Source organism: Chitinilyticum litopenaei DSM 21440 (assembly GCF_000428145.1).
Taxonomy (GTDB): domain Bacteria; phylum Pseudomonadota; class Gammaproteobacteria; order Burkholderiales; family Chitinibacteraceae; genus Chitinilyticum; species Chitinilyticum litopenaei.
Map to the genome: position 1 here is coordinate 57,672 of NZ_ATZJ01000006.1, position 94,052 is coordinate 151,723.

Consider the following 94,052-nt stretch of genomic DNA (forward strand, 5'->3'; position numbering starts at 1 on the left):
CCGTTTCCGACTCGACCGGCACCGTCGTTGACGAGGACGGCTTCACCACGGAAAAGCTCGCGGAACTGATGGATGTGAAGAACCGCCTCTATGGCCGCGTCAGCGACTATGCCGCGCGCATTGGCGCACCATTCCACGCCGGCATGCGCCCCTGGGCCGTCCCGGTCGACATCGCGCTACCCTGCGCCACCCAGAACGAGCTGGAAGAAGCCGATGCCAGGACACTGGTAAAGAATGGTGTACTCTGTGTCGCCGAGGGCGCGAACATGCCGTCCACCGCCGAGGCGGTGAAAGTCTTTGAAGGCAATGGCGTGCTGTACGCACCGGGCAAGGCCAGCAACGCTGGCGGCGTGGCCACTTCGGGCCTGGAAATGAGCCAGAACGCCATGCGCCTGTCCTGGCCGCGCGAGGAAGTTGATGCCCGGCTGCACGAAATCATGCGCAAGATCCATGAGACCTGCCTGCTGCATGGCCGCAAGCCGGACGGCCGGATCAGCTATGTCGACGGCGCCAATATTGCCGGCTTCGTGAAGGTGGCCGACGCCATGCTCGCACAGGGCGTCATCTAAGGGAAAGCACCCACCCCAAGCCGGCGAAAGACCCACATCAGCAAGGCTTGCGGGTTTTTCCTGATTGCCCCGCCGCCGGGACTTCCGGTTGCGGGGTAGCACCCATTGCAGCTAGAATCAAGCCCTTTCGCTTGATTTTCCGCAAGGGTGTCTCAGAAATGGATAGACAGAGCTGGTTGCAGGGCACACTGTACCGCCCCCAGTTTGAGCAGGACAGTTGCGGCTTCGGTCTCATCGCGCAGATGGATGACAAGCCGAGTCACTGGCTGGTTTCCACCGCGATTTCATCGCTGGCTTGCCTGACGCACCGCGGGGCGGTAGCCGCCGACGGCAAGTCGGGCGACGGCTGTGGCCTGCTGTTTCGCAAGCCGGACGGCTTCCTGCGTGCCGTGGCTGCAGAAAACGGCTACACGCTGGGCGCCCTCTATGCCGCCGGGCTGGTATTCCACAGCGACGACGCGTCGCTGGCCAATCTGCGCACCGCCATCGAGTCGCAAGGCCTGGTTTGCGCCGGCATCCGCGATGTACCGGTGAATATCGAAGCATGCGGTGAATCCGCACTGCGCATCTTGCCGAAGATCAAGCAGGTGTTCGTCAACGCCGCTGACGGCATGGACGACGTGGCCTTCTCCCGCAAACTCTACCAGGCCCGCCGCCTAGCCGAGAAAGCCAACCAGTCCGATGCGGCTTTCTACATCCCGACGCTGAACCCGCACGTGCTGTCCTACAAGGGCCTGGTGACACCGGACAACCTGCCGGTGTTCTATCTCGACCTGAAGGACGAGCGCTTCGAATCGTCACTGGCCGTCTATCACCAGCGCTTCTCGACCAATACCTGGCCGCAGTGGAAGCTGGCACAACCGTTCCGCTTCCTCGCGCACAACGGCGAAATCAACACCGTCCATGGCAACCGCAACTGGGCCAAGGCGCGTGAAGCCATCCTGGCGACCGACAATCTCGACATGGACGCCATCCGTCCCATCGTGCAGACCGATGGTTCGGATTCGATGTCGATGGACAATATGCTCGAAGGCCTGATCATGGGTGGCGTGGACGTCTTCCGCGCCTTCCGCATGCTGGTACCGCCGGCATGGCAGAACGTTGACACCAATGACCGCGACCTGCGCGCCTTCTACGAATACAACTCGCTGCACATGGAGCCGTGGGACGGCCCGGCCGGCATCGTCTGGGCCGCTGGCGACTACGCCGGCTGTGCGCTCGACCGCAACGGCCTGCGCCCGGCGCGCTATGTGATTACCAAGGATCGCCACATCACCATCGCTTCTGAGATCGGCGTATGGGGCTACAAGCCGGAAGACGTGGTCAAGAAAGGCCGCGTGAAGCCGGGCCAGATTGTCGCGGTGAACCTGAAGACCGGTGAGTTCCTCGACACCGAAACCATCGACAATCAGCTCAAGAACGCGCAACCGTACCGCGAATGGCTGAAGTCCGAGGCCAAGCACCTGGAAAACGCCGAGGACAAGGCGCCGCTGGAAGCGTGGAGCAAGGGCGAGCTGCTGACCTATCAGAAGCAGTTCCAGCTGACCTTCGAAGAACGCGACCAGATCCTGCGCGTGCTGGCCGAAGCCGGCCAGGAAGCCATCGGCTCCATGGGTGACGACACCCCGATGGCCGTGCTCTCGCAGAAGGTACGCTCGCCCTTCGACTACCTGCGCCAGCAGTTCGCCCAGGTGACCAACCCGCCGATCGACCCGATCCGCGAAGCGATCGTGATGTCGCTGAACACCTGTTTCGGCCCGGAGCGCAACCTGTTCGAAGACGCGCCGCTGCACGCCAAGCGCATCGAAGTGTCTTCGCCGGTACTCTCCACCGACAAGTTCGCGACGCTGACCTCGCAAACCGACCAGGACTTCAAGTCGCAATCGTTCGACATCAGCTTCGACGCTGCCGCCACCACGCTGAAAGCAGCCGTGGAAAAGCTCGCGGCCGACGTGCTGGGCGCCGTGCGTGACGACCAGGTCGTGATCGTCGTGCTGTCCGACCGCAACATCGCCAAGGGCCGTCTGCCGATTCCGGCGCTGTTTGCCGTAGGCAGCGTTCACCACGCGCTGGTGAACGCGGGCCTGCGCTGCCGCACCAACATCATCGTGGAAACCGCCACCGCGCGCGATCCGCACCACTTCGCCTGCCTGATCGGCTATGGCGCGACCGCCGTGCTGCCGTACCTGGCCTACCACACGATTGCCGAGCTGATCGAGCTGGGCCAGATCAGCCTACCGCTGGAAAAGGCCGCCAACAACTTCCGCAAGGGCATCAACAAGGGTCTGATGAAGATCCTGTCGAAGATGGGCATCTCGACCATCGCCTCCTACCGCGGCGCCCAGCTGTTCGAAGGCGTGGGCCTGGGTCAGGAAGTCGTCGATCTGGCGCTGTGCGGCACCGTATCCCGCATTGGCGGTGCGAACTTCGCTGACTTCGAGGAAGACCAGGCCAAGCTCAACAAGCTGGCCTTCAACCCGATGCGCCCGATTGCGCAGGGTGGCCTGCTGAAGTACGTGTTCGGCGAGGAATACCACGCCTACAACCCGGACGTCGTGATGCAGCTGCAAAAGGCTGTGCAGGGTGGCGACTACCAGGAATACCAGAAGTACGCGGAGCTGGTGAACACCCGTCCGGTCGCCATGCTGCGCGACCTGATGCAGCTGAAGATCGATCCGGCCAAGTCGATTTCCGTTGACGAAGTCGAGCCGCTGGAAAGCATCATCAAGCGCTTCGACTCCGCCGGCATGTCGCTGGGCGCGCTGTCTCCGGAAGCGCACGAAGCGCTGGCCGAAGGCATGAACCGCCTGGGTGGTCGCTCCAACTCCGGCGAAGGCGGCGAAGATGCCGCGCGCTACGGCACCATCAAGATGTCCAAGATCAAGCAGATCGCCTCGGGCCGCTTTGGTGTCACCCCGCACTACCTGGTCAACGCCGAAGTGCTGCAGATCAAGGTAGCGCAGGGCGCCAAGCCCGGTGAAGGTGGCCAGTTACCGGGCGACAAGGTCTCCCCGCTGATCGCCAAGCTGCGCTGTTCCAAGCCGGGCATCTCGCTGATCTCCCCGCCGCCGCACCACGACATCTACTCGATCGAAGATCTGGCCCAGCTGATTTTCGACCTGAAGCAGGTCAATCCGCAGGCGCTGGTTTCGGTCAAGCTGGTGGCCGAGCCGGGCGTGGGCACGATTGCTGCCGGCGTGGCCAAGGCCTATGCCGACCTGATCACCATCTCCGGCTACGACGGTGGCACCGGCGCATCGCCCTTGGCCTCCGTGAAATACGCCGGCTCGCCGTTCGAGCTGGGCCTGACCGAAGCACAGCAGGTGCTGCGCGCCAATGGTCTGCGCGGCCGCGTGCGCGTGCAGGCCGATGGTGGCCTGAAGACTGGTCTGGACGTCATCAAGGCGGCCATCATGGGCGCCGAGAGCTTCGGCTTCGGCACCGGCCCGATGGTGGCGCTGGGCTGCAAGTTCCTGCGCATCTGTCACCTGAACAACTGCGCGACCGGTGTCGCCACCCAGGAAATCAAGCTGCGCAGCAAGTACTTCATCGGCCTGCCGGACATGGTGGTGAACTACTTTACCTTCATTGCTCGCGAAACCCGCGAGTGGATGGCGAAACTCGGCGTGCGCTCCTTCGAAGAACTGATCGGCCGCACCGATCTGCTCGAACTGCTCGACGGCCAGACCGGCAAGCAGGAAAAGCTGGAACTCGACGTACTGCTGAGCCAGGGCGACATTCCGGATTCGCAGCCGCGCTTCTGTGTGGAAAGCTCCAACCCCTCGTTTGACAAGGGCGAGCTGGCCGAAGAAATGGTGCGCGACGCCATTGCCGGCATCAAGAGCAAGACCCCGCAAAAACTGGAATACAAGATCCGCAACATCCACCGCTCGATCGGCGCGCGCCTGTCCGGCGAAATTGCCAAGGCACACGGCGCCGACGGCCTGCCGGATGATTGTCTGACCATCAAGTTCACCGGCTCCGCCGGCCAGTCCTTCGGCGTGTGGAACGCCAAGGGCCTGACGCTGAAGGTCGAAGGCGATGCCAACGATTACGTCGGCAAGGGCATGTCGGGTGGCAAGGTCATCGTATACCCGCCGAGGGATAGCGGCTTCAAGAGCAGCGATGCTGTGATTGCGGGTAATACCTGCCTGTACGGTGCAACCGGCGGCGAGCTGTTTGCTGCCGGCATGGCCGGTGAGCGCTTCGCCGTGCGCAACTCGGGCGCTACGGCGGTTGTTGAAGGCGTGGGCGACCACGGCTGCGAATACATGACCGGCGGTGCGGTGATCGTGCTGGGCGAAACCGGCTACAACTTCGGCGCGGGCATGACCGGCGGTTTTGCACTGGTCTACGACCGCAGCGAGAAGTTTGCCTACCGCTACAACAACGAACTCATCGATATCAACCTGATCAATGGCGAGGCCTACGGCGCCGTTCGCGCCTATCTGCGCGAGAAGCTGGAAGCCCACCTGAAGTACACCGGTTCGAGCCGTGCGGCCGAACTGCTGGCCGACTTCGACGAAGCGGTCGACTACTTCTGGCTGGTCAAGCCCAAGGCGGCCAAGCTCGACGATCTGCTGAAAGATTGATGGCGTGAGGTGTGAGGTGTGAAGTGTGAGGGGAAAACCGCACACCACCTCATGCAACAAAAGGATGAGTAAAGGAGCGAAGGGCTGGATTGAGGCACGCCTCACACCGCCCCCCTCACTCCTCACAGAGGTTAAACCAATGTCTGACGTATTCCAGTTTCTGAATCTGGCGCGCAACCCCGGTGAAAAAGTCCCGGTGGAAAAGCGCAAGTTCATCTTCAAGGAAATCTACGAGTCGCTGCCTTCCGAGGAGGCCAAGGATCAGGCTGGCCGTTGCCTGTCCTGTGGCAATCCCTACTGCTCGTGGGAATGTCCGGTGCACAACTACATCCCGCAATGGCTGCAGCTGGTCAACGAGGGCAAGCTGTTCGAAGCGGCCGAGCTTTCGCACAAGACCAATTCGCTGCCGGAAATCTGCGGCCGCGTCTGCCCGCAGGATCGCCTGTGCGAAGGTGCGTGCACGCTGAACCAGGGCGGTTTTGGCGCGGTAACCATCGGCTCGGTGGAAAAGTACATTACCGACGAAGCGTGGAAGGCCGGCTGGCGTCCCGACCTCTCCGGTCGCGAATGGACCGACAAGAAGGTTGCCGTCATCGGCGCCGGCCCGGCCGGTCTGGGCTGTGCCGACATTCTGGTGCGCAATGGTGTGAAGCCGGTGGTGTTTGACCGCTACGAAGAAATCGGCGGCCTGCTGACCTTCGGCATCCCGGAATTCAAGCTGGAAAAGGAAGTCGTCCAGCGCCGTCGCCAGATGATGGAAGAAATGGGCGTCGAGTTCCGCCTGAATACCGACATCGGCAGCGACATCAGCATCGACGAGCTGCTGCGCGACTACGACGCCGTGTTCATGGGCATGGGCGCGTACAAGTACATGAAGGGCGGTTTTGACGGTGAAAACCTGCCGGGCGTGCTGGAAGCCCTGCCCTTCCTGATCAACAATGTACGCAACTCGATGGGCACGCTGGGCGACGAAGCCTTTGTCTCGATGAAAGACAAGCGCGTGGTGGTGCTGGGCGGTGGCGACACTGCGATGGACTGCAACCGCACGTCGATCCGTCAGGGTGCCGCTTCGGTCATCTGCGCCTACCGTCGTGACGAAGAAAACATGCCGGGCTCCAAGCGTGAAGTGGCCAACGCCAAGGAAGAAGGCGTCGAGTTCCAGTGGAACAGCCAGCCGGTCGGCATCGAGCAGAATGCCGATGGCTCGCTGAAACTGAAGCTGGTCACCACCGCACTGGGCGCGCCCGACGAGAAGGGCCGTCGTCGTCCGGAAGTGGTGCCGGGCTCCGAGCGCGGCATCGACTGCGATCATGTGATCGTGGCCTTCGGCTTCCAGGCCGAGCGCCTGTCCTGGTTCGACGCCGCCAACGTGGCGACCGACGACTGGAACCGCACCGTGGCGCCGTTCGCGCAGCAGTTCAAGCACCAGACCAGCAACCCGAAGATCTTTGCGGGTGGCGACCAGGTGCGTGGCGCCGATCTCGTGGTGCGTGCCGTCTACGAAGGCCGCCAGGCTGCCGAAGGCATTCTGGAGTTTCTCGGCGTGTGGTAATCCCCCAGCCAGCCAGCACGACACAAAGGAAAACCCTGCCCCGGCAGGGTTTTTTCTTGGGTATCTACCCACAGCCAAAGACAGGAAAGGGCTACAACCACATACCCAGGCAAGCCACTCAAGACCTGGCGAACTTTGGCTGCGTCGCCGCCATAATTGCGGCCCTGCCCCTTGTTTGGCGTCTGGCACAGGCGCATCATCTGGCAAACACGACACTGACCCGCGCTGACACCCTAAGCAATGCACTACACGCCCGCTGCCACGGCCCACCTGGCCGACCCGCAAGCCGAAGACCTGCTGGCCTCCGCCGATGCTGCACTGCTGCGCGGCGAGCGTATCCAGCCGGCACTGCAGCAGTTGCGCGCGCTGGAAAGGGGTCGGGAAGACATTCCCCTGCTGGCGCGGATTGCCCTGCTGGAAGGCCGGGCCGCCGCACAACAGGGCAAAACACGCCGCGCCCTGCAGCGCTGGCTGGATGCGCAGGCACTGGCGCAGGAATGCGGCGAGGCCGGCCTGATTGCCGAAAGCTGGCTGTACATCGGCAACAGCCACCGCGAACAGGGCGATGCCAGCACGGCGCTGCGGCTGCATGAGCATGCGCTGAGCCTGCTGGCCAGCGGCGGTCACGCCCGCATGCAGGCCATGTGCCTGCTCGCGCTGGCGGCAGACCTCGTCATGCTGGAAGCACCGCAGGCCGCACGGCTGGCCATCCATCGCGCCGAGCATTTCCTGCCGGCCCTGCCGGCAAGCTGCCTGACGGCCTGGCATGAACAACTGGCGGCCCTGCATCTGGCGCTGGGCAGCCTGGCCGCCGCCGTCAGCGAGCTGCGCGCGGCCTTGCCGGGGCAGGAGCGGCCGGCGCGGCTCGCCACCCTCGTCCGCCTGGGTGATCTGGCGCTGCGCCAGCAGCAGTACCCCGAAGCGCTGGCACTGCTGCGCGAGGCGGCCGAACTGGCCGGGCAGGGCGACAGCCCCCTGCATCAGGAACTGAACAGCCTGCTGCTCGATGCACTGGAACACAATCACTGCCATGCCGAAGCGCTGGCGCTGCTGCAGGGCATGCTGGCAAGCCAGCCGCCGCGCAGCGGCCTGCGGCGCACGGGTCGGCTGGCGGCGCTGGAGCTGAAACTGCAGCTGCTGACTTCGGAACTGGAGCTGAACCAGTTGCGCGTCGAGGCCGAGGCCGAGCGCCAGAAACTGCAGCTGCTGGAAACCAGCGCCTATCGTGATGCGCTGACCCAGCTGCCCAACCGCAATTATCTGAACGAGCGCCTGCCCGAGATGCTGGAAATGGCGGCGACCGGCCTGCCGCTGAGCCTGCTGCTGATCGACATCGATGGCTTCAAGGCCATCAACGAACGCTTTGACCGCGAGCTGGGCGACCGCGTGCTCGTCCAGCTGGCCGGCTTTCTGGAAGCCAGCTACAGCGACACCACCCTGCTGGCGCGCGCTGGTGGTGAAGAATTCGCGCTGGTGCTGCCCGGCGTCAGCAGCGACATTGCGTTGCGCCTGGCCGAACAGATCCGCCAGCGCATTGCCGGTGGCGACTGGCAGACGCTGCAAGCCGGGCTATCCGTCACCGTCAGCATCGGGCACGCAGCCTACCAGGCCGGCGACACGATGGACATCCTGCTGCTGCGCGCCGATCTGGCGCTGTTTCTCGCCAAACGCGAAGGCGGCAACCGCGTGGCCGACGGCGAGGCCGATCCAGCATGATGGACCCGGTCACCCTCCTGCAGGCCGAACTGGCGCCGCTGGCCCGCGAGGCCGCACACGGTTCGCCGAAGTCGCCGCGCGTCATCGACAAACTGCTGCAGCGTGCGCTGCTGCTTGATTACGGCCCGCTGATCGCGCTGGCGCAGGTCACGCTCGGGCATGCCTGGCAGCATGTCGGCCAGTTTCGCCTGGCCCAGCAGGCATTTCGCCTTGGTGCCGAACGCTATCATCAGCACGGTGACGAGCACGCCCGCATCGAGGCCCTGGTCGAACTTGGCCGTTCGCATTACGCCGCCGGCTCCGCCACGCGCGCGCTGGACATCTGGTCGCGCACGCTCGAATATGCGCGCGCCGCGCACGACATGCGCAATTGCGCGCGCATCTGCCTGGGAGTGGGCCAGCTGTATGTGGCGCTCGCCGACCATCCCCGCTCGCTGCGCTATCACGAACTGGCCCTGCGCCTGGCGCGCCCGCTGGGCGACGAGCATCTGAGCTGCGAGGCGCTGCTCAACGTCGCCGGCGACGCCTACCGCTGCGGCGCCTACGAGCGCGCGCTGACGGTGCTGGCCGAGGCCGAAACGCTGTTGTCCGGCCCGGTGCAAAACCGCGTCTGGGCGGCCGAAGTAGTGAATTACCGCGGCCTGATCCACCACGCCCAGGGCGAATACACCACCGCGTTGGCCGAGCTGGATGTAGCCTTCACGCTGCATGACGACAACGACAATCTGTGGGGACGCGCGCATGCCCTGCTGGCACTGGGCCGTACCCAGCTGGCCCTGCATGACCGGGACGGTGCGCGTCATCATCTGGAAGCGGCGCTCGAACTCGGTCAGCAAAGCCAGATCGCCTCGCTGGTCGCCGCCGCCGCGGGCGAGCTGGCCGGACTGGCGCAAGCCGGGGGCGATGCCCGGGCTGCGCTGCGCTATCTGCGCCTGCAGTGGCAAGAACACGCACAAAGCCGGCAGCAGGCAAGGCCAGCGAGACGGCAGCCAGCCCATTCGCAACGCCTGCTGCAGCTGGAGGCCAGCAGCCGCCAGCTCGCCGTGCAGCGCATGCTGCTGGGCTGAGCGCGGCCACTGGCCAGGCCGCCCGCTCGCCCCGGTAACACCCGGGCCTGATCAGAACCTCTGCTCTGCAAACCCAAAAAACCTACCTGATTAAGTCATTTCTTCAGGAAGCAAGGTTTTCAGCGCCTGCGGCGCAGCGTTTTCATGCCGGGTGTGCCCGGCGGCACGTCAGGGGGCTTGTCTTGCCAAGCCCCCCGACACCCCCAAGGCGCGCCCGGCCAGCCGCCCCGCTGCGCGGGGTACCTTGCGATGCTCGTTTTTCCGGGGGCGCGGGACAACTCGGGCTGCGCCCTCAAACACGTCCCGCACCTGATCCCGGAAAACCTGCGCTTCTCAGCGGCTTACAGGGCAGATCCTACTAAGCAGCGACTTTATTTCTCAGACTTCCTAGGGGATAGACAACAACCAGGAAACTGATTGAAGCACAGAGGGCACTGCGGCAGCAAAACCCGAGAAATGCCGCTGATGTGCGCACGCTTTTCGCGGTATTCACCGTGTCTCTGTGCTTGATCTGGGATTTGCCGGGAAGCCTTGCCAATCAGCAGCCCGGTCAGCCTTGCCGACGCTCAGCCCGCAGCGGGCTCCGTGCCCAGCACGAATTCGCGGCCCAGCGCATCGGCCAGCATCTGCAGGTGGTGCTGGCGCGCCTCCTGCTCGATGCGCCCCTGCAAAAGGCTGGCACGCTCGCGCAGGAGCTGGAATTGCACCTCCTGACCACAGACCCAGGCGTAGACGCTGGCCTGCGCGGTCAGCCGGGCTTCGACCTGGCGCAGGCCGTCACTGCGGGCGATCAGCAGGCCGCGATTGACGGTTTCCAGCGCGGCGGCTGCATCGCCGCGGCGGAACTGCACCTCGGCGAGCCCGCCCAGTATATTGGCCTCGCCCCAGTGATACGGCGTATCGACCAGCGTCTCCAGCGCGTTTTCCAGCAAGCCCTGCGCCGCATCCAGTTCGCTGGCGTGCAGCTCCAGCTCGGCCAGCCGCCACAGCGTTTCGGCCGCGTGGTGCGGAAAGCCACCGCGCTGGCAGATGCCCAGCGCTTCGTCGAGCGCCACGCGCGCCTCGTCCAGACGATCCAGTTTCAGCAGATTGGCGCCCAGATTGATCTTGATGACCGAGCTCAGATAATCGTCCTGCTGCCCAAGCAGCAGCAGATCGGCGCGGCGGTGCAGCGCCACCGCGCGATCATTGCGGCCAAAGGCATCGCAGATCTGCCCCAGGCCCACCAGCGCCAGCGCGCGGCTGCGCCACAACTCGGGCAGGCCGTCGCTCAGGCGCAGGCTGGGCTCCCAGGCGTTGAGCGCTTCCGGATACAGGCCGCGCGTGTAATAGCAGCGGCCGATCTGCTCCAGCAATTCGGCCTCGGCGGCGCGCAGCCCCAGCTTGCGCGCCAGCACCAGCGCCTCCTTGATGATGCTGATCGCGGTGCCGGTTTCACCCAGCTGGTCTTCGATATAGGAAAGCTTGAGCGCGGCCTGGATGAAGGCCGGCTCGTCCACCTGCCGCGCCTCTTCCAGCAGCTGCAGGCAGCGGCGCTGGGCATCGGCCGGCTTCGTGAACAGTTCGGCGTCGATGCTGGCGAGTTGGGCGGCAAAGCGTGGCGTGGGCGTCATCATCGTGTCATGTCGCGGACATGGTTCAGCATGACATATCCCCCGCCACAGCGCACCCCTGAGGATAGCCCTTATTCCGCGCGGGCAGCCGGGCGCTACACTGTCCGCATGGACTCGACCAGCTTTCTCTCCGCCTTCATCCTGCTGCTGATGGTCACCGACCCGTTTGGCGGCATTCCGCTGTTCGTCTCGCTGATGAAGCAGGTGCCGCGCGAGCGGCGCACGGCGATGATTGCCCGCGAGGTCAGCGTGGCCTTTCTGGTGCTGTTCGCCTTCATGTTGTTCGGCGGCAAATTCCTGGCGCTGATGCACCTCTCGCAAACCTCGCTGGGCATCGCCGGCGGCGTCATCCTCTTCCTGATCGCGCTGCGCATGGTGTTTCCGCGCCCCGAAGGCGTGTTTGGCCACGCCGGCCATGGCGAGCCCTGGATCGTGCCGCTGGCGATTCCGCTGCTCGCCGGCCCCTCGGCGCTGGCAACCGTACTGCTGCTGGTGGCGCGCGACCCGGATCGCCTGTGGCACTGGGTGGGCGCGTTGCTGCTGACCATGCTGGTCTGCGCGCTGACGCTGGCCTTCTGCGAAAAGATCAGTCGCGTGCTCGGCGAGCAGGTCACCGCCGCCTTTGAGCGGCTGATGGGGCTGATCCTCACCGCCATCGCCGTGCAGATGCTGCTCGACGGCATCCGCGCCTGGCTGCTGACGCTGCCAAGCTGATTACCCACAACCCTATATCCATATAGTCATTCAACAAAAATGGCTGCAGACATATACCTACCAGAAAAACCAAAAACCCAACGCAGAGGCACAGAGGCGCAGAGAAAAACAATGGAAGATTTTGTCTTCCTTTGCGTCTCTGCGCCTCTGCGTTGCAAGGTTTTCTGCGTTCTTGTTTGAGTGAACGGTATCCCACGCCTTTGACGCGCGGCAAGCCGCTGGCCGCCAGTCGGGCTACAATCGCTGCGCAATGAGGCCGCGCCGCTGCCTCGCCCGGGTTTGCAGGAGAATGAGCATGAACCAGAACGAACTGAAAGAAGCCGTAGGCCGCGCCGCCATCCAGTATGTGCCCGATGACTGCATCGTCGGCGTGGGCACCGGCTCGACCGCCAACTACTTCATCGACGCGCTTGGCGAAATCAAGGGGCGCATCCAGGGCGCGGTGTCGTCATCCGAGGCCAGCATCGCGCGGCTGAAAAAGCACGGCATTCCCGTCTTCGACCTCAACGCCGTCGACCGCATCCCCGTCTATGTCGATGGCGCCGACGAGATCAACCGCCAGCTGCAGATGATCAAGGGCGGCGGTGCTGCGCTGACGCGCGAGAAGATCGTTGCGGCGGTGGCCGAGCAGTTCGTCTGCATCGCCGACGAATCCAAGCTCGTCGATGTATTGGGCAAATTCCCGCTGCCGGTCGAGGTGATTCCGATGGCGCGCTCGCATGTCGCACGCGAGCTGGTCAAGCTCGGCGGCCATCCGGCCTACCGCGAGGGTGTGGTGACCGACAACGGCAACGTCATCCTCGACGTGCATGGCCTGCAGATTACGGAAGCCAACAAGCTGGAAAGCGCGATCAATGAAATCGTCGGCGTCGTCACCAACGGCATCTTCGCGCACCGCCGCGCCGACATCCTGCTGCTGGGCACCGCCAGCGGCGTGAAAACCTTCAAGTAAGGCAGCCTGCGCTGCTACACTGCGCTGAACGGGGGCCGCCAAAGGCCCCCGTTGTCACGCCGGGCCTTCGTGACTTGCAACACAAATGCAATACTTCCCTGCTATTGTGGCGCCCTTACCCTGCCGGAGATACGCGCATGTCCGAACACATTTCTAAAGTATTTGACGCCGAACTGGAAGCCATCCGTTCGCAGGTGCTCGGCATGGCCGGCCTGGTTGAACAACAGGTCCGCCAGGCCATGGAAGCCCTGGCCACGGGCGATTCCGCCATCATCAGCCAGGTGATCGAGCAGGAAGACCAGGTCAACGCCATGCACACCAAGCTGGACGACATGTGCGTACACATGATCGCCCGCCGCCAGCCCGCCGCCAGCGACCTGCGCCTGGTGATGGCCGTGATCAAGTCGGTGGAAGACCTGGAACGCGTGGGCGACAAGGCCGCGCGGATCTGCCAGCGCGCCCGCACAATTTTCGAAGGCGGCAAGCTGCAGGTGCCGCGCCTGCATGACCTCAACCACATCGCCAATCATGCGCTGGGCATGCTGGCGCAGGCGCTCGATGCCTTCGCCCGCATGGATGCGCTGACCGCCAGCGAGGTCAAGCGCCTGGACACCCAGCTCGATACCGAATACCGCGCGCTGAACCGCCAGCTGATCACCTTCATGATGGAAGACCCGCGCACCATCACGCTGATGCTCGACATCCTGTGGATCGCCAAGGCCATCGAGCGCATCGGCGACCTGTCGGTCAGCGTGGCCGAGCAGGTCATCTATCTGGTGAAGGGCCGCGATGTGCGCCACATGAGCCAGGAACAGGTCGACGCCGTCGCCCAGGGTGAGCGCGGCTAAGTCGTGTGAGGTGTGAGGTGTGAGGTGTGAGGTGTGAGGTGTGAGGTGTGAGGTGTGAGGTGCAGCATACCCACCACCCGATACACATCAAACCAGTATCTTTCCTTGGCCTCAAGCAGATACCCAGCAAAAAGCCGTCGCTTGCGACGGCTTTTTGCATGCGGACCCACTCCTCACTCCCCGCCCCTCACCCCATCCCCAGCGCCAGCCCCAGCGGCACGAAGATCAGCGACAGCAGCGTTCCCGCCACGACAATGGCGGCAACCAGCTCCGGGTCCTGCCGGTATTGCTCGGCGAACAGGTAGTTGATCACCGCCGGCGGCAAGGCGCCGTAGAGCAGCAGGATGCCGGCCTGGGCCGGAGCGAAATCCCAGAGCGCAACGCACACCCAGGCCAGCGCCAGCCCTGAAGCCGGGCAGAGAACGCCGGCGAGCAGGCCGTCGCGCCAGCGGCTGACGCGAAACTGCGCCATGCGCACGCCCAGCGCGAACAGCATCAGGGGTATGGCCATGGAGCCCACCATCTCCATGGGCTTGAATAGCCATATCGGCATGGGTATCGAGAGGCCTTGCACGGCTAGCCCAGCAAGCAGCGCCCAGACCATGGGCGTATTGATGACACTGAGCAGCGCCGCTTCGCGCTTGAACAACCGCACGCCCAGCGTGAAGTGCAAAAGACTGAGATAAACGAAAACCACGACCGCCGACGAGAAATGCTGCGGACCAAAGGCAAACAGCCACAGCGGCAGGCCCATATTGCCGGTGTTGGTGAACATCTGCGGCACGACAAAGGCCGGGACGTTCAGCCGCAGCCGCCTTGCCAGCAGCCACGCCGCCAGCCCGCTGCCCAGCGTCACCAGCGTCACCGCCGCCAGCAGCGGCAGGTCGGCGCCCCAGTGCACCTCGCGCTGCGCCATCGCGGTAAACACCAGCAAGGGCGAGAGCAGCTCGACATTGAGCCGGTTCAGCGCGGTGAGATCGATGGGCCGACTGCGCGCATACAGCCAGCCGAGCACGGCGATCAGCAGCACTGGCGCGATGATGGTGAAGATCTGGTAGGGCATGGGGCCATCCGGACAGGGCAAGCCGCCAACTTAACACGGGCAGGCGCGCGACCGCGTGACAGCGCGTAGTTCCGCTGCGCAAATCCCTGCGCGATTTGCGCAGCGGCATCGTCACCTGCGCAGGATCAGCCGCCGGCCGGCTTCCCGGCCCCTTCCGCACCTTCTGCCTCGCCCTCGCCGCTCTCTTCTTCCTCCGGCTCCTCGTCGGCGATCAGGCTCAGCGAATCGAGCCGGCTCGCCGCGGCGCCCGCGCTTTCCTCGACCTTGCCGCGCTTGCTTTCCAGCTTGATCTTCAGGCGCAGCTCGTTGAGCGAATCGGCGTTGCGCAGCGCGTCTTCCATGCCGATCTTGCCGGCCTCGTAGAGCTCGAACAGCGCCTGGTCAAACGTCTGCATGCCCAGCTCTTTCGACTTGGCCATGATGCCCTTGATCGCACCGATGTCGCCCTTGAAGATCAGGTCGGCAATCAGCGGCGAATTGAGCATGATCTCGATCGCCGCGCAGCGGCCCTTGCCGTCCACCGTCGGAATCAGGCGCTGCGAAACGATGCCGCGCATGTTCAGGCTCAGGTCCATATAGAGCTGCGGATGGCGCTCCTCGGGGAAGAAGTTGACGATGCGCTCGAGCGCCTGGTTGGAACTGTTGGCGTGCAGCGTGCCCATGCACAGGTGGCCCGTTTCGGCAAAGGCCAGCGCGTATTCCATGGTTTCCTTGTCGCGGATTTCGCCGATCAGGATCACGTCGGGCGCCTGGCGCAGCGTGTTCTTCAGCGCGGCGAACCAGTTGTGCGTGTCGCGGCCGACCTCGCGGTGGGTGACCAGGCAGTTCTTGCTCTTGTGCACGTATTCAACCGGGTCTTCGATGGTGATGATGTGGCCGTAGGAATTGCGGTTGCGGTAATCGACCATGGCCGCCAGCGTGGTCGACTTGCCCGAACCGGTGCCACCGACCAGCAGCACGAGGCCGCGCTTGGCGCTGACCACGTCTTTCAGGATCACCGGCAGGCCCATTTCGTCGAAGTCGGGAATCTTGGTGGTGATGGTGCGCAAGACCATGCCGACCTTTTCCTGCTGCACGAAGACATTGACGCGGAAACGGCCGATGCCGGGCGGGCTGATGGCGAAGTTGCACTCCAGCTCTTTCTCGAATTTGGCGCGCTCGTCCTCGCTCATCAGCGCATACGCCATCGCGCGCGTCTGCTCGCCGTTGAGCTTGTTCTGGCCCACCGGGGTGAGCTTGCCGTGGATCTTCATCGCCGGCGGAAAATCATCGGAAATGAACAGATCGGACGCATGGTGCTGCAGCATCATCTGCAGCAGCTGGGTCATGAATTTCTGGGCTTGTTCGGGCAGCATGCGGTCTTTCCTGCGAAGCGGGTGCGAGAGGATGCCTTTATGGGTAGCAGGCGGCAAGGGAAAGGCAAGCGCATCAGGCCTGGCAGCCCGAACACCTGGCTTGTCGTCTTGTCCGTTTCGCGTTTTGCACCATCCCGCACCGGCATTGCTTGCCGGCCCTGTCAGCGCGTGGCAGGCTAGTGCATCTTGCCAACGAACTCCCCTCCATGCCCTCCCCCTTCCGTTTTCCCGGCCCCTGGCAAACCCTGTTGCTGCTGCTGTTCCTGTTGGGGACGCCGGTTGCGGCCTTTTTGATCAATGCGCAATTCGACGAGCCGCTGCACCCTGTCACACAGAAGTGGCTGGACTGGCAGCTCCCTCCAGTTCCGGCCAACGAGAACGGATATGTCGATCTGGTCGCACTGAAAGCCACTGCGCCAGATCGCCTGCGACTGGCCGCGGCAGCACTGGCGCGGCAGGCCGAGATCGCCAGCCTGGCTGGCGGGGATCACGCCAAGCTCTATGTCGAAGCGTTCAAACCATTGCAGATCCAGAACCAGCAGATCAGGTTACCGGAAGGGCTCTGCGGCAAGGATGCCACGCAATGCCTGCCCGCCCTGCGCGAACACGCCGCCCTGCTGCAAAGCCTGCGCGCAGCACACCTCGAGCCGCTGCAACGCTATCAACAGATGCTGTCGCGCCCTGCCTATGCGGAATTGCTGCCACCGGACCTGACTGTGCCGATTCCGGGATATGCTTATCCGATGCAGCTCAGCAAGCTCAACGCCAGCCAGATCGCCGATCTGGCAGCAGCGGGGCAGTTCGACGCCGCGCTGGCCTTATGGAATAAGGAGCAGCAATTCTGGCTGCGGGCGGCCCATGGCTCACGCACACTGATCAACCTGATGGTAGCGGCTGCGGGGCTCCGACGCGGCACACTGTTGCTTGCCGATCTACTCGACGCCTACCCGCAACTGGCAACGACTGAGCTGAGTGCTACCCGCAGGGTGCTCGAAGAGAGCCTGCAGCTGCAACCGCTCTTGCTGCGAGAGGCAATGTACGTATTCCAGGGGTGGGCGTACATCATTCGCCATCCAGAAGTGAACGTCCCGGCAGGCAAAGAGCTGGAGTCCGGTGACAAGGCGCTGCTGAGCATGATCAAGCCCAATGCATCGCTCAACCTCGAGCAGCGGCTGCAGCAGAAAACCCTGCAACGACTGGGGATTCAGATTCCGCCCGCGCTAGCCAACAACAAGGCGGAAGCAGAATCCACCTGCGACAGTGAGCGCCCCTGGCTGAGCTTCAACAATCCGGGCGGAAAGCTGCTGGCCTGCATAGCCGAGCCGGATTTCAGCAGCGACCGTGACCGGCTGGCCGCCGTCGAAAAGGACAGCCAGACCCTGCTGAACCGGCTGAAGGCAAAATAAATCCGTGTCGTTAAACAACAAAGCCTCCTTGCGGAGGCTTTGTCGTTCAGATCGCCACCATGCTCGCGACAGTCAATCACCCAACTGCGCCAGCAGCTCGGCCTGCTGCTCGTTGATCAGCGCCTGCGTCAGCTCGTCCAGATCGCCGTCCATGATGAAGTCGAGCTTGTAGAGCGTCAGGTTGATGCGGTGATCGGTCATCCGGCCCTGCGGGAAGTTGTAGGTGCGGATGCGCTCGGAACGGTCACCCGAGCCGATCAGGCTCTTGCGCTCGGCGGCTTCCTTGGCCTGGATTTCGCGCAGCTGCGCATCCTTGATGCGCGCGGCGAGCACGGCCAGCGCACGTGCCTTGTTCTTGTGCTGGCTGCGGTCGTCCTGGCACTCGACCACGATGCCGGTCGGCAAATGAACGACGCGTACCGCCGAATCGGTCTTGTTGATGTGCTGGCCGCCCGCGCCACTGGCACGGAAGGTGTCGATGCGCAGCTCGGAAGGGTTGATGTCCACCTCGCCCACTTCATCGGCCTCCGGCATCACGGCAACGGTGCATGCGGACGTGTGGATGCGGCCCTGCGTTTCCGTCACCGGCACGCGCTGCACGCGGTGGCCGCCCGATTCGAACTTCAAGCGCGAATAGGCGCCGAAGCCGGCGATGCGCGCGATGATTTCCTTGTAGCCACCCAGATCGGATTCATTGGCCGACATGATCTCGACCTGCCAGCGGTTGCGCTCGGCGTAGCGCGAATACATGCGGAACAGGTCGGCGGCGAACAGCGCCGATTCGTCACCACCGGTGCCGGCGCGGATTTCCAGAAAGATATTGCGCTCGTCGTTCGGGTCTTTCGGCAGCAGCGCCTTTTGCAGCTCGATGTCGAGCTCTTCGATGCGCGTCTTGCCGGCCGCGATTTCTTCTTCGGCCATGTCCTTCATGTCCGGATCGGCGAGCAGTTCCTGCGCGGTAGCGAGGTCGGCTTCGACCTGGCGGAACTGGTGGTACAGCTCGACGACCGGCGTCAGTTCCGCATGCTCGCGCGTGAGCTTGCGGTACTGGTCCATGTCGCGCGTGGCGTCTTCGCTGGACAAGAGCATGCCGACTTCTTCAAGACGGTCGGCAAGCTGGGCCAATTTGGCGGCAATACTGGGTTTCATGCTTCTTTTACCTTCAAAACCTCAACGCAGAGACGCAGAGGCACAGAGAAAACCCGTTTCGCTCTGCGTCTCTGCGCCTGTGCGTTGGGTGTTCGTTTGGTCCAGCCCGCTAATCCGGATCGTGCAGGCGGTACAAGCGCCGCACCGTCTCGACCAGCTCGGCCTGCTGCTCGCCCTGGGCGGCGTTGAGCGCGGCCAGCGGCGCGTGCAGGAATTTATTGCTTATCTGGCGCGCGAGGTCTTCCAGTACCTGCTCGGCATCGGCGCCTGCGGCAAGCTGCTTCTTCGCGCGTTCCAGCTCCTTGCGCTGGATGCGCTCGGCATGGTCGCGCAGCTCACGGATGGTCGGCACCAGCGCGCGGCCGGCCAGCCATTGCTGGAACTCGCCCAGCCGCTCGGTGACCATGGCTTCGGCCAGGGCCGCCTCGCTTTGCCGAGACTCCAGGCCCTCGCGGACCACTTCGGCCAGATCGTCAACGGTAAAGAGATAGACATCGTCGAGCTGGGCCACCTCAGCCTCGACATCGCGCGGCACGGCCAGATCGACCATGAACACGGGACGATGCTTGCGGCGCTTGATTGCCCGCTCCATCATGCCCTTGCCGACGATGGGCAAGGCCGACGCGGTCGAGCTGACCACCACATCGAATTCGGCGATGCGCTCGGGCAAGTCCTTGAGCAGCATCGCCTCGCCGCCGTAGCGGCTGGCCAGCGCCGCGCCGCGCTCCAGCGTGCGATTGGCCACCACCAGCGCTTGCGGCTGCTGCGCATGAATGTGCGTGGCGCACAGTTCGATCATTTCGCCGGCGCCGATCAGCAGCACCCGGCATTCGGCCACGGAGGGGAAAATCCGCTCGGCCAGCCTGACCGTCGCGGCGGCCATCGACACCGAGGCGGCGCCGATGCGCGTCTGCGAGCGCACATCCTTGGCCACGGCAAAGGCGCGCTGGAAGAGGCCATTGAGCAAGGTGCCCAGCGTACCGGCATCGCGCGCCACGCGCTCGGCGTCCTTCAGCTGGCCGAGGATCTGCGTTTCGCCCAGCACCATCGAATCCAGCCCGCAGGCGACGCGATAGGCATGGCGCACGGCTTCTTCGCCTTCCAGGCGGTAGAGATAACCATCCAGCTCGTCCGGCTGGCGGTGGCGCAGCTGCGCCAGCCAGTGCGCCACGGCATCGCCATCCTCGGCATTGCAGTAGAGCTCGGTGCGGTTACAGGTCGAGACGATCATGGCCTCGTGCACGCCGGGGGCATCCACCAGTTGCTGCAGGGCGCCACCGAGCTCGGCCGGCCCGAAAGCCAGCAGCTCGCGCACCGCCAGCGGGGCGGTGTGGTGGTTCAGACCCAGCACAATCAGTTTCATCGGGACGAGCGCAAGCGAAAACCTGCGATTGTAACCCGAAAGCGGCAAGGCTAGCACCGGCAAAGGAAGACCTTACCGATAAATCAAGCACTTAGACTCGATCAATGTTTCGTGAGCATGCTGCCCGCTACCACCACACCGGTTCGGCTTCCAGCCCGACGCCAAAGCGCTCGCGCACCGCGGCCTGCACGGCCTGCATCAGGCGCGTCACGTCGGCGCCGATCGCACCGCCGTGGTTGACCAGCACCAGCGCCTGCTTGTCATACATGCCGACCGGGCCGAGCCGGCGCCCTTTCCAGCCGCACTGCTCGATCAGCCAGCCGGCGGCAAGCTTCATCGCCCCGGGGCCGGCCGGATAGGCGACCAGCGCCGGATACTGTGCCAGCAGGGCCGCGTGCACGGCGGCCGGCACAACGGGATTCTTGAAAAAACTGCCGGCATTCCCGATGACGGCCGGGTCGGGCAGCTTGCGCTGGCGCACCTGCATCACGGCCTGCGCGACGCCCTGCGGCGTGCGCGGCAGGCCGGCCTCGGCCAGCTCGCGTTCGATGTCACCATAGGCCGTATTGGGGCGGTGGTTTTTCGGCAGGCGGAACACCACCTCGGCAATCAGCCAGCGCCCGGCCTCTTCCTGCTTGAACACGCTGTCGCGGTAGCCGAAGCGGCAGTCCTCCTGCGTGAAACGGCGGATTTCGCCGCCATCCAGCGCATAGGCGGTCAGCTCGGACAGCAAGTCGCGGATTTCGGCGCCGTAGGCGCCGATATTCTGCACCGGCGCGGCGCCGACGGTGCCGGGGATCAGTGCCAGGTTTTCCAGCCCGCCCCAGCCCTGCGCCAGTGTCCACAGCACGAAATCGTGCCAGTTTTCGCCACCGCCAGCCGCAACATACCAGGCGGCCTCATCTTCACGCAGCAGCCTGCGCCCGCCGATTTCATTCTTGAGCACCAGGCCCGGCACGTCGCCGCCCAGTACCAGATTGCTGCCGCCGCCCAGCACGCGACGCGACAGTCCGGCCACGCGCGGGTCGGCCAGCACGGCCTGCAGGCTGGCGTGTGAGTCGATGCGCGCCAGCCATTGCGCACGCGCGGCCAGCCCCAGGGTGTTGCAGGCTTGCAGCGAAAAATCGGGAATCAGTTCAGGCATGAGGCGCCGCCGTAAGACAAAGCAGGATTATCGCTCAGCCGGCCAGCGGGCGCGACCCCAGGCCGTCGCCCCACGCTGTTGGGCACCCCAATACCCATACATGCATAGACCTGTAACCCAATCTGATAATAGGCTGCATGCATATACCCATCAGATACCATTCAGGTGACCGGCCAACGGCCAGCAGGCCGCCGTCCTGCAGGATCGGCTATACCTGAAAGCAGGCCTTTCGCCCCCTCGATGCCGATGCCATGCCGCTGTTTCGCCGCCTTGCTGCCTCCTGCAGCGCCCTGCTGTTCTGGCTTGGCCCGACCCAGGCGGCGGAGCTGCGCGCCTACACTGAGGAGTTCCCGCCCTTCAATTACCGCGACGGCGAGCGGATCAGCGGCTATGCCCACGAGCTGCTGCTGCGCATCGCCCGCGAGGCGGGCATCAGCGTGGACGTCATCCTGCAACCCTGGCCACGCGCACTGCAGAGCAATGAGCGCGATGCGAACAGCCTGCTGTTCACCACCGTGCGCACGCCGCAGCGCGAGCAGAAATACCGCTGGGTCGGGCCGCTGGACAGCTGCGACATCGAGCTGCTGAAACTCGCCGGCCGGCGCGACATCCGCATCGTCTCGCTGACCGATCTGCACCAGTACTCCATCGGCCTTCCCGCCGAAGGCGCCGACCGCGAAGTGCTGCAGCCGCTGAATCTGGCACCGGACAAGCTGATTCGCGTCCCCAGTTCGGGCAGCATGGTGCGCATGTTCTATGCAGGGCGCTTCGATCTGGTTTCCGGCATCCGGCTCTCCTACGCCTATCAGGCGCGCCGCCTGGGCCTGCCGGCCGAGCAGGTCGAATCGGCCTGGCTGCTGAAAAAAGGCTACGGCTGCTATTACGCCTTCAACCCGGCCGTCGACGACGCGCTCTACCAGCGCTTTGCCGCCGCCTTCGCCACACTACTGCAAAATGGCGAAGTCGCGCGGCTGCGCGACAGCTATCTGCACTGAGGCGCTGCCGCTCTCAGGGCCGGTTGCCCAGGTGCCAGCGGGCGCAGTACCACTTCACCTGCTCTTCATTGGTGCCGACCACCGGCACCAGCACGCTGCCGAATTTCGAGAGATAGCGCGGGTAAGGCCCCGGCAGGGCGACGAAGCCGTAACCGAGCCGCTCCTCGATATTGGCCTTCACATCCACCAGCCGGCCCTTGAGCAGGGCCCCGACCATGCGCACGCCGGACTCGGGCACTTCGGCCCAGACTTCCAGCGTGGTATTGCCGGCCAGCTCGGCCTTTTGCGCATCGAACCACTCCGCCTCACCCCAGACGCGCAGCGGCTGCCCCAGGTACTGGCGGAAATAATTGCGCCAGTAATCGGGCGACCACTCGCTGCGGCAGGACAGCTGGGCTTCCATCTGGTCGCCAAAATGCGAGGGAACGGCGGCGCCCAGCGTGCCGGACAGCGCCAGCACACAAAAAAACAGGGGCCAGCGCACCTGCGTGCGCGAGCCCCCGTTGTGGCGATCCGGCAGGGGCTGGCCCTGCCGGTGTGCCTTGCCCTGCTTAGCCACTGTTGCGCAGACCGGCGGCAATGCCGTTGATGGTCAGGTGGACAGCGTGGGCAACTTCCTCGCTTTCATCGCCACCGCGCATGCGCTTGAGCAGCTCGACCTGCAGGTGGTTCAGCGGGTCGAGGTAAGGCAGGCGATTGGCGAGGCTGCGCGCCAGCATCGGGTTGTCGCCGAGCAACTCGTCATGGCCGGTGATGGCCAGTACGGCGTCAACGGCGCGCTGCCATTCGTCCTTGATGCGGCCAAACACGCGCTGCGCCAGCTGCTGATCATGCACCAGCTCGGAGTAGCGCGCGGCAATCGCGATGTCGGACTTGGCCAGCACCATTTCCATATTGGAAATCGAGCTGGTGAAGAAGGGCCAGGTCTTGTAGTGGTGACGCAGGGTTTGCAGGCCTTCGTCGCCGGCTTCCTTCAGGTAGTCGGCAATCGCGGTGCCGAAACCGTACCAGCCCGGCAGCATCAGCCGGCATTGCGACCACGAGAAGACCCACGGAATCGCGCGCAGGTCGGCGATGCTGTTGGTGGCCTTGCGCGCCGAGGGGCGCGAACCGATGTTCAGGTTCGGAATTTCGCCGATCGGCGTGGCTTCGCGGAAGTAGGTCACGAAATCGGGTGTGGCGTACACCAGATCGCGGTAGGCCTGGTAGGCACGCACCGACAGGCGCTCCATCAGCGCGCGGCGCGGTGTCGGGTCGAAATCGGCCGGGCACGGCGGCGGGAAGCTGCCTTCCAGCGTCGCGGCCACCAGGATTTCCAGGTTGCGGCGGCCCACTTCACGGTCGGCGTACTTGGCGGCGATGACTTCGCCCTGCTCGGTAATGCGGATCTGGCCATTCACGGAACCGGCCGGCTGCGCGAGGATGGCATCGTAAGCCGGGCCACCGCCACGGCCGACGGTACCGCCGCGACCATGGAACAGGCGCATCTTGAAGCCGAACTTGTTGAACACATCCACCAGCTTCAGCTCGGCCTTGTACAGCTCCCAGTTGGAAGTCAGGTAGCCGCCGTCCTTGTTGGAGTCGGAATAGCCCAGCATCACTTCCTGCACGCCATCGCGGCAGGCCAGCAGCTGGCGCCACTGCGGAATGCTGAACAGCTCGGTCATGATGACGTCGCTGCCGCGCAGATCGGGGATGGTCTCGAACAGCGGAATGATGTTGACCTTGCTGCGCACCTGGGGCGCCAGCGATACGAGGCCAACGTCGTTGAGCAGCACAGCGACCTCCAGAATGTCGGACACCGAATCGCAGTTGGAGATGATGTAGTTCGGCAGCACTTCCTCGCCGTACTGCGCCTGGATCTCGGCGGCGGCCTTGAGGATGTTCAGCTCCTTCTGCACGTCTTCGCTGTATTCGACGTCGTACGGGCAGATCAGCGGACGCGGGCTGGCCAGCTCGCGCAGCAGCACCACGCGGCGGGAATGCTCGTCCAGCGACAGGTAGTCTTCCAGGCCGGCACGGTTGAACAGTTCGGAAACGATCTTCTCGTGCATGCCGGAATGCTGGCGCATGTCGATCGGCGCCATGTGGAAACCGAACACGCTCACCGCGCGCTGCAGGCGGCGCAGGCGGCCGCCGGCAATCTTGGCGGCGCCATGGGCCTTCAGCGAGTTGGCCACCACGGCCAGATCGGCCGCAAGCTCCTGCGGCAGCTCGTAGGGCGCGGCGTGCGCCACATCGTGCAGCGTGTGGTGGAAGGTACCGATCTTGGCGGCAGTGGCGAACACGCGTGCACGGATCGCGGACAACGCCAGGCGATACGGCTCGCCGCCACCCTTGCGCGCCACGTCTTCGGTCGCCTGGTCGGCGAGCTGCTGCAGCGACTGGTCAACCTGCACCAGGCGCGCCGACATCGACAATTCGTTTTCCAGCTTCTGGCATTGCTGGTAGTAGTAATCCAGCACCACGCCGGCCTGGCGCGATACCGCGTACTTGAGCACCTCGGCGGTCACGAAGGGGTTGCCGTCGCGGTCGCCGCCAATCCAGCTGCCGACATGGATGAAATTCGGCAGTTCGACCTGCTGGCCGGACAATTCGGAGAGCTGGTCTTCCAGGTCGATGTAGAGGCGCGGAATCTCGTGCAGGAAGGTATTGCGGAAATAGGTCGAGCCGTTCTCGATCTCGTCCTGCACCTTGAGCTTGAAGGTGCGGATTTCGCGCGTCTGCCACAGTGTCTGCATCACGCGCTCGAGCGCGTCCTGGTTGGCCTTTTCCTCGTCCGGCGTCATCTGCACACGATCACGCTCGGTCAGCAGCTCGGCCAGCGCACGGTGGCAGTCAAGAATGGTCTTGCGCTTCACCTCGGTCGGATGCGCGGTCATCACCGGCGCGATCAGGGTTTCATTCAGCAAGCCCAGGATGTCGGCCGGCTTGATGTTGCGGGCGGTCAGGTCGCTGATCGCGGAGGCCAGGCTGCCGCGCTGCGGGCCGGAACCCTTGATCTTGTGGGCGCGACGACGGCGGTTGTGGTGCAGGTCTTCGGCGATGTTGGACAGGTGCGAGAAGTAGCTGAACGCACGCACCAGCGAAATGGTGCTGTTGAGTTCCAGCGAGGACAGCGTGCGGGACAGGGCCTGGCCCGCCGCCGCATCGTGCTCCTGCACATAGCGCACGGCCATGGCACGAATGGATTCGATCTGATCGGAAGTCAGGGCACCCGCCTGTTCGCGGATGGTGTCAGAAAGCAGCTCGGCGAGCAGGTCGAGGTCGCGCTTGAGCGGTAGGTCTTTCTCGGCAATCGGTTCGAGTACGGCCATGGCAATCCAGTAAGTTGAAAGCAAAATGGACAAAAATGGCCGACATTTTAGCAGAAGAAGCCCGCCGCGCCCGCGCTTTGATAGGGGATAACCGCCATATTGACCAGCTTTCGCGTTACGAAATTCCGGGGAAACCGGAACGCAGAACGGCGCACGCCCATCAATTCAGAGGTATAGCGCCACAGCCCATCACCAGAAAGGGCTGCAGCCATATACCCAAGACAACAAACTGATCGACAAGGTTTTTTGGCAAGCACGGCTTGCTCCGCAGCGCGAAGGGGGCACGCAAGCCAAGCGGGCGATGCTGACTTCTCACATGCCCCTGCCGGGCTGATCTGGCGGGTTTGCCGCACCATGGGGCAGGCCGGGCAGGCCTTTCAGCGCCCCAGCCACAGTGCCGCAACGCCGGCCGCCAGCAGCAGCGCAATCAGCATCAGCAGCCAGTTGCGCTTTTTCTGCTCCCACATCAGGCCCTTGTAGCCGGCCAGCAGCAGCTCGGTCGGGTTCTGGTTCAGCACTTCGCCAAGCCGGCGCGGCAGGCCGGGCAGGAGCGTCGCCCACTGCGGCGCCTCGTGCTTCAGATTGGCAAGCAGCCCGCGCCAGCCGATCTGCTCGTGCATCCAGCGCTTGAGAAAGGGATAGGCGGTCTGCCACAGGTCAAGATCCGGGTCGAGCTGGCGGCCCAGCCCCTCGATGTTCAGCAGCGTTTTCTGCAGCAGCACCAGCTGCGGCTGGATTTCCACATTGAAGCGCCTTGACACCTCGAACAGGCGCAAGAGCACGACACCAAAGGAAATCTGCGACAGGGGCTTGTTGAAGAACGGCTCGCACACGGTGCGCACCGCGGCTTCCAGCTCTTCGACGCGCGTGTCTTTCGGCACCCAGCCGCATTCGATGTGCGCGGAGGCGACGCGCTTGTAGTCGCGCTCGAAAAAGGCGAGGAAATTGATCGCCAGGTATTGCTTGTCGTGGTCGTTCAGCGAACCGACGATGCCGAAATCCAGCGCGATATAGCGGTTGTCCGCGGCGACGAGGATATTGCCCGGGTGCATGTCGGCATGGAAAAAGCCGTGGCGGAACACCTGGGTGAAAAAGATCTCGACGCCGAAGCGGCTGAGCTTTTTCAGGTCCATCCCCGCCGCGCGCAACTCATTGATGCGCCCGACCGGAATGCCGTCCATCCATTCCAGCGTCAGCACCTCGCGCGCGGTCCAGTCGTAATGCACCTCGGGAACGAGCAGCTGGTCGGAGCCGATGAAATTGCGCCGCAGCTGCGAGGCGTTGCCGGCCTCGATCATCAGGTCCAGTTCGTCGTGCAGATAGCGGTCGAATTCGGCGACGACTTCCTTCGGCTTGAGCCGCTTGCCGTCGGCAAACAGTTTTTCGACCAGCGCCGCCATCACGCGCATCAGCGCCAGATCGGATTCGATCACCGGCAGGATGCCGGGGCGCAGCACCTTGACCGCCACCTTGCGCCCGTCGGGCAGCGTGGCCGCGTGCACCTGGGCAATCGACGCCGATGCCACCGGTTCGCGCCCGAATTCGGCATAGAGCTTGGCAAGCGGCTGTTTCAGCTCGCGCTCGATCACCGCGATCGCCACCTCGGCGGCAAAGGGCGGGACGCGATCCTGCAGCCTGGCCAGCTCGTCGGCCAGATCGGGCGGCATCAGGTCACGGCGGGTGGAGAGCACCTGGCCGAACTTGACGAAGATGGGGCCGAGGTCTTCCAGCGCCAGCCGCAGGCGTTCGCCGCGCGGCGCGGACAGGTCGCGCCAGAAAAAAGCGGCGCGCACCAGCTTCGAGAGGCCGTGCACGCGCTCGTGGCCAAGCAGGAATTCATCCAGCCCGTAGCGGATCACCACACGGGCGATTTTCAGCAGCCGCAATACCCGCATCAGCACGCTTCCTTGCCGTGGTTCTCAAGGCGCTGCAGGCGCTTTTCCAGCCGCGCCAGATCGTCGCGCAAGGTGTCGATGTCATCGTGAGCCTGACGCACATCGGGGCGCGCGGCCAAGAGCGGCGCCTCGTCGCGCAGGTATTCGACCAGCGCGATCATGAGACGCGAGCCAATGGCGCCGGGAATGCCGCCGACCTTGCCGGCCAGCCAGACGATCCGGCGCGCGGCCACATCGCCGACGAGCTGCGAGAGCTCCTCGGCCGCATCCCAGCGCAGCTTGCCAAGCACATTGCCCAGCGCCGCGCCCAGCTCGGCATCGCCGGACAACTGCACCTGCCCCGCCGCCGCCTGGCGATTGGCCAGACGGGTGTAGAAAAACGGCAGCGGCAAGGTCAGTTCGGCTTCGGGCTCGGCCTTGCTGTGGGCAAGCCGGCCATCCTGGGTGACCACCAGCACCGCCGCGCCAAGCGGCACGGCAATCTTCACCGTACGCCCAGCCAGGCTGGCCAGTTCGGCGCGCCGCTCCGGCGCATGCGCCAGCAGGCGATTGAGCGCAACGGCGAGGATCATCCGATTTTCGTCCCCTTGTGCAGGGCAACGACGCCGCCGGTCATATTGTGATAGTCGACCCGCCCAAAGCCGGCGTCGTACATCATCTGCTTGAGCGTTTCCTGGTCCGGGTGCATGCGGATCGATTCGGCCAGGTACTGGTAGGAATCGGCATCATTGGCGACCAGCTTGCCCATGAAGGGCAAGAGCTTGAAGGAGTAAAGATCGTAGGCGGGCTTGAGCGGCTCCCAGACCTTGGAGAACTCCAGCACCAGCAGTCGCCCGCCGGGTTTGAGCACGCGGTGCATTTCCGCCAGCGCGACATCCTTGTGCGTCATGTTGCGCAGGCCAAAGGCAACCGAAACCAGATCGAAATAATTGTCGGGGAAAGGCAGCTTTTCCGCATCGCACTGCGCGGTGGGCACGGCGAAACCGGCATCGAGCAGGCGGTCGCGGCCAACGCCAAGCATCGAGCTGTTGATGTCGGTCAGCCAGACCTGGCCGCTCTTGCCGACCTTTTTCGCAAAGGCCTTCGACAGGTCGCCAGTGCCACCGGCAATATCGAGCACACGGTCACCGGGGCGCACGCCGCTGGTTTCGATGGTGAAAAACTTCCAGGCCCGGTGCAGACCGGCCGACATCAGGTCATTCATGACGTCGTATTTTTGCGCGACGGAATGAAAGACCTCGGCCACCTTGTGGGCCTTGTCGGATTCCCTGACGGTCTTGAAGCCGAAGTGCGTTTGCTGATCGCTCATTTGCGGTGTCTCTCTATTGCTTGATGTTGTTCCGTCAGGCCGGCAGCAGCGGGTCACGCGACGCGCCGGCTGCGGCGAGTCGCTCGAGATAGAGCTGCCAGTAGGCAGCTTGTTTCCTGGCCAGCTCATGCAGGTATTCCCAGGAATAGAGGCCGGAATCATGTCCGTCGTCAAAAACCAGCTTGATCGCGTAATTGCCGACCGGGATGACATCGACAATGGCCACATCGCGCTTGCCAACCTGCAAGACGCCAGGGCCGGCGCCGTGCCCGCGCACTTCGGCGGACGGGCTGTAGACGCGGAGGTATTCGCAGGGCAAGGCAAAGCGGCTGCCGTCGGCATAGGCCAGGATCAGTTCGCGCGACTGCGCATGCAGGGTGATGTCTTCGGGAACGGGGGTCGCAGCGTTCAGGCCAGCCATGGTGATGTAATTTCCTGCTGAATCAGCGTGCATGGTGCACGCAAGGGGTGATCTGGCGTAATCATACCCGCATTGCCGAAGCTGGCGTAGCCGCCTTCCCGGAAGCCTTTATCAGAAACTTGTCATATTGCCTTCACAATTCGGCATTATTCTCGCAACATCGCTGCAGAAGCTTCACGAGGTTATCCCTTCATGCCCGCCAACATCCTGCTGGTCGAGGACGAACCAGCCATCCAGGAACTGATTGCCTTCAATCTGTCCCAGGCCGGCCATCACGTCATGCGCGCCGATTCGGTTGAAAATGCCCAGCAGATCGTGCGCAACGCGCTGCCCGACCTGATCCTGCTCGACTGGATGCTGCCGGGCATGTCCGGCATCGATTTTGCGCGCAAGCTGCGCGCCGACGAGCGCACCAAGACCATTCCGCTGATCATGCTCACGGCCCGCTCGGATGAACACGACAAGATCGTGGGTCTGGAAACCGGTGCCGACGACTACATCACCAAGCCCTTCTCGCCGCGCGAGCTGCAGGCGCGCATCAAGGCCGTCCTGCGCCGCCGCGCCCCGCAAGCCACCGACGATCCGGTGGAAATCAAGGGCCTGCGTCTTGACCCGGTCACCCATCGCGTCACCGGCAATGGCAACCCCATCGATCTGGGCCCGACCGAATTCCGCCTGCTGCACTTTTTCATGACGCATGCCGAACGCGTGCACAGCCGCGCCCATCTGCTTGACCAGGTGTGGGGCGACCATGTGTTCGTCGAGGAACGCACGGTGGATGTGCACATCCGTCGCCTGCGCTCCTCGCTGGAAGGCAGTGGCCACGACAGCCTGATCCAGACCGTGCGCGGCTCTGGCTACCGCTTGTCGGCGAACTGATAGCACGGCTATCCTTGCCACGATTCACCACCCAACTGCCTTCCGGCACGCAAGGCCACCATGCTCTGGCTGAGATCGGTCATTTATTACCTGTTCATCACGCTGGTGGCGCTCTTCACCGGCGCCATCGCCGGAACGGAATGGGGGCTGGCCGTAGCGCTGACCGCCATTGCGCTGAGCCTGCTGTTTCACCTCGTCAACCTTGGCCGCCTGCACTACTGGCTGCAGCATCCGCATGTCGACACCGTGCCGGGCAGCTTCCTGCTCTGGCAGGATGTCTTTGACCGCCTCTACGACCAGGTCCGTCACCAGAAGAAGGCCAAGGAAAGGCTTTCCGCCACGCTCGACCGCTTCATGAGCGCCGGCGAGGCGCTCCCTGATGGCGTGATCATTCTGGATGAATTCGACCGCATCGAGTGGTGCAATCCGGCCGCCAGCCAGCATCTGGGGCTGAGCGCACTGGCCGATGTCGGGCAGCAGGTGACCAATCTGGTACGCCATCCGCCACTGCGCGACTACCTGAAGCACCAGGATTTCAGCCACCCCTTGCTGCTGCGCGTCACGCGCCCGCAGGAGCAGGTGCTCTCGGTGCAGCTGGTGCCCTTTGATTCGACGCGCAAGTTGCTGCTCTCGCGCGACATCACGTCGCTTGATCGCGTGCAGACCGTGCACCGCGACTTTGTCGCCAATGTCTCGCACGAGCTGCGCACGCCACTGACCGTGGTCGGCGGCTTTATCGAAACGCTGCAGGACATGCCCGACATCGACAGCAGCACGCGCAATCAGCACCTGCAACTGATGTATGACCAGACGCAACGCATGCAGCGCCTGGTTGAAGACCTGCTGACGCTGTCGCGACTGGAAAGCGGCCAGCAATTGCGCGAGGAAGAAGTGGATGTGCCGCAATTGCTGCAGCTGCTGCAAACCGAGGCTGAGGGCCTTTCGCAAGGGCGGCACACGATACTGATCGGCGCGATCGCACCGGCGCGGCTGATCGGCAACCATGACGAACTGCACTCGGCCTTCGGCAATCTGGTCTCCAACGCCATCCGCTACACGCCGGCCGGCGGCACCATCACGCTGGGCTGGGAAGTGCGCAGTGGCCAGGGGCATTTCTATGTGCGCGACACCGGCATCGGCCTGGCGCCCGAGCACATCCCGCGCCTGACCGAGCGCTTTTACCGCGTCGACCGCGGCCGCTCGCGCAATACCGGCGGCACCGGCCTGGGCCTCGCCATCGTCAAGCACATCCTGCAGCGCCACCAGGCGCAAATGGTGATCCAGTCAAAACTGGGCGAAGGCAGCGAGTTCGCCGTGCGCTTTCCGCTGCAACGCACGCTGAACTGAAATGACGGGACGAACATTGCCGGCAAGGTGATGTCATAGTGTTTGCGGCAGGACGGGCGCTTCCGTCACAATGCGCGGATAAGCCCCGAGTTGCAGGTTTGCGCCAGCGCAATGGCGGCTTCAGGCAAGCGGGGCATAATCCCCGGCGAACACTTACCTCTCCCTCCCTCAACTGTCACAAGGTCCGACTTCCATGAGTAGAATTGCTGCCATTCGTCCTTTCGGCCAAACCATCTGGCTGGATAACCTGTCCCGTGGCCTGATCAAGGCGGGTACCCTGCAAAAGCTGTTTGACGAAGACAAGATCGCCGGCGTGACCTCCAACCCGGCCATCTTCTACAAGTCCATTTCCAGCGATCCGCTCTACATCGAACCGCTGAACGAACTGAAGAAAGACGCCAGCCTGACGGCCGAACAGCGCTACGAAGCACTGGTGGTGCCGGATGTGCAAGCCGCCTGCGACCTGACCATGGCCATGTACAAGGACAGCCAGGGCCAGGATGGCTACGTCAGCCTGGAAGTCTCGCCGACGCTGGCCAATGACGCGCAGGGCACCATCGACAACGCCAAGCGCCTGTGGGCCACGATCAACCGCCCGAACGCAATGATCAAGGTACCGGCGACGGATGCCGGCGTGGTGGCGTTTGAAGAACTGATCGCCTCGGGCATCAACGTCAACATCACCCTGATGTTCAACCTGAAGCACGTCGATAACGTACTGACCGCCTACATCCGCGGCCTGGAAGCGCGTGCCGCCGCCGGCCTGCCCGTCGACGGCGTGCGCGCCGTTGCCTCGGTCTTCCTCTCGCGCGTGGACAGCCTGATCGACCCGCAACTGGAAGCCATCGGCAGTGCCGAAGCGCTGGCCCTGCGCGGCAAGGTTGCCAAATCCTTCGTCAAGGTCGCCTACCAGCACTACAAGCAGCTGTTCCACGGCAGCCGCTTTGCCGCACTGAAGGCGCTGGGCGCTCATCCGCAGCGTCTGCTGTGGGCATCGACCGGCACCAAGAACAAGGCCTACAGCGACGTGATGTATGTCGAGGACCTGATCGGCCCGGAAACCGTCAACACCGTTCCGGACGCCACGCTGGACCTGTTCCGCGACCACGGCAATGCCGCCAACACGCTGGACACCAACATCGACGACGCCGTGGCCACCATGGCGGCAGTACGCAAGCTGGGCATCAACTACAATCTGGCCGGCGAGCAATTGCAGACCGATGGCCTGAAGCAATTCGAAGAGGCCTTTGCCAAGCTGCTGGACCTGACCAAGTAAACAGGCTCACTTCCGGCAACAAACCCGCAGCTTGCTGCGGGTTTTTATTTGTGCGCGAGGTATGCTCCGGCATCCCTTATGCGAGATTGGTCCGAGACACATCCATGGCAAGGTATTACCCAAAGCTGCATTTCTCGCCTCGCCACGCCCTTCTGGCCGCCGCGCTGCTGGGCACGGAAATCGCCATCGGCAGCCTGTTCGACGACCGCTTCATCCGCCCCTATCTCGGCGACGTGCTGGTCATTCCGCTGCTGTACTGCCTCATCCGCAGCGCCTGGCAGGGCGCGCAAAGCAGCCTGCCCTGGCTGTTGCTTGCGCTTGGTTTGCTGGTCGAAGGCGCACAATGGCTGCGGCTCGCCGACCTGCTGGCGCGGCCGGATCCATCCTTGCTGCGCACGGTGATCGGCACGCATGCCGATCCGCTCGATGTGCTGGCCTATCTGGCCGGAACGCTGGCCATTGTCGCGTTGCGACGCACCAGACGCTGAGCATACGGCCACTCCTCCCCACGCATTTCGCCCTGCCTGCAGGCCAATACCGGGCACAAACGACGCCATGCTGGCGCGGGTGAAGCACGGCCGCAGCCGATTTCGCCAGCAACAGCGGCGGGACGACCGGAACGGCAGGGATTCAGAAGCTTGCACGGCAGCAATGAAAAACGGGCAGGTCTTGCGACCTGCCCGTTTACTGGACTTGCGTCCCGGAACTATCCGTAAAGCTTATTGCAGCTTGGCAACCGGCTTGTTCGGGTATTCCTGGCTTACTGCGTACTCCTTGCCACCGATGGTCACAACATAGTTGGACGGACCGGAGATCGGCAGGTGGTAGTTCAGGGTGATGTCCATGCTTGCGCCCGGAGCCAGGGATTGCCAACCCGGGATCGCGAACTCGGCAGTGTGGAAGTCGCCCTTGAAGCCGCCCACGTTGTTACCAGTATGTTCGGTAGCAACAGTCTTCAGGCCTGCGCCGGACTGGTCGGTCATGGCGCCCGGAGCGGATACCGGGTACTGGAAGCGTACCTTGGTGCCACCCGGGATGGTGGACGTACCCTTGTTGGTGATCTTCAGCTTCGGATTCAGCGGATAGTTCTGGTCACCGAGCTTGAAGTCGGTCACGTCGAACTGCAGAGCAACCGCTTCGGCCGGCATGGCGGTCTTGGCGCGGGTTGCACCCATCGGCGATGCGTTACGGAAGTTGGACGCCAGCAGACGAGTCAGAGTCGAACCGATCTGGTATTCGCCCTTCGCGGCATTCCAGTCGTAGTCACCAGCCAGTTCCCAGAACATTGCGCCGCCGATGCCGTTGGCGTTGATCCACTCGGCCTTCTTCTGGATGGATTGCTCATCTTCAGTGGAGATGAACACCTTCTTCTGGGCATTCCACAGCCACGGTGCAACCAGGGTTGCATCATAGTGACGGGTGTAGGTGCCGACGATGTCGGAAGCCTTCAGGCCGTACATGCTCAGGTAGGAGCCAGCGATGCCCTTTTCCAGGTTCTTGGCGTGCCACATCGGGTTGGAACCGGCGCCCATCTCGTTGCCGTTCTGATCCTTGTCATGCCAGATGTTGTCGATGCCCATGGCGCCAACACCACACTCGGTCAGACCCGGGCCGCAGTTGGTGGACTTGGCGGAAGTACCCCACAGGCCGTTGGTGCCACCGGTTACATCCTTGTGACCACGGGTGTAGTACGGAACGCCAACGTTGATACGGCCAGCCGGCAGCGAACCGCGGAAGTAGCGGTAAGCCCAGTCGGTGTTCAGGTAACCGATGCCGCCGTAAGCCGCAGTCGAGTACACCGACCACTTGGCCAGCTCGGCATCCTTGCCGTCGTCGAACAGCGCAGCGTTCGGACCAACGAACTCGTTCCAGGCGCCGTGCAGGTCATACGTCATCATGTTGACGTAATCCATGTATTTCACGGACTGGTAGGTTTCCATGCCGCGCAGCAGGTAGCCGGACGACGGCGAAGCGATGGTCAGCATGTAGTACTTGCCATCCTGCACGCTGGCTTGGTCCAGCTTGTCGCGCAGCACACGCATCAGTTCGCGGTAGGAAGCCTGCAGGCCCTTCAGGCGCGGCTCGGAGATCGCCCAGTCGAGCGGGTTGCCGGCCTTGGCCATGGTGGTCGGATATTCGTAATCCAGATCCGCGCCGTCGAAGTTGTACTTGCGCAGGAACGCGACGGTGGAATCGGCGAAGGCGTTGATGCCGGCATGGTTGATGGAACCATCGGCATTGGTGGTCATGGTGTAGAAGCCACCGGAAGCCACGCGATTGCCGTCAGCACCGAAGTAGCCGCCGGTTTCAGCCCAGCCACCGATGGACACCAGGGTCTTCACGCCCGGGTTCAGCTTCTTGTACTTGTTCAGCAGGTTGAAATGGCCCTTGTACGGCAGGGTCGGATCCATTTCGGCGCCCGGTACGCCCGGCCATTCCATATCGGTGGCTTCGTTGCCCGGAACGTTTTCGTTTACGGAAACGCGGTTGTTGCTGTCAATGTGCGCGAAGGCGTAGTTGATGTGCGACAGGTCTTGCCACGGGATGTCCTTGGCCAGATAGGCAACCTGGCCATTCTTGCCGGTACGCCAGCTGGTGAAGTAGCCGATCACGCGGCGCTTCAGGCCATTGCCCAGTTTTTCACGGCCTTCGGCGTCGTACACGGTGCAATACGGTACGTTGGCGACGCTGGATACCAGGCCATCCGGCTGACAGTTGCTGGCAACCGGACCAGTCGGGGTCGGGGTGGCAGTCGGAGTCGGAGTAGCGGTCGGGGTGGCGGTAGCCGTCGGAGTTGCAGTCGGGGTAGCGGTTGCGGTCGGGGTAGCCGTCGGAGTAGCAGTCGCGGTCGGAGTGGCCGTCGGGGTTGCAGTCGCGGTCGGGGTAGCCGTCGGGGTAGCGGTGGCAGTCGGCGTGGCAGTCGGGGTAGCGGTTGCGCCGCAAGCGCCCAGATCCTTCCAGGGGCCCCATTCGGCACTGCTCGGTGCGTCGGTAGTCCACCACTTGGCTTCGTAGTTGCGGCCGTTATAAGTCACCTTCTGACCACCGGTGTACGGCGTGCCAGCTTTCCAGTCCGGATAGCAAGTGCTGGTACCGGTTGGGGTGGCAGTCACGGTCGGAGTGGCCGTCGGGGTAGCCGTAGCAGTCGGGGTAGCGGTCGGCGTTGCGGTAGCTGTCGGAGTCGGAGTCGGGGTAGCGGTACCACCGGTTACCAGCTTCCACAGCGTGGGAGTGGACGCCGGATTCCAGTTGGCGCCAACGTAGGCGGTATGCGTTACCAGAGCCTGGTAGGTAGAGCCGCTGTAGGACACCAGGGCGCCGGCATTGTAGGTGTTGCCTTCTTGCCAAGCGGGATTGGCGTAGGCATATGAAGCCAGCATGGCCGCCGGCAGGATTGCCAGCGCTTTAACGTTGAAAGGGGACATCAGAAGAGCTCCTCATTGATTTTTATGGCGATAACCCAAACGGGCAACCGGCCCAGCCCCTTCTTTGCGTGTCGGCGTAATCCTTGTAAGAATCTCGGCCATTTTTATGCGCTTGATTGACGATTTGGGGGCTTGTTAATCCAGTCGCAGGGTCATTACCTCCGAACTGTAACGACTTGTCAATACGTGTAGCGCGAACTTTTCGGATAAAGGATTTACCCTATTACTTACAGAATCGAAAGACTACATCACTACTCGCCCCCGCCATCACAGCCGCAGCACAGCAATCAAATAAAATTCATTAAAATCATCAAGATAAAATCAAAAAGCAACTCAAAAAGCCATTAAATTAGCATAAACTTATGTAACAAATACATGTCGAAACAATGTAGTTTGTCAGCTTTACAGTCATGACACTTCACTCATTTTGCTGTGCAAAAACCACGAAACAGCCGCCCGCTGCCGCGTTGACAGGCTGCTCATGACAACAAATTGCTTTCACCATAATTTCTTCTGCGTTGGCTAACGCAACTCGATCAGCACAACCCGGCTGCTGCTGCGCCCGGCATCATCCACCACGCTGAGCACAATGCGCCCGGCTTGCTGCGGCCGCCAGGCCAGACCCGCACCGCCGGCTGCCGTACTGCCGATCAGGCTGCGGTCGGCAAACCAGTACAGGGTGCGCACGCCGGCTGCGGCCGTTGCCTGCAGCGCGATACTGTCCTCCCCGTCGCCCAGCACATAGACCACGTCGCGCAGCGGTGAACGGATCAGCGGTGGCGCAGCGGATGACTCGGCCCCCTCGCCGCAGCTGGCCTGCGGCGGCACGCGGCGCGGCATGCCAGCCTCGCGAAACAGCCGCGCCAGATCGGACGGCCAGAACTCGAATACCTCGGCGCGCACGTAGCGCGCATCGAAGGGCGGACAGGCCGCCGCGCCGCTGCGCGTGTCGATCATCACCGGCCGGTGCAGCTCGCTGACGCGGATCGGCGACTTGCCGGGGATGAACCAGCCATCGACCACGCGCGGGCACCACTGGTTGGGCAGGTCGCCGCTGTCGGCACAAATGCGCGTGCGGATCACGCCGGGCGGCGGCAGACGTGCTGGCCGGGCCTCGCCACTGGCCAGCTGCAAGGCGTCGGCGATGCGGAAAAACAGCGGCGCGGCCATGTCGAGCCCCACCAGCGCCGGGTTGCCGCGCCCGTCGAAATTGCCCAGCCACACGACGACCACATAAGGGCCGACGACGCCCGCCGTCCATGCATCGCGAAATCCCCAGGACGTTCCCGTCTTCCACGCCACCGGCCAGCCCTGCCTGCGCGCCTGCGCCAGCGCATCCGGGCGCGGATTCTGCTCGAGCATGTCGAGCACCAGAAAACTCGCCTCCGGCGACAGCAGTCGCGGGCCGTCGCGCGGCGGCTCGTCCTCGGCAAAGCGCAAGGGCCGCGCCAGCCCCTGATTGGCCAGCATCGCATACAGGCCGGCCAGCTCCTGCATCGTCAGCTCGCCGCCGCCCAGCGCCAGCGCCAGGCCGTAATGCGCCTCGCTTTGCAGGCCGGACACGCCGGCCATCTTCAGGGTGTCGTAGAGGTTCGGATGCCTGAGCTGGCTTGCCAGCCACACCGCCGGCACATTGCGGCTGCGCGTCAGCGCGTCGGTGGCATTCACCGGTCCGGCAAAGCGGCCGTCGAAGTTTTCCGGCTGGAAGGGGCCAAAGGCCGATGGCGCGTCCTTGAGCACGCTGCGCGGGTGGATCAGCCCCTGATCGATCGCCAGGCCATAAAGCAGCGGCTTGAGCGTCGAGCCGGGCGAGCGGCGGCCCAGCGTTCCATTGACCTGACCGGCGATGCCGGAATCAAAGTAATCGGCCGAACCAAGCAGTGCACGCACGCCCATGTCGCGCGTGTCGACGATCATCGCGCTGGCATTGTGCACGCCGCGCGCGCCGACCTGCTCGAGATAGCGCGCCACCTGGCGCTCGAGCAGACGCTGCAGCCGCGCATCGACCGTGGTGACCAGGCGTGCCGGTGGCGCGGCAGCGCGCCCGCCCAGCTGCTGCTCGACCAGATGCGGCGCCAGAAAAGGCAACTGGTGCAGGCGTCGCGCCGGCACCGGCAGCTGCAAGATCTGCCTTTCACTCTCGCTGATTGCATACCCTGCCACGATCCACTGGGCAAACAAACGCTGCCTTGCCCTCTGGAGCGATACCCCGGAGGCTTGCCGTTGATTGGGCGCCTGCGGGATCACCGCCAGCGTCATCGCCTCGGGCAGCGTCAGCTGGTGGGCCGGCTTGCCGAAGTAGATCAGGCTGGCCGCCGCCACGCCCTCGATATTGCGCCCGTACGGCGCGACATTCAGGTAGGCCTCCAGCAGCTCGCGCTTGCCGTAGCGCGCCTCCAGCCACAAGGCCAGACCGATCTGCTGCAGCTTGCCGGCGGGGTCGCGCGTGTCGAGCCGGTACAGCAGCCGCGCCAGCTGCATCGTTAGCGTCGAGCCGCCCTGGCGGCTGCCACCGGTGTAGGTCGCCACGGCCGCGCGCGCGAGCGCGTAGGGATTGACGCCGGGATGCCAGTAAAACCAGCGGTCTTCATACAGCTGCACCGCGTCGACCAGCTGCGGCGACATCTGCTCGAGCGGAATCCACAGCCGGTAACGCTCGTCGCTGGCCAGCGTCAGGCGCAGCAACTGGCCATCGCGGCTCATCACCGCGGTGGAGCCTGGCAGCCAGTGCGACAGCGGCGGGTGCGGCCACAGGCGCAGCACGAGCAGCAGCAAGGCGAGCAGCAGCAGGACTCGCCGCCAGCGCTTGCGCCAATACCAGCGGGCCACCGCCGTCACGGTGGCCCGCATCGTCATGACGGCCACGGCAAGCCGACCCACTACGGCTTGACGATCTGCAGCTTGCCCGGCAGGCCGCGCGCCTGGATGCTGCGCTGGTACATCGCCTCGGCGAACGGCGCCGGAGCGGTGTAGCTGCCGGCATGCGTGGCGCGCACGCGGTAGACGAAGGTCTGCGCCTCGGCGCCGACATAGCCATACAGCACGACGCGGTCTTCGCGAACGTCGAGCGACTCCAGCGGCCAGTTTGACTGCTTGGGCTCGCCGATCTGCGGCTGCCAGGCCGGAACGGCGGCCTCTTCTTCCATACCCTCGCCACTATCGCCCTGTGGCCCCTGCTCTTCCTTGGCTGGCGAGCGATACACCACCTCAACCCCGCCCGGCAACAGATCGACCAGCGCCACCTGAGCCACGCCTTGCTTGCCCGTGGCGCGCACGCGCAGACGGATCAGGAACTCCTCGCCGATCTTCGGCGACTTCAGTTCCTTGCCGTCGACCCCCAGGTAGTCGCGGGTGATTTCCAGCCCCTGCTTGAGCTCGGTCGCCGGCGTCTTGCGATCGAAGCCCGACTCCGCCAGCGCGTAGAAGGCCGGGCCTTCGCCCTTGCGTTGCAGGCTCACGCCCTCTGCCTGTGCCGAGAGCGGCGCACGCGCCTGCAACCCTGCGGGCAGCGTCAGCGCGACGGGCTGACCGCCGCGCAGCTCGCTGGCCGACACGCTCAGCCCGCTGGCGCGCGCCTGCGCATCCCAGGCATCGAGGGCCAGCAGCAGGTAGGCGGCGGTCAGCGACTGGTAGCGCTGAACTGATATCTGCTGCCCCAGGCGGTTCAGGACCTCGGGCTTGAGCTGGCCGGCCTCGACCGGGAAATGCTTCGCGATCAGATAGAGCTTGCCGGCGTCGTGGCGCAGGCCGTCGTAATACGGATCGTCCTGGGCGACCTGCTGTTCGCCGCGCCAGGGCACGCCGCTCAGCACCTTGCCCGCCAGCGCCTCCTGCTTCAGCAGCTTGTAGCTGGCCGCCACATACGCCGCGGTCAGATCCCGCTGCCAAACCTTGGCGTAGCGGCGGTCGAGCTCCTGCTGCAGGCTGGCCAGATGGCCGCTCGTCATCACGCCCATCCGGCTCAGCAGATAAATCGCCTGGGCGCGGTCGCGCGCGCCGGACAGGCCGCGGCTTTCACCCGCGGCGCGCTGCTCCAGCCAGTCCTCGCCCAAGCGCAGCATGTCCGGCGGCACCGCCAGGCCGCGCTCGCGCGCCTCGACCAGATATTGCATCGCGTGCAGGCTGGCCAGCTCGCTGCCCTGCGGGCTGATTCCCCACAGGCCGAAGCCGCCGTCGTCACCCTGGCGCTCGCGCAAGGTGCGCAGCGTCGACTGGAAGACCTGCAGCGCACGGCCCGAGCCGCGCTCGGCGGCTGGCGTGAGCAAGAGCGCGGGCAGCGCCTTGCTGACCAGCTGCTCGGTGCAGCCATAGGGATAGTCGTCCAGATACTGGGCCAGACCCGTGGCCCAGACCAGCGGCGAGCCGCCGGCGGCAATCGTCACCTTGCGATGCTCGGGGTAGAGCGCGCGCGTCAGCGGCTGCTGCATGCTGTCCTTGCTGAAGCTGGCGACGGTGAGCTGCGTGCGATAGGCGCTGGCCGGACGCACGCTGATGCTGTCGACCGCCCTGCCCTGCTTGCCTGGCAGATTGGCTGCGCTGGCGACAAAGCGCACCGGCATGTCGCCCAGCACCTCGGTTGCGCGCACGGTAAGCTCGGCCACCTGCTCCTGCTGCGGCGCCAGATCAAGCGCCACCGGGCCCTTGACGATCTGCAGCCCACGGCCCAGCGTCGCCTGGATGTTCACCTTCGCGCGCTGCGGCATGTTGTTGAAGACACCGACGCTGACGGTGAATTCGTCGCCTGGCGTCACCGCCGGCGGCACATTGGGCGAAAGGATCAGGTCGCCCTTCACCACGACACCCACTTCGTGAACGCCGATGCGATCGGCATTTACCGCTACCGCGAACACACGCAGCTTGCCGTTATAGGTATCCGGAATCTGCCAGTTCAGCGTTTTGGCCTGCGGGCCGATGTCGAGCATTCCCGACCAATACGCGACCGGCGGCTGGCGTTTGCGCTTGAATGGATTCAGATGCCGGCCCAGCGCGCCCTCGGCATCACCGCCGGGCGCAGCCGCCGCCTGCAGGCGCGAGAATTCCGGCAGCAGCAGATCGAGAATCTGCGAGGTCTGCACATCGAGCGACTTCTTTTGAAAGAAGAAATCGAGCGGCGCCGGCGTCTTGTAGCGCGCCACCTGCAGGATGCCTTCGTCAACGGCGACCAGCACCGCGCGCCCCGGCTGCGTGCTTTGCAGCGTCATCGCCAGCTGCTGGCCCGGCCTAGCCTCGGCAGAAACGCCGACTTTCACGTCAAGTTTGCGACGGTCGCGGTTGATCGCGAACGGCGCCACGCCATAAGACAAGGGGCTCATGAAGACTTCGCTCGACGCCGGGTCGCGCAGGAACTGCACGCTGACGTAGGCATTGCCCTCCAGCCCTTCGGGAACAACAATCTTCTGCACCGAGCTGGTGGTGTCGGCCTTGAACCACACATGCTGGTATACCTTGTCACGCTCAATGGTGATAAGGCCTGCACCGGTATACGGTGCCCGGATATTCAGCTCGACCGTTTCACCCGGCGCGTAATCGCGCTTGTTGAGCTTGAGCTGCAGCTCGGCATTGCGCTCGAGCGAACGGCTGAGGTTGGCGTCACCAGCCACGCTGTATTCGAGGCGGTTGAGCTCGTTGCCCTCGGCATCCTTCACGATCAGCGCAAAATCGCCCGGCTCGGCTGTCGGCAAGGACAGATTGCTGGCGGCGGCCGGCAGGCTCAGCGCTTTCTCCTCGCGCAGCACTTCCTTCTTGCGCGACTCGTACTTGTACGTGCCATCGCCCTGCTTGGTCAGCACCGACACATAGCGGCGCTCGACCCAGGCAAGCTTCAAATCGCCGACCGCCCTGGGCGCCAGATCGGGGCCAACCGCCAGCCAGCTGGCGCTGCGCTTCGCACCGCGCCCGATGTAATCCAGCGCGCCATCGGGTTTCACGCCGACCAGATACGGCGCGGACGACACCAGCACCGCGGCTTCGCCAGCCACGCCACGCCCGCTGCCAGCCTCAAAAGCGCGGGCGGTCAGGTGCAGGCGATAGGTGGCGCGCGCAAAGCGGCCGAGATTGAGCGCAAGCCTGGCGACGCCTGCCTCGTCGGTATTGGCGACCGCCAGCGTTTCCTGCACCGGCTGCTCGAACTTGCCCAGCGGTGTGAAGTGATAACCGGCATGGCGGGCAAAGCTCGGGATCGTCGGGCTCAGCACCATCTCGCCCTCGACACGGCGGCCGGCGGCCGGCGCGCCAAAGAGCTGCAGCACCGACACGCTGGCCGTCACGTCCTCGGGGCGCAACCAGCCCTCGGTCGGCGCCTTGCCCAGCGCGACATTGACCTTGAAGCGGTCAGGCTCGAAATCGCGCACCGTGACACTGCCCGAACCAATCTGCTCGCCGCGCTGGCCATCCTTCACCAGGTAGATGCCCAACTGGTAATCACCTGCCGGCGCGGTGGCGCTACTGGCGAAATCGAGCGCATGAAAGCCCGTGGCATCGAGCCTGATGGTTTCCTTGAGCACCGGCAGCCCGCGCGGATCGGTGATCTCGGCTTCGAGCGGCAGGCCGGCCAGCTGGCCCTGCCAGTTACTGGTACGAACAATCGCGCCGAAATGCGCGGTTTCGCCGGGGCGGACCAGACCGCGGTCGCTGAACACATAGGCGCTCAACTGCTGCGGCGTCGCGGCATTTTCGACGCCGCCGATGTCGAATCGCGACATGTCGAGCATGCGCTCGTAGGCGCGGGTCAGCGGCAGGAAGGAAAAATCCTCGCCACGGCTGACCAGGATAAGCAGCGGCTCCTTGTCGCGCTTGAAATTCTTCAGCACCGGCAGGCGCGCATGGCCGCTGGCGTCCGTTTGCGCGCTGGTCACCGCCAGGCCATTGCGACCGATCACCTCGACGCGTACCTCGGCCTGCGGCTCGCCGCTGGCGAGCGACTGCACGAAGACATCGGTCGTGCCGTCATTGGCCTTCTTGGCCAGAATGCCCAGGTCGGTCAGCAGAATCAGGCGCTGGTCATTCGGCTCCTGATACTGGCTGGACGGCGAGGCGGGGTTGAATTCGCTCATCCGCACCAGGAACAGGCCACGGCGCTCGCCACCGCCTGTTTTTGACAGATACGCGCCCAGATCCAGATGGTCGTAAACGGCCTTGCCCGGGGCGACTTCGGGCAGGGCACGGTTTTCGACCATGCGCTCGGTCAGCGCATCGCTTGTGTGCTCGGACAACTCGGGTTTGGCAAAGCTCGAACTGTTCTCGACCAGATGCTGCAACTGCCCCGGCAATACACGACCCACCTCGATGCGCACGCCCTTCAGGCCCCGCGCCATGAAGCCGATCTTGCGCTCGCCCGACAGCGACAGCAGCGCGCCTTGTGACAGCAGCTTCACCGCCTTCGGATAGGGCTCAACCTGGAACAGCCCGGCCTGCGCCTGTCCCGACTGGTAGCCGCCAAAACCGGCGACGCCTCTTGCCAGCGTGACGTAGACATGGCGGCCCACCGGGGCCGTGAAGCGGAAACCGTGGCTCTGGTTGTGCCGTTCTTCGCCAGGCAGTGCGGTCAGCGGCAGCGGCGTCGCGGCGTCGAGCACCTTGCGGCTCACTTGCGACATGCCCCAGTTTTCCGGCTGGCGGCGCTTGTCCGCCGGTGTATCCGGGTGGAACTCCGGCAACAGCCAGGCCTGCACCTTGCCGGCCAGCGCCTCCTGCGACACCGGCACATTGCTCTGGAAGGTCAGGATCTGCTCGGGTTCATAGCGCTCGTTGTCGACGAGCGTCATGCCGATCTCGGCGAACTTCAGCGAATACAGGCCGGGAACGCTCACCTCGGCGTGCAGGTCTTCGGCCAGCTTGTTGCCGCCGGCCGCCGCCTTCACGCTGCGCGACAGCTCCAGCGTGATCGTACTGTCCTCGCGCGGCACCGCCAGCGGCGCCGAGTGCACATAGGCGTTGACCTTGTTGCGATCCAGCGTGACGGTGAAGGGCTTGTCGCCGCCGGCCTGCCAGTCCAGCCCGCTGCCCAGTGTCAGCTCCAGCGCAGCCTCGACGTCCTCGGCATTCACCGGATGGCTGAAGTGCAGTTGCGCAACCAGTTTCTTGAGACCGGCATCCTGCGGATCCTGATAGAACCTGGCCTCGACCAGCTTGGCGGCAAAGGCCGGCGCGCGGAATTCCGGCTCGTCATTGTCCAGCTTCACGTCGGCCTTGAGCGCGCCCTGGCGGGCGAAGCTCACCGTGAACGCTTCATCGACGGGCCATTCGCTCTTGGGCGTGAAAACCAGCCGGCGGTCGGTTTCCCACTGCCAGCTGCCGGCCACCTGTGGCTCAAGCACAATGCCGGCGGCCTTGTCGGCGACGTCGAAGGGCTTTTCGATGCGCTCCAGCGGCGCAACGGCTTCGGCGAACTCGATGATCAGTGGATTGGGACTGGGGCGCTCGACCTCGTAATCGGTAGGCTCTGGCGCCGTGACGGTGACGGCAACCAGCAGCGGCTTTGGCAGGCTCTGGTACCAGCGCCAGCCCTGCCAGCCGCCAACAGCCAGCCCCGCCACCAGCAGCGCCAGCACGGCGGCCAGCCTGGGGCGGGCCAGCAGCGCGCAAGCGCAGCGGCACAGCCGGCACCCCAGCCAGCGCAACCAGCCCGGCGCCTGCCAGTGCCCGAAGAGCAGAACCAGCATGCGGCCCAGCGCGCCGCACACCGCATTCATCCCTGCCGCCATCCACCCGAGTCGCGCCATATTTTTCAACCAGAGTCAGTGAAATGACATGATTCTAGTCGAGCTGTCTGACCGCGCCCATTAAATCTGCCAGCGGGCGACGCCAGTGTGACGCGCCCCACTTCCGCCTGGCCCGGCTGCGTGAAAATCCCGGCTTGCCCGGGGCGCTTTCATCTGTTAAAACCGCGACTTACTCCGGAAACCGACATGCTGATTCGCAAGCTCTTCAAGTTCGAAAGCGCGCACATCGTGCGCAACTGCAGCACCCAGCGCTGCAGCACCTCCATCCATGGCCACAGCTACAAGGTTGAAGTCCTGCTCGAAGCGCACGCGCTCGACCAGGGGCAGATGGTTTACGACTTCGGGCTGATGAAGGGCAATATCCGCGATGTGATCGACGCCTTCGATCACGCGATCTGCTTCTGGGACCGCGACGACGCCGAATACATTCGCCTGTGCAAGCAATTCTCCGCGCGCTGGATTGCCATGCCGGTCTCGCCCTCGGCCGAGCAATTCGCCCGGATGTTCTTCGTGATCATCGACCGCATCCTGCAGCAGACGATAATGGCAAACGGCGAAAGCGATGTCGTGCTGCACTCGGTGATCGCGCATGAAACCGAAACCGGCTACGCGCAGGCCTTCCGCCACGATGCCTACAATCCGCGCATGGGCGACATCCGCCTGGAAGACATCGAATTTTCGGCGCAATGCCAGGCCGAATGGCGCGACCCGGAGCTCTACCGCAAGCTGCTTGCCGGCGCGCGTTTTGAGAATACGGCGCCACCTCGCCAGATACCCTGAAAGGGATATGGCTGCGGCCTATATCTCATCGAGGTCCTGAGGCAATACGGCAATAGCAAGCAGAAACAGCATGGCGCCGTAGGGCCAGAGATCGGAAATGATGGCCGACAGGCCGTTGAAGTGCTGCAGATGGCCATACTGCCAGCGAAACAGCGGCAGCATCGCCGTCCATTGCGGTGTCAGCGGCCACAGCCAGCTCACCACATTGGCGGCCAGCAAAGCCAGCAGGCCCAGCACGGCGCGCCAGCGCCGCTGCAGGCGCCACAGCACCAGCAGCAGGGCCGCTCCCAGCAGCGCGCCGACCACCACCATGCTGTTGAGCCAGGCAAAGAACATCGCCGGCTTGAGCAGCATGCCGGCAAAGGCCAGCTTCACCAGCAGGCCGACACCCAGTACGCGACGCATCGCCCGTGGCCCCTGCCAGGTGTGCTTCATCAGCACCGACACATACAGCGCCACGCCGAGCAGGTTCAGCATCACGCCGCCGGATTCGAGCAGGCGCAGGAACAGCGCCGGATCGGCAATGGGCGAGATAAAGGGCTGCGGCAAACCTTGCGGCTCGACCACGACGCCAAGAAAGGGCTGCGATGGATCAAACTGGGTGATGAACCAGAACAGCAGCCACACCAGCCCCCACTCGACCAGTACGCCCGGCGCAAAATTGGCGTGCCGCAGCACCAGCCAGTGCCGCTGCAGGCTGCGCCGCGACAGCATGGCCGCCAGCAGTGCACCCAGCAGCGCGCCGCTGCCATTGCTGAGGATGTCGAGGTTGGAAGCAATCCGGCCGGGCAGGAATTGCTGGATGAATTCCACAGCGGCGGACAGCCCCGTGCCCAGCAGCACGGCCACCGGCAAGGCCGCACGGCGTGGCCGCCAGCTCAGCAGCAGGGCGGCGCCCAGCGGCAGATAGGCCAGCACGTTCACTGCATTGTCGAACACGGTGAAGTAATACGGCAGCGGATAGCTGTAAAACGCAAATACCGGCTCGCCGGTGAAGCGCCAGCCGGTAAAGGGATAGAGGCTGACGATCAGCAGCACCAGCACATAGGCCAGCGCAAAGGCGGGAGCCATGCGCGTGGGCACCATGCGGCGGGCAAGGTAGCTGATCGGGGGCAGCGAAGTCATGATGGCGGGTTCGGGTCCGGATAGGCCGGGGTTCACGGGCAGCAGCGGGATGGGGCAATTTTACGATCAGCCCGCCGCCGGCAGCAAAAAAGGCGCGCCACCGGCGCGCCTTGTTCCGGGCTGGCTCGTGCGCTTAGCGGGCGGTCTTCACCTGGGTCCACAGCTTGTTCAGCTCGCGCAGCTGCTTGCCTTCCAGCGCGTTGAGCTGCTGCAGCTTCTTCTGAGCGTCGGCATTCGGGAATACGGCGGAAATCGCCTTGATTTCCGGCTTCACAAAGGCGGCGGCGGCATTGTTCGGGTTGCCCGAACCGATCATGTTGGTCAGCTCGGAGGAGTTCTTGCCATCCAGCATGAAGTTGATGAAACGGTGCGCCAGATCCGGGCGCGGTGCGTTCTTCAGCACCATCATGCTGTCCACCGACAGGGTGTTGCCTTCCTTCTGCAGCGTGTAGTTCAGGTTGAACTTGCGCTTGGCAGCCTTGGCGTCCTGCTGGGCCTGGAACATGTCGTTCGAGTAGCCGTGAGCGACCCAGATATTGCCGACGGTCAGTTCCTTGATGTAGGACTGGGTGTTGAAGGCGGCCCAGAAGGGCTTGGCCTTCTTGATGGTTTCCGCGGCTTTCTTCCACTCTTCCGGATTGGTCGAGTTGGCGGAGAAGCCGTTGTACATCAGCGCGGCGGCAAACAGCTCGCGGCTGTCATCCAGCACGGTGACCTTGCCCTTGATCTTGGCGAGGATGGCCGGGTCGAAAATCACCGCCCAGCTGCCGGCATCGATGCCCAGTTCCTTCAGCTTGGTTTCGTTGTAGCCCAGCAGCGTGGTGGTGAAGGCATACGGCAGCGAATACTGGTTACCCTTGTCGAACTGGCTGTTCAGGAAGGCCGGATTGACGTTCTTGGCGTTACCGAGCTTGGCCTTGTCCAGCGGCAGCACGAGATTCTGCTTCACCAGCGGCGGAATCGCGAAGCCGGTCGGCACGATCACGTCGTAGCCCTTGGCGCCAGCGGACAGCTTGGCCAGCATTTCTTCCATCGCGCCGTAGTAATCCTGCACGACCTTGCACTTGCAGTCGGCTTCGAAGCGCTTCACGGTTTCCGGAGCGATGTAGTTGTTCCAGTTGTACACGTGCAGCACGTCTTCGGCGTGTGCGGCACCAGCGGCCATCATCAGCGCAAGCAGCAGTTTTTTCATCTCGCAAATTCCCGGACTAAAGGCAATCGAAAAAGGCTGGCCCGCACTGCGGCGCAGGCTGGCAGCGGGATGCACCCACCCCGGGCGCCCCGCGCGGATTATGCCACGCTTTACCCAAAACGGCCGGTCGCCCGCCTTGCGCTGTCGCGTATTCGCCGCGCCATGCCGGGGGGCAACATTGCCGCGAAGTCCGCAAAACGATACATGGCAATGTATAGCCATACAACCAAACACAGGAAATGGCTGCACAGCCATACCCTTTAATGCCAAGCAGAACAGCCATGCTCGGCGGCAGCAAGGCAAAACGGCCGGCGGGAAGATCCGGCCGGCCGTTTCGCGGGGGATACGCGCGACTTATTCGGCGCGCAGGGCGTTGGGCGCCACCCTGCTCACGATCAGGATCAGCGACAGCGTCAGCATCATCAGCAGTGTCGATACCGCGTTGACCTCCGGATTGAGCTTCATCGGCACCTTCACGCGCGAGTAGATTTCCAGCGGCAGCGTATTGGAGCCGACGCCGGCGGTGAAGAAGCTGATCACGAAATCATCAATCGACAGCGTGAACGCCATCAGCGCGCCGGCGATGATGCCGGGCATGATCAAGGGCAGCGTGATCTTGCGAAACGCCATCAACGGCGTCGCGCCCAGATCCCGCGCAGCTTCCACCAGCGACTCGTCCATGCCCTGCAGGCGCGAGCGCACGACAATCGCCACAAAGCCGATGCAGAACGCAATGTGCGACAGCGTGATCGACACCAGGCCCAGCGTCATGTTCAGCATCACGAAAAAAATCAGCAGCGACACGCCCATCAGGATTTCCGGGATGGCGATCGGCGTGAGCACCAGCACCGGCAACAACCGCAGCCGCCACTTGTACATCGCAAAACCGGCCAGCGTGCCCAGCACGGTGGCGACCACGCAGGTCACCAGGCCGATGATCAGCGTGTTCATCGCCGCTTCCAGCATCACCTCGTCGTTGAACAGCATCACGTACCACTTCAGCGTGAAGCCGACCCATTCCGCATTCAGATTGGAATCGTTGAACGAGAACAGCACAACAATCGCCAGTGGCAAATAGAGAAAGGCATAGACGGCAATCGCCGAACCCCATACCCAGCGGGAAACCTTGTTCATGTCGTCAATCCTTCTTCTTGCCGCGGCTGCCCGCCCAGGCGGCAACCAGCGCCAGCAGCAGCACCGAGAGGGTCAGCATGATCGACAGCACCGAGCCGAACGGCCAGTCGCGGCTGTCGAGGTACTGCTGCTTGATCAGATTGCCGATCATCATGCTGTTGGTCCCGCCCAAGAGGTCGGGGATGGCGAACATGCCCAGCGCCGGAATGAACACCAGCGCGACACCAGCCCATACCCCCGGCAGCGACAGCGGCCAGGTCACGCGCCAGAAGCGCTGCCAGGCGTTTGCCCCCAGATCCTGCGCGGCGTCGAGCAGTGACATGTCGTGCTTTTCCAGATTGGCGTACAGCGGCAGCACCATGAAGGGCAGGTGCACGTAGACGAGGCCCACGATCACGGCGAACTCGGAAAAGAGCAGCGACACCGGCTCGATGCCGAAGACGCCCAGCACGCCATTGACCGCCTGGCTGAAATAGCTCTGCGGGCCGAGAATGATCATCCACGCATAAACGCGGATCAGGAAATTCGACCAGAACGGCAGGATTACCAGCAAGACCAGCAGGTCGCGGGTTTTCTTGTGGCTGCGTGCGATCAGCCAGGACAGCGGGTAGGCCAGGATCAGGCAGATCAGCGTGGTCAGGCCGGCGTACCAGAAGGACTTGAGAAAGAGCTCGATGTAGATCGAGTCTTCAAAGAAGCGGCCGAAATTTTCGAAGGTCAGGTAGTCGCGCCAGGTATCCAGCGTGATCAGCACGGTTTGCTTGCCGGTTTCCGGATCGGTTTCGACCAGCGGCAGCAGGCCGCCGTAGTCGCCCGGAAAGCGGAAGGCGGCGAACACCATGATCAGTGCCGGCAGGGCAAAGAACACCAGCAGGTAGACCAGCGGCGGCGCGGAAATCAGCCATTTGGCAAAGCGCCCACCGATGCCATAAACGGGTTTCGACATCGCGTCAGTCCTCAACCCAGGATGAAGTGGCCAGCGTCATAGCGCCAGGCCAGTTCGACGAGGTCGTTGTCATCGAAGAATTTGGCGCGGCCCGGCGCCGAATTCGGCAGCATGGTTTCGACCAGCATGCCATTGTCCAGCTCGACGATGTAGATGGTCACGTCGCCCAGATACAGGCAGTCGTGCACCTTGCCCTTGAAATGCACCTCGTCGCTGTCATCGGCCGGCAGCGTGGCGCCGAGCTTGATCTTCTCGGGGCGCAAGGCCAGACACCCCTTCTGGCCGACCTGCGCGCCAGCCACCGGCTGCACGTGGCACAGGCCGACACCGGCGATTTCCAGCGTCATGCGCTCCGGGCCAAGCTCGCTCACCGTGGCTTCGAGCAGATTGCACTGGCCGATGAAATCGGCGACGAAGCGGCTCTTCGGATAGCTGTAGATGTGCTCGGGCGCGTCGAGCTGCTCGACATGACCCTTGTTCATCACGGCGATGCGGTGCGACAGCGCCAGCGCCTCGCCCTGATCGTGCGTGACATAGACAAAGGTGATGCCGACTTCCTTTTGCAGGGTGATCAGCTCGATCTGCATCTGTTCACGCAGCTTGGCATCCAGCGCCGAGAGCGGCTCGTCAAGCAGCAACAGCTTCGGGCGGTTGACCAGTGCGCGGGCAATCGCCACACGCTGGCGCTGGCCGCCGGACAATTCATGCGGATAACGCTTGGCGAACTCCTGCAGGCGCACGTCTTCCAGCAGTTCGTCGACGCGCCCGGCAATCTGCGCCTGGGGCACGCCGGCCATCTTCAGCGGAAAGGCGATGTTTTGCGCCACCGTCATGTGCGGAAACAGCGCGTAATTCTGGAAAACCGTGTGCACCGGCCGTTTTTCCGGCGGAACGTTGGCGACATTGATGCCGTCCAGAACAATTTCGCCAGAATCGGGTCTTTCAAAACCAGCCAGCATGCGCAGCAGCGTGGTTTTGCCGCAACCGGACGGGCCCAGCAGCGTAAAGAATTCACCCGCCTCGACGGCAAGGCTGACATGATTGACGGCAGTAAAATCGCCGAACCGCTTGACGACGTCGCGGATCTCCAGGAGGGCCATGATTTTCCTCACGAAAAAACGGCAGCCATTCTAGCAAGAAGCCTTGTCAGCCGGGGAGAAAATCGGGCGCAAGCCCGCCGGCCCACGGCGGCGTTGCAGCAAAAACCGCGACCCCGTCAAGAAGATGACAGCTTTTGAATTTGGAGCAGTTATAATCCGACGGTGCAGTGACACTCCGTCATTTGATCACCCTCGCCTTTCGGTCTGAAATTGGAACTCCGCATACACGTTACCGATCTGGCGTTTGGCCTGTTTGTCACTGATCTGGACAGACCCTGGCTTGATACGCCGTTTCTGTTGCAAGGGTTTCTGCTGGAAACCCAGCAACAGCTGGATGACCTGGTCGAGTATTGCCAGTACGTCGATGTAGACCTGGCGCGCTCGACGGGCGGGGCATCGCGCTGGCGCTATCTGGCCGACCGTTACGCCAACCCGGTTCCCGAGCAGACGGCCAACGCCACGCGCCCGCTGATCACCATCCAGAACGAACAGCAGGTCCAGGCCGAACGACGCGAGCGCCTGAACATCCTGCGCGAGCTGCGCCACCTCTTCACCTTCTGGCGTCGCCGCCAGTACGCCAGCAGCCATCCGGAGCCGGCCCGCGACGAACAGATCATCCTCTATGACGATTCCTGCTCGCTGGAGCAGGAATTGCCGCAAGCCACCCAGATTCACCGCGCCGCCGAAGAGCAGCTCGACAATTTTGTCGACGCCATCCGCGCCGACCTGCAGCCCAGGACGGAAGCGATTCATGAGGTGGTCGACTCCATGGTCGATTCCATCGTGCGCAACCCCAATGCGCTGATCTGGCTGACGCAATTGCGCCAGCGCGACCGCTACAGCTACAGCCATGCCGTCGATGCCGCCGTTTACCTGCTGGCCTTTGGCCGCCACCTCGGATATGGCAAGCAGGACCTGCACAACCTGGGCTTTGCCGGACTGATGCTCGACATCGGCAAGCTGCGCCTGCCCGACCAGCTGCTGCATCGCGAAGGGCGCTTTTCACCCGGCGAATTCATGCTGATGAAAACGCATGTGCAGCACAGTCTCGACATTCTCAACCAGCTCGACGAGGTCGACCCCGATGTCATCGACACCGTCGCCCGCCACCACGAACGCCACGATGGCAGCGGCTACCCGATGAAGCTGCGGGGTGAAGCCATCGGCATCTTCGGCTCGATGGCCGGCATCGTCGACTGCTTTACCGCGCTGATCAGCGAACGCGCCTACTCCAGCAGCAAAACCATCTACGAAGCGCTGCAGCTGCTCTACAAGTGGAGCGAGCGCTATTTCCACCCGGCGCTTGTCGAGCAGTTCGCCCAGTGCATCGGCATCTTCCCGGTCGGCGCCCTGGTCGAGTTGTCCTGCGGCGACGTCGGCATCGTCATCAGCCAGAGCCGCACGCGCCGCCTCAAGCCCAAGGTGCTGCTGATCCTGGGCCCGGACAAGCTGCCGCATGCCCGTCCGCAAATCCTGGACCTGATGAGCAACCCGACCACGGTTGCCAATATCCCGATCAACATCCGCCGCGAATTGCCGCTGGGCAGTTACGGCATCGACCCCGCCGAATACTTTCAGGGCTGACCATGCCACGCCTGCACGCCGACCAGTTCACCCAGCATCTTGCCGGCCTGCGGGCCTTTCTGGACAAGACCCCCTTCGATGAACAGCTGCTTGGCGAACGCATTGCCGCCCTGCTCGACGAAGCGGGCGTCTTTGACAGTCACGACCACGCCATCTACGTCGATTATTTCCGGCGCCTGCACCAGGGCAAGCACGATCCGGAGCTCTGGCCACGCCTGAGCACCGGCAGCCTGCAGCAGGCCAGCGCCGTGTTCCTGGCCTGGCACCAGTTGCTGGCCGGGCATTGTCCGGCCGAACTGCAGGCTACGCTGGATCGCCTGTGCCTCGAAGGCCTGGCCGTGCAGCAGACCTACGCCACGCCACGGCTGCGCGCGGTACGCCACAGCCACACGCTGGACACCGGCACCGGCCTGCCCAATACCACGGCGCTGGGCCAGCTGCTGCTGCAGGCGCGCGAACGCACCGAACCGGGCAAGCTGACCGCGCTGCTGCACATCGACTTCGGCTCGGCCATGCGCAGCTGCAGCGACCATACCCTGCTGTGCGCGGCCGAGCGCCTGCGCACCATGCAGCGCCATCACGACAGCCTGCTGCTGATTGATCGCCACACGCTGGGACTGGTGCTGCCCAACCTGTCCGGCAGCGGGCACGCCATGCTCGCGGCCCATCGCGCCCTGGCGCTGATCAGCGAGGGACTGGAGCTCGGCGGCCTCACCGTGCGCCTGCACCCGCAAATCGGCATTGCCCTTTATCCGGAGCACGGCAGCGAGGCCTCCACGCTGCTCAGCGCCGCCGCGCAGGCCGCACATGAATTCACGCAGAACGGCATTGGCCTGTACGACGCGAGCCGCGACTGGCTGGGCCAGCTGATCAAGCGCCTGGAAACGCCGCTGCGCGAAGCTCTGCTGAACAACCGCTTCCAGCTGGTTTTCCAGCCCCAGCTGACGGCCGACGGCAAAACGCTGCACGGCGTGGAATGCCTGCTGCGCTGGCATGACGAGGAGCTGGGCCAGGTGCCGCCGCACCAGATCCTGCGCGTGGCCGAGCATCTGGGGCTGATGGGCTCGGTCACCCAGTGGATCATCAACGCGGCCTTGCGGCAATTCCGCCAGCTGATGAACGAAGGGCTGCCCGGCACACTGAGCATCAACCTCTCGCCATCCAACCTGCGCGACCTGGAGCTGGCCGCCTTTATCGGCAACGCCTGCTCGATCTGGGGCGTGCCGGGCAACCGCCTGGTCTTTGAGGTGACCGAGTCGGCCGTCATCGATGATCTGGATTCGGCCTTGCGCATCCTGGAACAGATCAAGTCACTCGGCTGCCGCCTGGCGCTGGATGATTTTGGCACCGGCTTTTCCTCGCTGACCTATCTGAAACGGCTGCCGATCGACGAACTCAAGATCGACATGAGCTTCATCCAGGCCATCAGCAGCTCGGCGCGTGACGCCGACATCGTGCTCAGCATCATCGAACTGGCCCACCGCCTGCAGCTGCAGGTCATTGCCGAGGGCGTGGAAGATCAGCCCACCGTCGAACTGCTGCGGCAGATGGGCGCCGACATCATCCAGGGTTATTACTTCAGCAAACCGCTCAGCCCCAGCACGCTGGGCAATTTTCACCAGGCGCTTGGCGCCAACTGACCTCCGGCAAGCTCATGATGGATTGGCAGCAATTGCTCAGCGCACAGCGTCTGGGTGCCCCCCGGCTTGAACATGACCCGCAGGTGGGTCGCAGCCACTACCACAAGGATCATGACCGCATCGTGTTCTGTTCGCCGTTCCGGCGCATGGGCCGCAAGACCCAGGTGCACCCGATGACGGAAAACGACCATGTGCACACGCGGCTGACCCACTCGCTGGAAGTCGCCTGCGTCGGCCGCAGCCTGGGCGTGCTGATCGGCGAACGCCTGGGAGAGCGGCTGCCGGAAGGCATCACGCCCTATGACCTGGGCGCCATCGTGCAGGCCGCCTGCCTGGCGCACGACATCGGCAACCCGCCCTTCGGGCATGCCGGCGAATATGCAATCCGCGACTGGTTCCGCCGCGACGGACACGCCTACCTGATGCAGAAACTCAGCGCCGAAGAGCGCCGCGACCTGACCACCTACGAAGGCAATGCCCAGGGCTTCCGCATCATCACGCAACTGGAAAACCACCGCTTCGAAGGCGGCCTGCGCCTGACCTTCGCCACCATCGGCACCACGCTGAAATACCCGTGGACCAGCGAGCACGCCGGCGGCAAGGGCAAGTTCAGCTGCTATCAATCGGAAAAGGCCATTCTTGCCGAGGTTGCCCGCGAGCTTGGCCTGCCCGAGCTGGCGCCGGGCAAATGGGCGCGTCATCCGCTGTCCTACCTGATGGAGGCCGCGGACGACATCTGCTACGCCATTCTCGATCTGGAAGACGGCATCGAGATCGGCATGCTGCCCTATGAAATCGTCGAGCCCATCCTGCTGAAGATCTGCGGCGGCGACCGTGATCTGCTGGCGCTGGAAGTCGCCGCCGCACCATCGGTTCGCCGCAAGATTTCACTCTTGCGCGGCAAGGCCATCGAGCGCTGCGTGCAGGATGTCGCCAGCACCTTCATGGCACAGTACGAACGGCTGATGGCGGGCAGCTACCAGGGTGACCTGCTCAACGACTGCCCGCTGGGGATGCGTCAGGGCATCAACGAAGCCAAGCAGCTGGCGCGCGACCGCATCTTCAACGAACGGCGCAAGATCGAGATCGAGGTCGGCTCCTTCACCTGCCTCGACATCCTGCTCGACGCCTTCTGCAATGCGGCCTACCAGCTGAAGGTCGCGCCACAGATGCCCTTTCGCATGAAGCGTGTGCTGGACCTGATGGAGTACAACGCCCCCAAGCGCGAGTGGGAGTTGTATGAAACCTACCGCCGCGTGCTGGACTTCATCGGCGGCATGACCGACAACTATGCGACCTATCTGGCGCAACAGGTCGGCGGCATGGGGAGATAGAAGGTATATAGCCAAAACCATTTACAAGAAATGGCTTCAACAACATACCATGCACTGTATTTAACCACCTTGCCAAAACAAACAGCGCCGGAATCCGGCGCTGTTTGTTTTTTACGGCCATGTCTGGCTCAGAACCAGAGCGGCGGCGGAATCAGCGGCTTTGCCTGTCCGGCCCGCGCTTCATTGACGTCCAGCAACCTCAATGCCGGCTGCGGCTCGCGACGATCACGCACCGGCTCTTGCTGCAGCTCGCGCATCCCCTTGGGCCCTGCTTCCGGCTGGCCATCAGCCATCGAAAATACCCTGACCATGATGCACCTCCTGTGCGTGAACAAAAACAACATCCTTACACCCAATATCGGCCCGTCAGCTGCAAAACTCAATCCCGCCGGCACAAATAAATGCAGCACTGTCCACCCGACTGCCAAGCGGCGGAAAAGCCGGGGCAGGCGGACTGAGAGATGGGGAACTTGCGTATGACCTGCCCAAGCATTTCATCTGAAGGACAAAGGCTGGTGCTTCGTTTGCCCATCAAGCCAGCATCCTGTTGGCGCCACAACGCAAAGATGCGTTACGCGCGACAATGCAATCGCTCATGCGGCCAGCAGCCAGGGTGCAAACAGCGCCTGCAAGCGCGCTTCATTGACTTTCAATGAGCCTTGCCAGCCAGCCCAGGGCATTTCCATATCCGAGCGGCCTTTGGTGTTGCGCAATTCCTCGCCGGCCTTGACTATATCCAGCCAGCCAACCCAGTGCTCGCAGGAAAGATCAATGACGGCATTGGGTATTACGCCAACTCGTGCCAGCGAGTTAAGCAGGCCACGGCGGCTGTATTTGTCCACCTTGAGCAGTTTGGCTGCGTGCAGGCGCTGTTCAAATTGGCCGGGCGTTTCGTCCGGCGCTGCGTTGCGCAGCATGTCCAGCAGACGGGCGAAGGTAGCCTTGTCCTGCTCGCTGGGCACGATGTCCGGCTGGGCGAGAAAGTAGCGCAGGTTGAGGTAAATATACTGCGGACTGACCCAATCGCCACCGAGGTGCAGGGCAAACTGGATATCGCTGTCATTTTGCACTTCCGGCTTATCGCTACCACCACAAAGATGGCAGCACAGATAACAATCTCGCGCTTCATAGGGGTGAGCAGGCATGCTGTGCAAGTAATGCCAGGCAGCCAGCAAGGACAAGCCGCGCAAATAGCTGCCGCCGACCCCGGCAACAAAAGCATCCAGACAACGCTGGCGGCTGAGTTGCGGATGGTCTTTCAGTGCCAGCAGTTTATCCTGAACCTCGGCATGGCCGGAAAATGACTCAAGCCGATTGACCTGCCAGTTCATCTCCGCCAGAACGGCACGTTCCTTGTCCGACAAGGCTTCATCCGAATACACCGCCACTCCGGGCGGCTGCCAACTGGCGTTACAGGACTTATAGAGTTTTTTCAGGATGCGCAGTGCTTGCATGCTCAGATCCTTGTGGAAGCGGGCGGACGGCCTGCTCGAATGACTGACCCATTTTGTCATGGCCACGCCTGCTTTGCCGCAGTCCCAGCCCAGGAACATGGCGCGCCCCAGCGGGGGAAAAATCAGCTTGCATGAACTTGATGTACTTCGGTATGTCGCCATAGCCGTTACTCATAAATGGCTACATCAACATACCGGGCACAAAAAGTAAGGGGATGGGGAGAAACGCATTCACACGTCGCAGACCAGCCCCGCCCTTTTGCCCCATCCTGCGAGGAAAAAACGGGGAGCAGTGGCAATTAGCCGATCTGCATATAGCGTTCGCCATGCTCCTTAAGTAGCAGGCGGTGCTGTTTCCAGTCAGGGCAGTGGCTGGCGACAATCGCCCAGAAGCGCGGCGAGTGATTCAGCTCCTGCAGGTGCGCCAGCTCATGGATCACCACATAGTCGATGACCGCCGGCGGCGCCTGCATCAGCCGCCAGTTGAGGCGGATGGCGCCAGTGCTGGAGCAGCTTCCCCAGCGGCCCCGCGCACCGGACAGGGCAAAGGCGCTTGCCTGCAGGCCCATGCGCCCGGCCCAGAGCTGCAGGCGCTCGGCCAGATACACCCTGGCGCTGCGCTGCATGAAGCGCGCCAGATTCTGCCGGCGCTGCGCGTCATCGGCGCCGGCGACATCCAGCCCCCCATCCGCCAGCCGGGTGCGCGTGCCGGGACGGATGACCAGCGTTTGCCCCAGCCAGCTCAGCCGGCTCAGGTCGGCTTGCGGAGGAGTCGCGGCGGCGCGTGCGTGCATGCGCTGCCGTGCGGCCAGCAGCCAGTCATAGCGGGATTTCACGAAGGGCTCGATGGCGCTCCAGGGCAGGCGCTGCGGCGCCTTGACCTCGATCTGGCCATCGGCGCGCACCAGCAGCTGCACGGTGCGCCGCCTCGGCGAACGGGTCCAGAGCAGCGGCAGGGCCTGCCCGGGCCCGAACTCGACCAGCAGGGGTTTAGCGCTGGCCGCCATGGCCGGTCGTCTTGCCCGGATGGCAGGGGCCGACACCGCCGATGCACTCCATCTGTGCCTCGATCCAGGCTTCGGCTTCGCGGTTCACCTCCGCCGAGCTGCGCCCGGCGGTGGCGATCGGCGCACCGATGACCATGGTGATTTCACCCGGGTACTTCAGAAAGGAGTTGCGTGGCCAGAATTCGCCGGCATTGTGCGCCACCGGCACCACCGGCACGCCCAGATCCAGGGCGAGACGCGCGCCGCCCTGCTGGTAGCGGCCGCGCTCACCGGCAGGCACGCGCGTGCCCTCGGGAAAGATCACGATCCAGAAGCCCTTGGCGAGGCGGTCGCGCCCCTGCTCCATCAGTTTCTTGCCCGATTCGGCGCGCTTGCTGCGATCAATCGCAATCGGCGACAGGCAGCGCAGCCCCCAGCCGAAGAAGGGCAGCTTCAGCAGCTCCTGCTTGAGCACCCAGACCATGGGCGGCAGGATCAGCTGCAGCGACAGCGTCTCCCAGGCGCTCTGGTGCTTGCACAGCAGCACGGCAGGCTCCTTGGGCAGATGCTCCAGCCCTTCCACGCGGTGGCGCAGGCCGCAGGTGATGCGCAGCCAGAAAATCATCATCTTCGCCCAGCTGGCCATGATGCGGTAACGCAGCAGCGGCGGCAGGACGAGGATCAGCGTCGCCAGCAGGGCATAGAAGGGAATGGTGACGATCATGCCGAGCCAGTAGAGCGCGGAACGCAGCCAGATCATGTACGGGGTACTCCGGGTTGGGTCGCGTCACCGCAAGGATCGCGCGACAGACCCTGCCGGCACGGCCCCGCGGGAGCAAGCGGTTTTCAGTCCAGCAGCAGCGCGGCAGCCACAGCGGCGAGGTCGTCGAACACCAGCGTGCCTTCGGGCAGTCGCCCCTGGCTTTCGGTCTTGCGGCCGTTGCCGGTGCGCACCAGAATCGGTCGCCCGCCGATGGCCGCGACCGCCTGCAGGTCGCGCAGCGAATCGCCGACCATGACCATCTGGCCGGCCGGCACATTGTAGCGACGCTGAATGTCCTCAAGCATGCCCGGATTGGGCTTGCGGCAGCTGCAGCCGTGGTCCGGGCCGTGCGGGCAGAAGAAGATGGCCTCGATCTCGCCACCGGCCTGCCCCACCTTGCGGTGCATGCGCGCGTGGATCTGGTTGAGCATCGCCACGTCGTACAGGCCGCGGGCGATGCCGCTCTGATTGGTCGCAACGACGATGGTCCAGCCCGCACGCGTGAGCTGGCCGATGGCCTCCAGGCTGCCGGGGATGGGCTGCCACTCTTCCGGTGACTTGATGTAGGCGGGGCTGTCTTCATTGATCACCCCGTCGCGGTCCAGTACCAGCAGTTTCATGGCAGGTGTCCCCATATCGGCATTACTCCGCGAGCAGCGCCAGCTCGGCCACAGTGTTCATCTGCTGCGCCAGCCGGTGCAAGAGCGCCAGACGATTGCCGCGTACGGTCAGATCGTCGGCCATCACCATCACGCCGTCGAAGAAGGCATCAACCGGCTCCCTGAGCGCCGCCAGCGCGGTCAGCGCGCCGACGTAATCGCCGGCGGCCAGCAGCGGCCCGGCCTTGGCGGCAACGGCATCGCTGGCGGCGGCCAGTGCACGCTCTTCGTCCTGCGCGAACAGGGCGGCATTGAGCACCGGCAGTTCACCCTCGACCTTCTTCAGGATGTTGCGGATACGCTTGTTGGCGGCAGCCAGCGACGCGGCTTCCGGCAGGGCCTTGAACTCGGCCACGGCGGCCAGGCGCGCCTGCACGTCATCAAGCTTTTCCGGGCGCTGCGCCAGCACGGCATCGATATCGGCAGCCGGATACTCGCTGGCCAGGTAGTTTTTCAGGCGATCGAGCATGAAACCGTACACGCCATCAACGGTGCCTGCGGCAACCACGCCGGCCGGGAAGGCCGCGGCGGCGATGCCCAGCAGCTCGCGCACATTCAGCGGCAGCTGCAACAGCATGCGCAGCACCCCCAGGGCGGCACGACGCAGCGCGAACGGATCCTTGTCGCCGGTCGGAATCAGGCCGATGCCCCAGATGCCAACCAGGGTCTCCAGCTTGTCGGCCAGCGACACGGCTTGCGCCACCGCACCTTCCGGCAGGGTATCGCCTGCAAACTTAGGCTTGTAATGGGCTTCAACCGCATACGCCACCTCGGTATCCTCACCATCCAGGCGCGCATAATACTGGCCCATGATGCCCTGCAGTTCCGGGAATTCGCCAACCATGTCGGTCAAGAGGTCGGCCTTGGCCAGATAGGCCGCACGGGTCGCCTTCGCGGCATCGGCACCCAGCAGCTTGGCGATCTCGCCGGCCAGCGTTTCCAGCCGCGTCACGCGCTCGAGCTGCGAACCGATCTTGTTGTGGTAAACGACATTGGCCAGACGGCCGACGCGGGCGTCGAGCTTTTGCTTCTGGTCCTGTTCGAAGAAGAACTTGGCATCGCTCAAGCGCGCGCGCAGCACGCGGCTGTTGCCGTTGATGATGTGCGAGGGATCGGCTGCCTCGATATTCGAGACCAGCAGGTATTTGTTCATCAGCCGGCCGTTGGCGTCCAGCAGCGGGAAGTATTTCTGGTTCTGCTGCATGGTCAGGATCAGGCATTCCTGCGGCACCTTGAGGAAGTCCGCCTCGAACTCGCCCTGCAGGACGACCGGCCACTCGACCAGCGCGGTCACTTCGTCGAACAGTGCGTCATCGGCAGCGATGGTGGCGTTCAGCGCAGCGGCCGCTTCGGCCAGCTTGTCACCAATCAGCGCGCGACGCGCGGCGAAGCTCGCGACCACCCGGCCTTCGTCGTACATCTTCTTCGCGTAGTCACCGGCATGGGCGAAGGACACCTCGCCGGCAGAGAGGAAGCGGTGGCCGCGCGACACGCGGCCGGATTCGAGGTGCAGAATCTGCGCCGGCACCACCTCGGCACCGTGCAGCACGGTGAGGCCGTGCACCGGGCGGATGAACATGCCGTCGCGATCACCCCAGCGCATCATTTTCGGCGCCGGCAGCTTCTTCAGCGCGGCATCGATGATGCCGGACAGCACCGCGGCCAGCGGCTCGCCCTGTTTGAGCGAGCGGAAGATGAACACCTCCTGCTTGCCATCGCTGCCCTTCTCAAGCTGGTCGAGCTGGTCGGCAGCCAGACCGCAGCCGCGCGCAAACCCCAGCAGCGCCGGCGTCGGCTGGCCATCCTTGAAGCCACTGGCGACCGCCGGGCCCTTCTTTTCGATCTGCTGGTCGGGCTGTACGCCCAGCACGCCCGGAATCGACACGGCCAGGCGGCGTGGCGAGGCAAAACTGGCATGCTCGGTGCCGGCGGCGACAAAGCCCAGTTTGGCCAGCTCGTCAAAAATCGCCGCGGAAAAGGCCGCGCCCAGTTTCGGCAGCGCCTTGGGGGGCAGTTCTTCGGTAAACAGTTCGATCAGTAGCGTATCGGCCATGTCGCTTTACTCTTCCTTGTCTTTTTTCGCGTCTTTCTCTGCCATCAGTTTGCAGATCTGTCGCACATAATCTTCGCCGTAGCTGCCGGGAGCCGGCTGCTCGAATTCCCATTGATAGCCGGGCACATCAAAACGCTCGACCAGATCGTCGTCCTTGTCGCGGGTTTCGACGGCGATCAGCGCCATCTTGCCGCTTTCGCAGTCGATGGCCTGCCGGCTGTACTTGTCGCGATATTCGGCGCCGGCGTGATACAGCCCGTCCATCTCCGACTGCGGCACAGGCGTGGGCTCGACGGTGTCGGCCTTGTAGCGTTGCCACATCCACACATAGGTGTATTTCGGCTCGGCGTAGTCGTCGTAATGGCTGATCGAATTCACATCAACCAGAATGTCGTGATCGGGCTTGTTGCCGTACACGCGCCAATCCGCCTTGGTTCCCGGCACCGGCACCGGGCCTTCAAGTTCGTCATCGAACTTGCCGCAGGCCGCCAGCAGCAGGGCGGGAATCAGCAGCAGGGCAGCACGCATCGGCAGGCTCCTTCAGGCGCTTGGTCGCGCGCTTACTTCTGGCACATCGGGAAATCCAGCGCTTCCCGGCTGGCGTAATAGGCTTGCGCCACGCCACGCGCCAGATTGCGGATGCGGCCGATATAGGCCGCGCGCTCGGTCACCGAAATCGCGCCGCGCGCATCCAGCAGATTGAAGGTATGCGCCGCTTTCAGAATCATCTCGTAGGCCGGCAGCGGGATACCCACTTCCAGCAGCTTCTGCGCTTCGCCTTCGAAGCTGTTGAAGAGGCTCAGCAGCAATTCGACGTTGGAGTGCTCGAAGTTGTAGGTCGACTGCTCGACTTCGTTCTGGTGATAGATGTCGCCGTAGGTGACAACCTGACCGTTCGGATACTTCGTCCACACCAGGTCGTAGACGTTTTCCACGCCCTGCAGGTACATCGCCAGACGCTCGGTGCCGTAGGTGATCTCGCCGAGCACCGGTTTGCAGTCGAGGCCGCCGACCTGCTGGAAGTAGGTGAACTGCGTGACTTCCATGCCGTTGAGCCACACTTCCCAGCCCAGGCCCCAGGCGCCCAGCGTCGGGTTTTCCCAGTCGTCCTCGACAAAGCGGATGTCATGCACGGTCGGGTCGATGCCCAGTTCCTTCAGCGAACCGAGGTAGAGATCAAGGATGTTGTCCGGATTGGGCTTGAGCACCACCTGGAACTGGTAATAGTGCTGCAGGCGGTTCGGGTTTTCGCCATAGCGGCCATCCTTGGGGCGGCGGCTCGGCTGCACATAGGCGGCATTCCACGGCTCGGGGCCGATGGCGCGCAGGAAGGTGGCGGTGTGGCTGGTGCCCGCCCCCATCTCCATGTCATACGGCTGCAACAGCGCGCAGCCCTGGCGGCCCCAGTAATTCTGGAGCGTCAAAATGATTTCCTGGAAAGTCAGCATGGTTGGTTTTCGCCGTTCGCGACAAAGCTAGAGATTTAACCTGCCGATTCTACTTGCTTTTGCGCGCAGACGGGAAATGCGGCGCGCTGCCGCTGCGGCAAAGCCGGCTCCAGCACTGACCGGCGCGATTCATTCCAAACCACCAAACCCAACGCAGGGACGCGGAGAAAACCTCTCTTAGCCTTTCTCCGCGCCGAAGGGTGTTCAGCTTTCCCCTGCCCCGGACAAACCGCACTCGCAGCGCTCAGGCAACGGGAACCCGGCGCCTTGCCACGGGTCGACCAGCGGGATTGCTGCACAGACAGATTGTCGTCAGTTGGCGTATGCTAGCCGATGATATTCCCCGCAAGAGGCCGGCCTGCGCCGCCACTTGCCCAAGCCGGACCAACACCATGTCGAACTGTATGCGCGCTTTTTTGATTACCCCCCTCTCCCTTTTGCTGGCAGCCAGTGTTCATGCTGGGCTGCAGCTCGATACCCTTAGGGAGGCCGCCAGAACGCGCGACATTGCCACCTTGCAGGAGCTCGTGAGCCAGAGTCGTGGCGATGTCCTGGAAATGTATCCGCAGTATTTCCTGCTCAGCGCGACCCTGCGTGAAGCGGCAAGCGGCGAAGTACGCGAATTTTTCCAGCGTTACGACAACACGCCGCTCGCCGAACGCTTGCGCGGCGAATGGCTGAAGGAATTGGGCCGCCGCGGCGGCTGGGATGAACTGGCCAGCGAGTACGGCAAGTTGCCCGCCCCGAATGCTGAACAGCAATGCCTGCGGGCCCAGGCCGGGCTGGCGCGCCAGGAAAGTGCGCCGGTCAGCGCCGCCAGGGCGCTGTGGTTCAGCGACAAGGCGCAGCCGGATGCCTGCAACCCGGTATTCGATGCGCTGTTCGCCACGGGCGAGCTCGGCCAGGCCGATGTCTGGCAGCGCATCCGCCTGGCGCTGGCAGCCAATCGCCCCGACTTCGCCCGCCAGCTGGCCACCCGCGTGGGCAACCCGGCGGCGCTGTTGGCCAGATCGCTGGGCGTGGCCGCCAACAGCCCGGAAAAGGCACTGGTCCGCGTGGATGCGGCGCAACGCGCCGAGCGCGAGCTGGCGCTGTTTGCGCTGGAATCCCTCGGTCGCAAGAACCCCGACGCGGCGGCAGCACAGCTGCGCCGCATCAGCGAAGACTGGCCGGCCGGCGATGTGGCCTTTGCCTGGCAGCAGCTGGGCCTGACGGCAGCCCGCAGGCTGCACCCCCAGGCGTCGAACTGGCTCAATGCCGCCAGCCTCGACGGCCTGAACGACGATGATCGCGCCTGGACCGTGCGTGCCGGCTTGCGCCAGCAGGACTGGCCGGCGGTGCTCAAGCGCATTGATGCCATGTCCACGGCCCAGCAGGAGGAAACCGCCTGGCGCTACTGGAAGGCCCGCGCGCTGCAGGCGGCAGGACAAGGCGCACAAGCCCGCGCCCTGCTTACACAGATGAGCGATGGCGACGACTATTACAGCCTGCTGGCGCGCGAAGAGCTGGGCCTGCCGCTGCAATTGCCGCCCAGCGCGCGCTTCAGCGACAGCGACGCGCGCAGCGTGCGCGCCCAGCCGGGCATCCAGCGGGCGCTGGCGCTCTATGCGCAGGACTGGAAGGTGGAAGGCGCGCGCGAGTGGAACTGGGCAATGCGCGAACTCGGCGATGCGCAGCTGCTGGCCGCCGCCGACCTGGCACGCCGCGAAGGCTGGCATGACCGCAGCATCTTTGCCGCCGAACGCACGCGGCAGCTGCATGACTTCAGCCTGCGCTATCCGACCCCCTGGCGCGCCGAAGTGCAGGCCTACGCCAGCGACAATGGCCTCGACCCCGCCTGGGTCTTCGGCATCATCCGCCAGGAAAGCCGCTTTGTCAGCGATGCCCGTTCCAGTGCCGGCGCAGCCGGCCTGATGCAGCTGATGCCGGCCACCGCCAAGTGGTCGGCGCGACGCGTCGGCATCGATGGCTTCACCAGCGCGCGCGTCACCGACCCGGACACCAATATTGCGCTGGGCACGCATTACATGAACTACCTGCAGGGCCGCTTTGGCGGCAACCAGGTGCTGTCCACCGCCGGCTACAACGCCGGCCCCGGCAATGCCAGCAAATGGCAGGATGACGAGGCGCTGGATGCCGCCATCTACATTGAAACCATTCCGTTCACCGAAACACGGCTGTACGTGAAAAAGGTCAAGGCCAACACCAGCATTTACGCCCAGCTGCTCCGGCAGGGCGAGGCGCGCCTGAAGCCGCGCCTGCAGCCGATTGCCGCACGCGGCGCCCCGGTCAACGACGGCGCCCCCTGATTTTCACGATCCACCACCCGGGAGTCCCAGCATGCAAATCATGATCACCAACCTGCCACCCGACACCGATGCCGAAGGCGTCGCCGAACTGTTGCACAAGGATCTGGGCCTCGCGACCGCCCGCGACATCGTCATGGCCGAGGGCAATGGCGAGCGCATCGCGGCGCTCTTCAGCCTGGACAATGTCAGCGAGGCCGCCGTGCACGCGGTCATCGACAAGCTCAACGGCTTTTACTGGCAGGGACGCACGCTGGGCGCGGCACACGCCACCATGTTCAAGGACTAGTCCATGCGCATCGCCGTTTTTGACAGCAAGGCCTATGACGAACAGGCCCTGAACAACGCCAACCGGGAATTCGGCTACGAGCTGGCCTTCTTTGGCGACCGGCTCGGCCGCACGACGGTGCCGCTGGCGCGCGGCTTTGACGTGGTCTGCCCTTTCGTGAACGACCGCATCGACGCCGACACCATCGCCAGCCTGGCGGCGGAAAACGTCAGGCTGATCGCGCTGCGCTGCGCCGGCTTCAACAATGTCGACCTGCAGGCCGCCGAGCGCCACGGCATCCGGGTCGTGCGCGTGCCGGCTTATTCGCCCGAAGCCACCGCCGAGCATGTCTTCGCCCTGCTGCTGACGCTGGTGCGCAAGACACACCGCGCCTTCAACCGCGTACGTGACGGCAATTTCTCGCTCGATGGCCTAGTAGGCTTCACACTGCACGGCAAGACCTTTGGGGTGATCGGCACCGGCAAGATCGGCCAGGCCACCCTGCGCATTGCGCGCGGCTTCGGCTGCCGCCTGCTGGCCTACGACCTTTATCCGAATGCGCAGCTGGCAGCGGAAATCGGCTTCGAATACGCGGCGCTGGACGACATCTTCGCCCAGGCCGACATTCTGTCGCTGCACGCCCCGCTGGCCGCCAATACCCACCACCTGATCAATGCCGCCAGCCTTGCCCGCATGAAGCGCGGCGTGGTCATGGTCAACACCAGCCGCGGCGGGCTGATCGACAGCCAGGCGCTGCTGGATGCGCTGAAGGAGGGTCATGTCGGCGGCGTCGGGCTGGATGTGTACGAGCACGAGGAAGGCGTATTCTTCGAGGATCTGTCCGGCGAGGCATTGCAGGACGACGTGCTGGCGCGGCTGACCACCTTCCCCAACGTGATGCTGACCTCGCATCAGGGCTACCTCACCGAAGAGGCGCTGGCCAATATCGCCAGCACCGTGCTGGGCACGGTGGCGGCCTTTGCCCGTGGCGGCGAGCTGCCCAATGAAGTGAGGACCAGTGCGTAAACTGCCGGCGCCCACGCCCCGCCTGGGGCGCTGGGCGCTGACGCTGCCTTCCTTTCTGGCCGGCCTCTTCACCCTGGGCCTCGGCGTCTTTCTGGTCTTCAGTTACTACAACGACCGCAACAGCCGCTCAGCCGTGCTCGAGCAGGATCTGCTCTGGCAAAAGCAGGCAATCGGCCTGCAGATGAGCAACACGCGCCACGAGCTGGAAAGCCTGGCAGCCACGCTGGCCGCCAACGGCCTGACGTCGGCCGACTTCACCGCGCGCACGCTGTCGCTGGTACAGAACACCCCCGAGCTGCTGAGCCTGGCCTATGTCGATGAAACCGTACAGACGCGCTGGCGCACGCCGCTCAACCCGCTGCCAGCCGAGGCGGGGCTGGCGCACCGCAACCTGGTGTCGCAGCGCGCCGCCGTGCTGCTGGCCGACGAGCCGGTGTACAGCATGCCGATCACCGATACCGGCACGCCGCTGCTGGCACTGGCCGTGCCGGTCAAGCTGCCGTTTGCCGGCCGGCATTTTCTGGTGGCGCAGTTCGACCTCAACCGCCTGCTGAACCAGCAGGTGCCCTGGTGGATTGCCCAGCGCTACCAGGTCAGCCTGGTGCGCCCGGATGGCAGCATCCTGGCGCACAAATTCGACCGCCGCCTCGACCCGGGCACGCTGTCGCAACAGCTGCCGCTGGACATCGGCCCCGAACACCTGCAGCTGCAGGCCACCGTGTACCGCGAGCGCGGCGACCTGCGCCAGAACACGCTGCTGAGCGCCCTGATCGGCCTCTCGCTGCTGATGCTGGCCTCGACCTGGGCGATGCGCCGCCACATCCGCGAACGCCAGGCCGCCGAAGCGCTGCTGCGCCGCGAAACCGCCATGCGCATGGCGATGGAGGATTCGCTGATCACCGGCACGCGCGTGATGGATCTGGAAGGCCGGCTCACCTACGTCAACCGCGCCTTTTGCACGATGACCGGCTTTGCCGCCGAACAGATGCTCGCCGCCGGTCAGCTGATGCCCTACTGGCCGCCGGAAGAGCTGGAGCATTGCCTGGCCATCAACCGGCAGATCCTGGGCGGAGAAACCGACAGCAACGGCTTTCAGTGCCGCTTCCAGCGCAGCAACGGCGAGCGCTTCGACGTGCGCATCTACGCCGCCAGGCTGGTCGATGGCGAGGGCCAGCACATCGGCTGGATCAGCTCGATCTACGACATCACCGAGCTGCAGCGCGAGCGCGAGGCGCTGCAGGCCTCGCACGAGCGCTTTGTCGCCGTGCTCAACGGCCTCGACGCCGCCGTGGTGGTGTCGGATGCCAGCAGTGGCGAGCTGCTGCTGGCCAATCCGCAGTACTACCATGCCTTCCGCTTGCCCGAGGAGCACGAGCGCTGCTGTGTCATCCCGCTGCTGCACCGCGAGCAGACAGCCGCGCAATCGGCCGAATGGTTCGACGAGTTTGGCCAGCACTGGTACCAGATCAAGAGCCGCCCCAGCATCTGGGTGGATGGCTCGCTGGTCTGGCTGGAAATCATCACCGACATCACGGCGCTCAAAGAGGCGCAGCAGCGCGAGCAGCAGCAGAACGAACAGCTGCAGCAGACCACGCGGCTGATATCCATGGGCGAGATGGCCTCCAGCCTCGCCCACGAACTGAACCAGCCGCTGGCCGCGATTGCCAGCTACGCCACCGGCTGCCGCAACCTGCTCACGCAGGCCGAGCCGAATCTGCGCCAGCTCGATCAGGCCATCGAAAAAATGGCCGAGCAGGCCAAGCGTGCCGGCCTCATCATTCGCGGCATCCGCGAATTCGTGCAGCGGCGCGCGCCGCACCGCGCCGCCTGCCAGATGCACCAGCTACTGGCAACCGTGCAGCTGCTGCTGGCCGCGCAACTGAAGAAACAGCAGGTCAGGCTGAGCATCGACTGCCCGGAAACCCTGCCGCCGGTCTTTGCCGACCCGGTCATGCTGGAACAGGTGGTCTTCAATCTGATGAAAAACGCCATCGAGGCGATGAGTGATACGCCGGTGGCCGAACGCCGGCTGCAGGTAGAGGCCGAACGGCTGGACGGCCTGCTGCAGATCACCATCAGTGACCGTGGTGCTGGCATCACGGACGAACAACTGGAACAATTGTTCAAGGCCTTCTACACCACCAAGGCCACCGGCATGGGCATGGGGCTGAACATCTGCCGCTCCATCATCGAGCACCATCAGGGCCGGCTGTGGGTGGAAGCCAATCCCGGCGGCGGCAGCCGCTTCCTGTTTACCGTACCCCTATCCGAGGACAGCAATGCCCGCGAACCCTGACCGCCGAATTGCCATAGTCGATGACGACGACGCCTTGCGCGACGCGCTTTCCTGGCTGTTTTCCACCCGCAACCTGCCGGTGAGCACTTACGCCAGCGCCGAAGAGCTGCTCGCCGCCTACCGGCCCGAGGATTTCGGCTGTCTGGTGCTGGATGTGCGCATGCCCGGCATGGGCGGCCAGGAGCTGTTCGAACAGCTGAAGACCTTCAGCTATTGCCCGCCGGTGATTTTCCTGACCGGCCACGGCGATGTGCCGATGGCGGTCGCCGCGCTGAAGGAAGGCGCGGCCGATTTCATCGAGAAGCCCTTTTCCGACAACGACATGGTCGACCTCGTAGAACGCTGCCTGAATGACGACCAGACCCGCCGCGGCGAATGGCAGACCCGCACGACGGTCAGCCAGCGCCTGACGCAGCTCACGCCGCGCGAACGCGAGGTGATGAAGCTCATCCTGACCGGCCGGCTCAACAAGCAGATCGCCGATGACCTGAGCATTTCGATGAAAACCGTGGAAGTGCACCGTGCGCGCATTCTGGAAAAAATGCAGGTCAAAACCGCGATGGAGCTGGCCGCGCTGCTGCGCGAAGCCGGCATCGAGGGTTGATCAAGCCCGCCAGCCTACATACCAATACCCCCATAGACCTGCAGCCCATTTTACGAAATGGCTGCAGGCGTATACCCCAATACCATGCTCATGCTTGTCTCGCCAGCCAAAACGCTGGATTACACCTCCGCCATTCCCGCCATCGCCCCCCGCCAGCCTGCCTTCATGGCGCAGGCGGCGGAGCTGATCGCCCTGCTGCGCCCGCTGACGCCTGCACAGCTGGGCGTGCTGATGCACATCTCCGACGAACTGGCCGTGCTCAATGCCGGCCGCTACCAGAGCTGGCAGCCGCACGCCACGCCGGACAACGCCCGCGCAGCGGTGTTCGCCTTCATGGGCGACGTGTACGAAGGCCTGAATGCCGGCAGCCTCGACGCCACCCAGCTCGACTACCTCGACGGCCACCTGCGCATCCTCTCCGGCCTCTACGGGCTCTTGCACCCCTACGACCTGCTGCAGGCCTACCGCCTGGAAATGGGCACGAAACTCGCCAACCCGGCCGGCAAGGATTTGTACGCCTTCTGGGGCGAGCGCATCACGGCGGCGATCCGCGCGCTGGCGCCCGGCGTGGTGGTGAATCTGGCCAGCGAGGAATACTTCAAGGCGGTCAAGCCGAAGTTGCTGGACTGCCCGGTGATCACGCCGGTATTCGAGGATTACAAGGGGGGGCGCTACAAGATCATCAGTTTTTACGCCAAGCGCGCGCGCGGGCTGATGGTGCGCTACGCGGCACTGCACGGCATCACGCAGGCCACCGCTCTGCAGCAGTTCGATCTGGACGGCTACCGCTTTGTCCCGGGGGAGTCTGACGCGCAGCGCTGGCTGTTCCGCCGGCGATTGTCTGACTGAGCGCTTGCATGGCGCACGGGCCGGGGCTAGTCTGAAACACTCCCCGTCCTGCAGCGCTCAACCCCATGACCCGCCCCACCGACCCCCGCCTGGACCTGCTGCTCGCCACCAGCCATGACACGCTCTGGCTGTGGGATATCGGCCGCGATGCCCTGCTGCTTGGCAGCCCCTGGCGCACCATGCTGGGCATTGCCCTGACCCAGCCGCTGCAGGATGGCATCAATGAATGGCTGGACCGCCTGCACCCCGACGAGCGGGCGCGCGTCAACCAGGCGCTGCAACAGCATCTGCAGGGCATCAGCGCCACGCTGGAATGCGAACACCGCCTGCAGCACCAGGACGGCTCCTGGCGCTGGGTGCTGCTGCACGCGCGCTGCCTGCGCGCGCCCGACGGGCAGGCCACACAAATGGCCGGCTCCTTTACCGACATCACCGAGCACAAGGTGCTCGACCCCTACACCCGGCTGCCCAACCGCATCCTGTTTCTTGACCGGCTGGAGCGCTCGCTCTCGCGGCTGCGCCACGCGCGCAACCACATTGTCGCCGTGCTCAACCTGCGTGCACGCATCCCGCCCGGCTACGCCGAGCTGCTCGACCACGACCAGCACACGCAGCTGGCGCGCACCATTGGCGAACGCATCGCCAGCGAAATCCGCCCCTGGGACATGGTCGCGCAATTCAACCAGCTCGAATTCGCCGTGCTGCTGGAAATGGTCGCCAGCATCGACGACCTGCCGGCCATTTTCAACCGCCTGCTCGAAGTGCTGCGCAAGCCCGTGCAACTGGGCGACAACCTGATCACCGTGCAGGTGGCCATTGGTTGCGCCGACAGCACGGTGATCGCCCACAATGAAGAACAGCTGCTGCGCGCCGCGGAAAGCGCGGCAGCGCTGGCACAGGATCACGGCGACAACCAGTATGTGCACTACGACCCGAGCACGCAGGATCTGCTGTCGCGCCGTCTGCGCTTCGAAAGCGAGCTGCTGCGCGCCATCGAGGACGCCAGCTTCGAGCCGCACTACCAGCCCATCCTCTACCTGGGCGACGGGCAGCTGGCCGGCTTCGAAGCGCTGGTGCGCTGGCCGCGCGCCGACGGCATGGTCAAACCCGACGATTTCATTCCGGTACTGGAACGGCAGGGCCTGATCAGCCAGCTGACCTGGATCATGCTGCAAAAAAGCCTGGTCACCCACGAGCGCTGGATTGCGGAAGGACTGATTCCCGCCAGCAGCCGCGTCAGCGTGAATTTCCCGCCCGAGCAACTGCAGGATCCGGCCGTGGTGGGTCTATTGCGGGCACTGCTGGCCAATGTCGCGGTACCCACCCAGCGCCTGAAGATCGAGATTACCGAGCGCTCGCTGGTGGCCGACGCGGGCCTCGTGCGCCAGACGCTGCTGGCGCTGCATGAAGCCGGCATCGAGGTCGCGCTGGACGATTTCGGCACCGGCTATTCGTCCATGTCCATGCTGCACCGTTTCCAGCTCGACAACCTGAAAATCGACCGCAGCTTCGTCAGCGAACTCGACCACAGCGAGCAGGCGCGCAGCATCGCCCGCGCCGTCGTGGGCCTCGCACAGGCCATGGTGCTGAGCACGACTGCCGAAGGCATCGAAACCATGCCGCAGCTGCGCCATCTGCGCAGCTATGGCGTGACCTACGGCCAGGGCTATCTGTTCAGCCGCGCACTGCACGCCGACGAGGTCGCCGCCTGGCTGGCCAAGGACCTGCCACGCCTGCAGCACGAATTCTCGCTGCTGGCGGGCGACTGAGCTGCACAGAGTTCAGGGTATATTGCTGCAGCCCTTACCCCAAAAAGCCTACAGTCACATACCTTAAGTAATTACCTGATTAGGCAGCTTGCTCAGCAAAGCACAATTCGTCATTCCCGCGAAAGCGGGAATCGAGCTGCAATGCTTGTTCGTTCAAGCGGCGCTCTGGAGACCGGCTTTGGCCGCAGCGAAACCCCGTGGGACGCCGGTATGACGAGCTGCTGAGCTGGCCACCTCATCAGGCGCAACGATAGAATCGTCCGCACACTGCCGCATGGCGCCGCCATGCCTTCCAGACTGCGATGGCGGCCCGCTACCCGGCCTCCCCGCCTGCCCCCCAGCGGCGCATCAGTGTGTGCGGGACGCGCAGCTGGTCAAGGATGCGGGCAACGACGAAATCGATCAGGTCGGCCATCGTTTGCGGGTGGTGGTAAAAGGCCGGGTTGGGCGGCAGGATGACGGCGCCCATGCGCGAGAGCTTGAGCATGTTTTCCAGGTGCAGCGTGGAAAATGGCGCCTCGCGAGGCACCAGAATCAGGTCGCGGCGCTCCTTGAGCATCACGTCGGCGGCGCGCTCGAGCAGGTTCTCGCTCATGCCGCCGGCAATCGCCGCCAGCGCGCCCATCGTGCAGGGCACCACGACCATGCCGTCCCCCGGGTTGGAGCCGGATGCCATGGGGGCGAACCACTCTTGCATACCCCACACCGTTAACCGCGCTTCCTCAGCAACAGCATAGCGTTCCCGCAAATACCTGCCGAACGCCTCGGGACGTGCCGGCCAGGTTTCACCCAGTTCCTGGCTGGCGACGATGTGGGCGGCCTGGGTGGCGACCACGTGCACGGTACAGCCGGCGGCAAGCAGGCACTCCAGCGTGCGCAGGCCATAGGGCAGTCCGGAGGCACCGGTAAAGGCCACGGTCAGTGTTTTCATGATTCTTCCTCAAGGCGGCGCTGCAGCCACGCCACCAGCACGCCATTGACCACGCCGAACAGCAGGGCGGCAACGGCAAAGATGGGCACCAGATAGAGGATGCCATTGTGCGGAATCAGCCACAGGCGCGCCAGCAGCAATTGCCCGGCCATGTGCGCCAGCGCCGCCAGCAGCGACAGGCTGACCGGGCCAAACCAGCGGCGCGGCAAGCGGCTGGCCGGAGCAAGCACGGCGAGGCTGCAGCAGGCGCCGGTCAGGCTCATGGCAAACGCCGGTGAAAAGAAGCCCCCCAGTACCATGCTGGCCACCAGCACGCGCAACAGCGACACCCAGGCGGCGGCGCGCCAGCCGGCGCGGTACAACACCAGCAGGGTGACGATATTGGCCAGCCCCGGCTTGATGCCGGGGATCGGCGAAGGCAGGCCGGCTTCAGCGACCGCCAGCGCAATCGCCAGCGCCGTCCAGCGCGCGATCAGCCGGTCTTCGGCGGTGACCCGCAAGGTCTGTTCAGTAGCTGAGGCTGTCATAGGCCGGGCCATCCTTGCCGATCAGTTCGATGCTGGTACGGTTGGGCAGGCAGATCGCGCTCTGCCCGGCACGGCTCAGCCAGCCGGCGTGCACGCAGTACTGGCGCGGACTGGGGTCGCTGGCGATGCGCACGCGCCCGGCGGCCACTTCGACCGAGGTCGTGCCCAGCGGGCCGGGCACGGCCAGCACGCGCGCGGCCTGCAGGTCCAGCTCGGCAAACAGGCGGCCATCCTGATAAATGCGCACGCGGGTGGCGCTGTCGCCCGACCAGCACCAGGCAAAGAGCGCAGGCAGCAAGGCCAGCAGGGCCAGCGCCAGCAGGACATCACCGGGACGGATCAGGCTGCGCCAGACCGCCCAGTCAGGCGTGTGGCTGCTCACGGTGACGAATCAGCACCGGCCGGCTGCCGGCGAAGATGGCGGCCAGCTGCTCGACGCAATAGACCGAGCGATGCTGTCCGCCAGTGCACCCCACGGCCACGGTGAGAAAGGCGCGCTGGTCGCGTTCGAACTCGGGCAGCCACTGCATCAGCATGCCGCGTGCCTGGGCGATGAACAGCCCGACATTCGGTTCCGCCTCGAGAAAGTCGGCGACCGGCTTGTCCTTGCCGGTCAGCGGCCGCAGTTCGGGATCGTAAAAGGGATTGGGCAGGCAGCGGGCATCAAACACAAAGTCGGCATCGCTGGGCAGCCCGCGCTTGAAACCGAAGGACTGGAAAATCAGCGTCATCGCGTGCGAGCTGAGCGCGGCAAAGTCGCGCAGCCAGGCGCGCAACTGCCCGGCCGACAGCCCGGTGGTATCGATCACGTGCGCGACATCGCGCACGGCGCAGAGCATTTCGCGCTCCAGCGCGATGCATTCGCTGACGGTGAGCTGGCCATGACTGAGCGGATGACTGCGGCGCGATTCGGAATAGCGACGCACCAGCGTGGCATCCTGCGCTTCGAGAAACAGCACCCGCACCTGCATGCCAAGCTGCACCAGCGCGTCGAGATGCTCGGGAAAACTGGCAAAGCTGTGCGCGCTGCGCGCATCGACGCTGATCGCCAGCTGCGGATAGCCGTCTTCTTCCAGCAGCGCCACCGCCTGCGGCAACAGCGGCGCGGGCAGATTGTCGAGACAGTAGTAGCCGAGATCTTCCAGCGCACGCAGCGCAATCGATTTGCCGGCGCCCGAGAGCCCCGACAGCAGGATCACCTGGGTTCTGGCGCTCACTCGCCGATCTCCATGAATTTCTGGTGGCGCTCGATGAATTCGCGCGTCGAATCGATGCCGCGCAGCTGCAGGATGTAGTTGCGCACCGCCGCCTCGACCAGTACGGAAAGGTTGCGACCGGCCGCTACCGGGATCACCAGCTTGCGGATTGCCACGCCGAGGATTTCCTGCGTCGCGGCCTGCATCTGCAGGCGGTCGACCGGCGAGAGCGTCTCGCCGCTGGCCTTGGCCAGATGAATGATGAGCTTGAGGTTTTTCTTCGGCCGTACTGCGGTTTCACCGAAGATCGAGCGGATGTTCAGCACGCCGATCCCGCGTACCTCGAGAAAATCGCGCAGCATCGGCGGGCAGCGCCCTTCCAGCGTTTCCGGGTTGGTGCGGTAGACCTCGACGACATCGTCGGCGACCAGGCCATGGCCGCGCGACACCAGTTCCAGCGCCAGCTCGCTCTTGCCCATCGAGGATTCGCCGGTCAGCAGCACGCCAACCTCCAGCACATCGAGGAATACCCCATGGAGGTGTGTCGATACAGCCAGCGATTTGGATAGGTAGTAGCGCAATACCTCCATGAGATATGGCGACTGCTCGGGGCTGGTCAAGAGCGGCACATGATGGCGCTCGGCCCCTTCGCGCAGGGTGTCCGGTACGGTCTGGTCGTTGGCGACGATCATCGCCGCCATTTCCTTGCTGAAGAGCTGGGCCAGCAGCGAGGGCAGCATCTCCGGCGATAGGTCGTTGATGTAGGCCACCTCGGCCATGCCCAGCACCTGGATGCGGTTGGGGTGGACGAAGTTCAGGTGGCCGACCAGCGAGAGCGAGGGCTTTTGTTCGGAGGCGTCGTTCGACAGCAGATTGTTGGCGCCGGACTGGCCGGCCAGCCAGGTCAGCCGCAGCTTCTCGGCATTGTCGATGAACAGCTGCCGGACGGTGATCTGCGGCATGGCGATACTCCCGGGTTATGACGGCCTTAAACGGCTTCGCCGTTATAGGGTTCCCACAGGGAGATCAGTTTCCACGCCTCGGCCGGCTCGGCAACGTCGGCCAGCGCTTCACGGATGCGCTTGTCGGAGAACAGCTGCGCCAGCTCGGAGAGGATCTGCAAGTGCAGGTCGGTGGCATTGGCAGGCACCAGCAACACGAAAATGAGATTGACCGGCTTGCCGTCGGGCGCATCGTAGGAGATCGGCTCTTTCAGGCGCACAAAGGCACCGGTGGCGTCCTTCAGACCCTTGATCCGGCCGTGCGGAATGGCAACGCCCTGGCCCAGCCCGGTCGAGCCCAGCTTCTCACGGGCAAAGAGGCTGTCGAAAATGACGCTGCGGGCAATGCCGTGGCTGTTTTCGAAGACGATGCCGATTTGTTCGAAAACGCGTTTCTTGCTGCCGACATCCATATCCAGAAAGATGTTGGCGGGCGGGAGAATCTGGGTAAGCAAGCTCATGGAACTCACATCGAGCAGAAGGTGGCAGCCATTTTAGCCCTGACCGCGCGGAAAAGAAAAACGGGAACGACTCGCGGCGTTCCCGTTGCAACAACCTGCTGCGATTATTCAGCAACAGCCTGATGCTTGATGGCCTCATTGCGGTGTTCGGACAGCTTTTCCTTGTGCTTGACGACCTGACGGTCCAGTTTGTCCGCCAGCGCATCAATCGCGGCATACATGTCCTCATCGATCGATTCGACGTGGATGTCCTTGCCGCGCACGTGCACGGTTGCCTCAACCTTGTGTTGCAGCTTGTCGACTGACAGGATGACCGAAACGTCGATGACATTGTCGAAATGGCGCGTCACACGGTCGATCTTGCTGGTGACATAGTCACGGATTGCCGGTGTTACTTCGAGATGATGGCCGCTGATGTTGAGGTTCATGGTTTTTCTCCTTACGGTCTTGACCTGCTAGAGGCACTTGCGCTGATTAACCGGAGCGATTTGCAGCGCTTCCCGGTACTTGGCAACGGTTCGTCGCGCAACCACGATACCCTGCCGTGCGAGTTCTTCCATCAAGGCGCTGTCGGACAGCGGCTTTTGCTTGTTTTCATTCTGGACCATCTGGCGGATCAGCGCCTTGATTGCCGTCGCCGAGCATTCGCCGCCGGCGTCGGTGTCCACATGACTGCCAAAAAAGTACTTGAACTCCAGCACGCCGCGCGGCGTGAGCATGTATTTCTGCGTGGTGACCCGGGAAACGGTGGATTCGTGCAGATCGAGCACTTCGGCGATATCGCGCAGCACCAAGGGCCGCATGGCGACTTCACCCAGTTCGAAGAATGCCTTCTGACGCTCGACAATGGCTTCGGCCACGCGCAGGATGGTCTGACCACGCTGCTCGATGCTTTTGACCAGCCAGCGCGCTTCCTGCAGCTGGGCTGCCAGCGCCTGCCCCTCGCTCCCCTGGACCAGCCGGGCGTAATGCTCATTGACCCGCAATCTTGGCTGGGCGGCGCCAAACAGGCGCACGACCCACTGACCACGGACCTTGCTGACCACCACATCCGGCACGATGTAATTGGAATCGGTATTTCCCCATTGACTGCCCGGTCGCGGGTTCAGCGAACCGATCAGGGCGATCGCCGAACGTAACGCCGTTTCATCGCAATGTAACAGCCTTTTGAGCCTAGTGTAGTCCCGCGCCGCCAATAAATCGAGTGAATGCAGCACAATCTGTTCGGCCAGTTCACGCACGGGCCCGGCCGGGTGATTGCGCAGCTGCAGATGCAGGCATTCGCCCAGATTGCGGGCACCGACTCCGGGAGGATCGAACTGCTGGATGTGGCGCAAGGCCACCAGCCAGTCGTCGGGCTCGATCTCCAGTTCTCTGAGCTCTTCACCGGCGAACTGCTCGTGAATGTCCTCGATGGTCTGGCCCAGCAGGCCATCATCATCGAGCGCATCGATCAGCAGCAGCACCAACCCGCGATCACGCGGCGACAAGGTCAGGAGCCGCGCCTGCTCCTGCAGGTGTTCGTGCAGGCTGATGTGGCGCGGCACATTCAGCGCGGGATCATAATCATCGTCGTCGCCACGCGGAGCGCGCACCTCGTCCCAGCGCAACTCCAGATCGTCCGGACGCTCCGCCTCGACTTCAGTCTGCGCGACCTCGGTCTCGCCCTGCTCGCCCGAGGATTCCTCACTGCCATCCTGGCGCTCCAGCAGCGGGTTTTCGGCCAGGAAAGTCTCCAGCTCGTGCTGAAACTCCAGCGTGGACAGCTGCAGAAGCCGGATCGACTGTGCCAGTTGCGGTGTCAGATTGAGCTGCTGCGACATGCGCAGCTGCAGGCTGGCCTTCATCGCGTTTCCCGCCTTACATCCGGAAGTGTTCACCCAGATAAACACGACGCACGTGTTCGTCCTGGATGATGGCGGCAGGCTGGCCGGCGGCCAGTACGCGACCTTCGGAAATGATGTAGGCGCGATCGCAGATGCCCAGCGTTTCGCGCACATTGTGATCGGTGATCAGCACGCCGATGCCGCGCTCCTTCAGAAAGCCGATGATGCGCTGGATATCCATCACCGCGATCGGATCGACACCGGCAAAGGGTTCGTCCAGCAGGATGAAGCGCGGATTGCTCGCAAGTGCGCGGGCGATTTCGGCGCGACGGCGCTCCCCGCCTGAGAGGCTCAACGCGGTGGCGTTGCGCAAATGGGCAATATGCAGGTCATGCAGCAATTCATCGAGGCGCACGTCGATTTCGCTGCTTTCGGAATAATGCAGCTCCAATACCGCCCGCACATTTTCGGCCACGGTCATCTTGCGGAAAATCGACGCTTCCTGCGGCAGATACCCCACGCCCAGGCGGGCCCGACGATGAATGGGCAAATCACTGATGTCCTGGCCATCCAGCTCGATGCGCCCGCCATTGGCGCCGACCAGTCCGACAATCATGTAAAAGCTGGTGGTCTTGCCGGCGCCATTGGGCCCCAGCAGGCCGACCACTTCGCCGCTGGCGATCTCCAGCGAGACATCGTGGACGACGGTGCGCTTGCCGTAGGTTTTCTGCAAGCTGCTAGCCTTGAGCATGCTGATCATTGCGCGGCGCTCGCGTTCTTCTTTTTCGGAGTGATGGTGATATTGACCCGGCCGCCCTGGGCGCTGTCGACCTGGTATTGCTCGGTACTCATGTCGTAAGTGATCACGTCGCCGGTGACGGTATCCTGTGCCCGCCTGACCCAGGCCTTGTCCATCAGCTTGAGCACGCCGGTCTTGCCGTTATAGTCGAAACGCAGCGCCTCGCCTTCCAGCCAGTCGGGGCTGTTGTCGAGCTTGGTGCGGAATTTCACCGGCCGCCCGGCCCCCTGACCGAACTGGTTGCCGTCATCATCCTGGCGCGTCACCAGCTTGTCACCCTGGATGCGCATGGTGCCCTGCGTGACGATCACGTTGCCGGTGCAGGTACTGGTCTGGGTTTTCTGCTCGGCCAGACAATGATCGGCCACGATGTTCATGGGCTTGTCCCGGTCCGCCTTTTCGGCGAAGGCGGGGCTAGCGAGCAGGAATGCCGCCAAGGGCAGCACGTGCAGTCGGGACATAAGTCATCCTCACTTGGGAAAGAAGTTCCAGCGTTTCCTGGCGGTGATCGGCAACAAAGCCGACCGCTTCGGCATGATGCGGCCCCTGGTCGGCCACGACCGGCTGGCTGGAGCGGGCCCGCTCGTTTTTGGTGTCCACCCAGATTTCACTGCTGCGCACACGCAACTCGGCGCCACCGGGTGCGGCGGCGCGCGTTAGCAGCACCTGTCCGGTAAAGAACACCTCGTCCCCCTTGTGCACGGCGCGGGCCTTTTCACCGACGACGGTCAGCAAGGGCTGGCCCGGCGGGCTGTGATACAGCACAGGCGCAGTGAACAGCATGGTGTCATCCTTGGGTATATGCTGAAAGTCCTTGGCCTGTATACGTGACAGAGGCATACCCCGCTCATTGAGCCGTACAACCATGGCACCGGACGCCACCATGTCCACCGCCAGCGGCGAGGGCCGCCGGCCGCCGAGCTCGACCACGCTGAACTGGTTCAGCAGGTAGACCAGCGCGCCCAGCACGCTGGCCAGCAAGAGCGGCAGGAGGGTAACGATGCGATCGCGCACGCCGGCCTCAGCGCAGATAGGGAGCCATGGCCGACTCCCAGTTGCCCTGCGCTTGCAGCAGGTATTCGCACAGCTCGCGCACCGCGCCGCGGCCGCCGGCACGGCCGGTCACGTAATGCGCCGACTGCAGCACCAGCTCGGGGGCTTCCGGCACCGCCACGGCAAAGCCGACCCGCCGCATCACCGGCAGATCAACCACATCGTCACCCATATAACCGCATTCAGCGGCGCTCACGCCGGCTTCGCCAAGCAATTGCTCGAAGACGACCAGTTTGTCGTGTGCCCCCTGATGCAGAAAGTCGATACCCAGATGCCGGGCGCGATTGGCCACCAGCTTCGAGGTGCGGCCGGTGATGATGGCGAGCTTGACCCCCGAGGCGCGCAGCATCTTCAGGCCATGGCCATCGAGCGAATTGAAGGCCTTGATTTCCTCGCCGGTGTCCGTGTAGTACAGGCTGCCGTCGGTCATCACGCCATCCACGTCGAAAATCATCAGGCGTACCGCCGCTGCATTCGTCACCATTGCACTTGCCACCATTACGCCAACCTCGTCATTTGTGAAATTCGGTACCGCGCGAGCTCAGACCACCCGGGCGCGCAGCAGGTCATGCATGTTCAGCGCCCCGACCAGCCGGCCATCGGCGGACGTCACCAGCAGGCCGTTGATGCGGCGCGCTTCCATCAGCTGCACCGCCTCCACCGCCAGCGCATCGCTGCGTATCGTGGCCGGGTCCGGCGTCATCACGGCGGCCACCGCCGCCGTGTGCACATCGACGCCGCGATCCAGCGCGCGGCGCAGATCGCCGTCGGTAAAGATGCCGCGAACACGCTCCCCGCGCACCACGGCCGTCATGCCCAGCCCCTTGCGGCTGATTTCCAGCAGGGCATCCTTCAACAAGGCCGTGTCGGCAACCACCGGCAGGGCGTCGCCCTGGCGCATGACATCGGCCACATGCACGAGCAAGCGCCGGCCCAGCGTGCCGCCCGGGTGCGACAGGGCAAAATCCTCCTGGCGAAAACCGCGCGCCTCCAGCAGCGCGACGGCCAGCGCATCGCCCAGCGCCAGCGAAGCCGTGGTGCTCGACGTCGGCGCCAGATTCAGCGGGCACGCCTCCTGCTCGACCCAGGCATCCAGATGCACGGTGGCCGCCTGCCCGAGCGTGGACAGCCGATTGCCCGTCATGGCAATAATGGGCACCCCTAGACGCTTCAGGCTGGGCAGCAGCGCCAGCACCTCGTCGCTCTCGCCGGAATTGGACAGCGCCAGCACCACATCCTGCCGGGTGATCATGCCCAGATCGCCATGCACGGCCTCGGCCGGATGGACGAAAAAGGCCGGCGTGCCGGTACTGGCCATGGTCGCGGCAATCTTGCGCGCCACATGGCCGGACTTGCCCATGCCGATCACGACCACCCGCCCCTGGCTGGCCAGCACCAGGCGGCAGGCATCGGCAAAGGCCGGATCAAGCCGCGCGACCAGCGCCGCGACCGCCTGGGCTTCGGCCAGCAGCACACGCTGCGCGCAGGCCAGAAAGAAGTCGGGGGTTTGCATAGCAAAACAGTATAAGGGACGAAGCCCGCGCTCGGCCACCGCCGCCAAGCACAAATGATGCCAAACGGATCGCTGCGGCGCGCTGGGCTATAATTGCCGCACTTTCCGGAGCCGCTTCTTGTCTGCCACCCCGCTCGCCCCCGTCCTGACCCTGCTTGCCACCGCCGTAGTGACGGTGGTGTTGTGCCGCCGCCTGAAATGGCCCCCCATGCTCGGCTACCTGCTGGTCGGGCTGGCCATCGGTCCGCACGCCCTCGCCCTGATTCCCTCCGACGAAGCCACCGGCCACCTCGCCGAATTCGGCATTGTCTTCCTGATGTTCACGCTGGGGCTGGAATTCAATCTGGCGCGGCTTTACAGCATGAAACGCATCGTGTTCGGACTGGGTGCGGCGCAGGTCATCGTCACGGCCACCCTGCTGGCCGGACTGATGCAGCTGGCCGCCGTGCCGTTCAGCGCCGGGCTGGCGCTGGGCGCCGCCCTGGCCATGTCGTCCACCGCCATGGTCTCCAAGCTGCTGAGCGACCGCAATGAAATGAATACGCCACAGGGGCGCAATGCCTTTGGCATCCTGCTGTTCCAGGATCTCGCCGTCGTCCCCTTCCTGATCATCATCCCGGTACTGGGCCAGCCGCCCGAGGTGCTGTGGCGCGAGCTGGGCTTCGCCGGGCTGACCATTGCCGCGGTGCTGCTCTTGCTGCTCAAGCTGGGTCAGCAGTTGATGCGCCCCTGGTTCAACCTGGTCGCGCGCCAGCACTCCAGCGAACTCTTCATGCTCAATGTGCTGCTGGTCACGCTGGGCATTGCCTGGATCACCGAACTGGCCGGCCTGTCGCTGGCGCTGGGCGCCTTTATCGCCGGCATGCTGATTTCCGAAACCGAATACCGCTACCAGGTGGAAGACGACATCCGCCCGTTTCGCGACCTGCTGCTCGGGCTGTTTTTCGTGACCGTCGGCATGAACCTGAACCTACAGCTGCTGCTGCAGGAGTGGTGGCGCATCCTCTTGCTGGTGCTGTTTCTGGTGCCGGGCAAGATCCTCATCATCGCCGGCGTCGCGCGACTGTTTGGCGATACGCCCGGCACGGCCCTGCGCACCGGCTTCGCCCTCGGACAGGGCGGCGAATTCGCCTTCGTGCTGCTGGCGCTGGCCGCTGGCCAGCAACTGATTCCCACGCCCTTCCTGCAAAGCGCGCTGGCCGCCGTGATCGTGTCGATGCTGATCACGCCCATCCTGCTGCAACACTCGGACAAGCTGGTACTGCGGCTGGCCAGCTCGGAATGGATGAACATGGCCGCCAGCCTGCACCAGATTGCGGTGCGCTCGATGGCCGCGCAGAAGCACGTCATCCTCTGCGGCTATGGCCGCAGCGGTCAGTCGCTGGGGCGGATTCTGGCCTGCGAGAACATTCCCTTTTTCGCGCTCGACCTCGACCCCGAGAAGGTTCGCGAGGCCAGTGCGGCCGGCGAATCGGTGGTGTTCGGCAATGCCGCCAAGCGCGAAGTACTGCTGGCGGCCGGGCTGATGCGCGCGCAGGCACTGGTGGTCACCTACTCCGACACGCACTCGGCACTGCAGATCATCGAAACCGTGCACCAGCTGCGCCCGGGCCTGCCCATCATCGTGCGCACCACCGACGATCATGACATCGAAAAACTGCGCGCGGCCGGCGCCGCCGAAGTCGTCGCGGAAATCATGGAAGGCAGCCTGATGCTCGCCTCGCATGCGCTGATGCTGCTGGGCGTGCCGCTCAACAAGGTGGTCAAGCGCATTCGCGAGGTGCGCGAATCGCGCTACGAACTGATTCGCGGCTTTTATCGCGGCATCAGCGAAGAATTCGACGAGGACAGCCATCAGCGCCAGGCAAGGCTGCACACCCTGCTGCTCAGCGAAGGCGCCCACGCCATCGGCAAGACACTGGGCGAGCTGGATCTGGCGCGCCTGCATGTCGAAATCCGCAGCATCCGCCGGCGCAACCAGCCGCCGCAGACCGCCGCCAGCGACTTCACACTGCAAAACGGCGATGTGCTGGTCCTGCTGGGCGAGCCGGAAGGTCTGGCAGCAGCTGAAGACCTGCTACTGCAAGGCTGAGGGTATTGCCACGCAACCCAGCAAGGCAAAAGGCCGCAGATACATACCCGCAAGATGAAAACCGGGCGCCGAGGCGCCCACCAGGCGCAGAGCAAACACCTGGCGGCGCTGCGCGCCACGGCACCCCGGCCTTGAATGCCGTTGAGCGATCAGCCCGGCTCGCCGCTCAGCGATTGATTCGCGGCCGCTTGCCGGCGCGCGCCGCCAGCGCCAGCTCCTGTCCGCCCCGGGCAATGCGCAGCGCCACTTCCGACTCCGGCGTCAGCGCCGACATCATGTTCAGCATGGCGCTGGAATTCTTCACCGGCTGACCATTGATGGCCAGCAGCACATCGCCCGGGCGCAAGCCGGCCGCATCGGCCGGACCGCCGCGCACCACCCCGGCGATCAGCGCACCCTCGGCGCGGCTCAGACGGAAGGACGCCGCCAGCTCCGGCGTCACGTCCTGCACCTCGACGCCCAGCCAGCCGCGTGTCACCGCGCCATCACGGATGATGGCATCCATTACCTGACGCACCGTACTCACCGGAATGGCGAAACCGATGCCCAGCGAACCACCGCTGCGCGAATAAATCGCGGTATTGATGCCGACCAGTGCGCCGCGCGTGTCGATCAGCCCGCCACCGGAATTGCCCGGATTGATCGGCGCATCGGTCTGAATGAAGTTTTCAAAGGTATTGATGCCCAGTTCGGAGCGTCCGAGCGCGGACACGATGCCCATCGTCACCGTCTGCCCCACGCCGAAGGGGTTGCCGATCGCCAGCACCACATCGCCCACCTGCAGGCCGTCGGCATCGCCAAACTGCACCACCGGCAGGTTTTCCGCCTCGATGCGGATCACCGCAAGATCGGTCTCCGGGTCAGTGCCGATCAGGCGCGCCTCGGCGGTGCGGCCATCCGCCAGCGCCACCTCGATCTGGTCCGCGCCGGCAACGACGTGATTGTTGGTCACGATATAGCCATCGGCCGACACGATCACCCCTGAGCCCAGACTGGCCGTGCGTGGCGATTCGCCGCCCTGGCGGTCACCGTAGAAAAAACGGAACAGCGGATCATCAAGCTGGCGCTTCGGGCGACGCACCTGCTGGGCGGTATAGATATTGACCACGGAGGGCAGCGCCGCCTGTGCGGCCTCGCGGTAGCTTTGTGGCGCGGATGCCACGACCGGCGCCGGCAGCGCCGCGACAGGTGCCGGCCGTGGAGCGACCGGCTGCGGTTGCAACCATTGCGGCTGGAGCACGGCCAGCACGGCCCAGACACCCAGCGCAACCGTCACGGTTTGTGCGAAAATCAGCCAGATTTTTTTCATGTTGACCAAGAATGCCGATACAGCGTAACGAACTCGAAAAGTATATCGGACAACTGCTTATGCAGGATCGCTTTCGCGATTATGCCCCCAATGGCCTGCAGGTCGAGGGCCGCGACAGCATCCGGAAAATCGCCAGCGCCGTGACCGCCTCGCAGGCCGCAATCGATGCCGCCATTGCCATTGGCGCCGACGCGCTGCTCGTGCATCACGGTTTTTTCTGGAAAAGCGAAGCCGCGCCCATCGTGCGCCAGAAGAAGGCTCGCATCGCCGCACTGTTGCGCCATGACCTCAGTCTGTTCGGCTACCACCTGCCGCTGGATGCCCACCCCGAACTGGGCAACAACGCGCGACTGGGGCAACTGCTCGGCATCACGCCCACCGGACGCTGCGGCGAACAGGACATGGTCTGGCTGGGCGAACTCAGCGTACCGTGCGACTGGCCGGCCTGGAGCGCACGGATTCACACCGTGCTGGGGCGCGAACCACTGGTGATCCCCGGCCGCAGTGAAGTCCGTCGCATCGCCTGGTGCAGCGGTGGGGCACAATCGTATTTCCACGAGGTGGCCGCGCTGGACGTGGATTGCTTCCTGACCGGCGAGGCATCCGAATTCGTCACCCATCTGGCGCGCGAAAGCGGGGTCGGGTTTGTCGCCGCCGGCCACCACGCCACCGAGCGCTACGGCATCCAGGCCCTGTGCGCCCACCTCGCCACCGAATTCAATCTGGAGCACGTCTACCTTGATCTCGACAACCCCGTTTAAGCTGAGCGCCCTGCTGGCCAGCGCCCTGCTGGCCGCCTGCGCCACCACGAACGCCCCTCCGAATAATCCGCCGGCGCCCACCCCGACGCCGGCTCCCGTTGCCAGCAAGCCCGTCGCGGCCAGCGCTCCGGCCACCAGCAGCGCTGCTCCCAGCGTGCTGATCCGTGGCCGCAGCAGCAAGGCCATCCTGGATGACGTCGTCAATTACCGCACGCAGCAAAAAGGCATGAAACTGAAAAGCCGCAGCGGCAGCCGCGTCGAGCTGAGCCTGGCCATGCAGCGCACCAGCAACCCCAGCGAAGCGCGCATGGTCTATCAGCTCACCCCGGAAAACGGCGCGCAACGCCTGTCGGCCCGCGTCTTCCAGTACACCCACCCCGGCACCACCCGCGAAACCGGCGTCGAAATCACGCAAAGCCTGCAGGAGCAACTGCTGGCCGAACTGCCGCGCTACCAGCAGCAGGCCGCCAGCCGCTGAAACGCAGCCAGCGGGACGGGGCATTTGCTGCTTTCGCAACCAGATATCCCTACTTGCGCTCTTGGTATTAAGTTCCCGGCCCGTTTCGGGTAGAATTTGACAGTTTTCGCTTTGAGTTACGTCAATCAGGGATTCGGTTATGAGTGACCAGCAAGTAGACAATAGCAAGCGGCGGTTTCTGGTAATTGCGACCAGCGCCGCCGGCGCAGGCGCGGCACTCGGGGTAGCTACCCCGTTTGTTGCCAGTTTCCTGCCTTCCGAGCGGGCCAAGGCCGCCGGCGCACCGGTGGAAGTGGACATCAGCAAGCTTGAAGCCGGCCAGAAAATCAATGTGGAATGGCGCGGCAAGCCGGTCTGGGTAGTCAAGCGCACGCCGGAAATGGTGGCAGGCCTGCCCAAGCTCGACAGCAAGCTGGCCGACCCGAAATCCGATGTCGACCACCAGCCCGAGTACTGCAAGAACGGCAACCGCTCGATCAAGCCGGAAATCTGGGTTGCGGTGGGCGTCTGTACCCACCTGGGCTGTTCACCGACCTTCCGCCCCGATCTGGCGCCCGCCGATCTTGGCGCGGACTGGCTGGGCGGCTTCTACTGCCCCTGTCACGGCTCCAAATTCGACCTGGCCGGCCGCGTGTACTCCGGCGTTCCGGCCCCGACCAATCTGGTCATTCCTCCGCACAAATACCTCAGCGACGCCCGTCTGCTGATCGGTGAAGACAAATAAGCGAGGTTAACGAGTCATGAGCAAACTTCTGCAGACCGGACAGCAGGTCCTGAACTGGGTGGATGAGCGTTTCCCGCTCACCAGCACCTGGAAGGCGCATGTTTCCGAATACTACGCCCCGAAGAACTTCAACTTCTGGTACTTCTTCGGCTCGCTGGCGATGCTGGTGCTGGTCATCCAGATCGTCACCGGCATTTTCCTGACGATGAACTACAAGCCGGACGGCAATCTGATTCCGGGCACCAACATCTCGGTGGCCTTCGCCTCCGTCGAATACATCATGCGCGACGTGGCGGGCGGCAGCATCATCCGCTACATGCACTCCACCGGCGCGTCGATGTTCTTCGTGGTGGTCTACCTGCACATGTTCCGCGGCCTGATCTACGGCTCGTACAAGAAGCCGCGCGAGCTGGTGTGGATCTTCGGCATGCTGATCTTCCTGTGCCTGATGGCCGAAGCCTTCCTCGGCTACCTGCTGCCCTGGGGCCAGATGTCCTTCTGGGGCGCCGCGGTAATCGTCAACCTGTTCGCCTCCATCCCGGTGATCGGCCCGGATCTGTCCGAGTTCATCCGTGGCGACTTCGTGGTTTCCGACGCGACACTGAACCGCTTCTTCGCGCTGCACGTGATCGCCGTGCCGCTGGTGCTGCTGGGCCTGGTCGTGGCTCACCTGGTGGCGCTGCATGAAGTCGGCTCCAACAACCCGGACGGCGTGGAAATCAAGAAGAACAAGGATCCGAAGACCGGCATCCCGCTCGACGGCATTCCCTTCCACCCCTACTACACCGTGAAGGACATTCTCGGCGTGGCAGTCTTCCTGGCCGTATTCTCGGCCATCGTGTTCAGCGTGGCCGGCTTCTCGGCGGAAATGGGCGGCTTCTTCCTCGAACATCCGAACTTCGATCCGGCCGACCCGCTGAAGACCCCGCCGCACATCGCGCCGGTCTGGTACTTCACGCCCTACTACGCGATTCTGCGCGCCATCCCGTCCTTCCTGGGCACCCAGGTCTGGGGCGTGCTGGGCATGGGTGCGGCGGTGATGATCATCGCGGCGCTGCCGTGGCTCGACCGTTCGCCGATCAAGTCCATCCGCTACCGCAGCACCACCTTCAAGGTGGCGCTGGTACTGTTCCTGATCGCCTTCATCGGCCTGGGCATTCTGGGCGCACTGCCGTCGACCAATCTGCGCACCGTGATCGCCCAGATCCTGTCGGTCATCTACTTCGGCTTCTTCCTGGGTATGCCGTTCTACACCAAGAACGAAAAGCCCTCCGCACCGGTACCTGAGCGGGTTACTTTCAGCACCGCCCGTCAGAAGCTCATGTTCTTCGTGTATGTCGCCATCGCCATCGGCGGCGCGTATGCCTTCGCGAAGCTGGTGTAAGGGGAAAGGAATGAAAAAAATGATTAGCAAGCTCGTGCTGGCATTCGGTCTGGCCGCGTCCGCTCCGGCCTTCGCGGCCAGCGCCGGCGTGCCGCTGGATGCCGCCAACATCAATCTGCGCGATACCGAAAGCCTGCAGCGCGGCGCACAGACCTTCGTGAACTACTGTCTGTCCTGCCACGGCGCCGCCGTGATGCGCTACAACCGCCTGCAGGACATCGGCCTCACCGAAGACCAGATCAAGAACAATCTGATGTTCGCCAGTGACAAGGTCGGCAATACCATGAAGGTGGCCATGGCCGCGCAGGACGGCAAGCAATGGTTTGGCGCCACCCCGCCCGACCTGTCGCTGATCGCGCGTTCGCGCGGCGCCGACTGGCTGTACAGCTATCTGCGCGGCTTCTACCGCGACGAAAGCCGTCCGACCGGCTGGAACAACCGCGTGTTCGACAAGGTCGGCATGCCGCACGTGCTGTGGGAGCTGCAGGGCGAGCAGGTGGCGGTGTACGAGAAGGTGAAGAACCACAGCACCGGCAAGGAAGAAGAAGTACTGACCGGCCTGAAGCTGGAGTCGCCCGGCCTGCTGACCACCAAGAACGCCAAGGGCGAGCTGGACAACAAGGAGTACGACGATCGCGTGCGTGATCTGGTGAACTACATGGTGTTCATGAGCGAGCCGGTCAAGGTCAAGAACGAGCAGATCGGCTATCTGGTGCTGCTCTTCCTGCTCTTCGTGCTGATCCCGATCAGCTACCTGCTGAAGAAGGAATACTGGAAGGACGTCCATTAAGATCGGCAGCGCAGCCCGAGTGCTGTGCGGGAAGCTGGCCCAAAATCCGCGTTTGCCCCGGTGCACCCCGGTTTTGCGCCAGTTCCTGCCCTGCTCCGGGCCTCGCCCCGCGTTTTCCAGACTGCTGCACTACCCGGAACGGACGCCTCGGCGTCCGTTTCGCTTTTCTCATGCAAATCAGCAACTTGCCGCGAAATTTTTGAAATTGCCGGCAACGTCCCGGTACAATCGCGCTTTTGTTGCAACCCTCTTGCGCGGAGTCTCCATTCATGATGAAGCTGTACTCGGGCACCGCCTGCCCATTTAGCCACCGCTGCCGCATTGTGCTCTTTGAAAAGGGCATGGATTTTGAAATCCTGGACGTGGACATCCACAGCAAGCCGGAAGATCTGGCCGTGATGAACCCGTACAACGAAGTACCGGTACTGGTCGAGCGTGAACTGCAGCTCTATGAATCCAACATCATCAACGAATACATCGACGAGCGCTTCCCGCACCCGCAGCTGATGCCGGCCGACCCGGTGATGCGTGCCCGCGCCCGCCTGATGCTGTTCAACTTCGAGCGCGAGCTGTTCATTCACGTCAAGACGCTGGAAGACGGCAGCAGCAACAAGAAGACCCAGGAAGCCGCCCGCGTGGCCATCCGCGACAGCCTCACCCAGATCGCGCCGATCTTCGCGCGCCAGAAATACATGCTGGGCGAAGAATTCTCTATGCTGGATGTAGCCATCGGCCCGCTGCTGTGGCGCCTGGAGCACTACGGCATCGAAATCACCAAGGCCATGGCCCCGGTACTGAAGTATGGCGAGCGCCTCTTCAGCCGTCAGGCCTTCATCGACTCGCTGACCGCCAACGAAAAGGCCATGCGCAAGTAACTCGGTGAGGGGTGAGGAGTGAGGGGCGACACCTCACGCCTCACACCTCGCACCTCACGGAGAAAACCATGCAAACGACCGTCTCGACCAAACCCTATCTGATCCGCGCACTGCATGAATGGTGCTCCGACCAGGGCTTTACGCCGTACCTGGTCGTCGCCGTGCGCCAGAAAATGCAGGTGCCGCAGGAATTCGTGAAAAATGGCGAAATCGTGCTGAACATCAGCTACAACGCCACGCGCAACCTGACCATCGGCAACGACTACATCAGCTTCTCGGCGCGCTTCAACGGCGTGTCGCGCGACATCAGCATCCCGGTCGGCGCGGTCGTGTCGATCTTCGCGCGCGAAAACGGCGAGGGCATGGGCTTCGAATACGAGGGCGTGCCCGAGCACAGCCAGCTCGCCGATGCTCCGGCCAGCAGCGACAACCCCGACGACGACGCTCCGCCGCCGCGCCCCAGCGGGCGGCCGCAACTGCGCGTCGTCAAGTAAGCCGCATCCGGGGGCCGCGCAAGCGGCCCCTGGTTTTTCCGGACTTGGCCGCCCGGGCGACCAGCCGGCATACTGGCGGTTTGCTCCCGCCTTCACACCATGCACACGCGCTCCACGGCCATTACGGCCGGCATCACCGACATGCTGCCCCTGCTGGTCGGCGCCGCGCCCTTCGGCCTGATCTTCGGTGCCCTGGCACTCAACGCCGGCCTGAGCCCGCTGCAGACCTTCGGCATGTCGCTGCTGGTGTTTGCCGGCTCGGCCCAGTTCATCGCGGTCAGCCTGCTGGCGGCCGGCGTGAGTCTGCCGGTACTTTGGCTGACTACGCTGGTGGTCAATCTGCGCCATGCACTGTACTCGGCCAGCGTGCAGCCACACATCGGCCACTGGCCCGCGCGCTGGCGCTACCTGCTCAGCTTTGTGCTGACCGATGAACTGTTTGCCGTGTTTGATGCCCGCCTGCGCCGCGACGGCGATACGCCCACCACCCGCTGGTACCTGCTGGGCTGTGGTGTGGCGATGTATGGCACCTGGCTGCTGGCCACGCTGGCCGGCATCGCACTGGGCCAGCAGGTTCCGCAACTGCGCGACTGGGGGCTGGAATTTGCCATGGTGGCCACCTTTGCCGCCATTGTCGCACCGCAACTGCGGGATTCGCCGGTACTGGTCGCCGCACTGACCGCCAGCGCCTGCGCCCTGCTGCTGCGCGGCCTGCCCTACAAGCTTGATCTGCTGCTTGCCGCACTGTTCGGCATCCTGGGTGGCATCCTGACAGAAACCCTGTTGCGCCGCCCGGCCGGGGAGCTGCAAGCATGAGCATCTGGCTTGCCATCATCGGGATGGCCATCGTCACCTTTGCCACCCGCGCCCTCTTTATCTTGCCTGGTGATCGCCTGCGTTTTCCGGCCTGGCTGCGGCGCGCCTTGCGCTTTGTCCCGGCTGCGGTGCTGTCGGCACTGATCGTGCCCATGGCGCTGGCTCCCGCCGGCAGCCTGTGGCTGGACTGGCGCAACCCGTGGCTGATCGGCACGCTGGTCGCCGGCCTGATCGCCTGGCTCAGCCAGCGCCCCTTGCTGGCGATGTTGCTGAGTTTTGTCGTTTATGCATTCTGGAGCCACGCCATCCAGGGTATTGCCCTGTAGCCCTTTTCTCTAATAGGCTACAGAGCAATACCCTGATCAATGCGACCAGAAGCGATCCAGCCAGCCCTTCTTCTGCCAGCTGCGCTGCGCGCCGCGCGACAGGAAATGCTCGGTATAGCGCTTGTCGCCTTCCAGAATGTGGTTGGTCAGCCAGTTGCGCAGGAAGTGCAGCAATTCGAACGTCACCGTCTCGCCAGCCGCCAGCCTTTGCTGCAGCGATTGCATCTGCGCGATCAGCGCCTCGTGGTGGCCCTTGTGCTCCTCGTAATCGGGATAACCCAGAATGCGCATCAGGCTTTCTTCCACGGTGAAGTGGGTGCGCGTGTAATCGGCCAGCCGGTTGAGGATGGCCGCCGATGCGGCGCTGCCGTGCCGATGGCGGATGGCGTCGTGCAGCTCGTTGAGCAGCCCCACCAGCACCTTGTGCTGCTCGTCGATTTCCTGAATGCCTACCGAGAGCTCATCCGACCATTCGATCAGCTTGTCCACGGCGATCTCCTTGTTCTTGTCGTGAAGACCGCACTGTGACAAAAGCGCGGGCGCGGAGCTTGATCTGCATCAAACCGCAGCAGCGCGCTGCCGCAGCAGGAAAAGTCGGGCTCAGCGCGCCTGATAATCGCTGAAAAACAAGGCATACGGGCGTTGCCGCTGCACCGTGCGCAGCGCCGCCTCATACGCGGGCAGCCATGTCCTGCCGCTGGCGCTGAATGCCGCATGCAGCGCCTGAGGCGCCTCGGGCAAGGCAAGCAGGCGAATATCGACTCCGCCGGACTGCCGGGCCAGCACCTGGCGCAGCGAGTCGGCATCCGGGCTGTAATAGCCCTGGATGCGGCCGCGCCGCAGCTTCGCCAGATTGCGCTCGACGACCCGCGCGCCGACCAGCGCCTCCAGCCGCAAGCGCGGATCGCGCAGCAAGGGCGAGCGGTAGCCGTCGCCCCACACGCCGATGGTCAGTGGCAGCAAATCGTCAATGCCGCGAATCCGGACCAGATTGCTGTCGGCACGCACCGCCAGCACGCCCTGCATGTGAAAGAACGCGGTTGGCGCGAAGGCAAGCACGCGTTCGCGCTCGGGAGTACGCCCCAGATACAGCACCAGATCGTAATCCTGGCGCTGCAGCAGGCGGGGCAAGGGCTGCAGCTTGTACACGGGCTGCACGCCCATTTCGGCGGCAATCAGGTCAAAATAGGCCAGCGCCGCACCTTGCCGGCCGCGCTCATCGGCCCGGGCTTCGCCGTGGCCGGGCAGCTCGAAGTAGGCGACACGCAGCTGCGGCGGCGCGGCGCCGGCCGGCACCAGCAGCAGCAATGCACAGAGCATCAAGGCGGTTCGCAGCAGTCTCATGCCTGCATTATCGGGAGCCTCAGGCAAAGCGGGCAAGCGCCAGCCGGACGGTTTCCGCCTGGATGGCCACCGTGTCGGTGATCGGCTCGGCATAGCCGCCGCCCATCGTCACCGCCACGGGCACGCCAAAGCGCCGGCACGCGGCGAACACCTGCCGGTCGCGCTCGGCCAGCCCGGCACGGCTGAGATTCAACTTGCCCAGCCGGTCGCCGGCGTAGCTGTCGGCGCCGGCCAGATAGATCACCAGATCGGGTGCGGCCAGCGCGAACAGCTGCGGCAGCGTGCCGGCCAGCAGCGCAAGATAGCTGGCGTCGTCGCAACCGTCGTCCAGCTCGATGTCCCAGTCGCTGGCTTCCTTGCTAAACGGAAAATTGTTGCGGCCGTGCATGGAAAACGTGAACAGCGCAGGATCATCGCGCAGCATGTGCGCGGTGCCGTTGCCCTGGTGCACGTCCAGATCGATCACCAGCGCGCGCCCGATCAATCCTTCCCGCTGCAGCACGCGCAGCGCCACCGCCGAATCGTTGAACACGCAAAAACCGCTGCCATGGTCAGCATGGGCATGGTGCGTGCCGCCGGCCAGGCTCACCCCGCAGCCCTCGGCCAGCGCCGCGCGGCAGGCCGCCAGCGTGGCGCCAGTGGACGCGCGCGAGCGCAGCACCAGCTCCGGCGACCACGGCAGGCCGATCACCCGTTCTTCGGCAGGCGTCAGCAGCCCGGCCAGTTGCCGCTGCACGTAGTCCGGCGCGTGTGCCGCCAGTAGCTCGTCGGTCGTGGCAACGGGGGTATCAACACACAGCCCTTTCGCAAAAAGGGCTACCTGCTCATACAGCATGGCGTATTTGACCACCGGGAAACGGTGGCCCGCCGGCAGCGGCATCGGGTAGTGGTCGGAGCGGTAGATTTTCATGGCAGGAACGGCCTAGGGCGACGCCGGTATTGTAAATGGCGCAGACGCGGGGAATGGATCTGTGTGGGGAACAGGTTTTCTGCGCCTGCGGCGCGGTGTTTGCATGCCGGGGGTGCCCGGCTGCACGTCAGGGGGCTTGTCTTGCCAAGCCCCCCGACACCCCCAAGGCGCGCCCGCTCCGCCGGCCCTTCGGGCTACCCTTGTATCTCGCAGTACTTGGCGGTTAGCTTCCGCCAATCGGGAGAAGGACAGCTTGTGGATTCCCTTAAGGTCCAAACCTTGTATCGCAGATCAAGCCCTTCTCCCACCTCTTCGCCAGCCTGAACACTGAACGGTAGCCAAGGGCCCAGACCCTGCATGCACAAGGCAAGTGGGTGAAGTTGGCAAACGCAATCACTGGAAACAAGCATGATCTATCTCGGTATCGATGTCGCCAAGG

General features: G+C 64.0%; 80 protein-coding genes (1 of these 80 only partly in view). 35 read left to right on the plus strand and 45 right to left on the minus strand.

Features of this window, described 5'->3' with window-relative positions:
* From gdhA to C515_RS0104065, 5 genes are all read left to right on the plus strand, one after another.
* Window positions 1–569, plus strand: the 3' end of a protein-coding gene (gdhA, locus tag C515_RS0104045; RefSeq protein ID WP_028454485.1) for an NADP-specific glutamate dehydrogenase. The gene continues 775 nt to the left of window position 1, outside the view; the window shows 569 of its 1,344 coding nt (coding positions 776–1,344); its start codon lies off the left edge, out of view; it ends in the stop codon at window positions 567–569.
* A 158-nt stretch (window positions 570–727) separates the two neighbouring features.
* Complete coding sequence (gltB, locus tag C515_RS0104050) at window positions 728–5,161, plus strand: glutamate synthase large subunit (RefSeq protein WP_028454486.1); 4,434 nt, start codon at window positions 728–730, stop codon at window positions 5,159–5,161.
* A 139-nt stretch (window positions 5,162–5,300) separates the two neighbouring features.
* Entirely contained in the window at window positions 5,301–6,713 is a 1,413-nt protein-coding gene (locus C515_RS0104055; protein WP_028454487.1) for a glutamate synthase small subunit GltD family protein, read from the plus strand.
* 240 nt (window positions 6,714–6,953) lie between these two features.
* Window positions 6,954–8,429 carry a tetratricopeptide repeat-containing diguanylate cyclase gene (locus C515_RS22280; RefSeq protein WP_051304611.1) on the plus strand — a complete coding sequence of 492 codons (1,476 nt, stop codon included), beginning with the start codon at window positions 6,954–6,956 and terminating at the stop codon, window positions 8,427–8,429.
* A complete protein-coding gene (locus tag C515_RS0104065) occupies window positions 8,426–9,496 on the plus strand; it encodes a tetratricopeptide repeat protein (protein WP_043648024.1) in 1,071 nt (356 codons plus the stop codon). The genes C515_RS22280 and C515_RS0104065 overlap by 4 nt, the downstream gene beginning before the upstream one ends.
* Window positions 9,497–10,062: 566 nt before the next feature.
* Here the strand turns inward: C515_RS0104065 and C515_RS0104070 are convergent.
* Window positions 10,063–11,112, minus strand: coding sequence for a tetratricopeptide repeat protein (locus C515_RS0104070; protein ID WP_028454489.1), 1,050 nt, complete (start codon window positions 11,110–11,112; stop codon window positions 10,063–10,065).
* A 105-nt stretch (window positions 11,113–11,217) separates the two neighbouring features.
* Here C515_RS0104070 and C515_RS0104075 point away from each other — a divergent pair, with 105 nt between their 5' ends.
* From C515_RS0104075 to phoU, 3 genes are all read left to right on the plus strand, one after another.
* Window positions 11,218–11,823, plus strand: a complete 606-nt coding sequence (locus C515_RS0104075; protein WP_028454490.1) for a MarC family protein — start codon at window positions 11,218–11,220, stop codon at window positions 11,821–11,823.
* A gap of 295 nt (window positions 11,824–12,118) precedes the next feature.
* A complete protein-coding gene (rpiA, locus tag C515_RS0104080; protein ID WP_028454491.1) occupies window positions 12,119–12,775 on the plus strand; it encodes a ribose-5-phosphate isomerase RpiA in 657 nt (218 codons plus the stop codon).
* A 137-nt stretch (window positions 12,776–12,912) separates the two neighbouring features.
* Window positions 12,913–13,623: a phosphate signaling complex protein PhoU gene (gene phoU, locus C515_RS0104085; RefSeq protein ID WP_028454492.1), complete on the plus strand. Its 711-nt coding sequence runs from the start codon at window positions 12,913–12,915 to the stop codon at window positions 13,621–13,623.
* A gap of 187 nt (window positions 13,624–13,810) precedes the next feature.
* Here the strand turns inward: phoU and C515_RS0104090 are convergent, their stop codons facing one another.
* Window positions 13,811–14,686: an AEC family transporter gene (locus C515_RS0104090; RefSeq protein ID WP_028454493.1), complete on the minus strand. Its 876-nt coding sequence runs from the start codon at window positions 14,684–14,686 to the stop codon at window positions 13,811–13,813.
* A gap of 125 nt (window positions 14,687–14,811) precedes the next feature.
* Window positions 14,812–16,041, minus strand: a complete 1,230-nt coding sequence (locus C515_RS19440) for a PilT/PilU family type 4a pilus ATPase (protein ID WP_051304612.1) — start codon at window positions 16,039–16,041, stop codon at window positions 14,812–14,814.
* 206 nt (window positions 16,042–16,247) lie between these two features.
* Between C515_RS19440 and C515_RS0104105 the strand changes: the two genes are divergently transcribed.
* Window positions 16,248–17,447 carry a hypothetical protein gene (locus C515_RS0104105; RefSeq protein WP_144290333.1) on the plus strand — a complete coding sequence of 400 codons (1,200 nt, stop codon included), beginning with the start codon at window positions 16,248–16,250 and terminating at the stop codon, window positions 17,445–17,447.
* A 72-nt stretch (window positions 17,448–17,519) separates the two neighbouring features.
* Here the strand turns inward: C515_RS0104105 and prfA are convergent, their stop codons facing one another.
* The 3 genes from prfA to murB form a co-directional block, all read right to left on the minus strand.
* Window positions 17,520–18,596, minus strand: a complete 1,077-nt coding sequence (gene prfA, locus C515_RS0104110) for a peptide chain release factor 1 (protein WP_028454495.1) — start codon at window positions 18,594–18,596, stop codon at window positions 17,520–17,522.
* 109 nt (window positions 18,597–18,705) lie between these two features.
* On the minus strand, window positions 18,706–19,959 hold the full coding sequence (gene hemA / locus C515_RS0104115) for a glutamyl-tRNA reductase (RefSeq protein ID WP_028454496.1): 1,254 nt from the start codon (window positions 19,957–19,959) through the stop codon (window positions 18,706–18,708).
* Window positions 19,960–20,086: 127 nt separating this feature from the next.
* Window positions 20,087–21,103 carry a UDP-N-acetylmuramate dehydrogenase gene (gene murB / locus C515_RS0104120; RefSeq protein WP_028454497.1) on the minus strand — a complete coding sequence of 339 codons (1,017 nt, stop codon included), beginning with the start codon at window positions 21,101–21,103 and terminating at the stop codon, window positions 20,087–20,089.
* A 251-nt stretch (window positions 21,104–21,354) separates the two neighbouring features.
* On the opposite strand from murB, the gene C515_RS0104125 reads away from it, so the two are divergent.
* Window positions 21,355–22,098: a substrate-binding periplasmic protein gene (locus C515_RS0104125; RefSeq protein WP_028454498.1), complete on the plus strand. Its 744-nt coding sequence runs from the start codon at window positions 21,355–21,357 to the stop codon at window positions 22,096–22,098.
* A gap of 13 nt (window positions 22,099–22,111) precedes the next feature.
* Here C515_RS0104125 and C515_RS0104130 read toward each other — a convergent pair whose 3' ends face one another.
* From C515_RS0104130 to C515_RS0104155, 6 genes are all read right to left on the minus strand, one after another.
* Entirely contained in the window at window positions 22,112–22,657 is a 546-nt protein-coding gene (locus tag C515_RS0104130; protein ID WP_028454499.1) for a hypothetical protein, read from the minus strand.
* Window positions 22,650–25,415 carry a phosphoenolpyruvate carboxylase gene (gene ppc / locus C515_RS0104135; RefSeq protein ID WP_043648033.1) on the minus strand — a complete coding sequence of 922 codons (2,766 nt, stop codon included), beginning with the start codon at window positions 25,413–25,415 and terminating at the stop codon, window positions 22,650–22,652. The genes C515_RS0104130 and ppc overlap by 8 nt, the downstream gene beginning before the upstream one ends.
* Before the next feature lie 377 nt (window positions 25,416–25,792).
* Window positions 25,793–27,310, minus strand: a complete 1,518-nt coding sequence (gene ubiB, locus C515_RS0104140) for a ubiquinone biosynthesis regulatory protein kinase UbiB (RefSeq protein WP_028454501.1) — start codon at window positions 27,308–27,310, stop codon at window positions 25,793–25,795.
* Window positions 27,310–27,882, minus strand: a complete 573-nt coding sequence (locus tag C515_RS19450; protein WP_043648036.1) for a ubiquinone biosynthesis accessory factor UbiJ — start codon at window positions 27,880–27,882, stop codon at window positions 27,310–27,312. Before C515_RS19450 ends, ubiB begins: the two co-directional genes overlap by 1 nt.
* A complete protein-coding gene (ubiE, locus tag C515_RS0104150) occupies window positions 27,879–28,619 on the minus strand; it encodes a bifunctional demethylmenaquinone methyltransferase/2-methoxy-6-polyprenyl-1,4-benzoquinol methylase UbiE (protein ID WP_028454502.1) in 741 nt (246 codons plus the stop codon). The genes C515_RS19450 and ubiE overlap by 4 nt, the downstream gene beginning before the upstream one ends.
* Window positions 28,620–28,653: 34 nt before the next feature.
* A complete protein-coding gene (locus tag C515_RS0104155; RefSeq protein ID WP_028454503.1) occupies window positions 28,654–29,040 on the minus strand; it encodes a gamma-butyrobetaine hydroxylase family protein in 387 nt (128 codons plus the stop codon).
* A gap of 192 nt (window positions 29,041–29,232) precedes the next feature.
* Between C515_RS0104155 and phoB the strand changes: the two genes are divergently transcribed.
* From phoB to C515_RS0104175, 4 genes are all read left to right on the plus strand, one after another.
* Window positions 29,233–29,919, plus strand: coding sequence for a phosphate regulon transcriptional regulator PhoB (gene phoB / locus C515_RS0104160; protein ID WP_028454504.1), 687 nt, complete (start codon window positions 29,233–29,235; stop codon window positions 29,917–29,919).
* Between the two features lie 60 nt (window positions 29,920–29,979).
* Entirely contained in the window at window positions 29,980–31,266 is a 1,287-nt protein-coding gene (gene phoR, locus C515_RS0104165; protein ID WP_028454505.1) for a phosphate regulon sensor histidine kinase PhoR, read from the plus strand.
* A 193-nt stretch (window positions 31,267–31,459) separates the two neighbouring features.
* On the plus strand, window positions 31,460–32,542 hold the full coding sequence (gene tal, locus C515_RS0104170) for a transaldolase (RefSeq protein ID WP_028454506.1): 1,083 nt from the start codon (window positions 31,460–31,462) through the stop codon (window positions 32,540–32,542).
* Between the two features lie 104 nt (window positions 32,543–32,646).
* Complete coding sequence (locus C515_RS0104175; RefSeq protein ID WP_028454507.1) at window positions 32,647–33,030, plus strand: ribosomal maturation YjgA family protein; 384 nt, start codon at window positions 32,647–32,649, stop codon at window positions 33,028–33,030.
* Window positions 33,031–33,261: 231 nt separating this feature from the next.
* Here C515_RS0104175 and C515_RS0104180 read toward each other — a convergent pair whose 3' ends face one another.
* The 3 genes from C515_RS0104180 to C515_RS0104190 form a co-directional block, all read right to left on the minus strand.
* A complete protein-coding gene (locus C515_RS0104180) occupies window positions 33,262–35,967 on the minus strand; it encodes a chitinase C-terminal domain-containing protein (RefSeq protein ID WP_144290334.1) in 2,706 nt (901 codons plus the stop codon).
* A 522-nt stretch (window positions 35,968–36,489) separates the two neighbouring features.
* Window positions 36,490–38,823, minus strand: coding sequence for a penicillin-binding protein 1C (gene pbpC, locus C515_RS0104185; protein ID WP_211233972.1), 2,334 nt, complete (start codon window positions 38,821–38,823; stop codon window positions 36,490–36,492).
* Between the two features lie 23 nt (window positions 38,824–38,846).
* Entirely contained in the window at window positions 38,847–44,687 is a 5,841-nt protein-coding gene (locus tag C515_RS0104190; RefSeq protein ID WP_081686736.1) for an alpha-2-macroglobulin, read from the minus strand.
* Between the two features lie 186 nt (window positions 44,688–44,873).
* Between C515_RS0104190 and C515_RS0104195 the strand changes: the two genes are divergently transcribed.
* Window positions 44,874–45,467, plus strand: a complete 594-nt coding sequence (locus tag C515_RS0104195; RefSeq protein ID WP_028454511.1) for a 6-pyruvoyl trahydropterin synthase family protein — start codon at window positions 44,874–44,876, stop codon at window positions 45,465–45,467.
* A gap of 18 nt (window positions 45,468–45,485) precedes the next feature.
* On the opposite strand, the gene C515_RS19455 is transcribed toward C515_RS0104195, so the two are convergent.
* From C515_RS19455 to C515_RS0104220, 5 genes are all read right to left on the minus strand, one after another.
* Window positions 45,486–46,592, minus strand: coding sequence for a VanZ family protein (locus C515_RS19455; protein ID WP_051304614.1), 1,107 nt, complete (start codon window positions 46,590–46,592; stop codon window positions 45,486–45,488).
* 133 nt (window positions 46,593–46,725) lie between these two features.
* Window positions 46,726–47,784 (minus strand): polyamine ABC transporter substrate-binding protein, encoded by a 1,059-nt coding sequence (locus C515_RS0104205; protein WP_028454512.1) that lies wholly within the window; start codon window positions 47,782–47,784, stop codon window positions 46,726–46,728.
* 354 nt (window positions 47,785–48,138) lie between these two features.
* Complete coding sequence (locus C515_RS0104210) at window positions 48,139–48,918, minus strand: ABC transporter permease (protein ID WP_028454513.1); 780 nt, start codon at window positions 48,916–48,918, stop codon at window positions 48,139–48,141.
* 4 nt (window positions 48,919–48,922) lie between these two features.
* On the minus strand, window positions 48,923–49,864 hold the full coding sequence (locus tag C515_RS0104215) for an ABC transporter permease (RefSeq protein ID WP_028454514.1): 942 nt from the start codon (window positions 49,862–49,864) through the stop codon (window positions 48,923–48,925).
* 11 nt (window positions 49,865–49,875) lie between these two features.
* Window positions 49,876–50,964 carry an ABC transporter ATP-binding protein gene (locus tag C515_RS0104220; protein ID WP_028454515.1) on the minus strand — a complete coding sequence of 363 codons (1,089 nt, stop codon included), beginning with the start codon at window positions 50,962–50,964 and terminating at the stop codon, window positions 49,876–49,878.
* A gap of 210 nt (window positions 50,965–51,174) precedes the next feature.
* Here C515_RS0104220 and C515_RS0104225 point away from each other — a divergent pair, with 210 nt between their 5' ends.
* Genes C515_RS0104225 through C515_RS0104235 form a run of 3 tightly spaced genes read left to right on the plus strand, consistent with a single transcriptional unit; the run spans window position 51,175 to window position 55,522 of the window.
* Window positions 51,175–52,548, plus strand: coding sequence for a cyclic di-GMP phosphodiesterase (locus tag C515_RS0104225; RefSeq protein ID WP_028454516.1), 1,374 nt, complete (start codon window positions 51,175–51,177; stop codon window positions 52,546–52,548).
* A gap of 2 nt (window positions 52,549–52,550) precedes the next feature.
* Window positions 52,551–54,188 carry a putative bifunctional diguanylate cyclase/phosphodiesterase gene (locus C515_RS0104230; RefSeq protein WP_028454517.1) on the plus strand — a complete coding sequence of 546 codons (1,638 nt, stop codon included), beginning with the start codon at window positions 52,551–52,553 and terminating at the stop codon, window positions 54,186–54,188.
* 14 nt (window positions 54,189–54,202) lie between these two features.
* Entirely contained in the window at window positions 54,203–55,522 is a 1,320-nt protein-coding gene (locus C515_RS0104235) for a deoxyguanosinetriphosphate triphosphohydrolase (RefSeq protein WP_028454518.1), read from the plus strand.
* A gap of 128 nt (window positions 55,523–55,650) precedes the next feature.
* Here C515_RS0104235 and C515_RS0104240 read toward each other — a convergent pair whose 3' ends face one another.
* The 8 genes from C515_RS0104240 to glyQ all read right to left on the minus strand — a co-directional run bounded on the left by C515_RS0104240 (window position 55,651) and on the right by glyQ (window position 62,885).
* Window positions 55,651–55,833, minus strand: a complete 183-nt coding sequence (locus C515_RS0104240; RefSeq protein ID WP_028454519.1) for a hypothetical protein — start codon at window positions 55,831–55,833, stop codon at window positions 55,651–55,653.
* A 282-nt stretch (window positions 55,834–56,115) separates the two neighbouring features.
* On the minus strand, window positions 56,116–56,976 hold the full coding sequence (locus C515_RS0104245) for a hypothetical protein (RefSeq protein ID WP_211233973.1): 861 nt from the start codon (window positions 56,974–56,976) through the stop codon (window positions 56,116–56,118).
* 299 nt (window positions 56,977–57,275) lie between these two features.
* Window positions 57,276–57,983 (minus strand): M48 family metallopeptidase, encoded by a 708-nt coding sequence (locus C515_RS0104250; RefSeq protein ID WP_051304615.1) that lies wholly within the window; start codon window positions 57,981–57,983, stop codon window positions 57,276–57,278.
* Complete coding sequence (locus tag C515_RS0104255) at window positions 57,967–58,722, minus strand: lysophospholipid acyltransferase family protein (RefSeq protein ID WP_028454522.1); 756 nt, start codon at window positions 58,720–58,722, stop codon at window positions 57,967–57,969. Before C515_RS0104255 ends, C515_RS0104250 begins: the two co-directional genes overlap by 17 nt.
* Before the next feature lie 86 nt (window positions 58,723–58,808).
* A complete protein-coding gene (gene gmhB / locus C515_RS0104260) occupies window positions 58,809–59,345 on the minus strand; it encodes a D-glycero-beta-D-manno-heptose 1,7-bisphosphate 7-phosphatase (protein WP_028454523.1) in 537 nt (178 codons plus the stop codon).
* 22 nt (window positions 59,346–59,367) lie between these two features.
* A complete protein-coding gene (gene glyS / locus C515_RS0104265; protein WP_028454524.1) occupies window positions 59,368–61,437 on the minus strand; it encodes a glycine--tRNA ligase subunit beta in 2,070 nt (689 codons plus the stop codon).
* A 6-nt stretch (window positions 61,438–61,443) separates the two neighbouring features.
* Window positions 61,444–61,965 carry a hypothetical protein gene (locus tag C515_RS0104270; RefSeq protein WP_028454525.1) on the minus strand — a complete coding sequence of 174 codons (522 nt, stop codon included), beginning with the start codon at window positions 61,963–61,965 and terminating at the stop codon, window positions 61,444–61,446.
* Between the two features lie 32 nt (window positions 61,966–61,997).
* Window positions 61,998–62,885: a glycine--tRNA ligase subunit alpha gene (gene glyQ / locus C515_RS0104275; protein WP_028454526.1), complete on the minus strand. Its 888-nt coding sequence runs from the start codon at window positions 62,883–62,885 to the stop codon at window positions 61,998–62,000.
* A 392-nt stretch (window positions 62,886–63,277) separates the two neighbouring features.
* Between glyQ and C515_RS19460 the strand changes: the two genes are divergently transcribed.
* From C515_RS19460 to C515_RS0104310, 7 genes are all read left to right on the plus strand, one after another.
* Window positions 63,278–65,194 (plus strand): lytic transglycosylase domain-containing protein, encoded by a 1,917-nt coding sequence (locus C515_RS19460; RefSeq protein WP_158380770.1) that lies wholly within the window; start codon window positions 63,278–63,280, stop codon window positions 65,192–65,194.
* A 31-nt stretch (window positions 65,195–65,225) separates the two neighbouring features.
* Window positions 65,226–65,480 (plus strand): RNA recognition motif domain-containing protein, encoded by a 255-nt coding sequence (locus C515_RS0104285; RefSeq protein WP_028454527.1) that lies wholly within the window; start codon window positions 65,226–65,228, stop codon window positions 65,478–65,480.
* Between the two features lie 3 nt (window positions 65,481–65,483).
* Entirely contained in the window at window positions 65,484–66,485 is a 1,002-nt protein-coding gene (locus tag C515_RS0104290; RefSeq protein WP_028454528.1) for a 2-hydroxyacid dehydrogenase, read from the plus strand.
* Window positions 66,478–68,781 carry a PAS domain-containing sensor histidine kinase gene (locus C515_RS0104295; protein ID WP_028454529.1) on the plus strand — a complete coding sequence of 768 codons (2,304 nt, stop codon included), beginning with the start codon at window positions 66,478–66,480 and terminating at the stop codon, window positions 68,779–68,781. Before C515_RS0104290 ends, C515_RS0104295 begins: the two co-directional genes overlap by 8 nt.
* A complete protein-coding gene (locus C515_RS0104300) occupies window positions 68,765–69,385 on the plus strand; it encodes a response regulator transcription factor (RefSeq protein ID WP_028454530.1) in 621 nt (206 codons plus the stop codon). Before C515_RS0104295 ends, C515_RS0104300 begins: the two co-directional genes overlap by 17 nt.
* 84 nt (window positions 69,386–69,469) lie before the next feature.
* Entirely contained in the window at window positions 69,470–70,234 is a 765-nt protein-coding gene (yaaA, locus tag C515_RS0104305; RefSeq protein ID WP_028454531.1) for a peroxide stress protein YaaA, read from the plus strand.
* A 65-nt stretch (window positions 70,235–70,299) separates the two neighbouring features.
* Window positions 70,300–72,003 (plus strand): putative bifunctional diguanylate cyclase/phosphodiesterase, encoded by a 1,704-nt coding sequence (locus C515_RS0104310; protein ID WP_028454532.1) that lies wholly within the window; start codon window positions 70,300–70,302, stop codon window positions 72,001–72,003.
* 313 nt (window positions 72,004–72,316) lie between these two features.
* Here C515_RS0104310 and C515_RS0104315 read toward each other — a convergent pair whose 3' ends face one another.
* From C515_RS0104315 to C515_RS0104375, 13 genes are all read right to left on the minus strand, one after another.
* Window positions 72,317–72,934, minus strand: a complete 618-nt coding sequence (locus tag C515_RS0104315) for a flavin prenyltransferase UbiX (RefSeq protein WP_028454533.1) — start codon at window positions 72,932–72,934, stop codon at window positions 72,317–72,319.
* Window positions 72,931–73,461 (minus strand): Gx transporter family protein, encoded by a 531-nt coding sequence (locus C515_RS0104320; RefSeq protein ID WP_028454534.1) that lies wholly within the window; start codon window positions 73,459–73,461, stop codon window positions 72,931–72,933. The genes C515_RS0104315 and C515_RS0104320 overlap by 4 nt, the downstream gene beginning before the upstream one ends.
* Window positions 73,442–73,843: a NusG domain II-containing protein gene (locus C515_RS0104325; RefSeq protein ID WP_245574981.1), complete on the minus strand. Its 402-nt coding sequence runs from the start codon at window positions 73,841–73,843 to the stop codon at window positions 73,442–73,444. The genes C515_RS0104320 and C515_RS0104325 overlap by 20 nt, the downstream gene beginning before the upstream one ends.
* Window positions 73,824–74,678, minus strand: coding sequence for an RNase adapter RapZ (rapZ, locus tag C515_RS0104330; RefSeq protein WP_028454536.1), 855 nt, complete (start codon window positions 74,676–74,678; stop codon window positions 73,824–73,826). The genes C515_RS0104325 and rapZ overlap by 20 nt, the downstream gene beginning before the upstream one ends.
* Window positions 74,675–75,619, minus strand: a complete 945-nt coding sequence (gene hprK, locus C515_RS0104335; RefSeq protein WP_028454537.1) for an HPr(Ser) kinase/phosphatase — start codon at window positions 75,617–75,619, stop codon at window positions 74,675–74,677. Before hprK ends, rapZ begins: the two co-directional genes overlap by 4 nt.
* A 26-nt stretch (window positions 75,620–75,645) precedes the next feature.
* Window positions 75,646–76,119, minus strand: a complete 474-nt coding sequence (ptsN, locus tag C515_RS0104340; protein WP_028454538.1) for a PTS IIA-like nitrogen regulatory protein PtsN — start codon at window positions 76,117–76,119, stop codon at window positions 75,646–75,648.
* A 104-nt stretch (window positions 76,120–76,223) separates the two neighbouring features.
* Complete coding sequence (gene hpf, locus C515_RS0104345) at window positions 76,224–76,547, minus strand: ribosome hibernation-promoting factor, HPF/YfiA family (RefSeq protein WP_028454539.1); 324 nt, start codon at window positions 76,545–76,547, stop codon at window positions 76,224–76,226.
* A gap of 27 nt (window positions 76,548–76,574) precedes the next feature.
* Complete coding sequence (locus tag C515_RS0104350; RefSeq protein ID WP_028454540.1) at window positions 76,575–77,966, minus strand: RNA polymerase factor sigma-54; 1,392 nt, start codon at window positions 77,964–77,966, stop codon at window positions 76,575–76,577.
* Window positions 77,967–77,979: 13 nt separating this feature from the next.
* A complete protein-coding gene (lptB, locus tag C515_RS0104355; RefSeq protein WP_211233974.1) occupies window positions 77,980–78,705 on the minus strand; it encodes an LPS export ABC transporter ATP-binding protein in 726 nt (241 codons plus the stop codon).
* Entirely contained in the window at window positions 78,702–79,205 is a 504-nt protein-coding gene (gene lptA, locus C515_RS19465; protein WP_051304617.1) for a lipopolysaccharide transport periplasmic protein LptA, read from the minus strand. Before lptA ends, lptB begins: the two co-directional genes overlap by 4 nt.
* Window positions 79,159–79,758 carry an LPS export ABC transporter periplasmic protein LptC gene (lptC, locus tag C515_RS0104365; protein ID WP_028454542.1) on the minus strand — a complete coding sequence of 200 codons (600 nt, stop codon included), beginning with the start codon at window positions 79,756–79,758 and terminating at the stop codon, window positions 79,159–79,161. Before lptC ends, lptA begins: the two co-directional genes overlap by 47 nt.
* Window positions 79,759–79,765: 7 nt before the next feature.
* Entirely contained in the window at window positions 79,766–80,281 is a 516-nt protein-coding gene (locus C515_RS0104370; RefSeq protein ID WP_028454543.1) for a KdsC family phosphatase, read from the minus strand.
* A gap of 57 nt (window positions 80,282–80,338) precedes the next feature.
* The gene (locus tag C515_RS0104375; RefSeq protein ID WP_028454544.1) at window positions 80,339–81,310 is read right to left on the minus strand and encodes a KpsF/GutQ family sugar-phosphate isomerase; all 972 of its coding nucleotides are present in this window, start codon (window positions 81,308–81,310) and stop codon (window positions 80,339–80,341) included.
* A 118-nt stretch (window positions 81,311–81,428) separates the two neighbouring features.
* Here C515_RS0104375 and C515_RS0104380 point away from each other — a divergent pair, with 118 nt between their 5' ends.
* Window positions 81,429–83,402, plus strand: coding sequence for a monovalent cation:proton antiporter family protein (locus C515_RS0104380; protein WP_028454545.1), 1,974 nt, complete (start codon window positions 81,429–81,431; stop codon window positions 83,400–83,402).
* A gap of 166 nt (window positions 83,403–83,568) precedes the next feature.
* On the opposite strand, the gene C515_RS0104385 is transcribed toward C515_RS0104380, so the two are convergent.
* Window positions 83,569–84,711, minus strand: a complete 1,143-nt coding sequence (locus C515_RS0104385; RefSeq protein WP_028454546.1) for a Do family serine endopeptidase — start codon at window positions 84,709–84,711, stop codon at window positions 83,569–83,571.
* 59 nt (window positions 84,712–84,770) lie between these two features.
* Here C515_RS0104385 and C515_RS0104390 point away from each other — a divergent pair, with 59 nt between their 5' ends.
* The 9 genes from C515_RS0104390 to C515_RS0104430 all read left to right on the plus strand — a co-directional run bounded on the left by C515_RS0104390 (window position 84,771) and on the right by C515_RS0104430 (window position 91,359).
* Window positions 84,771–85,472, plus strand: coding sequence for a Nif3-like dinuclear metal center hexameric protein (locus C515_RS0104390; protein WP_245574982.1), 702 nt, complete (start codon window positions 84,771–84,773; stop codon window positions 85,470–85,472).
* On the plus strand, window positions 85,450–85,950 hold the full coding sequence (locus C515_RS0104395) for a hypothetical protein (RefSeq protein ID WP_028454548.1): 501 nt from the start codon (window positions 85,450–85,452) through the stop codon (window positions 85,948–85,950). Before C515_RS0104390 ends, C515_RS0104395 begins: the two co-directional genes overlap by 23 nt.
* Window positions 85,951–86,089: 139 nt before the next feature.
* Window positions 86,090–86,674 carry a ubiquinol-cytochrome c reductase iron-sulfur subunit gene (petA, locus tag C515_RS0104400; protein WP_028454549.1) on the plus strand — a complete coding sequence of 195 codons (585 nt, stop codon included), beginning with the start codon at window positions 86,090–86,092 and terminating at the stop codon, window positions 86,672–86,674.
* Between the two features lie 16 nt (window positions 86,675–86,690).
* The gene (locus C515_RS0104405) at window positions 86,691–88,058 is read left to right on the plus strand and encodes a cytochrome b (protein ID WP_028454550.1); all 1,368 of its coding nucleotides are present in this window, start codon (window positions 86,691–86,693) and stop codon (window positions 88,056–88,058) included.
* A gap of 10 nt (window positions 88,059–88,068) precedes the next feature.
* The gene (locus tag C515_RS0104410) at window positions 88,069–88,848 is read left to right on the plus strand and encodes a cytochrome c1 (protein WP_028454551.1); all 780 of its coding nucleotides are present in this window, start codon (window positions 88,069–88,071) and stop codon (window positions 88,846–88,848) included.
* A 269-nt stretch (window positions 88,849–89,117) separates the two neighbouring features.
* On the plus strand, window positions 89,118–89,723 hold the full coding sequence (locus C515_RS0104415; RefSeq protein ID WP_028454552.1) for a glutathione S-transferase N-terminal domain-containing protein: 606 nt from the start codon (window positions 89,118–89,120) through the stop codon (window positions 89,721–89,723).
* Between the two features lie 68 nt (window positions 89,724–89,791).
* Entirely contained in the window at window positions 89,792–90,217 is a 426-nt protein-coding gene (locus C515_RS0104420) for a ClpXP protease specificity-enhancing factor (protein ID WP_028454553.1), read from the plus strand.
* Between the two features lie 99 nt (window positions 90,218–90,316).
* Window positions 90,317–91,033, plus strand: a complete 717-nt coding sequence (locus tag C515_RS0104425) for an AzlC family ABC transporter permease (protein ID WP_043648042.1) — start codon at window positions 90,317–90,319, stop codon at window positions 91,031–91,033.
* Window positions 91,030–91,359: an AzlD domain-containing protein gene (locus C515_RS0104430; RefSeq protein ID WP_028454555.1), complete on the plus strand. Its 330-nt coding sequence runs from the start codon at window positions 91,030–91,032 to the stop codon at window positions 91,357–91,359. The genes C515_RS0104425 and C515_RS0104430 overlap by 4 nt, the downstream gene beginning before the upstream one ends.
* 36 nt (window positions 91,360–91,395) lie before the next feature.
* Here the strand turns inward: C515_RS0104430 and C515_RS0104435 are convergent, their stop codons facing one another.
* The 3 genes from C515_RS0104435 to C515_RS0104445 form a co-directional block, all read right to left on the minus strand.
* Window positions 91,396–91,848: a bacteriohemerythrin gene (locus C515_RS0104435; protein WP_051304618.1), complete on the minus strand. Its 453-nt coding sequence runs from the start codon at window positions 91,846–91,848 to the stop codon at window positions 91,396–91,398.
* Window positions 91,849–91,959: 111 nt separating this feature from the next.
* A complete protein-coding gene (locus C515_RS19470; RefSeq protein WP_028454557.1) occupies window positions 91,960–92,703 on the minus strand; it encodes a substrate-binding periplasmic protein in 744 nt (247 codons plus the stop codon).
* A 19-nt stretch (window positions 92,704–92,722) separates the two neighbouring features.
* Window positions 92,723–93,613 carry a histone deacetylase family protein gene (locus tag C515_RS0104445; RefSeq protein WP_028454558.1) on the minus strand — a complete coding sequence of 297 codons (891 nt, stop codon included), beginning with the start codon at window positions 93,611–93,613 and terminating at the stop codon, window positions 92,723–92,725.
* Window positions 93,614–94,052 lie beyond the last annotated feature (439 nt).

Bases quoted from the DNA above. Each gene is read 5' to 3' on its own strand.
- gltB (WP_028454486.1), top strand. From the start codon at position 728: ATGGATAGACAGAGCTGGTTGCAGGGCACACTGTACCGCCCCCAGTTT.
- C515_RS0104055 (WP_028454487.1), top strand. From the start codon at position 5,301: ATGTCTGACGTATTCCAGTTTCTGAATCTGGCGCGCAACCCCGGTGAA.
- C515_RS22280 (WP_051304611.1), top strand. From the start codon at position 6,954: ATGCACTACACGCCCGCTGCCACGGCCCACCTGGCCGACCCGCAAGCC.
- C515_RS0104065 (WP_043648024.1), top strand. From the start codon at position 8,426: ATGATGGACCCGGTCACCCTCCTGCAGGCCGAACTGGCGCCGCTGGCC.
- C515_RS0104070 (WP_028454489.1), bottom strand. From the start codon at position 11,112: ATGATGACGCCCACGCCACGCTTTGCCGCCCAACTCGCCAGCATCGAC.
- C515_RS0104075 (WP_028454490.1), top strand. From the start codon at position 11,218: ATGGACTCGACCAGCTTTCTCTCCGCCTTCATCCTGCTGCTGATGGTC.
- rpiA (WP_028454491.1), top strand. From the start codon at position 12,119: ATGAACCAGAACGAACTGAAAGAAGCCGTAGGCCGCGCCGCCATCCAG.
- phoU (WP_028454492.1), top strand. From the start codon at position 12,913: ATGTCCGAACACATTTCTAAAGTATTTGACGCCGAACTGGAAGCCATC.
- C515_RS0104090 (WP_028454493.1), bottom strand. From the start codon at position 14,686: ATGCCCTACCAGATCTTCACCATCATCGCGCCAGTGCTGCTGATCGCC.
- C515_RS19440 (WP_051304612.1), bottom strand. From the start codon at position 16,041: ATGCTGCCCGAACAAGCCCAGAAATTCATGACCCAGCTGCTGCAGATG.
- C515_RS0104105 (WP_144290333.1), top strand. From the start codon at position 16,248: ATGCCCTCCCCCTTCCGTTTTCCCGGCCCCTGGCAAACCCTGTTGCTG.
- prfA (WP_028454495.1), bottom strand. From the start codon at position 18,596: ATGAAACCCAGTATTGCCGCCAAATTGGCCCAGCTTGCCGACCGTCTT.
- hemA (WP_028454496.1), bottom strand. From the start codon at position 19,959: ATGAAACTGATTGTGCTGGGTCTGAACCACCACACCGCCCCGCTGGCG.
- murB (WP_028454497.1), bottom strand. From the start codon at position 21,103: ATGCCTGAACTGATTCCCGATTTTTCGCTGCAAGCCTGCAACACCCTG.
- C515_RS0104125 (WP_028454498.1), top strand. From the start codon at position 21,355: ATGCCGCTGTTTCGCCGCCTTGCTGCCTCCTGCAGCGCCCTGCTGTTC.
- ppc (WP_043648033.1), bottom strand. From the start codon at position 25,415: ATGGCCGTACTCGAACCGATTGCCGAGAAAGACCTACCGCTCAAGCGC.
- ubiB (WP_028454501.1), bottom strand. From the start codon at position 27,310: ATGCGGGTATTGCGGCTGCTGAAAATCGCCCGTGTGGTGATCCGCTAC.
- C515_RS19450 (WP_043648036.1), bottom strand. From the start codon at position 27,882: ATGATCCTCGCCGTTGCGCTCAATCGCCTGCTGGCGCATGCGCCGGAG.
- ubiE (WP_028454502.1), bottom strand. From the start codon at position 28,619: ATGAGCGATCAGCAAACGCACTTCGGCTTCAAGACCGTCAGGGAATCC.
- C515_RS0104155 (WP_028454503.1), bottom strand. From the start codon at position 29,040: ATGGCTGGCCTGAACGCTGCGACCCCCGTTCCCGAAGACATCACCCTG.
- phoB (WP_028454504.1), top strand. From the start codon at position 29,233: ATGCCCGCCAACATCCTGCTGGTCGAGGACGAACCAGCCATCCAGGAA.
- phoR (WP_028454505.1), top strand. From the start codon at position 29,980: ATGCTCTGGCTGAGATCGGTCATTTATTACCTGTTCATCACGCTGGTG.
- tal (WP_028454506.1), top strand. From the start codon at position 31,460: ATGAGTAGAATTGCTGCCATTCGTCCTTTCGGCCAAACCATCTGGCTG.
- C515_RS0104175 (WP_028454507.1), top strand. From the start codon at position 32,647: ATGGCAAGGTATTACCCAAAGCTGCATTTCTCGCCTCGCCACGCCCTT.
- C515_RS0104180 (WP_144290334.1), bottom strand. From the start codon at position 35,967: ATGTCCCCTTTCAACGTTAAAGCGCTGGCAATCCTGCCGGCGGCCATG.
- pbpC (WP_211233972.1), bottom strand. From the start codon at position 38,823: ATGACGATGCGGGCCACCGTGACGGCGGTGGCCCGCTGGTATTGGCGC.
- C515_RS0104190 (WP_081686736.1), bottom strand. From the start codon at position 44,687: ATGGCGCGACTCGGGTGGATGGCGGCAGGGATGAATGCGGTGTGCGGC.
- C515_RS0104195 (WP_028454511.1), top strand. From the start codon at position 44,874: ATGCTGATTCGCAAGCTCTTCAAGTTCGAAAGCGCGCACATCGTGCGC.
- C515_RS19455 (WP_051304614.1), bottom strand. From the start codon at position 46,592: ATGACTTCGCTGCCCCCGATCAGCTACCTTGCCCGCCGCATGGTGCCC.
- C515_RS0104205 (WP_028454512.1), bottom strand. From the start codon at position 47,784: ATGAAAAAACTGCTGCTTGCGCTGATGATGGCCGCTGGTGCCGCACAC.
- C515_RS0104210 (WP_028454513.1), bottom strand. From the start codon at position 48,918: ATGAACAAGGTTTCCCGCTGGGTATGGGGTTCGGCGATTGCCGTCTAT.
- C515_RS0104215 (WP_028454514.1), bottom strand. From the start codon at position 49,864: ATGTCGAAACCCGTTTATGGCATCGGTGGGCGCTTTGCCAAATGGCTG.
- C515_RS0104220 (WP_028454515.1), bottom strand. From the start codon at position 50,964: ATGGCCCTCCTGGAGATCCGCGACGTCGTCAAGCGGTTCGGCGATTTT.
- C515_RS0104230 (WP_028454517.1), top strand. From the start codon at position 52,551: ATGCCACGCCTGCACGCCGACCAGTTCACCCAGCATCTTGCCGGCCTG.
- C515_RS0104235 (WP_028454518.1), top strand. From the start codon at position 54,203: ATGATGGATTGGCAGCAATTGCTCAGCGCACAGCGTCTGGGTGCCCCC.
- C515_RS0104240 (WP_028454519.1), bottom strand. From the start codon at position 55,833: ATGGTCAGGGTATTTTCGATGGCTGATGGCCAGCCGGAAGCAGGGCCC.
- C515_RS0104245 (WP_211233973.1), bottom strand. From the start codon at position 56,976: ATGCAAGCACTGCGCATCCTGAAAAAACTCTATAAGTCCTGTAACGCC.
- C515_RS0104250 (WP_051304615.1), bottom strand. From the start codon at position 57,983: ATGGCGGCCAGCGCTAAACCCCTGCTGGTCGAGTTCGGGCCCGGGCAG.
- C515_RS0104255 (WP_028454522.1), bottom strand. From the start codon at position 58,722: ATGATCTGGCTGCGTTCCGCGCTCTACTGGCTCGGCATGATCGTCACC.
- gmhB (WP_028454523.1), bottom strand. From the start codon at position 59,345: ATGAAACTGCTGGTACTGGACCGCGACGGGGTGATCAATGAAGACAGC.
- glyS (WP_028454524.1), bottom strand. From the start codon at position 61,437: ATGGCCGATACGCTACTGATCGAACTGTTTACCGAAGAACTGCCCCCC.
- C515_RS0104270 (WP_028454525.1), bottom strand. From the start codon at position 61,965: ATGCGTGCTGCCCTGCTGCTGATTCCCGCCCTGCTGCTGGCGGCCTGC.
- glyQ (WP_028454526.1), bottom strand. From the start codon at position 62,885: ATGCTGACTTTCCAGGAAATCATTTTGACGCTCCAGAATTACTGGGGC.
- C515_RS19460 (WP_158380770.1), top strand. From the start codon at position 63,278: ATGTCGAACTGTATGCGCGCTTTTTTGATTACCCCCCTCTCCCTTTTG.
- C515_RS0104285 (WP_028454527.1), top strand. From the start codon at position 65,226: ATGCAAATCATGATCACCAACCTGCCACCCGACACCGATGCCGAAGGC.
- C515_RS0104290 (WP_028454528.1), top strand. From the start codon at position 65,484: ATGCGCATCGCCGTTTTTGACAGCAAGGCCTATGACGAACAGGCCCTG.
- C515_RS0104300 (WP_028454530.1), top strand. From the start codon at position 68,765: ATGCCCGCGAACCCTGACCGCCGAATTGCCATAGTCGATGACGACGAC.
- yaaA (WP_028454531.1), top strand. From the start codon at position 69,470: ATGCTCATGCTTGTCTCGCCAGCCAAAACGCTGGATTACACCTCCGCC.
- C515_RS0104310 (WP_028454532.1), top strand. From the start codon at position 70,300: ATGACCCGCCCCACCGACCCCCGCCTGGACCTGCTGCTCGCCACCAGC.
- C515_RS0104315 (WP_028454533.1), bottom strand. From the start codon at position 72,934: ATGAAAACACTGACCGTGGCCTTTACCGGTGCCTCCGGACTGCCCTAT.
- C515_RS0104320 (WP_028454534.1), bottom strand. From the start codon at position 73,461: ATGACAGCCTCAGCTACTGAACAGACCTTGCGGGTCACCGCCGAAGAC.
- hprK (WP_028454537.1), bottom strand. From the start codon at position 75,619: ATGCCGCAGATCACCGTCCGGCAGCTGTTCATCGACAATGCCGAGAAG.
- ptsN (WP_028454538.1), bottom strand. From the start codon at position 76,119: ATGAGCTTGCTTACCCAGATTCTCCCGCCCGCCAACATCTTTCTGGAT.
- hpf (WP_028454539.1), bottom strand. From the start codon at position 76,547: ATGAACCTCAACATCAGCGGCCATCATCTCGAAGTAACACCGGCAATC.
- C515_RS0104350 (WP_028454540.1), bottom strand. From the start codon at position 77,966: ATGAAGGCCAGCCTGCAGCTGCGCATGTCGCAGCAGCTCAATCTGACA.
- lptB (WP_211233974.1), bottom strand. From the start codon at position 78,705: ATGATCAGCATGCTCAAGGCTAGCAGCTTGCAGAAAACCTACGGCAAG.
- lptA (WP_051304617.1), bottom strand. From the start codon at position 79,205: ATGTCCCGACTGCACGTGCTGCCCTTGGCGGCATTCCTGCTCGCTAGC.
- C515_RS0104370 (WP_028454543.1), bottom strand. From the start codon at position 80,281: ATGGTGACGAATGCAGCGGCGGTACGCCTGATGATTTTCGACGTGGAT.
- C515_RS0104375 (WP_028454544.1), bottom strand. From the start codon at position 81,310: ATGCAAACCCCCGACTTCTTTCTGGCCTGCGCGCAGCGTGTGCTGCTG.
- C515_RS0104385 (WP_028454546.1), bottom strand. From the start codon at position 84,711: ATGAAAAAAATCTGGCTGATTTTCGCACAAACCGTGACGGTTGCGCTG.
- C515_RS0104390 (WP_245574982.1), top strand. From the start codon at position 84,771: ATGCAGGATCGCTTTCGCGATTATGCCCCCAATGGCCTGCAGGTCGAG.
- petA (WP_028454549.1), top strand. From the start codon at position 86,090: ATGAGTGACCAGCAAGTAGACAATAGCAAGCGGCGGTTTCTGGTAATT.
- C515_RS0104405 (WP_028454550.1), top strand. From the start codon at position 86,691: ATGAGCAAACTTCTGCAGACCGGACAGCAGGTCCTGAACTGGGTGGAT.
- C515_RS0104410 (WP_028454551.1), top strand. From the start codon at position 88,069: ATGAAAAAAATGATTAGCAAGCTCGTGCTGGCATTCGGTCTGGCCGCG.
- C515_RS0104415 (WP_028454552.1), top strand. From the start codon at position 89,118: ATGATGAAGCTGTACTCGGGCACCGCCTGCCCATTTAGCCACCGCTGC.
- C515_RS0104420 (WP_028454553.1), top strand. From the start codon at position 89,792: ATGCAAACGACCGTCTCGACCAAACCCTATCTGATCCGCGCACTGCAT.
- C515_RS0104425 (WP_043648042.1), top strand. From the start codon at position 90,317: ATGCACACGCGCTCCACGGCCATTACGGCCGGCATCACCGACATGCTG.
- C515_RS0104430 (WP_028454555.1), top strand. From the start codon at position 91,030: ATGAGCATCTGGCTTGCCATCATCGGGATGGCCATCGTCACCTTTGCC.
- C515_RS19470 (WP_028454557.1), bottom strand. From the start codon at position 92,703: ATGAGACTGCTGCGAACCGCCTTGATGCTCTGTGCATTGCTGCTGCTG.
- C515_RS0104445 (WP_028454558.1), bottom strand. From the start codon at position 93,613: ATGAAAATCTACCGCTCCGACCACTACCCGATGCCGCTGCCGGCGGGC.